This is a genomic window from Ferruginibacter sp. (assembly GCF_049840995.1).
Taxonomy (GTDB): Bacteria; Bacteroidota; Bacteroidia; order Chitinophagales; family Chitinophagaceae; genus Ferruginibacter.
This window is the reverse complement of record NZ_JASGIP010000009.1, coordinates 115344-230686: the sequence shown is the minus strand read 5'-3', so window position 1 is coordinate 230686 and position 115343 is coordinate 115344. Positions and strand designations below refer to the sequence as shown.

Sequence of the window (115343 nt, the reverse complement as noted above, 5' to 3'; positions counted from 1 at the left end):
GATACCTTACAGCAGGTGATACAGCATACCGGCTCCGGCCCTAATACCGACCGGCAACAGGGACCGCATGTACATTCATCTTTATTTACACCCGATAAAAAATATTTACTGGTAGCCGACCTGGGCACCGACAAATTAACTTCCTATGCTTTTAATAAAAACAAAGGCTCCCTGCAGTTTTATTCCGAAGCAGCATCCACACCCGGCAGCGGTCCCAGGCATTTTGATTTTTCGCCCAACGGCAAATTTGTTTATTTAATAGAAGAAATGAGCGGCACAGTGGTTTGTTATAAATTGAACAATGGCAAACTGCAATTGCAGCAACGCACCAGCTTGTTACCAAAAGATTTTAAAGGCGTTGTAGGCGCCGCAGATATCCATGTTTCTGCAGATGGCCGCTTTTTATACTGCAGCGACCGCGGCGATGATAACAATATCAGCATTTTCTCCATCGATCCTGCAAGTGGAAAGATCACCAATGTCGGGTACCAGTCAACGTTAGGTAAAGGCCCCCGTAATTTTAATTTTGATCCTTCCGGTAATTTTTTACTGGTAGCCAACCAGTATACAGATGATATCATCATATTTAAAGTGAATAAAAAGACCGGTCTGCTTACTGATACCGGTAAGAGAATACACGTGCCGGTGCCGGTTTGTATCAAGTGGATCAAATAATATGCGCATTGTAATAAAAAAACCGGGTTATATTAACCCGGTTTTTTATTATTCTGATTTCAGTAAACTTAGTATGGCAATATCACTGTAGTAGTCGCTCCCAGTACATTTACCCATGTTAATTTCATGTAGTAATAGCCTGCGCCGGGGCAGCTGGTTGGATTACCATTTGCATCCAGTCCAAATACCACATCTACGGTGCGGATCAGCCTGCTGTGTTTAACATGACCGCTGGTAAGACGGAAAGCGCAATCCTGGCGGATAACCAATGGATCAACGATCTCAGTTACAAATGGATTGCCCAGGCGGTTAGTACCCCATTCAGAGATACCGGTGGTGCTGCCATCAGTATGGGTACCGCTGGTAGAGATCACTACGCCTCCGCTGTAAGTGAACACCCTCTTTTTAGCCACCTGCCAGCTGCGTTGTGTACCATCATCAAATGTAATGGTCATACCTGCACTGGTGATGGTGTGTGTGATAGTTCCGATAGTAGATAATTGATACAATAAACCACCGGTTACATTGGTCACCACTTCACTGCCATTAACAGTAATGCTTTTCTGCGTAGCGATCCTGGTAAACTTGAGTGCGTTATAAGAGATGGTGAGTTTAGCGCCGGCATTCTTCCATTTATCGCCTGCAGGGATAGAGATAGTGATAGAACCTGTACGGGTAAATGTACCTGCACAGTTAGCACCATTGTAAGTAATGGTCAATGTTCTTACTGCATTTAAAGTGTCGTAAGTAATGGTTGAATTACATGGACTGAGAAAGTGATTAACAATGTTGTCACCGGTAACAGCGATCACATTTTCTACTGAAGTACTTGCATCAGTAGTGGCCTCGTCCATCACACCGGCAACATTTGCCTGGTCGTCGGACTGAATTTTTGATTCCTGGGTGTTTTCTGTAGTACTGCTGTTGCTATCGTCTTTTACTTTTTTACAAGACGTGAAGAGCAACGCAGTGCTCATTAAAAGAGCGGTGGATAAGATTACGATTTTTTTCATAACATTTTTTTAAGTGGTGAATGATGCTCACCATAGACAGCGGTAAAGGTTCAGGGTTTAAAAGGGGGTTAAATTTTTTTTAAAATATTACTACGGTCAAAGAACGTTTTGAACGGGAAATTATTGCCCGGCAAGGGTTACAGAGCATTTGGGGCGGCTGTTTTTTGCATATAAAACAGCCTTTTATATGGTGTAGTTCATATTACTACACGAAATGGGGCGAATAAAACGGGAGATCGTACCGGGTTGGTTTATTGGTCCTTATCACCCAGCCTCGGGCGCAGCCTTTTTTTACTTTTGTTAAACACCATCATGCCCTTGTCCACGCCTTTTCTTAATTCTTTCTGTACCTCGGCGGGCAGGTTGTAAGTGGTTTGGCAGGTTTCGCTGCAGCAGCCATCGTATTGGGCAGCGCAGTCTTCGCACTGGATGAATAAAAGGTGACAGCCATCGTTTTTACAGTTGGTATGGGTATCCGCAGGCTTACCACACTGGTGGCATTTGGCAATAATGTCTTCTGTAATGCGCTCCCCCAGCCTGTCGTCAAATACAAAATTCTTACCGATGAATTTGCTGGGCAGCTCATTCGCCTTGGTTTGCTTGGCATAATTGATGATGCCGCCTTCCAGGTGAAACACATTTTTAAACCCATTGTGCAGCATATAAGCGCTGGCTTTTTCGCAACGGATACCGCCGGTGCAGTACATAATAATGTTCTGTTCTTTTTTATCCTGCATCATTTCCACCGCCATCGGCAATTGCTCCCGGAAAGTATCACTGGGTATCTCGATCGCTTTTTCAAAATGCCCCACTTCATATTCATAATGATTGCGCATATCGATCACAACCGTATTATCATCTTTCAGCAATTCATTCATTTGCTCCGCATTCACATAGCGGCCTTTATTTTCCATGCTGAAGGATGGATCGGTAATACCATCAGCAACGATCTTGTCCCGCACTTTTATTTTCAATACCCAAAAGGATTTACCATCATCATCCACAGCAATGTTCAGCCGCAACCCATTCAGTGCATCAATGGAATACAAATATGCTTTCAATGCATCGAAATTATCTGCAGGCAGACTGATCTGTGCATTGATGCCTTCCTGCGCAATATATATGCGGCCAAATACTTTTAAAGCATTCAGCGCTTTATACATTTCATCCCGAAACTGTTGCGGATCGCCGATGGTAAAATACTGGTAAAAAGAGATGGTGGTGCGTGGAGTTGTTTCCTGGTGCAATAATTTTTTAAGCTCCGCCTGGGAAACCCGGTTGTGTAGTACTGCCATAATTTTAAATTTGATCCGGTTAAGGAAACCGTTGACAAGGTCTGACGCCCTCGTCTGACCTTGTCAACAATTGGATGCTTGCAGGGCAAACCAAATTATTTTATGCAAAGATACTTAAAACTATAAACTTACCGAAATGGCTTTACCGCCATTGATGGGCTTGATGGTGCCACCTATAAGCCCTCCTAAACCAATGCGCACACCTGTTACACCGCGTTTGCCATCCTGGTAAGCTGCCACAAAATCAACCCTGAAGAGTTTAAATATATTTTCGAGGCCAACGAAGAATTCTGCGTAATTATTATTCCTATTCACATAAAAAGCATTGCTGCCCGCCACCATATTCCAGTTGAGTTTTTTGAACACAGGGATTTTATTGGTAAGCAAACCATTAAAATGGTGTTCAATATGTGCAATAGAATAAAACCCGGCATTGGTACTATTGGCGTAATAAGGCGCCAGCTGAAAACTGTTCACATATTCACTGGCAGCGCCGGAACGGTTGCCATTAAAATGCTGGAAGTCCTGGATAAATACTTTCTTATTATTTAAGAAACCGCCCACACCTACTTTATAACGGAACTCTCCTGCCAGTTTAAAATTCTTGGTATCATTCACGGTGAATTTCCATTTGTCAAAATTCACATCACTGCCAAAAACATTTTCAATACCCTTGGTATAATTAAAACTGAACGTTGGATATTTTGAGCCCACCGGCACTTTATTGTTAGGGAACTGGATATATTTTTGACCCGGTTTGATACTGATATCAAAACTAAGTATGAATGCCTGGTGCGGTGTAAACTGCTGCGTGATGATCTTGTTAACAGGATAATTCGGTGTAATATTGATGGTATCTTTTTTGAATACTGTAAAGTTGCTGGTATTCTCCAAAGGCCTCCTGTCTTCGTACAAGGCATTTACAGAAAAACGCAGGCCGCTTTCAAATCGTTTATTAAAGCCCAGGCTACCGAAATAATTTTCGTAGATCTTCATAAAATTATCACCCCAGAACAAAGTAGTGATGCTGTTATTCAATGGCGTGATCGTACTTTCTTTATTGAACTGGCTTACACGTTTACCACCCGATAAGGTCCAGCTCTGCCGTTTTATCTTACGGTCCGTACTCCAGTCACGGGTGCCAAAACTAAGATCGGCCCAGGCGTTCAAATGTGTATTGCTGAAACCATAGCGCACATGCGGCCGTATGGAGAAATTGGATTTTAATTTCTTTAAATATTTAGTATAATAGAAATTAGTATTAATAACAGCGCCTTCCACTGTATTGTATTCGAGGTTCTTTATCAATGATTCAATACCCCAGCTGGTGGAACCGGTTTTAGTGTAATGGGTACGGTTGATGCCACTCCAGAAAATATCCAGCGGTTTTATCTTACCCTGTCGTTTGTTCAACGAATCTACCGATCGTTTACTCAGCATAGAATCTTTCTGTACCTGGTAGATACTGTCTTTTACCTGGTAATCTTTTTTCTCTTCGGGTTCCAGTGGTACCGGGCGAATGGTATCCCAGTATTCTTTGGGCTTTTTATTTACAGCCGTATCGTATTTGATAATGATATTATCAAAATACTTTTTACCGAATGAAGGATTGATATTGTATGCAGAATATACATTCACAAAATTGCCTACCGCATCAATACCCAATTGTTTAAAGTTAAAGTGCAGTAGCTGGTTCTTTACCCTCCATACATCATTACTAACGGGAACGTGTATCTGTGTTATCTGCAAAGTATCAATGATCTCCAGTTGTGATGTTTTGGTAAGGAACAGGTCGCAACTATGGATACGCCAGTCCCCTTCCGTAATATAGATCACACCGGAAAACAGGGGTTCATAATTACGCTTCGGTGTTACACGGATGGTATTGATCTCTTTACCATCCTCAAAAAAACTACCCAGGAATTTATACTTGTAAAAATTCAAAGCCCCATCTGCAATGGGCGAAACAAAACCACGGGGATTTAACTTTTCAGTGAACACCCTTACATTGTTGTTATAAAAACTGATAAACGTAGGGAAGGTAAAACCAAAGCCACCGCTGCCGCTTACCCTGCTGCTCAACACTTCCATTTTAAATTTATCGGGCTGTTTGGCGTGTACCCTTGCAACAGATTCGGATAAATAAATAATGCCCTGGCCGGAAGAATCCAGTCCCATATCATTCCGGTCGGCATCGGGTATCTTTTGCCCCATGATCTTTTTGGGCAGACTTCTTAATTTAATGATATCCTTCGTGTACAGGTCGCATTCAAAAGCATTTACCTGTTTGTTATAATATTCTCTTTTTTTAATCGCCTGCCGTATGATCGCATAAGCAGGATCTTCTCCACCGCTTTGCACCACCACTGTTTTCATTTCCAGTTTTTGTTCAGTAAGAATAAAAGTGATCTCTTCATCCTGCCCGTTCACAACCACTTTCTTTTCCTGCCTGGTATAACCAATATGCTGGCAGGTTACTATATACGTACCTGGGGCTACTGTAAAAGAAAATTTTGCCCGGTTGTTGGCACTCGCCCCTGCTGATGTACCCTTGATCGTAACGGACGCATAAGGCAACAGGTCGCCTTTATCGTTAAAGACCGTACCGGAAATTTTTTGCGCTGCAGATTGAAGGGAAATAAAAAGAAAGGACAGTACCAGCAGTTTGTTCATAACAATATTTAATGTTAGTACGAAAATAGACCTGCTTTTGTTACCAAAAGTCTAAAATTAGTCACCAAAATATTTTTTATTTTTTCTGGCGCAGGTAACTGCCGGTCAATGCTGCAAAACCACCTACCAGTGCACCGATGGTAGCAGTTACAAAAATGAGTATGTAGGGATTGTTCATCTTTAATATAAGCATGGATATCCGCTGTACCAGTATATGACCATTGCTGCTGCTGATCCACAAACATAATCCACCCCATAATAAAAACAGGGCGCTGAAACCGGTAAGAAAAGCTTTGCCTGGCTTTTGCGGTATCACTGCAGCAACAGCAAACGCTGCTATGGCGATGCTCCACCAGGGTAAGAATAAACAAAGTGCAAATGCCAGTAATGCAGTTAATATAAGCGAGATAGTGAGTTTCATTTTTTGTTGGTTAATGCATGAAGTATTTTGATCGTTTTTATCATCCTTTGCCAAAGGTCATTACCGATTTAATGCGTTTATCTTTTTCTTCTCCTTTGGCCATTACCCATAAAGCGTAATATTTACCGGCAGCCCAGTAATCCACAAAGTTGTCGTAATATTTACTGCCGGGGTTACCGCTTTGCCCGCCGGGATATACACCAAACGCTTCTGTTTTTTGTGTAAGGCTCACCACCATGCGCCAGCTGGGTCCGTGATTTTCTTTGGTGGCATTGATATTATGCACGCCTCCCCCTATGGGTAAATTCAGCCTGCTGAATGCCGGTAGTTTTGCAAGATGATTGATATAAGTGCCCTTGTATTTTGCCCATTCCAGTTTTCCTTCCAGCTCTGCTTTTTTAAGTTGCAAAGTGGTTTTTTTAAATGCAGCAGTTACTTCATCTGCCAGTGTTTCTATGGCAGGTGTATTGATATCATCTAAATATTTATAAGCTGAATCTTTCAGCAAACCTTCCAGCAAGGTACTTTCAAAAGGATACTTGGTATTTTTCGGCGCTTTTGCAAATTCATCTGCATACACGGTATCCAATAAATTATTCCACCACCCTTCAAATACAGTAGCACCTTTTGAACCCACATCATTTTTCAGGTCCCATCCTTTCAAAATATCCTCGTATTTTTTTTCATCCGCATTCAGGTCATTCTCTTTAATACCTTTCATGAATAAAGGCAGGGTCCATTGTGCAAAAAGATTGTAATTATCTGTTTGCAATGCCATCATATCCTGTGCTGTGATATTGTTCATGGTGGCCAGGCGCTTATTGATCTCAATGCCGCGGTACAATGGAAAGTTTCTCCCTAAATAATAAGGATACGTATTATCATCCACCGGCTTTTGATTGGCACTGCTTACAAAACCACGTTCAGGATTATATTGATAAGGCACTTCATCCTGCGGTATCATTCCCTGCCACAAATAACTGGTATCAATACCCGGCATTACATAATCCCCCTGCCCTTTCCATTTTGCAGGCCAGTCGCCCTGTGTACGGATAGCAATATCACCATTCTTTGCAGCGAACAAACAGTTTTGTCCCGGTGTATGAAAATATACTGCTGCCGCCTGGTAATCGCTGTAATTTTTTGCACGGTCTATTAAATTAAAATATTTCAGTTCATTGCTCGGATCATGCGCCGTCCATCTTACCGCATAGTTCTTATTATTGGTGGTGCGGTTGCCACTGTAAGTTTTATCGAACATTACAGGGCACCAGTTATCGCCCAGCTGCACATAAGCAACAGGATCGATATAATCAGGTTTGCCTTTTATCTTAATAGTATCAGTTCTGAATTTTGTAGGATGATAACTGCCATTGAATAAATATTCTTTGCGGCTTTCGTCTTTAAAAGTTATTTCATAATAATCCCTCACATCCCTGCCGCCATTGGTTACACCAAATGCACAGCTGTCGTTAAAGCCAATGATCACGCCCGGTGAGCAGGGGAATGATACACCATAGGCATTAAAATCAGGCGTTGTGATCTGTATCTCGAACCAAAGAGATGGAAGATTTAACCCAAGGTGTGGATCATTACACAATATTGGTGCACCGCTTTGTGTTTTTTTACCGCTCACTGCCCAGTTGTTGCTGCCATTTTCCCTGTCAGGTTTTTGCATTTCGCTTACCACCACCTCCTGGTTATTTAAATAAGCTGAATCTCCTGCAGGTTCTTTTGGAAAAACTTTTTGTGTTGCAAATGCAGTTCCTTTAGGTATGATCGGGTCGAGTGAATCCTGTAAGGCGGGAAATAATTTTGCAAAATCATCCGCTTTAAAAAAGCTTCTTGCATTCGTCATTTCAAAATCATTTTCATGGCCTGCAAGATCCCACGACATCATCTTTAAGAACAGCGCTGTTTTATAATTGCTCCATTTTTCGGGTTTAAACCCCATCAGTTTATATTCCAGCGGTAAAGAGCTTGCTGTAAGCGTGGCAATATAAGCGTTCACACCTGCGGTATAGTTATCGCATTCTTTTTTTATCACGGGATCTTTATCCATTTCAGCAGCAGCAATTTCTGCAGCATAGGTCATACCCAGCCTTCTGAACTGGCGATCGAGTTCCAGCGCCTTATCACCCGCCAGTTCGCTTACCCTGCCGGAAGCAAGGCGTGTTTCCATTTCCATCTGCCATAAACGAAACTTGGCGTGCAAAAAGCCCTGCACGAAATAAGCATCATTTTCATCATCAGCAAAAATATGCGGCACCAGCCGGTCATCTAAATACACCGTTACCTTTCCATTCAGTTGGGGAAATTTAAGATCGGCAGCAAAATCCTCGTTCACACTTTCGGCATTTTGCCAAAAGCCATGTTGCGGGCTAAAAAAACTTCCGAAGGCAGGTGCTTCATTACCCCCAAGGGTAAGCCTGGTATTCAGTACAAATACCAACCCGGTAGTAATAACCGCACTTATTATAAAAGGAACTATTCTCATAAAGCAATTTTATTATCCCGTAAATTAAGTAAAAAAATCTATCCGCTAAAAATACCATAAACAGGTAATGCAAAAGCAGTTGCTGTTCAGAAAAATACAACTAAAAGGGTATTGTATTACAAGAGGAATAACGCCAATTTTGTGTGGTAATTATCTGTTGCAGCAAAAAATGATCAGTGAAGAAGAACGGATGATTTTTTCAATCAGACATCTTGAACAACGGGGCACTATCCGTATTCCCTGGGTACAGCAATAAAAAAACAAAAACTGTCTTTGTACGAAGGCAGTTTTTTATTTTTGCAACATGAAAGAAGAAACCATCGACGTTAAGAACATACTGGGCCTGCAGTTGCCTACCGATCCACGCTGGGTAAACCTGGCCGAAATGGAACTGGCAGAGATACTCACCGATCATGCATATTGCGAGCAGAAAGCTGCCACTACCTGTATATCATTGATACAACGTTACCCCGACCGGGTGGAAATGGTGGAAGAACTGGCGCCGATCGTTACAGAAGAATGGGGACATTTCCGGATGGTGCTGGCCGAACTGAAAAAAAGAAATTTACAACTCGGCAAACAACGTAAAGACGAATACGTGAACAAATTGCTGGAATTTCAGAAGAAAGACGGTAACGTGGAAGATCGTTTTTTAGACCGGCTATTAACAATGGCATTGATAGAAGCCCGCAGTTGCGAACGTTTTAAAAGATTAAGCGAAGGCCTCGATGATGCGTATATGCGTAATTTTTACCGCAAATTCATGGAGAGCGAGGCCGGTCATTATACTTTATTCATCAATCTTGCAGAGTTTTATTTACCGAAAGATAAAGTACGCAAACGCTGGAGCGAATGGCTGCAGTTTGAAAAAGAATTAATGAAGGAACTGGAAGTGAGGGGGGACAGGATACATTAGGATTGCCGATTTTAGATTTTAGATTTTTGGAGATCCGAAGAAGGCGGTTTCTTTGGAGAGGTCTAAATAGCTGAATCGGTTTTGCAGGTCTTTTATTTTGGCAAGATTGGTTTGTTGAAATTTTTGATGCGCTGCAGAATTGGCGTTGAATGGTTTATGATGGATAGCAGCATTGATCTCGTTTATTTCCTGCATCAGCTTTTGTGAAGGTTCGTCAATGCAGGTGGCAATAAATTTTTCCCACACATAATTAGTGGCTGCATAATTCGGATGCACCATATCTTCCGCATAAAAACGGTAATCCCGCAGATCATCTATCACCAGTTCGTAAGCAGGAAAGTAAAATACGTTTTGCATTGTATCTATTACCGTATGCACCGCATTGATCAGTGCAGCCTTGCTCCTGTTGTTCTCTACAAAGCCTTCCCTTAAATGCCTTACCGGGCTGATGGTGAAAATTATTTTTATGCCGGGATTGAATTGCTGTAGTACGGTAACCGTTTTGCTGATGATCGCTATTACTTCATCATTACTCAGCAACCGCCTGTTGAACCAATCGGCAGGCGCTTTATGATTATTGGCAGCAACATTTCCCTTTACTGCATTGACAGCCTTATCCGTTAATTCATATACCCATGCAGAGCCGTAAGTGATAATGAGATAATCCGTATTTTTTAAATAAAGATGTGCTTCGTGTGCAGCAGTATTGATCTTTGTTACTGCCTCATCAGCTGTAATGCCCGAAAAGCGGCTGTGGTGCTGCCAGCTATGGTAGGCTTCATTGAGGTAAAACAAGTCATTGTCATTAATAGTCGTATCATCCACATAATTTTCGATCGCTTCCTGCACACTTACGGGATTGAACAAAATACCATTGGGATTCTGCATTACGCTGAACTTGTGCGCTATTAATTTATCGCCGATATTTTCTGTAAAGCAACTGCCCATCAACAGCAACTGTTGACGATGATTGATCTTTTGAGCAAATGGTTTGGGAGAAAATTCCAAATGAAAATCCATGCCGCAAATTAAATAATTACACGCACTTAAATGAATATACCTGCGGCCAAGCGGCTGGCTTGCTGCAGTGCAGCATGATCGACACCGGTATTATAATGGGAAGCTTCAAAATAAGGTATCATCAGTTCCGTATCCATATTGCCCACCAGGTCGTCGCCAGCCATCGGGCAACCGCCAATGCCTTTTAATGCACCGTCAAAACGGGTGCAGCCGGCCTGCAACGCAGCAGCTGCTTTTTCTTGCCAGTTAATGGCAGTGGAATGCAGGTGCACACCGATTTCGGTGCCGGGCAAATGATCCACTAAATGTCTGGTGATGCTGCTTACCTGCTGCGCTGTGGCAAGGCCCACCGTATCAGCCAGCGAGATGATACTGATATCCATCTCCACCAGTTTTTTTACCCAGTTAAAAACAATGCCTTCATTATACGCATCGCCATAAGGATTGCCAAAGCCCATGGAAATATATACCACCAGTGTTTTTTTATTCTTCACACAAAGGTTCTGTATCTCCTCTACCCTGCCCAGTGATTCCTGTATAGTGGAATTGGTATTTCGTTTTTGAAAAGTTTCGGAAACAGAAAAAGGAAAACCTAAATAGCTGATCGCATCGTACGACACTGCATCCGCAGCACCGCGTTCATTGGCAACTATCGCCAGCAATTTTGAACGGCTGGTTGCTACCTCTAAATGCTTTACCACTTCGGCCGTATCAGCCATTTGCGGAATAGCTTTCGGCGAAACAAAACTGCCAAAATCTATCGTATCAAAACCAACCTTCAGTAACGCATTGATATAATCGATCTTTTTTTGCGTAGGAATAAAATGCGCCCATCCCTGCATCGCATCGCGGGGACATTCCACCAGTTTTATCGTATTCATTTTTTGCATGCCTGTACCCTTTCCCTTAATGCTTTAAAAAATCTGACCCGCTCTTTTTCTCCCGTGGCACTGATCATTACAGAGCGGCTTACAAGATTATTAAAATTATCAAATGTTTTTGCGGTGAATTTCTTATCGGTGGAACTGATGTATTTTAAAACAATATAGTTGATGAACGAAATGCGTTTGCCATCCAGTTCCACCATGATGCTGTTATTGCCCAGTATTATTTCGTTGATGTAAAATTTCAACGCCGCTTTATGACCAGCCTCTCCCACACCGGGTAAAAATTTTACGCCTTTTTCTGCCTGTTTTTGCAAATGCTGCAGCATGGCATCGCAACTGTCCACCACCGCATTCAGGTCTTCATTCGTTTCAAAAATTCCTGCATCACGGTAGTATGCTATCTGCAATATGGTACTGTTGATACTTTCGTAATTCCATATTTCCGAAGAGGGCATTTCGTTGTACAACTGTAATATTTTTTGCCCCATGCCAAAAGCTTCGGTAACATCATAGTTCTTTAAGCTGAATGTTTTTCCTTCGTATGCCGGGTTATTCAAAATACTCTTATCCCAGAAAAAAGCTTTGAATGCGGTCAGTTCTTTATAACAAAAAAAATGAAAGAAGGGAACATCTTTGCTCAGGTACAACATTTCCCGCTGGCCAAACTCACTGAATTGTGTGAATGCCTGTAATAAACCGGTAAGGTATTGTTTAAAATCATGTACCGTATCATTTGCTTCGGGATCAGTAAAAAGAATATTGTTACTCTTTAATTGCAGTACCTGGTCCATGGAAAGATCAAATCTTTCGCAGATCAGTTTCAATTCATCGAGTGTGATCGGCTTTTCGCCCCTGATGCGGCGGTACACACTATCGTAGCTGATATCCAGCAGATCGGCCAGGGCATCTGCCAGCGAAATATGCGAAGGAAGTCCCTCTTTGATGTAATTAAACAGTTCTTTTTGCAGGTTGGTTGCTGTCATTTCAAAATAAATTTACGGATTTTCCGTAATCCGTGCATTTTGTTTATTGAAACCTGCATTTCTCAAATACACATACGCCCTTTTTAAGCAACATTCCGTTTTACGCAACCAACCATAAACTCCGTTTAATAATATCCCGTAATCAGTGCTACCCTGTGCCATTTATCAATTATGAAACGCTTTTCTGTCATTTTAGTTTTACTCCACAATCAACCAGCGCATCATGAAAAAAATATTCTTATCAGCCGCCATACTGTTTTCGTTAACAGCAGCCGCACAGCAAACCAGGCATAATTTCTATATCACCGGTAAAGACAAGGGCTTTCATTTTTCTGCCGTAACCGTAAAATTCCAGGCATGGGTAAGTGATGTGTTCAATAAGAATTTTCATTTTTTAAATGTAAGCTCCGATGAAGAAGCAGTAACAAAAATAAAAGCCATCTTGCTTAAAGACAGTGGTATGATCGGCTCTATGTGGTTCGATAGTCATGGCCTGTACAAGCAGGGTTATTCTTCTTTCCATATCGGCAACAATGAGTTCAGTTATAAAAACATCCACGACAGCGCCACTACACAATGGCTGCAACAGTTAGATGCTTTTTGCGATGCCGGCACCAGCATTGGCATTGGCAGTTGTTATGGCGGCGCCACATTCGATTTTCCGGGCAACGATCTTGCACCTGCAGGAAGAATGAATGGTGATTCACTCATGATCGGCATTGGCAAACTATTCCCCTTAAGTAATATTTATGCCAGCGAAAGTTGGGTAATGAACAAGCCCGGCATATTCGGTGATAACTATGCTTTTGCCGGTTACCCCTGGGGTAAAAAATATAAAAAAGCGGTGTGGACGCCGGTATGGAATTATTTAGGCAGCTGGAAAAAATACAATTACACCGAAGGCCAGATGGTAAATGTGAATACTGTTGCGCTGGATAAAAAAGGCAATATCAATATCCGCAGCAGGAATTACCTGGACCTTGATAAAGGCAGACGCAAACAACAAAAGAATATTGCCAAACTGGAAGTCGCAGTAAATCATTCTTCCATCAGTAAAGAAAATTAAACCTATGTATATAAAAGTAAAAGCTAAAAAAAGATTGTACCTGCTTATTTTATTAAGTATTGTGCTATTGTAAATATTATCGTCTACCAGTTATCATGAGAAAAATAAGTTGTTACCACTGCCTTTTTATTGCGCTCTTAATTTTTACAGGGGCAATAAAAAGCATCGCACAGACCGATACTTCCTGGGTGTTAAAATTCAAAAAAAACCGGCATGTATTTAATCCCGGTAAAGATGATTACCTGCCGGGCAATAAAGGTTTTTACCTGTACGAGAACTGTGTGTACGACCTGGTATTGAAAAACGATATGGTATACAGCGCTCTTATTCTTTCCATAAAAAAAGACAGCATTGTATTTACAGATTATGTAAGCAGGGAAGAATTGGCAAAAGGCCATCAACGGCCTGATACATTGAGCATTGCTGCTTCCGCCATTAAAAAGATCCGTTTACTCGGCGACAGGATATTTGGTTTATACAGCAGTGTGCATTTAAGGAATTACAGGCATGAATTTTATAAAGACAGCGCTGCAAAAAGAATACCCATACGTATCTCAACAGACACCGTCGAATTTGTGCGCTACACTGCCACTCCTTATGTAACAGCACAAGGCATCGACATGCTCTTTGATATAGTGGATACTTTGCCCGGCAAGAAGATCGTTCCCGATCTTCCCAAAAATCCGGTAGTTGCAAAGCAGGATACCGTTTTGCGTAAAAGAAATTTCGCCTGGTTCCTGCCCTTTAATGCGCATGAGATAAATGGCCTTGCACTGGGGCTTCAAACCTGTAATATAAATGGCAAACCGGTAACCATCAGGGGAGTCAATATCAACGGGGATGTGTTGAGTATGTATATTACTATGTTCAGCTTTTTTCATGTGCTGGATGCAGCCAATGTGAACCTGCTGAACAATGTACCGGATACCGGCGGACTGGCCACCATTCAAGGCCTGGGAATAAGCTACGGCGGCATTGCTGATGGCAAAGACCTATCAGGTGTTTTTATTAACGGCGGTGTTTGCTACAGTAATCGTGTATCCGGCATCGTTATTACAGGAGGTTTTAATTATTTGAACCGGGTAAAGGGCCTTGCCATTGGCGGCATCAGGAATAATGCCATAAAATGCACGGGGCTGCAGATCGGCCTGATCAACTCCTGTAAATATTTAAAAGGATTACAAATAGGTTTATGGAATGTGAACAGCAAAAGAAAACTACCCCTCATCAACTGGGGCACTTAGGCTGTGCGTTGTTTCATTACTTCATACAATATTATCCCTGTGGCAACTGACACATTCAGGCTTTCGAAATCCCCGGTCATGGGGATTTTGAATTGCTCATCGCATATCTTCATCAGTGCGGGATAAATACCTTTATCCTCGCTGCCCATCACAATGGCAGCAGGCCCGCTGAAATCCGTTGCAGCGATATCTTTAGCGGCAGTCATTTCGCTTGCAAAAACCTTGATGCCGTTCAGGTGCAGTTCATCCACTGCTTTCATCAGGCTGTTCACACGGCATACAGGCAATTGTTCCAAAGCGCCTGCAGAGGTAGTAATAGCATCTTCATTCAAAGCCCCCACTCCTTTATCAGGAATGATGATGGCATTCACGCCAAAGCAAAAAGCGCTTCTTGCAATACCGCCGATATTGCGGATATCAGTGATGCCATCCAGTATCAGGAACAAAGGTGTTTCTCCCTTATCCACTACAAATGAAATGATATCCTGCAGGTTTTGGTATTGTATCTTGGAAATAAGTGCAATGCAGCCTTCGTGGTTGCTTACATTAAAATTGTTGAGTTTCTCTACCGGCACTTTATTGATGGGCACCTGGTGTTTTTCTGCCAGTCTTTTTATTTCATCTATCACTTCACCATGCACCGTTGCCTGCATATAGATACGCTCCAGGTGTTTACCATTCTGCATGGCATCAATAACTGCTTTGCGGCCTATGATAAGGCTGCTCTTTTTGGGGCGCTGGTGTTGGTGTTTAAAATTTCTCACAATTCAAAATTAAGTAATAGGACCGGGATTTACCGGATTAAATGATTTGCCTGATGCGTAAGCAAAAAGCCATTCTTTTTAAGAATGGCTTTTTGCAGATCTTTATAAATAGCCTTCAGATTATTTCAATCCAAATGCTTTTTTCACTTCTTTAACTGCATCCAGTTTTTCCCAGGTAAACAGTTCCACTTTTTTCTTTACGGCTTTACCATCTGGTGAAGTAAATGTTTTTTCCACTACTTCGTTCTTGCGGCCCATGTGCCCGTAAGCAGCAGTTTCGCTGTACATAGGGTTACGCAGTTTCAGGCGCTGTTCAATAAAGTAAGGGCGCATGTCGAAGCATGGCATCTTCATTATTTTTTCAGCGATCTGTCCATCGGTCAGTTCTACTTTGGCAGTACCATAAGTTACCACGTTGATAGAAGTTGGTTCAGCAACACCAATGGCATAAGATACCTGTACCAGTACTTCACTGCACAAACCGGCAGCTACCAGGTTTTTTGCAATGTGGCGGGTTGCGTAAGCCGCACTCCTGTCTACTTTACTTGGATCTTTACCACTGAAAGCGCCACCACCGTGAGCACCTTTACCACCATAAGTATCCACAATGATCTTACGGCCTGTTAAACCGGTATCACCGTGCGGACCACCGATCACGAATTTACCCGTTGGGTTTACGTGGTACTTGATCTTGTTATTGAACAGGTGGGCATATTTTGGATATTTTGCCTTCACCCTTGGTATCAGTATGTTGATGATATCTTTTTTGATCTTCGCCAGCATCGCATCATCTTTACCAAAATCATCATGCTGTGTAGACACAACGATCGCATCGATCCTTACAGGAACATTATTGTCATCATATTCCAGTGTAACCTGGCTCTTGGCATCAGGGCGCAGGTATTTAATGGCTTTGTTCTCTCTCCTTAAAGCAGCCAGTTCTTCCAGTAATTTATGGGCAAGATTCAATGCCAGCGGCATGTAATCTTCTGTTTCGTTAGTAGCGTATCCAAACATCATACCCTGGTCGCCTGCACCCTGTTCTTCTTTCTTCTTCCTGTCCACGCCCTGGTTGATATCGCCTGATTGTTCATGAATGGCAGATAAGATACCGCAGCTGTTTGCTTCAAACATGTACTCGCTCTTTGTGTATCCTATTTTACGGATCACACCACGAGCAATTTCCTGCACATCCAGGTAAGCTTTACTTTTTACTTCACCTGCAAGTACCACCTGCCCGGTTGTAACCAATGTTTCGCAGGCAACTTTACTATTGGCATCAAAAGCCAAAAAGTTATCAATTAAAGCATCACTGATCTGGTCAGCAACTTTATCAGGGTGTCCTTCACTTACAGACTCTGATGTAAATAAATACGGCATATTGTTTTTTTTAAGATTGCAAAGATAAGGGTGTAGTAATTAAACAACAAAGTCCTCTTGCATTAAAGAGGACTTTATTCACTTATCTGAATAAAATTATTTTAAATCTTGGAGTAAACGATGCGCAACCTCATTTTATAATTGGCATTGGTACCACCGCCTACCTTTACCCTGCCCGCCGCCAGCTTGTTATTATAGATGAATACATCGGTGGCGTATTGCGAATACGAGAAATCATAGGGGGCAAATAACCGCAGGTTGTAATTGGGCGTGTGCTTGGTTACGATCTGCTGTACATAACGGGTAATATTGATATTGTAATACTTGATCGGGTTGCCGAAAGCATCATTCTTATCCCTTACAAAACCGCCGAAATAACCAAAGTCCGGGCCGCCTGACGGATAGAAGATGGTAGACTGTACAAAATCAGGATCATAACCTGTATTCGGGTTCAGATCGAAGTACAATGGCTTCCATTTATTGGTAGCCCCGGTATCTTTCAGATCGACATATAAAAAGTTAGGCGCTGAAAAGATGCCGTCAAAAAGCGGGTTCGTAGGTATCTGTTCTACTATCAGCTCGGCACGATGTACAATACGGTTAGATAAAGTGGAAAGCGCCGGTATACTTAAATTGGCATAAGTGCCCGGAGAGGTTTGCAGGTAGATCTCACCCGGTAAAGGATTAGATACCTGTGCAGGCCGGTTGCGCACAATATGATCGGCAGTGGATGAAGGCGGTACAACATCTACTGTTGAAGTAGTTATCTTTAAAGCGGTATAACTGGTATCTGTTACCCCGGAAGTATTCTTACGCCTGTAATGTATCTCCAGTTTGGAAGAAGTATCGGTAAGGTTGGTATAGATCAGCCCGTTACCGCTACCGCCTGCAACAATGCCCAGCCCGTTCTGAAACACCCTGAAAAGAGAATCCGATTTGAACGCATCATTATGCAAAGTATCCCTCGTGAATAATGCATTGGCAAAACTACTGTTCAGTTTTATCCTTATCTGGTTCTTCACCGAATCTTTACCGTTGGTATATTTAATATAATTACCCAGTGTTCTTACATCAACTAAAGCAGTACCGATGGCACCGCCGGTAAGCGTGGGCGCAAAATTCACTGTTTTGCCCTGGTAAACAGAATCCCAAAGACCTCCGGTGTTATTCTGTACTTCAAACACCTGCAATTGCACCGGTACAGAAGTATCGCCCCAGAAACCTTTATAGCTAAGGCATAACACCACTGAGTCAAAACCTACAATGGTATCGCCGGCATTACCGTAATAAAATGGGAAAAAGCCCGGTTTGAACTGGGCAAAAACATCCGCCTGGGTTGTTCCAAACAAAGGATCGTTGGTGATATGGCCCAGCACCTGGTCGTCGGTATTGTAAACCTTGGTGGTATCAGCAAAAACGCCTTGCGTAGTGGTAATGGAAAGTACGGTATCAAAGGTGGATACATTGTCCACCGCCGGCAAAAGATCACTGCCAATATCTGTTGTGTCTAATTTGCTGCAACCTGCAATAACTAAAGAAAATAAAAAGGCGATAAAAGTAAGCGGCAGAATACGTTTTTGCACAAGCGTAAATTTATAAAAATGGTTAGTTTTTTTATTTGGCAAGGTCGGTATATAATTGCAAATAGTCTGTTAAATCGCCCTCTTCATTATACTTAATGACCTTTTTACCCTTAACCTTGGAAAATTCTTCTACCAGTTTTTTATCGGCTTTATCAGTACCAAAAGTTACGGCATCTGCAAACGCAGCGCCGCCACGGAACATAGCTGTATTATTAGCATCCTTGAAAGGTTCCAGCTCCTTCTTGGTTACATGATCGTTGATTGTTGCAAGCTTTAAAAAGTCAGCGCCCAGTTTTTCTTTAAAGGTATTTTCGCCAATGGTATACACCACTTTGCAATTACCGAAAACAGGTTCTTTTTTATACGCATTCTTTATGAACATGGGGATCAGGCCGGTCATCCAGCCGCTGCAGTGAATGATATCAGGAGGCCAGCCGAATTTTTTCACGGTCTCCAAAGCGCCCTTGCAAAACAGTACGGTCCTCAATCCATTATCATCAAACCATTTGTCCTTATCATCTACAAAAACAGATTTGCGCTTAAAAAAATCTTCATTATCCAAAAAGTAGATCTGCAGCCTGGCATTGGGCAGCGAAGCCACTTTGATCATCAGGGGATAATCATCATTATCAATGGATACATTAATACCCGATAAGCGAACAACCTCGTGCAGCCTATGTCTCCTCTCGTTAATAGTCCCGAAACGGGGCATGATGCACCTTACTTCCATACCGCTGTCATTGGATTTAACAGCCAGTTTATTCACAATCTCAGCAAAATCTGTAAGTTCAAGGTAAGGCGACATTTCATTAGCAATGAATAAAATTCTTTTCTTTGTTGACATTTTTGCGCTGTATTAGTGGCCCCTTAAATTTAAAAGGAGTGCAAAAGTACGATTTTTTTTGTGAAATTGAGATTCCAAGGGCATTTGAGCCCTAAATGTTATTAAATTATGATACTATATAAGCAAATTTCAGCTCTCAAGGCTTTCATCAGCCAAAACAAACAGGAAGGTAACAGTATTGGCTTTGTACCCACTATGGGCGCATTGCACAATGGACACATTTCTTTAATATCTAACTGCAAAAGTCAGAATCAAATAACGGTTTGCAGCATCTTTGTAAACCCATCGCAGTTTAACGACCCGAAGGATTTTGAGAAATACCCCGTTACACTGGAAAAAGACATTGACATGCTGGAAAAGAATGGTTGCGATGTGCTTTTCCTGCCCTCAGTAAACGAGATCTACCCCAACGGGTTCAGCAACCCGCCCCATTACGACCTGGGCTACCTGGAAACCGTGCTGGAAGGCCAATACCGGCCCGGCCATTTCCAGGGGGTGTGCCAGGTGGTGCATCGCCTGCTGGATATTGTACAACCGCATAATTTATATCTTGGCCAGAAAGATTATCAGCAATGTATGGTAATAAAAAAACTGGTAGAACTTACAAAGATGGAAGTGCAGGTTGTAATAAACCCAACGCTGCGGGAAGCAGACGGATTGGCCATGAGCAGCCGTAATATGCGCCTCAGCGAAAAAGAAAGACAGCAGGCGGTAAGAATATCCGAAACACTTTTATTTATACAACAACACATAAAACCAGGCTTTACCGGCGATCTTAAACAAAGGGCCGTACAATATTTAACAGCCGAAGGCTTTAAAGTGGATTATGTAGAAATAGCCACTGCCGCTTCGCTGGAAATTATTGATAGCTGGGACGGTAACACGCCGCTGGTGGCATTGGCAGCAGCTTATTTAAATGAAGTGCGCCTGATAGATAATATGCTTTTGAACTAAAATAATTATTACCATTTCATATTTCAGTTGTATTTAATAATCTATTCGTAATTTTAGCGGGTATGCAAAAAAGGTTACTCTCATTTATTAAATACGCATTTTTTCTTGGCCTTGGTATCTTTTTAGTATGGTGGAGTCTTCATAAAATGAGTGAGGACAATTACCAGAAATTTTTAACCTCCTTACAAACCGCCAATTATTACCTGCTCATCCCCGTATTCTTTATCCTGGCAGCAAGCCATGTAAGCCGTGCCATCCGGTGGAAGATACTGATGAAATCGCTGGGCTATGCACCCAAACTCAGCAATACCTTTTGCGCCGTAATGGTGGGCTACCTGGCCAACTTTGCCGTGCCCCGCTTAGGAGAAGTATTAAAATGTACCATACTGGCACGCTACGAAAAAGTACCCGCCGATAAATTAGTGGGTACCATCATTGTGGAAAGAGCGGTAGATGTATTGTCTTTTTTGATCGTGATACTTATCTCCCTGCTTACCCAGGCCCATATAGTGGGTGAATATGCAAAGAACTTTTTCAATACTTATATACTCAGCAAAGACACTACCATGGCTGCTATAAAAATTGCAGTGATCGTGATAGTATTGGTGGCCGGATTTTTTACAGCGAGATATGTATTTAAAAAATACAGCCATATACAGTTCATCCAGAAACTGCGGGGCATCTTTAATAATATCATCGAAGGATTATTAAGTATCCGTAACCTGCCCAACAAATGGTCATTTATCTTTCACAGTGTTTTTATCTGGGCCTGTTACCTTGCCGGTACCTATGTTGGTTTTTTTGCTATTAAAGAAACCAGCGTATTGCCTGTGCTGGCTGCTTTTCCTGTATTGGTATTTGGCACCGTTGCCACTATGATAACACCCGGCGGCATTGGCTCCTATCCCGAACTGGTGATGAAATCGATGTTGCTGTACAGCATTCCCGAAGCTTTTGGGGCTGCCAACGGCTGGCTGCAATGGTCGGCGCAATTCATCATTATACTGGTGATGGGTTTTGTATGTTTATTGATATTGCCTTACTTAAATAAGCCCAAGCATGAGATCAGTACAGTCAATTCCTGATAAGATCTTTACAGGCGAAACACTGCAGGCACAATTAAAACGCTGGCGGTTGCTGAACAAAAAGATCGTTTTTACCAATGGCGTATTTGATATACTGCACGAAGGGCATATTGCATCTTTGAGCGAAGCAGCCAGTCATGGTAATATTTTAATTGTGGGTGTAAATGCAGATGCTTCTGTAAAAAGATTAAAAGGCGAAAGCCGGCCGGTAAATGGGCAAAATTCCAGGGCATTGGTACTCGCCTCACTGGTAATGACGGATGCAGTGATCATTTTTGAAGAAGATACTCCTTATAATTTAATTACAGCAGTAATGCCCGATGTACTGGTTAAAGGCGGCGATTATACTATTGATACGATCGTTGGCGCCAAAGAAGTAATTGCCAATGGCGGCCAGGTGGTGATAGCGCCTATACTAGAAGGCTTTTCCACTACTTCCATCATTGAGCGCATGAAGCAGCCATAAAAATTAACACAACAAAACGCCGGTCTTTATTGTTCTTGCAAAAATTCACCTTAACTTAATACATGGTTTATGATTTAGTTAAGTCAGTCAATTTAATTTCATGCCACTAAAAAAACTTTGTGCCTAAGCAAAAAACAATTGTAAGAGATATAAGCTGGCTATCGTTCAACCGCCGTGTATTGCAGGAAGCCGCCGATGATACAGTGCCGCTCCGCGAACGCATCAAATTCCTGGGTATATTTTCCAGCAACCTCGATGAATTTTTCCGGGTACGTGTGGCCACACTTAATCGTATGATAGCCCTGGGCGAAAAAGGCAAGATGCACCTGGAGATCAATCCCCGCCTGATACTGGAAGAGATACAGGAAAAAGTGCTGGAGCAGCAAAAAGAATTTGAAAGGATATGGAACGAGATACTGCGGGAATTAAAAAAAGAAAAGATATTCCTGATATCCGAAACAAAACTCAACAGGCTGCAGCAAAAATTTGTACTGGATTATTTTAATGACGAGATACGCAGCAATATTGTGCCCCTGATGCTGGAAAGCATCAGCGAGTTCCCGGTACTGAATGACAAATCTATCTACCTGGCCTGTACGCTTTCTAAAAAAGACAAGACGATTGCCAAAAAATTTGCGTTGGTATCTGTGCCTGCAAGGCGACTGCCCAGGTTTTTGATATTGCCTTCCAATCAAAATGAAAAACACATCATCCTGCTGGAAGACGTGATCCGTTTTTGCCTGCCTAATATTTTTTCTTTCTTTGGTTACGACACTTTTTCTGCGGCCATCATAAAAGTTACCCGTGATGCAGAGATCGACATTGACAATGATGTATCCACCTCGCTGATACAAAAAATTGAGAAGGGACTGAAGAACCGTAAAAAAGGAAAGACGGTGCGTTTTGTATACGATAAAGATATTGACGCTTCCTTACTCGCTTACCTGGTAAAACGTTTGGGACTTACCCACAAAGACAACCTGATACCCGGTGGCCGTATCCATAACTTTAAGGACTTTATGAATTTTCCTGAATCGGTGTTTGAAAAAAAGAACCCCAGGAAAAAACCTTTTGCACACCCCGCATTGAAGAATGCGCCCCGTATCACGGATGTGGTATTGCAAAAAGATGTGCTGCTGAATTTTCCCTATCACAGTTTCGACAGCGTGATAGACCTTTTACGTGAAGCCGCCATTGATCCCGATGTAGTCAGCATCAAGATAACCTGCTACCGGTTAGCATCCCGTTCTAAAATAATCAATGCACTCACCAACGCAGTACGCAATGGCAAGCATGTAACGGCTGTATTGGAACTGCGGGCAAGATTTGATGAAGAAGCGAACCTGGAATGGAAAGTAGAACTGGAAGAAGCCGGTGTAAAAGTACTGATAGGCGTACCCGATATGAAAGTGCACGCCAAAATGTGCCTTATTAAAAAAATGGTGCAGGGCAAACCATTGTTATATGGTTTTGTAAGCACGGGCAATATGAACGAACAGACATCGAGGATATACAGCGATCATTGTTTGCTTACTGCCGAAAAAAATATCATGGCCGATGTAAACCGCATCTTTCATTACCTGGAACAACCGAAAATGCGGCCGCATTTTTTAAGGGCCTGCAAAACACTCATCGTTAGTCCCGCCGGCATGCGCAGCCAGCTGATGCAGCTGATACAAAAAGAAATTGATGCCGCTAAAGCGAAAAAACCGGCAGCCATCTTTTTAAAATTGAATTCGCTGAGCGACGAGATACTGATAGAAAAATTATATGAAGCAGCCAAGTCGGGTGTTATCATCAACATGGTGGTGAGAGGTATATTCTGTATGTTGACGCAGAATAATAAATTCAAAGATGTATATGCCATCAGTATTGTGGACGAATACCTGGAGCATGCAAGGGTGATGATCTTCACAATGCCGGCAAAGAAAAAGTATTTATCTCCAGCGCCGACTGGATGGTACGGAACATCGATCACCGTATTGAAGTAGCCTGCCCGGTATTTGAAAAAAGCATCAAGCAGGAATTAAAAGAGATCATGCAGATACAGCTCAATGATAATATCAAGGCAAGGATACTGGACAATGCACTCAGCAACCAATATGTAAATCCACGCAATACCCGCAAAGTGCGCAGCCAGCTGGAAACTTATAATTACCTGCACCGCAGAGCCACCAATAGTTAATTATCCACATAAAAAAAATGGCAGTTTGTAGTTGGCAATTGCCAGTTACATTTGTTGTGATGAAATTAGCAGCAATTGATATTGGCAGTAACGCAGCAAGACTTTTAATTGCTGAGGTGACGACGGATGAAAAAAAAATCCCTTCTTTCAATAAGCTTAACCTGGTAAGGGTGCCGCTGCGCCTGGGTTTTGATGTGTTTGAAAACGGCGAGATCTCCAAACAAAGGATCGGCATGGTATTGCAAACCATGAAGGCTTACAAACACCTGATGAATGCTTACGGTGTGGATCATTTAAAAGCCTGCGCCACCAGCGCCATGCGGGATGCAAAGAATGCTGCAGACATCATCCGCAAAATAAAACTGGAGACCGGTATTTCCATCGAAGTGATCAGTGGCGATACGGAGGCCAACCTGGTGTACGAGAATCATGTGGCAGAGAACATGGATAAAGACCACAGTTATCTTTACATTGATGTGGGTGGTGGCAGTACCGAATTATCTTTTTTCAGCAATGGCAAACTCATCTATAAAAAATCCTTCAATATCGGCACCATACGTTTATTAAAGAACATGGTAAAGGAATGGCAATGGGACGAAATGAAAGATGCGTTGAAGAATGTGACCCGTGGTCATAAAGAAGTAGTGGCTATTGGTAGTGGTGGAAATATCAATAAAGTATTCAGCATGAGTAAACGAAAAGACGGTAAACCATTGCCGCTGGAATTGCTGAAGGATTATTACAAAGAGTTGAGCAATGTTACACTGGAAGAAAGGATCAGCCGATATGGCCTACGCGAAGACCGTGCCGATGTGATCGTACCTGCGCTGCAGATATATACCAATGCCATGCGCTGGACGGATGCGCAGGAAATTTATGTACCCAAGATCGGTTTGGTGGATGGATTGATACGGCATTTGTGGGATGAAGTAAAGTAGGATTGTAGATTTTAGATTTCAGATTGTAGATTTAACATTTTATGGGATACTATTTTGCGGCAGAGGGTCGTTAAACTACAAGCACCAAACTATAAAAAATGAGGACCTCGATAATACTGCTTTGCCTTTTATGCAACCAGGCAATGGCCCAGCAAATTCCCTCCCCTACACAATTCGATAAATTTATCAACCAGCCATCAATTGAATGGGCTGCATACGTGAATGACACGGTTGATTTTGAAAAAACAGGTTTCAATAAATTACTGACCGATCGCTTCGGAAAAAAAGAGATCAAAGCAACCAGGGCATTATACCATGGAAGTACGACGACCGATCCTCTTGAATATCTTTCCAAGCGATCTATCGACAGTAATATACTATACGCATGGCCACATAGCATGATGCTGTTTGATTCTGTTGGTAATGCAATAGCAACAACTGAAACTGTAAAACCTTACACCATTGATTTTTCCGCCTTTCCCATTACAGATGTTACACAGATAATTTTTATTGAGAACGGTCAATTAAAAACTTATGTGCCATGGGTGTCACCTAAAGTAATACCCCTGGTAACAGGCTCCGGCATTTACCTTGGTATCGGCAATTACTTTTCTTCCTGCTTTAATTTTAAATACAATTTCCAGCCCGCTGCGCAGGATAAAATAGCCCTCTTATCACACACACGCAAAACAATATCACTTGACAGTATTCCTGCAGACGACCAACTCAAAGAATTATATGGACGCAATTTATTGTCATCCTTATGGCCTTATATCATGAAGGACAAGTTTGCTGTTTACCTCGTTAAAAACAATAAAAAAATAAAAGCAGTTGATCTCAATACCGACATTGTTGATGAACTGAAAATAGCAGTACAGGTATATGATTCCGTGGGAAATTCAACTACTAAAATATTCAACGAGCCATTATCTCCCAAACAATTTGCTGCTGTGCAATTAGAACAGGACTGGTACTATGACCATACAAAAAATATCGTTTTCAGTAAGATCAAGGCAGGCTATTTATACCTCAAAAGCCCCGACGCTATAGAAGATGGTAAAAATACTGCCCCTGTTTTAAAAATAGTTTTCAATTAAAATTCTTTCCTACTTTTACAGCCGCGATAATCATCCCGGACTTGTTTATTCTAATGCAGAGCCTGCTCCACTTCGCCATCTTTTAATGATTTAATTAAAACTTATGACAGCAGCAGCACTTAAAGAAGTAAAGAAAGTTACCACCAATACGCTTCAAAAAATGAAAGCCGCCGGGGAAAAGATCTCCATGATCACGGCCTATGATTTTTCCTTTGCCACCATTTTTGATGCCGCCGGTATCGATATCATTTTAGTGGGCGACAGCGCCAGTAATGTAATGGCCGGACATATCACCACCCTGCCCATTACTTTGGATCAAATGATCTATCATGCGCAAAGCGTGGTAAGGGCCCGGGAAAGAAGCCTGATCGTTTGTGATATTCCTTTCGGGTATTATCAATCCAATTCGGATATAGCCCTGGCATCGGCCATTCGCATTATGAAGGAAAGCGGCGCCAACACCGTAAAGTTGGAAGGCGGTGAAGAAATACTCGATTCAGTAAAAAAAATAGTGAGCGCCGGTATACCCGTGATGGGGCACCTTGGATTAACGCCACAGTCCATCAATAAGTTCGGCACTTACGTAGTGAGGGCCACTGAAGAACAGGAAGCTGCTAAACTCAGAAAGGATGCCTTATTATTACAGGAAGCAGGTTGCTTTGGCATAGTGCTGGAAAAAATTCCCGCTGCCCTTGCAAAAGAAGTCACCGAAAGCCTGAGCATACCTACCATTGGTATCGGTGCCGGTGGCTATTGCGATGGACAGGTATTGGTAATGCACGATATGCTGGGCATCAATACAGAATTCAAACCGCGTTTTTTAAGGCAATACCTCAACCTGAACGAACAGGTTACAAATGCCGTGCAGCAATATATACACGATATTAAAAGCAAGGATTTTCCGAATGAAGCGGAACAGTATTAACTGTATGATAGCTTTGTTTTAAATACATCTTTAAAAATTATTTTGGCTGATATCTTTGTTAACTTTGCAGTTCAAAAAATTGCAGCTCATGAAATTTCTTTCTCAATTAAAGATCCAGAAAAATAATAACGGCGTTTCTACAGGCTTACAATGGCCAAAGGCAAAGGGTGAAAAAATCCCTTCCTACTCCCCTGTTGATGGCAAGCTGATAGCAACTGTTACAGGCGCTGATAAAAATAATTACGATACCGTTATCACCAAAGCGCAGGCGGCTTTTACTGAATGGCGTTTATGGCCGGCCCCTAAACGCGGCGAAATTGTGCGGCAGTTTGCAGAAGAATTGCGCAAACAAAAATCTTCTTTAGGTCAACTGGTTTCTTACGAAATGGGCAAAAGCCTGCAGGAAGGATTGGGCGAAGTGCAGGAAATGATCGACATCTGCGATTTTGCTGTGGGCCTTTCCCGCCAGCTGCACGGCCTTACCATGCACAGCGAAAGGCCGGGCCACCGTATGTACGAGCAGTATCACCCGCTGGGTATTGTGGGTGTGATCTCCGCTTTCAATTTTCCCGTAGCAGTATGGAGCTGGAATGCGGCCCTTGCATGGGTTTGCGGTGATGTGTGCGTTTGGAAGGCCAGCGAAAAAACACCTTTATGCGCCATTGCCTGCCAGCACATCATACAATCCGTATTCAAAAAAAATAGTGTACCCGAAGGCGTTAGCAACATCATTATCGGTGGCAGAAATGTGGGCGAATGGATGAGCAATGACCCGAGGATACCACTGGTTTCGGCAACCGGCAGCACCCGTATGGGTAAGGCTGTAGGCAAAGCAGTAGGTGAAAGACTGGGTAGAAGTTTATTGGAATTAGGAGGCAACAATGCCATCATCATCAGTAAAGATGCCGACCTGGATATGGCATTGATCGGTGCTGCATTTGGTGCCGTAGGTACTGCCGGCCAGCGCTGCACTTCCACCCGCAGGCTCATCATCCACGAATCGGTGTACAATAAGTTCCGTGATAAACTGGTGCATGCCTATGGCCAGTTAAAGATCGGCGATCCCTTGAACGAAAAGAATCATGTGGGGCCATTGATCGATAAAGACGCCGTAAAAATGTACCTGGACGCCATTGAAAAATGCAAAGCAGAGGGCGGCAAATTTGTTGTGGAGGGCGGTGTACTGAAAGGAAAAGGATACGAAAGCGGCTGCTATGTAAAGCCCTGCATTGCCGAAGCAAAAAATGATTTCAGCATTGTACAGCATGAGACCTTTGCACCTATTCTCTACATTATGAAATATAAAACCCTGGATGAAGCCATTGCTATGCAGAACGGCGTACCGCAGGGTTTATCCAGCGCCATCATGACCACCAACCTACGGGAAGCAGAGAATTTCCTGTCGCAGGCGGGCAGCGATTGCGGTATTGCCAACGTAAATATCGGTACCAGCGGTGCAGAGATCGGGGGCGCATTTGGCGGCGAAAAAGAGACCGGTGGCGGCAGGGAAAGCGGTAGCGATGCATGGAAAATTTACATGCGCAGGCAGACCAACACCATCAATTATACCAATAAACTGCCACTGGCTCAAGGCATTAAATTCGACCTGTAAGTAAATTTTTATTGCCAATACCGGATTATCGTCTATTTTTATATTGTATTTTGTAATAATAAACTGCGATTGTTGTCGTTATTATTATACTTTAAAATACAGCAGCGACCAGCATGCCCCAAAACTTACGTTTGAACCTTATCTATAAAAAAGCAGTTGTAACCATATTTACACTGCTGTTACTGCAATACGCCACAGCACAAACCCGTTTGGGTATCACTGCCGGTGGGGGCAAAACTTCCTTGTATAAATTCCCTGTTACACCACAGGATTACAATACTTATTCAGGAGCAGGTTCCTGGTGGGCTGGCCTTACTGGCAATATCGGCCTGGTAAAAAACAATATCGATCTTTTTTTAAGCGCTGTATATAATAAAAAGGGATACAAATATTTTTTACAGAAAGATAATGGCGCTGCCAATACCCTTAAAGATTCTGCCTTTACACAGAGTGTAAAATATGTAGACATCAATCTCAACTTCCGCAAAAAATTCATGTTTGGCGAAGAAAGCCCCAATAGTTTCTTCTTTGGTACCGGCCCGGTGGCCAGCATATTATCTGGCGGCAGCGAACAGGTGAAAGTGAATTATTTCGGCACACAAACTTCCATCGATAATACCAACAGCAAATTAAATACAGGCAGCGGTCCCGGCAGTTATAAGCCGGTATTCTTCAGCTGGAGTTTTTCTCTGGGCCTGGAATTCGATCGCTTATCGTTGTGGCTGAATGCCAACATACCTGTATCGGGTTATTTCGTGGATGCACAGCAATCTATCGATCATAAGATAAAATCTTTTGGTATCAATGCCGGCTACACGCTTTTTACAAAAGAGAAGAAAGAAAGAGAGAAAAAGGAAAGAACACCAAAGACCAAACATACATCCACTGTAAAAATACCTGTTGAACCGGTTGACTCACTGAAGGACAGTGATGGTGATGGTATTGCCGATGTGAACGATAAATGTCCCGGCCATAAAGGCACTTTAAAATACGGTGGTTGCCCTGTGCCCGATTCGGATGGCGATGGCGTAAATGATGATGATGATAAATGCCCGTTTGTGGCCGGTGTGGCTGCCAACAATGGCTGCCCTGCCTTTACACCACCGGTTAAACCTCCGGTATCAACCGATACCACCTGCTTTGTGATCTATTTTGAACCTGCGAAGAGCATCCTGCGTACCAATGCCTATGAAACGCTCAATAAGGTATTGGCCATGTTAAGAGCCAACAGCAAACTGAGAGTGAGCTTTAAAGGTCATACCGATTACGTGGGCAGTGAGGAAGCCAACTATAAACGCTCGCTGGAAAGGGCGAATGTTTGTGCCGCATATATCGCCAGCTTCTATATCGATAAGAGCCGTCTTACCGTTCAGGCATTTGGTAATAAGATGCCTGCAGCCGATCTGCTGGATCCGCTGGTACAATGGCAGAACAGGCGTGTGGAAGTATGTGTTTATGAATCAAACGAATAGCCCTTTTATCTTACCATTTAACATTGTATTACAGGCTGATAGCTGCCTATTTGTTAACTTTGCCTATTAAAGCAAGAGAATATTATGCATAGGTTATTGTTAACTTTTTTGATCCCTGCCTTTAGTTTTAATTCCGCTACCGCACAAAAAGAAACCACTCCCAACGGATGGCATATGATGGATAAGGAAGCAGACGGGTATTACGGTGTCAGTTCCCAAAAGGCCTACGATTTTATAAGATCACACAATCTTAAAAGCAAGACTGTTATTGTTGCCGTTATTGATACCGGTATCGATACACTGCACGAAGACCTTAAATCAGTATTGTGGGTAAACCCGAGGGAGATACCGGGCAATGGCATTGATGATGACAAGAACGGTTATATAGACGATGTACACGGCTGGAACTTTTTGGGTGGCAAGGATGGCCGCAATGTGAACGAGGACAGTCCCGAAGCGGCGAGGATCTACTATGGTTTAAAAACAAAATACCAGGGCAAGGAAAAAGAAGATATTGATCCCAGGGATATACAGGAATATACGATCTGGCAAAGAGCCAAAGCCAATGTAATGGGCGAAGATAATGATGAAGGCAAAGTGGATATTGTCCGGATGAAAAAAGTAAAAGCTATTTTGCAGAAAAGCGACAGCATTTTAAAAACAGCGATAGCTAAAGAGGTTTTCAGTTATAACGAACTGAATTCTTTTATTGCTAAAGAACCCAATACAAAGGTTGCAAGGAATACTTTGTTGAGTATTATGAAGGACTATAATCAAACTGATGCCACCAATAGGGAATTCGTAGACGGCTTTTCTGAATTTGTGGATGAAGAAGAAAAGAAGGAAGCCATTAAAAGCAATCCTCCTAAAAATTTCCGTGCCGATGTGGTAAAGGATGATGAATCGAATGTGAACGACCGCAATTATGGCAACAACGATATCATGGCAGGCACACCCATGCACGGCACGCATACCTCCGGTATCATTGCAGCCGTACGTAATAATGGCCTGGGAGTGGATGGTATGGCAGATAATGTACGCATCATGATGCTGCGGGCCGTACCCGATGGTGATGAGCACGATAAGGATATTGCCAATGCCATCCGCTACGCAGTGGATAACGGCGCACAGATCATCAGCATGAGTTTTGGTAAATATTTCAGCCCGCATAAGGAATGGGTGGACGATGCATTCCGCTATGCAGAAAGCAAAAATGTATTGCTGGTACTGGCTGCAGGCAATGATTCCAAGAACCTGGATAATGAAGAAAGTTTTCCCAACCCTGTTTACCGCGATGGTAAAGGCAAAGCCTCCAATCTTTTAACCGTGGGTGCCAGCGGCGATCCCAAGAATGGCGGACTGGCGGCTTACTTCAGCAACTATGGTAAAAATGTGGTGGACGTATTTGCACCCGGCGTAAAGATCTATTCCACTTTACCGGGTGGCAACAATTATGGTAATTTACAGGGCACCAGTTTTGCTTGCCCGCTGGTGGCAGGTATCGCAGCCTTAACGCTGGAATACTTCCCTACCCTTACACCGCAGCAATTGAAATATGTAATTGAAAGATCTGCATTAAAGCCTAAATACAAAGTAACCAAACCGGGCAGTGATGAAATGGTATTATTGGAAGATATCAGTAAGACCGGCGGCATTGCAAATGCTTACGAGGCATTGAAAGTGGCAGCCACTTTAAAAGGCGATAAAAAACAAACCAAAGAAGTGTTGCCCAAGCCCAAACTGATCAGCACCAAAAAAGGATAACGAATTGATACGCTTCCGGCTTCTGCAGCCGGAAGTTTTATTTTAAGCCCATCTGTCCGCTTATTTTGCTTTACACATAATTGCATCCTGCCGCTGCATATTTTATTTTAATTTTACTTTCCTCATACATCACTTAAAGAATTGCATCATGCCAAAACCATTGTCTACTGCCCACCCCAGCTATTTTGATCGCTATATCAGCCTTGTACCCGAAGATGATCTTGCCGTTGCATTTAATAACCAGTTGCCGCTTATTACAGCATTGCTGAAAAGCATTGACGAAGAAAAATCAAATTATGCCTATGCGGAAGGTAAATGGACCATTAAGGAATTGCTGCAGCATATGACGGATACCGAACGCATTTTTGCTTACCGCAGCTTATGTTTTGCCCGTGGCGATAAAGCGTCTTTACCCGGCTTTGATGAGAACGAGTACGCCGCTAACAGCAATGCCGGTACCCGCAGCTGGAATGACCTGGTGGAAGAGTTTTTACTGGTAAGAAAGACCACTGAAATATTATTCAACAGCTTTACAAATGAAGCTTTGAACACCAGCGGTATTGCCAACAACAATCCCACATCGGCATTAAGTATGGGCTTTACAGTGGTAGGCCATGTGTATCATCACAGCAGGATATTAAAGGAAAGATATTTGTAAAAGCATTGCCTTATTGCAATAAAAAGCCCCCGGAGTTACCAGGGGCTTTATTTTATCTATAATGTTTTTATCAATTGTTAGCCTTTGCCAGCGCCTTTTGTGAAACGATCATATTGTTCAGCACTTTCACTGTTTCATCGATATAAATATCACCGCTCAGTCTTTTGATCCATTGCTTGTTCTTTTCCATCCTGTCTTTTGCTGCGTTGATAGTAACCGTGTCTGCCGCAATATTTTTTACACTCAGGTCTTTAGGCAATTTGCTCAGCTCATCCAGTTTTTTATACGTGTCTTTCAATTGCTTTTGCTCTTCCCTGTATTTTGTAATATTCAGTGAATATTCTTTTTCACTGTTAGCACCCAGCCAGTCGATATTGCTCTTGATCTTGCTGAACACTGAACCTTTGTTGATCTGGTCATAAGTTTCTGTTACCACCGCGTCGTTGGTGCTGCTGCTGCTCCAGGTTTGATAATCTGCTTTAGGTATCTCATCCCATGGCAATGCCGCCGTATTATCTTTTTCACGGAATTTCAGGTAATCCAGCCTGTCAGGCAGGATGATATCAGGCGTAACACCTTTTAATTGTGTAGCGCCACCGTTGATACGATAGAATTTCTGCAGGGTGAGTTTTAATGCACCCAGGTCTTCTGCATTTTTATTTGCTGATAATGGATTGTCTGCATCAGGAGATAATGGAATGGTACGCTGTACAGTTCCTTTACCATAGGTAGAAGTGCTGCCCACGATCAATCCCCTCTTGTAATCCTGTATAGCTGCTGCAAATATTTCAGATGCAGAAGCGCTCATTTCATCCACCATTACAGTTAATGGACCGGTATACAATACATTCTTATCCCTGTCTCTTAACACAGTGGCTTTTTCGTCCCTTCCCTTTACCTGGCATATCGGGCCATCCTCGATAAACAGGCCGGCCATTTTTACCACTTCGGGTAAGGAACCACCGCCATTGCCCCTCAGGTCAATGATCAATCCTTCAATATTTTCTGCTTTTAATTTTTCAATTTCCTTGGCCACATCGTTAGAAGATTTGGCGCCGTTCGGATTCTGGAAATCGAGGTAAAAATCGGGCAGGTAGATATAACCGATCTTATGATCACTGTTGATAACGGCGCTTTTTGCAAACGTATCTTCCAGTTTTATTTCATCCCTTAATAAGGATACTACTTTTATTGTTCCGTCAGCCTTCCTGATGGTCAGCCTTACTTCCGATCCTTTTTCTGCACCACGTATCAGTTTTACAGCGTCTGTTACTGCAAAGCCTGAAATATCCACCGGTTCATTCTTGCCTTCTCCAATTTTCAGTATCTCATCATCTACTGCAATGTTGCCACTGCGTTCTGCAGGCATCATGCTTCCAACAAAGCTGGCGATCTTTATCTTACCATCTTCATCTTTCAGCTGTGCACCAATACCATAAAATTTACCACTCATGGTCTCGTCAAACGAACGTTTGTCTACAGGAGGGAAATAATCGGTATGCGGATCCATACTTAATGTAATGGCATTCACGAAAGTGCTGAAGTTCTCGTCGGTGGTTTCATGCGTTTTTTTGGCAGCAGCCATACGGTCCATTCTTTTCTTTACATAATCCCTCGCTTCTCTTTCCAGCGTGCTGTCTGCTTTCTGAACATAATCCTTTTTATCCTTGTTCTTTTCCCTTTCGTCCTGCAGGTCTACAAAACGGCTCAGTACACTGTATTTAATGGATTTTCTCCACAGTTCCTTACGTTCTGCATCGTTTTTAGGAAAGTCGAGTTTTTCACGTTCAAACTGTACGCTTTCGTCTTTACTAAAGTCGAATGGTTTGGATAACAGTTCATTAATGAACACGAAACTTTCGTCGCGCCTTTTAATATAAAGGTCGTTGATGCTGAAAAAGGACTGCAATTCGCTGCCATGGATCTCATCATCGATCTTGCTATCGAACTTTTGGGATAAAGAATCGATATCAGATTTCAGGAAGATGCTTTTTTCATCGTCCAGGTCCTGGGTGAATTTCTTGAATACCACCTGGGAGAAATTGTCATCGAATCTTTTTAGGACTGTAATGACCTTCTTCCAGGTAAGTTCCCACAATACGTAACACTTTTGCGTATTTGGATATCGGATTATCATCCCTGTCGGTTTTTCCCTGCGATTGAAACGCTACAAAGAGGCTTGCCCCGGTAAGCACCAGTATCACCGGTATAAATTTTCTACTCATCATAAAGCTTGCAATTTTTTGCATGATGTAAAAATAACGTAATTATGTTGCTTTTAGTTTAGAGTAAACGCACTAAGCCGAATAATGTTTTGTTAAAGGCTTTTTTTGGAAAAATAACAGGATGAGTGGCGATTTTGCCTTCGATTATCCCCAAAAACAAAAAGATTTCCACTATTAAGCAGAAATCTTTTTTGGGGTAACCAAAGGGGCTCGAACCCTCGACCCTCAGAATCACAATCTGATGCTCTAACCAACTGAGCTATGGCTACCATTTACGGGAGTGCAAAAGTAAAGAAAAACTTTACTCAGTCAAAATTACATTTTGCCTAAGCTGTATAAAATACTTTCTTTGCAGCCCAAATAGCTGATACATGCAATGGACGCACTATATTTTACCCGTACTTTTATCCGCATTCACCGGTTGGGTTACCACCTGGATCGCCATAAAGATGCTGTTCCATCCCCGCAACCCGGTAAATATATTCGGCTTTAAGCTGCAGGGTATCTTTCCAAAGAACCAGCAATTGATCGCACAAAAACTAGGACAGGTGGTAAGCAAGGAATTTTTATCCTTTGCCGAAATTGAAGCAAAAGTTACCGACCCCGGCAACCTGGAAAAATTAAGGCCCGAGATCGAAAGCCATATTGACAAATTTTTGCGGGAAAAATTACCTGCCCTCTTCCCCATGCTGTCGATGTTTATTGGCGATAAAACCATCAACCAGTTGAAAGGCGCTTTTTTGATGGAACTGGAAAACCTGTTTCCTATTCTGATGAAGAGCTATATGACCAAGCTGGAACAGGACCTTGACCTGGAAAGGATCGTGACCGAAAAAGTGGCCGGTTTTTCTTCCGAAAAGCTGGAGGATATACTGGACCAGATCACCAAAAAAGAATTCCAGTTCCTGGAGGTGGTGGGTGCCGTTTTTGGCCTGCTGATAGGATTGGTACAGGTGCTGATACAGGTACTGGGCAGTTGATAACATTTTATTAATTGTAGCTGCAACTCTACAAGTTATTCTACCATTCATCATCTTACTGCCGTATATACAGATTTTTGGGAGGAAATTTGCACCCGGTTCAAAAAACGACCATTTTTTTACAAAACGCCGTATAACCCTTACTAAATACAAACACGCTATGCACTTTCTTAAAACCAGCCTGGGCCTCATTTTACTGTTGTTTTCCGGCAGCTTATTTGCACAAATGCCCCAGGGCCGTGGCCAGATGGGTGGCCAGAACATGAATGTGGGCCATTTTTATGGCAAGATCATCGACTCTGCCACCAACAAACCTATTGATGCCGCTTCGGTACAACTGATCCAGAACAAACTGGATACCGTGACCAAGAAGAGAAGGGATTTTATTGTGGGGGGTATGCTTACCGGCAAAAAAGGTGAATTCAGCCTGGAAAACCTGCCCGTGATGGCTCAGTTCCGTTTAAAAGTTACTGCTATTGGTTATAAGACCATTGAGCAAAAAATATCTTTCCAGCTGAACATGGCTGGCATGAAACCCGGCGGCGGTGGTGATATGAGCAGCATGCTGAATGCGGTGGATAAGGACCTGGGCAATATCAAACTGGAAGTGGATGCATTACAATTAGCGAATGTAACCGTGGTTTCGAACAAACCCTTGTTGACGATGAATATTGACCGCAAGGTTTTTAACGTGGAAAAGAACCTGACCAGCGTGGGCGGAACCGCGGTGGATGTGATGAAGAATGTGCCCAGTGTGAACGTGGATATTGATGGAAATGTTACCATGCGCAATGCTGCCCCGCAGATTTTTGTGGATGGCCGGCCTACTACCATGACGCTGGACCAGATACCCGCAGATGCGATCGCATCCGTTGAACTGATCACCAACCCCAGCGCCAAGTATGATGCCAGCGGTGGCGGTGCCGGTATTTTAAATATTGTATTGAAGAAGAACCGCAAGGCCGGTTACAACGGTAATATCCGTGCCAGTGTAGACAGTCGTGGCAGGCCGGGCTTTGGCGGCGATATCAACATCAAGCAGCAGAAGGTGAACTTTTTTGCATCGGCTATGCTGGGTATGCGTAAATCAAAAAGCAATGTTACCACCGAGCGTACGGACTATTTTACCAATGCCATTGCACATTCCTTACAGGAAAATAACCCGATCAACAGGGGCTTCTTCAGCTTTGGCAGGCTGGGTATGGATTATTTTTTAAACAACCGTAACACATTTACCATTGGTGGTAATATTGTAAGAGGCCAGTTTAAAACAAAAGATTTTTTAACCAGTATCAACGATACTACTTACCCATCATCAAGCGTACACGAAACTTCTACCCGTTTATCCAACAGCGAGGGTAATTTCAGGAACTATGGCAGCACGTTCAGCTATAAACATAACTATGCAAAAGCCGGCAAGGAATTAACTGCTGATGTGAACTTTAACTACAGCAAGAATGACAATGAATCGCAGAATGATCAGAAACAATATGCTGCCAATAACAGTTTAAAGGGTTTGAACCTGTTTCAGAATACTACCGGTGGCGGCACCACTAAATTCTTAACGGTTCAGTCGGATTATGCAAATCCATTGACGGATAAAATAAAAATTGAGGCGGGTGTAAGAGCATCTTTCAGGGATTTTACCAGCTTTAATACAATTACCAATGTGTACAAGGATTATAACGGCCAGGCTTTCTTTGGCAGCAATACGGCATCGGATTATAAATTTACGGATGCTGTGTATGCCGCTTACACTACTTTCTCTCAACAGATGAAAAACTTTACATACCAGTTGGGATTAAGGATGGAAAGCAGCAAGTATGATGGTAACCTGATCACCAAGAATCAAAAATTCAGCAACAGTTATCCTTTCAGTTTATTCCCTAGCGCCTTTTTTACCTATAAGCTGAATGATAAACAGGATATGCAGCTGAACTATTCCAGGAAGATCAACAGGCCTAACTTTTTCCAGCTGATCCCTTTTGTGGACCTGACCGATCCTTTGAACATCACCAAGGGTAATCCTGATCTTGTTCCGGAATTCACCAACCTGGCAGAGTTGTCTTACCAGAACCAGTTATCAAATAAACACTCTTTCTTAACCACTTTATATTTCCGTAATACCAACGACCTCATCACCCGTTATCAATACCGTGATGTGAACCCTAACCCTGCTATTGCAGACAGCGCTACCTTCAACACGTATGCTAATGCCAACAGCAGTTTTACGTACGGTCTTGAATTGACATTGCGGGATAAATTCATCAGCTGGTGGGATCTTTCTACCAACTTTAACCTGTACCAGACCGATCTTAAAGCGGGTAATATCCCAGGAAGTGTGAACCAATCGCAGGTGAGTTGGTTTGCCAAGATCAACAACAACTTTAAACTGCCTAAGAATTATTCTATACAGTTGAGCGGCGATTACCAGGCCAAAACACTGGTACCAGCCAGCAGCAGCGGTGGAGGCGGTGGTGGCCGTGGCGGTGGTATGATGGGCGGTGGCGGCTTTGGCCAAACACAGCCGGGTGCACAGGGTTATATCAAATCGAACTATGGTGTGGACTTTGCTATTAAAAAAGATTTCATGAAGAACAATGCGGCATCATTGACCTTCCAGGTGAGCGATGTATTCAGGACCAGGCTGAGCGCCACGCATGCAGAAAGTTCGTTCCTGATATATGATACACAAAGGCGCCGTGATCCACAACTGATGCGTTTAAGTTTCAACTACCGTTTTGGTAAGATCGATGTTTCGTTATTCAAACGTAAGAATATGAAAGGCGAAATGGACAATATGCAGAATGCGCAGCAGGGCATGGGTAATTAACAGCAATATATCTTTATAAATTCATAAAGCCGGTGAAATGATCCTTTGGGGTGTATTTTACCGGCTTTCTCTATTTCGGTAGTGTAAAATATTTATCTTCGTCCCCTAAATTTTATATACTAATGAACGCTGCCTTTTTTAAAAAGCTCTTACCTCATATTATTGCCATCGCCATTTTTGCAATAGTTGCTATTGTGTATTGCAAACCTGCATTGGATGGAAAAGTATTGAACCAGCATGACACCCAGGGCTGGAGAGGTATGGCGCAGCAATCGCTGGAAGTAAAAGAAAAGACAGGTAAATTTCCCTTGTGGACCAACAGCATGTTTAGTGGTATGCCTACTTACCAGATCGCTCTTGCTCCAGATACCAAGATCGGCGAAGGCATTGAAACCTTCAGGCATGCATTCTCTTTATGGCTGCCTGAGCCCATTGCATTTTTCTTTTTAGCAAGTTTATGTTTTTATATTTTATGCCTTGTGGCCGGCAGCAATACGGTGGTGGCTATTTTCGGCGGACTTGCTTATGCTTATTCAACTTACAATCCTATTATAGTTTCTGTGGGGCATATCACCAAAATGGTGAGTATTGCCTACGCCCCTATCATCATTGCGGGTATTTTATTATTATACGACCGCAAATATTTAATTGGCTTTTTACTGACTGCTTTATTTGGCGCTATCACTATTGCACAAAACCATTTGCAGATCGTTTACTATCTCATTATTGTTGCCTTTACAATAGCGGTTGCCTATTTTGTAAAAGCATACAAGGAAAAACAATTACTGCATTTTGCAAAAGCATCTGTACTTGCAATGGTGGCCGGACTGGTGGGACTGGGCGTTTGTGCAGGCAGCATTATGCCTACTTATGATTATGCCAAAGATACCATGAGGGGTGGCGTTTCTCAACTTACATTACCAAAACCGGGCGAGCCGATTGACAGCACCGCCAGCAATAAGAATAAGACCAAGGGTGGCCTTGATAAAGATTATGCATTGCGCTGGAGTGTTGGCCCAATGGAAACATTCACATTCATAGTACCGGGTTTATATGGTGGCAGCAATGGAGGAAAAGAACATACTGCCGCTCATTCTAAAATGGTTGAGAAGTTTGCAGAGATCGGTGTACCCGAAGAAAGCGCTATAGGTGCCACCAATGGCTATTCTTACTGGGGCAGCATGAGTAAACTAAGTGAAACTACCAGCGGCCCTGTTTATCTCGGCGCTGTAATTTGTTTCCTGTTCATATTCGGATTGTTTTACGTGAACACCTGGCATAAATGGTGGATCGTTGCTGCAAGTGTTATCGGTATTTTACTGGCATGGGGCAGCAATTTTATGGCATTCAATTCTTTCCTGTTAGATCATCTTCCTTTTTACAGCAAATTCAGGGCGCCAAGCATGGCATTGGTGATACCGCAGTTCTGCATTCCATTTATGGCAGTACTGGCAGTAAGTAAACTGGTAAATGAAATAGATCTTGCGGCTGCTTTTAAAAAATTACGTTTATCTGTAATTGCTACCGGCGCAGTGGTAGTAATACTTGCTTTATTCTGGTTAATGGCTGATTATACCGGTAAAGGTGATGCTGATATCAAGAACGGGTTTACAGAAAATTTTTCAAGGTCTCAACCGGGGCAGGCTCCTAACCCGGAAATGTTGCAACAGGCAGAACAACTGAGTAAAGACCTGATGTCGTCTTTACGTGCAGACCGAAAGAGTGAAGCAGGTGGCGATCTTTTAAGATCCGTTTTATTTATTGCAGTGGCTGTTGTAATTACAGGTTTACTGGCAAAGAAAAAACTGAGTCCTACAATTGCAGTTTCAGCATTAACACTGCTTTCATTGATCGACCTTATAACGGTAGACAACCGTTATTTGAGTTATGATAATTACAGGGACCAGGAAGAAGTGAGTGATGCATTTATTCCATCGCCGGCAGACAGAACGATCTTAGCAGATCCGGATCATGCCAACTTCAGGGTATTCAATCAAACCGGCAGCTTTACTACCGAATCGGTAACTTCTTATCACCACAATTCCATTGGTGGTTATCACCCTGCCAAGCTGGGCTTATACCAGGATATTATTGAATACCAGTTAAGCAAAGGCAATATGAGTGTGTTCAATATGCTGAATGCAAAATATTTTATTATGCAGGACCAGGCCGGCAGACCTGTGGCGCAATTGAACACCAATGCATTCGGCCCCTGCTGGTTGGTAAAGGGTGTTAAGTTTGTATCATCGCCTGATAATGAAATGCTGGCTTTGGACAATACCAATTTAAGGGATACTGCTGTTGTTAATGATACATTTAAAAAAGACATTGCACAATTACCGCAATATGATTCTACCGCAACTTTAAAAATATCAGAAAGGCAGAATGACAAGATCACTTATGCTTTCAATGCAGCCACACCGCAGTTTGCTGTATTCAGCGAAGTGTATTACAACCGTGGCTGGGATGCCTTTATTGATGGCAAGAAAGTGCCTTACGTAAAAACCAATTATGTATTAAGAGGTCTCGCTGTTCCGGCGGGTAAGCATACCATTGAGTTTAATTTTGAACCAAGGTCTTATTACCTCGGCAACAGTATTTCTTTCTGGTGCACCATACTGATATACCTTTTGGCAATTGCCACTATTGTATATTATGTTCGCAACAAAAAAACTGCCGGTATACAGCCAGCCAACAGTTAACAAACAGCGGCAATAACATGATACATGTGCTCTGCCTGGCCCCATATCACTTTCTTCCGCCAAAGATGGGGGGACAGAAGTACATTGCTTTATTTAATGAGTTTTTTGGCAAAGAAGTTAATCTTACCTGTATAAGTACCAAAAGTAACGATGCGGCAGCTGCAAAAAATTATACTGTAGTGCCTGCATTAAGCAACAGTACAACCCGGTATATTAACTTCTTTTATTTCTTTACACTGCGGAAGATCATTCGCCGAAATAAAATAACACACCTGATCATTGAGCATCCTTATTATGGATGGCTGGGCATTTTATTACAAAAATTTTGTGGTGTTACACTTGTTGTACAATCGCACAATATAGAAGCGATACGCTTTAAAACCATTGGTAAATGGTGGTGGCGCATTTTATGGCGGTACGAAAAGAGCGTACATCGAAAAGCAGGCATCAATTTTTTTATAACCGATGCGGATAAAGATTTTGCCATTGCTCATTTTTCGCTGGATGCAGCAAGATGCCATACCATTACATACGGAACGGAAGCTGTAGCGATACCACCTGCTGCAGCAAAAGCAGCCGCTAAAAAAATATTGCAGCAGCAACATGCGATTAAAGAAGAGGAGAAAATTCTACTCTTTAACGGATCGCTGGATTATAAGCCTAACCTGCAGGCCGTAGATACGATCCTGCAACAGATCAATCCACTGCTTTTAGCCAACACCCAGTTCAAATACAGGATCATTATTTGTGGTAAAGGATTACCCGCTGCTTACAATAATCTTACTGACTACAGTGATAAAAACATCATCTATGCAGGTTTTGTGGAAGATATAGCTGTATATTTTTCAGGAGCCGATATTTTCATCAACCCTGTTATTGAAGGCGGAGGCATCAAAACAAAGCTGGTAGAATCATTATCATTTAATCTAACGTCGGTGAGTACGCGAAGTGGCGCCTTGGGCATTTCAAAAAACGATGCCGGTAATAAACTACTGGTAGTGGAAGATAATGAGTGGAATGGTTTTGCTGCTGCAGTAATGAATGCCGATATTGCCACCACTACTCCCCCGCCTTTTTTTGATACATTTTACTGGGGCAATATTGCTGCAAAAGCAATTGCAGCACTCAGCTCATAAATTATTTTTTGCTTGCTTTAAGAATGGTTTGCCATAACATGGCCGCGGTAGCATCCCAGGAAAATTTTTTCTTTTGTTCAAACCCCTTTTGTATAAGCGAGGGACAAAGCCCGTCTTTATTTTCGTATAACAGCTGCATGCCTTTTGCAATATCCTGTACATTGAAAGGGTCAGCATATACTGCAGCATCGCCTGCCACTTCGGGCAGTGATGTAACATTGGATGCCAGTACCGGTACACCTGCTTCAAATGCTTCCACCACCGGTAAGCCAAAGCCTTCAAACACGGGCACAAAACTTAAAGCATAAGCCGCTCCCAAAGCAGATTTCAATTCATCATCACTAAGGCGGCCTGCAAAATGTATATCGCTTTTGTAAGCGCTGGTGGTATACACTTCCTGCAATGCTGATTGATCCCATAATGCCGCACCTGCAATTACCAGCTTAAGATCGCTGCCGGTATTTTTTTTAAACTCAGTAAACCCCTGTATCAAACGCAGCATGTTCTTGCGGGGGTGCATAGAACCCACAAAGAAAAAATAAGGTTTACCTTCACTATAGCGTGCCCTTGAAGCTTTCTTCTCCTCTTCATTCAATACATGTAAACTGCTATTGATACCACAGGATACATTGTCTATTTTTTCAGCAGGTATATGGTACAGTTTGCTGATATCCGCCTTGCTGTATTCGGAAATGGTGGCAATGCGGGCCGCTTTTTTTGCAAAGCGTTTAAAGAAAAAACGGTAATAGACCCTGTTCCGGAATGCCAGGTTTTCGGGATAATGCTCAAAATTAAGATCGTGCATTACAGGTAATTGCCTGCAACTGCTGCAAAGCGATAAAAAACCATCGAGTGAAAAAAATAAATCAGGTTGTTGTTTTTTTAATACAAAAGGCAATACCAGTTCCATATAAAAAACATACAACAATGGATGCCGGTAAGGCGGAAAAACTCTTTTGATCTCGGCATTGCTGAAATTGAAATAAGGCTCGGTAAAATTTTTATCACAGAGCAGAACAAAAGATACTTCCGGATTATTTTGTATGATCCGCCGTACGGTATTGATGGTAAAATAACCGATACCATCCAGGTTCTTATTGCGCAATATCCAGCAGTTGATCACAATTTTCATTGCAGCTGTTTTATTTGGTTATCTTTTTAAAGAAATAAAACGCTGAACGACTTACCGGGTTGCTATCCAGTTTTGCTGCTATACTGATGCGGAATTTATTACCAGGCTCAAAAGGCTGGCCGGGAATGAGCAATGCTGCATATGCTTTGCATTGAGTTATAAAATCATCCACCCGCATTTTCCTGGATGCTGCAGGCGTTTTTAATAACCTGTGAGAAAGGCTTTCGCAGAAATACATCAGCATGCCATGGGCATATCTATCGATCACATTTTTTACGGCTTCATTTTCTTTACTCAATGCAGCCATGAACTGTACATATTTTCCAAATGCATCCTGGTATTTTTCCCCGTTGGTTTGCGTGGATACACTTTGATGCACCCTGTAGCTGAAGCATTCCCTGCCGGTTGTGGCTTTGTAGTTAATTAAACAAAGGCGTACCCACAATTCATAATCTGCAAAGATGAGGTTGGGATAATTTTCGGGCATACCTCCTATCTTATCATAATCGCTGCTGCGCATCATGTAACCGGTGCCCATGCTGTCCATAGTTCGGGCCAGCTGGCAGGCTAAAAATTCGTGACCATACTGCACTTCATCCATCGGCATGCAATACCCTGTAAACTGTCCGTCTTTATTGATGAAGGAATAATGCGCCTGGTACAAGCTGGCTTGTGGATGCTTTTGTATCAACCGGTCCATTTCTTCCAGGTAATGCGGATGCAGTATATCATCATGGCCAATGAGCGTGATGAATTCATTCTTATTAATATTCTTTATTCTTGCCCAGCTTTCTTCTATTGTCAGTGACCTTTCGGAAGTATGTACCACGATCCGTTCATTGTTCAACGACCGTATCCATTCAACTGTTCCGTCAGTGCTGCTGTTATCGAGTAGGATCACATTATAATCCTGCAGTGTTTGCGCCAATATACTTTGCAGGCATTCTTTTACATAATGACCGCCGTTGCGTACCGGTAATATGATGGAATATTTATACGGCATCAGGTACATTTTGGCTTACTGCTATCCAGTTGGTTCCGGGGCTCTCATTGCCTTTTTCAAGGTGTGTGCAGATTGCAGGGTAAGGCATCCACAATTGGTATTTACGCAGCGTAAAGAAATATTTAAAGCTGTATTTCACCGCCATTTTCAATATACCGAAATTGATCCTGTCGCCAGAAAATTTCAGGTAAGCGAATGGATTTAGTATATGCGTTTTAGTTAGTATCAGCCAGATGGCGCAATCATTGTTCCCCCTTGCATAAGTAAGAAAAAGGCCTCTCGTCTCTTTCAAAACTGTAACAGTGGTCATAAAAGTTAAACAGGTAGAGTTTGCAGTAAGCCACAAGCGATCCTGCGAATACCTGGTATATCTTTTATGCGCATGCAATGGATGGGTAAAAACATCCATCGGCAGGTATCCGCTGATGAAATCCACGCCCTTTTCCCTGATGAACGCAAAAGCTTTACCAAAATCTCCCGGTGTATATATATAATCGTCTTCGCCAAAGCAGATCACTTCGGCTTTATCCTGTTCGAGTAATATTTCTATCTGTTTGGCAAAAGTAGCACCATTACCGATCCTGTCTGTTTTAGCAATGCTGTAGTTATCTTTAAATAAGGTTGCGATGAGCTGATCATATTCTGGCGGGCAGCCATCCAGTAAAAAGTAATAGTAGATTTTTAATCCTTTTGCCGCGTTAATAAACGAAAGCAATGAATTTTTAACCATCCCGAATTTATCTTCAGCAAAAACGATCGGTGTTTTGGAAACCTTTGGATAAATGCGCCATGCAATTGCGATATCATATTCACGGTTGGTGCTCATGGAGGCATTAGTTTAGTTTTAAAGATATTCCATTTTCTGCAATATACTGTTTGTGAAAGTCCAGCACTTCCATGGTATCATTCAGGCGGATATCTTTTTTGCGTATGATCTTCCTGTAAAGACTTAATACAGGAATGACCATATTTATTTTTTCTGCAAGCAATCTCCACTTCTTTTCATTTTTGCCTGCTTTAAGTTTTTTATACAAAGAATGGAATTCCGCTTTTTCCGCATCCGTTTCCAGGTACCTGCTTACAAAACCACTCATGATATCTTCTTTCAGATCGGGCCTTTCGGCTATGATCACTGCGTACAGATATGGTTTGCTGATGTTTGATATAAGATCTTCGTGCCCGGTTTGTGTAAATGCCTTACAGATGGACTCTGCAATAGAAACATTTACAAACGGAATTTTAGGCAACCATTCCGGGTAGGATATGAATGAGAATTCATCAAAGTGTTGCTTATCCTGTTTTACAACAAACCTACCGGAATTGCTTTTACCGCTGGCGCCTCTCATAGAAAAAGGATAATCCAGGATCACAAATTGTTTGCAGATCAACCCGATGGCAAAAGAGGAATAGACATCCAGCGATGTACCATCCAGCAACTTGCCCGTAACTGATTGTAACTGCTGTAATGTTTTTTTCGATATCAAACGATGATATACCATCGGCAGGTCCCTCGCATAACCATCATCTGCAAACTTTGATCTTTTTAAAACAGTGCTGAGCAGATCGGTATGCACGCTCACATTACCGGTAAAGCTTTTCAGGAATAATCTTTTTTGTATGGCCACTTCGGGAAAGTTACCCCAGAAATACTGGTAAGGTTCCGTTTGCCCCACTGCCTCCAGCTTATTTTCAAATGCCCATTCTGCAACGGTATATACTTCAGGAAACACGGCATCATCATCGCCAATACCGATCATATATTCACCATTTGCATGACTGTAGGCCCGGTTCCAGTTTTCCGTCATGGAAATGGGATCATTCTGAAAAAAATATTTCACCCTGCTGTCTGAAAGGCTGTCGATATAAGCTTTCAGTTCATCCGTATCACTGCAGTCCTGTACAATGATCTCCATATCAGGCGCAGTAACAGTCAACGCTGTCTGAATAGCATAACGTGCTGTTTCGATCCTGTTCTTGGTGGGGATAATTATACTTAATAAAATATCGGGCATTATTTTCTTTTATAAGCTTGCTAAATTCACATTAAAAAACTGTTGGGCATAGTTTGCACCGGCAGCCCTTATATTCATTGAACCATTTTTTTTATCGAGGTATACGGTATGGTCATTTTCTATATCACTGTTAAAAACACAGGTTCTAACGCCTACGCTTACCCTATCTCCTATTTGGCAGTTACCGATAACAGATGAATTGGCGGTTAATGAAACCCCTTTCCCAAACACAGGATATATCCCGTTGTGCGAACCTACTGTGCACCCATGTAAGGCAATAAAAAAATCGTTATAACTGGCTTTGCCCAGCATAGTGCCTACGCTGTGGAACAATAAGAATATTTCAGGAAGGGCGGTATCGTACATACAATCCAGGCCATTCAGTGATTTATTAAGATAGTATAGTTTATTGCAGGTGTTCTTGTCCCCTTTCTCTTTCCAGATAGAATTGGCGAGGTACCACAGGTACATTACATAATGATCGCTGTATAAATGATTGAAGAAAGTATTTTCTCCGTTATTGTAATGTTTTAAAGTACAGTGTTGATAACAATGTTCCAGTCTATTCAGCGCAAGTTCAAGTGGCTGACGGTACTGGTTAAGGTCAACAGTATTATTATCCGGGAAAAAATGATTCAGTTGCCTGGATGTATAATCAGCTAATTCCTGTATGTTGAGTGATGTGATCATTCAATAGTTTTAAGCTTCGAATTATCGCCCCAGAATTCCATCGGCTCATAATCGGGATAAGGGTAATAACCAAGATTCAGCGTTATATTTTTTCCTGTTGCTGCCAGGTATTTTTGTACAAACTCCTTCACGGTAACCGGCTCGCCACTGCAGCAGTTTATAATGCCTTGTACTTTTTGCTGTAATGCAATTGCTGCAATATTTTCGGCTACTCTTTCCACCGGTAAAAAATCCCTTACCTGCTCTCCGCCGCTCATATTAAATACAGCCTGGTTGGCTGCCAGGGCTTTTTCCAGTTGCGAAAGTAATGAATTTGGATTTTGCCCTGCACCATACATATAAAACAGCCGAACCCATTTAAAATTAAAGCCGGTTTGCAATTGCAATGCCTGCATTTTTTTACGCAGGGTGTCTTTGGCCACTGCATAAGGATTGGCTGGAAATGTTTCCATGTCTTCACTTAAGCAGCCCTGCTGCATGCCGTATTCAAAACAGGTGCCGGTAACCGTGATATCTTTTTGCCCGTTTGCAACAAGGTTTTGTAAAAAAGCAAAATGGCGGGGCAGGTTTTCTGTAACGTGAAAATCAGATTTATAATTGGGCAATCCTTCCCAGGCAAGATGAATGACCGCATCGGGCTCATTAAAATATTGCTGGTAATTGACTGCAGTATCAAACTGCTGTAAATTAAAAGGAATGTATCGCACGGTATGGAACCAACTGCAAAGCCTGGCTTTTTCTTCGGCAGAGGATGTGGCAATAACAGTACAACCTCTTTGCTGTAATGCAGCAATAACATAACCGCCAATAAAACCAGTTGCACCTGTTACCAGTATTTTTTTCATCCGCCTTACAGCATTTGTAATGAAGGAATAGGAACAACGAATTTTCCACCCCAGTCTTTGATATAAGCCAGTTGCTGGGTTATCTCATCCTTTAAGTTCCATGGAAGTATGATCACAAAATCCGGTTGGGCATCTTTCAGGTATGCTTCATTTACTACCGGAATGTGGCTAGCAGGTAAAAATTTATCCTGCTTATGTGGATTGGCATCCACCACAAAACTGATCAAATCACTCTTTATACCGCAATAGTTGAGCAATGTATTTCCTTTTGCAGCAGCGCCATAGGCAGCCACTTTTTTTCCTGCTCTTTTTTGATCGATGAGGAATTCGGTAATATCTAATTTTACCTTCAATGCTTTTTGTTGAAAATTATCATAGTAAGCAAGGCCATTCAAACCTTTAGCAGTTTCTTTTGCAAGCATTGCTGCAACATTCGGCGAAATTGCTTTTGAACTATCTTCTTTATGTTTAGCATATATCCTTAACGAACCACCATGTGTTGGCAATTCTTCCACATCAAACATTTCCAGTCCCTGCGATTCAAATACCTGCTTTACTGTATAGAAAGATAGATAAGAAAAGTGTTCATGATAGATCGTATCAAACTGGTTGTTATCCACCAGCTGCATCAAATGCGGGAACTCCATTGTGATCACACCATCTGTTGCAAGAACGATCTTCATGCCGCCCACAAAATCCACGATATCGGGCACATGCGCCAGTACATTATTACCTAATAATAAATTGGCCGTGGTGCCCTGGCTTTTTAATTGTTTTGCCAAAGCCACTCCAAAAAATTCCACTACAGTTGCAATGCCTTTCTGCACGGCCACTTCAGCTGTGTTGGCAGTTGGCTCAACTCCCAGCACTTTAATTCCCTTTTGCAAAAAATACTGCAGCAGGTAGCCATCATTGCTCGCTATTTCTATTACCTGCGAATCTTTGTTATAGCCAAAGCGTTCCGTCATTTTATCAGCGTAGTTGCTGGCATGTTTTAACCAGCTGGTGCTGTAAGAAGAAAAATAAACATAGTTACTATCGAATATGGCATCCGATTTTTTATATTCATCCACCTGTACCAAAAAACATTTGTGACAGGTATACACTTTAAGGGGATAAAAAGTTTCAGGTTCATTTAACTGTTCCGGCGTTAAAAAAGAATTAGATGCAGGTGAATTTATCAAATCGATAAAAACACGTTCCAGTTCGGTTTTACAAAATCTGCATTGCATAATTATAGTCCTTTAAAATTTTCATTTAGCAAAGGATGTTGTTCATCCCTTGCCGAAATATTGTTTGCCGGTAAAGGCCAGTTGATATTTACAGCAGGATCGTTGTATCTAATGCCGCCTTCTGCACCCGGTGTATAGAACTGGGAGTGGTGGTATATCAATTCACAATCGTTGCTGAGGGTTTGAAAACCGTGTGCAAAACCTTCCGGTATGTACAGCATTTTACGGTTTTCTGCCGAGAGTTCAGTACCGAACCACTGTAAAAATGTAGGCGACTCTTTCCGCAGATCAATGATCACATCATACACAGCACCTGCAATACAGCGTACCATTTTTATTTCGCTGAATGGCGGCAGCTGGTAGTGCATGCCTCTTATACTGCCCTTTTGTTTAGTGTATGAGTGGTTCATCTGTACCCACTCACTGTTATGCCCGATGGCTTCAAACTCTTTTTTGCAATAAGTACGGGCAAACCAACCACGCTCATCCGTAAAAGCATTCAGCTCTACTATATAACTACCTTTTAAAGATGTTGCTGTAAACGTCATTTTTGCAGGTAGTTTTTTATTTGCTGTACTGTATACTCCAATACATTTTCCGGCTGTTGCTTATACCAGTTAATGGTCCATTCAATCGCCTCTTTGCTGTCCAGTTTAGGCTGCCAGTCTAAAACATCTTTCGCTTTTGTAATATCCAGTTGCAGCAAACCTGCTTCATGCGGCTGGCTGGCATCCGAAATATCTTTCCACGAACCGCTACCCCAGCAATCGATGGCGGTTTGTACCAGTTGCTTTACCGGTAAATGATCGCCGGGCAAGGGGCCAAAATTATAGGCGCCTGAATATTTTACTGCATCCATATCCAGCAGCATACCGGCTGTAAGATAGCCTGATAATGGCTCCAGCACATGCTGCCAGGGACGTACGGCAACAGGATTCCTCACTTCAACCGGCTGACCGTTTTCGAGTGAACGCACCACATCGGGAATGATCCTGTCGGCGCTTCTGTCGCCTCCACCAATTACATTGCCCGCCCTTGCACTGATCACCGCTTTTTGATGGACCGCATAATTGCGTATATTAAAAAAAGAATTCCTGAATGAACTTACCACTATTTCAGCAGCGGCCTTGCTGGCGCTGTAAGGGTCGTAACCACCCAATACATCGTCTTCTTTATAATGGTAATTGATCTCCCTGTTCTCGTACACTTTATCGGTGGTGATAACAATTACAGTGCATTTGCCCGGCAGGTTTTTCACTGCTTCCAGCACATTGGCAGTACCGGTAACATTTATATCAAATGTTTCGGAAGGTACCTGGTAGCTGCGCCTTACCAATGCCTGCGCAGCAAGATGAAAAATAAGATCGGGTTGAAAATTATTGATCTCGGCCTGCAGTTTTTTTGTATCCCTGATATCGGCATATACATTCTCAAATGATATATTACCCGCAATGGTTGTAAAAAAACTATTGCTCTCTTCGGGTGGCAGTGCATATCCTTTTACGGTTGCGCCCAGCATGTGCAGCCAGGTAATGAACCAGGTGCCTTTAAAACCGGTATGCCCGGTCACCAATACCTTTTTGCCTTTATAATATGATGACGTTTGCTGATTTACCACACTTTCCATTTTGCCTGTTTGGTTTTCCATAATTCTTCCAGCTCCAGTTTATCTCTTAAAGCATCCATCGGTTTCCAGAATCCGAAATGCTTAAAAGCAGCCAGTTGTTTATTGTTGGTCAGTTTTTCCAGCGGTTCATCTTCCCACATCATGTTCGTCATATCACCCTCCAGGTAAGAAAACACTTCCGGCTTTAAAACAAAAAAGCCACCATTGATCCATTTGCTTTCATCTTTTGCTTTTTCCCTGAACGAAGTTACTTCGCCATCATTTCCAAGGTCCATTCCACCAAAGCGGGCATCCATTTGTACAGCTGTTACGGTGGCTACTTTATTTTGTTTTTTATGATAGGCCAGCAATTCTTTCAGGTTCACATCACCAACGCCATCGCCATAAGTAAGCATAAAGTCTTCGTTGCCCACATATTTTTGTACCTGTTTCAAACGTCCTGCAGTTTTGGTGTTCAGGCCGGTTTCCACCAGCGTAACCTTAAAAGGTTCTGAACTGGTACCATGTATCTCTGTTTTATTATTAGTGAGGTCAACGGTGATGTCAGAATTATGCAGGAAGTAATTCATAAAATATTCTTTGATCACATAACCCTTATAACCCAGGCAGATAATGAATTCGTTGAACCCATAATGGCTGTATATTTTCATTATATGCCACAAAACCGGTTTGCCGCCAATTTCCACCATTGGTTTGGGGCGGATATCCGTTTCTTCGCTTATTCTTGTACCCAGGCCGCCGGCAAAAATTACTACTTTCATTTAGCTAGATGGTTTAAGGCGCAAAATTATCGCTTTATTTTCAAAAAAACTTACTTTAGCGTATGAGTCAGATAAGGCGACAGAGTATTATATCCACTATCATCATATTTATCGGCTTTGCGGTTGGTTTTTTCAACAATCTTTTCTTCACCAAACCCTATTGGTTCAGTACAGATCAATATGGCCTTACCCGCAGTTTTTTCGATTTCAGCCAGTTGATCGTTGCCTATTCATTCCTGGGGCTTCCTTCAGTGATATATAAATTTTCTCCCTATTACAGGGCGCACCTTAAAGACGATGAGAACGATCTTTTCAGCTGGACCCTCCTGCTGTCTATAATTGGCTTTCTTGTTTTTTTGGTGTTTGGCATAGCCTTCAAATCCTATTTTGCACAAAAATTCTCTGTCAACTCAAAGCTGCTGGTGGATTATTATTACTGGATCTACCCCTTTGCATTTGCATTACTGATATTTGGCCTGCTGGAAGCATATTGCTGGAGCATCAAACGGACCATTATATCCAATTTTTTAAGAGAAACTGGTTTACGACTGCTTACTTCCGTATTGATTTTGCTGTTTGTTTTCAAAGTGATCAATTACGATATTTTTATCAAACTGTTTGCCTGCCTGTATGGTGTGCTGGTGTTGATATTGCTTACTTACCTGAAACAAAACAACCAGCTGCATTTTAATTTTAAAGCGAGTAAAGTAACACGCCGCTTCAAAAAAAAGATGCTCACCTTTGGTTGTTTTGTATTTGCGGGCATTGCCATTTCCACTACGGCATCTTTGCTGGACAGTGTCACCATTTCCAGTAAGATCGGCCAGGCTGCGGTGGGCATATTTGCATTCTCCACTTATATCAGCAATATCATACAGGTGCCGCAACGCAGCATCATCGCCATTTCAATACCAGTATTATCGGAGGCATGGAGAGAGAAAAAAACGGAGACCATTAAAAAAATTTACCAGCGCAGCAGCATCAACCTTTTATTGATAAGCCTTTTCCTGCTCGGTAATATCTGGCTTTGCTATGAGGATGGTATCGGCGCATTAAAACTAAACCCGGTGTTCCTGGAAGGTAAATACGTAGTGCTGCTGTTTGGGTTAAAACTGGTGGTGGATATGGGTACAGGCGTTAACGGCCAGATCATCGGCACTTCCAATTTCTGGAAATTTGAATTTTTGACCGGGCTGATACTGTTGTTACTGATCGCACCGCTGAATTATATTTTAATAACCAAAATTGGTATTGTGGGCGCCGGTGTATCCAACCTGGTTGCATACACGGTTTACAATGTTATACGCCTTGTTTTTTTATGGAAGAAATTCAGGATGCAGCCTTTTTCTATCAATACCCTATACGCATTATTATTGGCGCCGGCTGCTTATTGTATTACGTATTTTTTATTGCAGCAACTACACGGCTGGCCCGGCATTATCTGCAAAGGGCTTATCTACAGCAGTCTTTTTATTACAGCGGTCTGGTATTTAAAACTCACTCCCGATGCTGCACCGGTACTGGATACTTTTAAAAAGAAACTGGGTATTAAAAAATCAGGCAGTTAAAAACCCGAGGAATTTTTTTAATGCATTCCTTTTATCTGCATCCAGGTTGTAGGAAATGTATTTTGTATAATACGCTTTCATATCAAAATAAGGGTAATTCACAGCCGATACGATCTCATCAATATGCTGCAGGCCCAGCTGCGTGGTATTATTGAAGGCAGTAATAAAATCAGCATCCAGTTGCCGGTTGCTTACCCAGGCCGCAAATACAAATGGTAACCCTGTGAACTTTTGCCAGGCTTCGCCCAGGTCAAAATGATATTGAGAAACGGGCAACTGCCTGAATGCCCTGTCGCCGATCACTAAACCGGCAGTGGTACCTCCAATGGTCTGCTCAAAACCTGCAGTGGCCGGTACCAGTTCGGGTGTTATTTTCCAGTATTCTTTCAATAATATCTTAAGCAGTGCCACCGAAGTGCGGCTTTGATAATCGAGCAATACTCTTTCAATTTTATCAATGGGCACATCACTGAAAAGGCATACACTCGCTACGGGGCCAACACATCCAATGCCGTAATCCGATACAATATGATACTCTTTCATCAGCGGCAACACCGCCACCGGTACCAGTCCTATATCTATCTCGTTCTTCAATAATTTTTGTGCAATATTGGCGGGAAAATCAAATTGCAATTCCATTTCTTCCTGCATCATCCCCTTTTCAAATCCGTAGATCAGGGGCCGGGTATTTAAATAACTTACTGCCCCAACTTTAATCTTCTGTGTCAATTACTGTATTTTTGCCGCAAATTTACAGCAACGTCATGGATTTAAACCAATTAACCGCTATTTCTCCCATCGATGGGCGCTACCGTAAGCAATTGCAGCAACTGGGCGAATACTACAGCGAATACGCATTGATCAAATACCGGGTACTGGTGGAAGTGGAATATTTTCTTTTTTTAGCCGAAAAGAAGTTTTTTAAAGTAGATGCCCAACTTAAAAAGCAATTGCAGGATGTTGCCGGCAATTTTTCTTTAGCCGATGCACAGGAAATTAAAGATACCGAACGCATCACCAACCATGACGTAAAAGCTGTAGAGTATTTTCTAAAGAAACAACTGGAAAAACTGGGTGCCCCTGCATTAAAAGAATGGGTACATTTTGGCCTCACTTCGCAGGATATCAATAATACCGCCATACCATTATTGTGGAAAGACAGTATTGAACAGGAATACCTGCCTGCCATCATCAACCTGCAGGCAGCAGTTGGAAAATTAGCGGTTGCCTATAAAGATGTGCCTATGCTGGCCCGTACGCACGGACAGGCTGCATCCCCAACCCGCCTGGGTAAAGAACTGATGGTATTTGTGGAACGTTTGGAAAACCAGGTGCAGCTATTCAGCTATATTCCATTTAGTGCAAAATTCGGTGGTGCAACAGGGAATTTTAATGCACACCATGTGGCATATCCCAAATACAACTGGATAAAATTTGCCAACGATTTTGTAGAAACAAAACTGGGTCTGCAACGCCAGCAGTACACCACGCAGATAGAACACTACGATGTACTGGCCGCACATTTTGATGCCATAAAAAGGATCAATAATATACTCATCGATCTTTGCCGTGATATATGGACCTATATCAGCATGGATTATTTTAAACAAAAGACCATTAAGGGAGAAATTGGCAGCAGCGCCATGCCGCATAAGGTAAACCCGATAGATTTTGAGAATGCAGAAGGCAACCTGGGCATTGCTAATGCCTTACTGGAGCACTTGGCTGCAAAATTGCCCATCTCCCGCCTGCAGCGTGATCTTACTGATAGTACCGTATTAAGAAATATCGGCACTCCTATCGCACACACTATCTTGTCGGTGAAGTCCATTGAAAAAGGATTGGGCAAACTGGTGCTGAATGAAGCCAAATTAAAAGAAGACCTTGAAAACAATTGGGCCGTGGTGGCCGAAGCTATCCAGACCGTTTTACGCAGGGAAAATTATCCCAATCCTTACGAGGCTTTAAAAGAACTGACAAGGGGCAAAGCATCCATTAATAAAAAAACAATGCAGGCATTTGTAAAGAAATTAAAAGTGAGTGCCGCAGTAAAAGAAGAGTTGATGCGAATAACACCGCATAGTTATACCGGGCTGTAACAGTCCCTTCCTGATATGAAAAAACACTGGCTTTTATACTGCTTAATGGCTTTTGTGATGAAGGCTTATCCTCAAACCGATCTTAATAAAGGTTTGATGGCCTACTATCCCTTTAATGGTAATGCCGAAGATGCCAGTGGTAATAATAACCATCCTGTATTTAACAATGCTACATTAACCAGCAACCGGTTTGGCGAGCCCAACAGCGCTTATCATTTCAACGGTATCAATACCTACATGCGTATACCCAACAGCGTTAGTTTGAATGCCGGTAATACAATTACACTATCAGCATGGGTAAGGCCAACAGGTTTTTATTACGATATATGCCATGCCAGTATTATCCTTTTAAAAGGCACTGCCGATTATTTACCCGGCAATTATGCCTTGCGTTTTGATGATGCTTTGTTTACAGGAGGGCAAGGCTGCAGCGGCGACCGGCTGAAAGACTCGTTGCACCTCAATTTCAGGGGTACGGGCACGCCCATGAAAACCTATGAGCCTTATATAAAAAAGAACGGATGGTATTCGGTGATATATACCAATGATGGTACCACTGCCAGGTTATATGTGAACTGCGAATTAAAATATGCAGTACCTTTTAAAGAAAAATTCACCAATACCGACGACCTGTTGCTGGGGCGTACCAATGATGCCATGTTTCCCTTTTGGCTCAATGGCGACCTGGATGATATCAGGATATACAACCGTGCATTGAGCCTGGCCGAAATAACCACCCTTTGTAAAGAGCAAAAGAAGAAAGATACTATAAAACCCATTGCACCTGTAAAAGAAGCGATCAAAAAAGACAGCATCAAACCTGCTGTTATACCGGTAATAGCGCCGGCAAAAGAAATACCACTCGAAAAAAGAAGTAATGACCTGGTAAGACAGATAGAAGTGGAACACGATTCCATTACAGTAACGCTATATGATAATGGCGAAGTGGATGGAGACAGCGTAACACTGATCTACAACAGCAAAACCATCACCACGCATTTACGCCTTACCGAAAAGCCGGTTACTTTTACGCTTAAAGTTGACAGAACTGCGAGCAACGAACTGGTAATGTATGCCGAAAACCTGGGCAGCATTCCACCCAACACCGCATTGATGGTAATATACGACGATAAAAAACGTTATGAACTGAATATCAGCAGTACCAAAAGCAGCAATGGCGTGGTGGCATTCAGGTTAAAACAGTAGGTGGCCAGGTGCTTTCGTACGGAGTTCTGTACACGAATATGTGCCCTTTTTACACGTTTTTTGACTGAAATGACACAGTTGTAGATTTGATACTACATAACTATGCGACCTGAGGAAATTGGGTTAATTTTATGGCGGAAAACCGTTAAACCTTTACCATACTTATCCCCTTATCAAATGCCCGGATACCAGGGCTATAAATCACTCATGAGGCAAATTACTTTACCCTTACTGCTTATACTCACTGCATTATTTGCTGATGCCCAAACCAATCCGTCAAAAAATAATACAAAAAAGCACCCCGAAACCCATTCCCTGGTGAATTGCAATAACTGGCTTTCGACACCTACATTCCCTTCCCTGGTAACTATTGGTGACCTGGATGTTCCCGGTAATCAGATAACAGTTGAAGGAATGGTGAACCGGACCTCCTTTTTATCCAATGGTGTAATTACTGACGGTGACCTTGTAACCAAACATACAGGCCCCAGTAATGTAAATTACATTTTAAGAACAACCGGCGCATTAATAACTACATCCACCGGTTTTTATGCAACGCCTCCTGTCTGTGATATTTTACTAAATAAGACCTACCACTTTGCAATGGTATATAATGGCAGTACGTTGAAATTCTACAGAAATGGTTTTTTAATGAGCCAGGTAGCTGCTACCGGCACTTTATTTCAAAATGACCTTCTTACGGCAATAGGGCTTCTTTCTAACCAAAACCTGAATGAAAACCTGGTGGGTTATATCAATGAGATCCGCATCTGGAACGTGGCACGTACCCAGGCCCAGATACAGGCATATATGAATACATCGCTCCCCAATCCCACTACACAAACAGGATTACTTGCATACTACACTTTTGATGACCTGGTGAATAAGCAAGGAAACACGGCCTGGAACGGAACTTTAGTTGGATCAGCTTCCATCAACAATACTAATCCCAGCTGTACTTTCGTTGCAGACTCCTGCGAAATACCGGCACTCCCAACCTGTGTTTTCTGGCCAAAGTTCACTGCAGGAAATTATACAACCCCTATCCCCTACGGCAACACGCTTTCCTTTTCATACACCAATCCGGCAAACCTGGGAGGCATCACTGCTTACAGCACAATGACTCCAGGCAATTGGTTTACACCCAATCCTACAATAGCCACTACATCACCACCTAATTCCACAGCACATAATGTAAGCGACCTGGGGGGTATCACTATCTACCCGGTGATCACGGGCAACCAGGGCACTATCAGTTTTGCAAGCCCCACCACAACGGGTTTTTACATGCATATATACCAAACCATCTCAACGTTGGATTTTGATCATTCTTTTACGTTGATCTCATCTGATGGTGACCTGCATGTAGGGAGTAGTGGTCCGTTAACCAATAATGTTATCATTTCAAACATCGGCCAGGGCGTTTCACCTGATGATGCTAATGCAACCATCTATTTTCCACCGGGTATATCGCAGCTGCATTTTACGCTTACAGCCCATCCAACATCTCCGGGCGGCGATGGCATTAAATTGGCGTTTACTTTCCCTGATAATTGCTTAGCTGCATGTGGCTCCAGTTTTGATTATTCTTATAAACAAAATACCTGCAACCCTTTGTCTGTTCAATTTTTTGGCGAAGGCGCCTCGCTCTCTAATCCCTATTGGTCTTTTGGGGATAACAGCACCACCGTCGGCACTTTAAACCCAACACATAATTATACTGCACCGGGTAATTACCTGGTACGGTTTACTATAGATAATCCGGCATGCAACGATACTATCAGCAAAACTATTACTGTAAATGTTGTACAGGATGATATTGTGCTTACGCCCGATACCACTATTTGTGCCGGCGCCACTAAACTTTTAAGAGGTATTGCATCCACTAACTTTTGCTGGTCGCCAACCACTTATTTAAACGATGCCACACTAAATAATCCCACAACGTCTACGCCCTCAAATATCACCTACTACTATACTGCCGAAATACCGGGACCCAATCTTATTACCAATGGAGATTTCAGCCTGGGTAATACTGGATTTACATCCGACTATGTATTCCAGGCTTCCAACACTTCCACTAATGCGGCTTATGGTATAACTACCAATGCACAAACATGGAATACAGGTGCAAGCCCCTGCATGGATCATACCAGCGGTACAGGAAATATGTTTGTTGCCAATGGTGCTACAACTATCGGAAAAAAAGCATGGAAGTCGGGGACGATCGCTGTAACGCCCAATACCAATTATCAATTCTCTGCATGGATACAAACTATTTCATTAGCCAACTTTGCTGTATTTAAGTTTTATATTAATGGTTTGCCATTTGGGCTAACTTTAAATGGACCCAATACAGCTTGCCAGTGGGTGCAGCAAAAGATCAACTGGAATTCAGGCAACAACACGACGGTCGATCTTTCACTCGAAGATTTCACCTATGATGCAAACGGTAATGACTTTGCACTGGACGATATTTCTTTTACCGCTGTAACAATAAAAAAAGACAGCGTTAAGATCACAGTTGAAACGCCTGTTGTAAATGCTACAGGTGGCGCAGCCGTATGTAGTGGTACCCCTGTGCAGTTAAATGCATCTGGTGCTTCCTCCTATTCGTGGAGCCCTGCTACAGGCCTATCCAATCCCAATATAGCCAACCCTGTTGCAACAGTTACCTCCACTACAAATTACACAGTAAGCGGCACAACTGTTAACGGATGCACTGCCCAGGCCACTGTGACCGTAGCAATTTCCACCGCAGCGAGCTTTGATTTTACCTACAAACAGGATGTGTGCAACCCGTTGTCGGTGCAGTTTACAGGTGCCGGTGCATCATTGGTAAACCCTTATTGGTCTTTTGGCGATGCTGCTACAACCACGGGCACACTAACGCCAACGCATACCTACACTACTGCAGGAAATTACCTGGTAAGGTTTACGGTTAATAACAGCCCTTGCAACGACACCATCAGTAAGATGATCACCGTGGGAGTGGTGCAGGCAGATATCGTATTAACACCCGATACCACTATTTGCCCTGGTACTACTAAATTATTAAGAGCAGTTCCTTCGGCCAATTTCTGCTGGACACCGACCACGTATCTTAATGATCCAACATTAAATAATCCAACCACTAATACGCCTGTTAATATCACTTATTATCATACCGCAGAAATCCTGGGCAACAATATTATTATCAATGGAGATTTCAGCGCAGGCAATACAGGATTTACATCCGGCTATAATTATGCTGCTATTAACACTACAGAAGGAGAATATTTTGTTGGTACCAGTCCACAAGCCTGGAATGCATCACTTAGTAATTGTCCCGATCATACCAATAATGGTGGTAATATGCTTTTGGTGAACGGAGCGCCGGTTGCAGATGTAGTGGTGTGGAAGCAACAGGTAACTGTAACACCTAATACCAATTATTCATTCTCCACCTGGATACAGGCATTGTATCCTCCCAATCCTGCGCAGCTGAGTTTTTCCATCAATGGAATAAGCGTTGGTAACCTCATCACGGCCAGCCTGCCTACCTGTACCTGGAAGCAATTCTTTACCAACTGGAATTCGGGAAACAATACAACAGCATCCATTTCAATAGTAAACAAGAACACGATCGTACTAGGTAATGATTTTGCTTTAGATGACATTTCCTTCGCTCCTGTTTTAATTAAAAAAGATAGTGTAAAGATCACTGTGGATAATCCCTCAGTAAACGCCACATCCAGCGGGCCGCAATGCCAGGGCATCGCCAATCAATTGAATGCAACAGGCGCCGCTACATATTCCTGGCTGCCCGTAACAGGTTTGTCCAATCCAAATATAGCCAACCCATTGGCAACACCGGCCGTTACAACTACTTATACCGTAAGCGGGATCAGCAGTTATGGTTGCCCTGCAGGCAACAATGTTACAGTAGTGGTAATGCCTAAACCGGTTATCACAAAATCAAAAGACACGACGATTTGTAAAGCCACTTCCGTTACATTATTTGCTACCGGTGGTAATACTTATCTATGGTCGCCAGCCGCTACATTAAGCAATCCTAACATACCCAACCCGGTTGCCACGCCGGTAGCGCCTGTCACGAAATATTATGTTACCGTTACCAACACAGCTGTCAACCTTTGCAGTACGATAGATTCTGTACAGGTAACCATTAAACCCGACCCGGTCTTTGCCGTATCTCCTGCAAAGACCGTTTGCCAGGGTACTCCTGTACAACTGCTGGCATCCGGTGGTGATACATACAGCTGGCTGCCTGCCAATCTTGTAAGCGATCCATCCATACCGAACCCTTTATCTACGGCAACAACCGGCAGCACCAATTATAGTGTAACCGTTACTGAAAGTACCTGTAAAATCACCAGCACTTTATTTACCAGCCTTGTTATAAATCCCAAACCGGTAGTAACAGCTATTAAATCCAACGATATTAATTGCGCTATTGAATTTACTCACCTGCTGGCAAGCGGGGCAACAGATTATACCTGGACGCCTGCTACTGGGCTGAGTAATGCTTTTATAGCTAACCCAATAGCAAGGCCTGTTGTGACCACGCAATATGTAGTAAGCGGAAAAAATGCTTTTGGTTGTGCTGGTACCGATACACTGGATGTAACCGTAACCACCACCGGTAAAAGCGGCTATCACATGCCTAACAGCTTTACCCCTAACAATGATGGATTGAACGATTGCTTCGGCATCAGCTACTGGGGCATTATTGAAAAAGTGGAATTCTTTATCTACAACCGTTATGGTGAGCGTGTTTTTTACACCAACGATCCTTTAGGTTGCTGGAACGGCATGTATAAAGGTGTACCTGCCGACCAGGGCAATTATGTGTATTATATTAAAGCAATAACCGCCTGCGGGCCATCAGAAAGAAAAGGTAACGTGGTACTGCTACGGTAATTATTCATTATCTTCCGTATCATAACACCTGTTCGCTATGAAAAGATATTTGCTGCTGCTCTGTCTCTTTGGTAGTTCACTGCCCGCAATTTGCCAGGTAAATCTTGAAAAAGGATTGGTTGCCTACTACCCTTTTAATGGCAATGCCAATGATGAAAGCGGCAATGGCAACAACGCTGTATTTAATAATGCCACGCTCACCAGCGACCGGAATGGCAAACCCAACAGCGCTTATGATTTTAACGGCAGAAGCCAGTATATGCGGATCAATAATGACCCTTCCCTCAATTTTAAAGGTTCCTTTTCCATTTCCGTATGGATAAAGATCAGGGACTTTTATGCAGGTAAATGCCATGGTAACAGGATCATACAGAAAGGAGATACGGATTACCTGGACGGAAGCTATTATTTAACCTACGACGATAATTATTATACCAAAGGAAATAATTGCTTTACTGATGTAGACAAAAGGCACCAAACCTATTATGGCCCATTTTCAAATAAACTGGCAGGCACTTCATTTGCATCGCCCGGCTCCTGGAATTTATTAACCTATACTTACAATGGCAGCGTGGCAAACCTGTACGTCAACTGTACATTGTATGCAAGCGGCCCTTTAGCAGGTTATAATTTTAGCAATAGTTACGACCTTTTTTTCGGCCGGTTAAAAAATCCGCAATATCCTTATTGGTTCAACGGCACAATGGATGATATAAGGATATACAACCGTGCATTATCCGCCGCAGAAGTACTTGCACTCTGTGATAAAAAAGAACCCGCCATCGATTTCACTTATACCATTACTGCCTGTAACCAGCTTAACTGTAAGATATCCAATATACAGGATATTAAAAGTTACAAATGGGACTTTGGTGATAATGGCACTGCCACCAAAGAATCAGTAACACATACCTATAAAAAAGAAGGCGACTACAATATTCAGTTAATTGCTGTGGGAACAAATGGAAAAGAAATAACCGTTGCAAAAAAGATCAGCATTGTACAACCCACCGCTGCTTTTACTTACGAAAGCACTGCTGAAAAAAACACCTATAAATTCAGCATCACCGGCAAACAAAAAGTAAAATACAAATGGCTTTTTGGAGATGGCGCTATTTCCGGGCAGGAAAAAAAGATAACGCATACATATAAAGAACCCGGCGTGTACGAGGTATTGTTAGTAGCAGAAGACAAGAACGGCTGCCGCGATACGGCCCTGCAAACTATCACTATTGCGCCTCCCCCTGTGCCGGTACAAGACACGATCGTAACAATGCAGGCAGACAGCAGCAACAAAGTTGCAGCAACTGTGCTGGAAAAAAGAGACAACAATCTTTTAAAAGAGATCACCGTAAGCAGCGATTCTGTATCGGTAACGTTTTATGACAATGCGGAAATTGACGGCGATTCTGTAACGATCGTTTATAACAACAACATAATCGTTACCCATTTATTTTTAACAGAAAAGCCTGCAAAGTTTATATTGCCGGTAAACAAAAACGGTGAGCCGAATGAACTTGTGATGTATGCAGAGAACCTGGGCAGCATACCGCCGAATACGGCATTGATGGTGGTATACGATGGCGACAAACGCCACGAAGTAAGTATCAGCAGCAGCAAGACCAGCAACGGTATGGTACGCTTTATTTTTAAACGATGATACCTATTTATGTATCTCGCTCGTAAAATGGAATTCGATATCCGGGTTATTCTGCCTTTCGGTATTCAGGAACCATTCGCTTTGCGCCAGGTATACGATATGACCATCTTTATCGGCAGCAATATTGGCTTGTTTGTATTTGGTAAAATCATCCAGTTTTTTAGGGTCCTTACTGGTGAGCCAGCAGGCTTTATAAAAAGGCAGGCTGTTCATCTGCACAGAAGCACCATATTCCTGTAATAAACGATATTGAATTACTTCAAACTGCAGTTCGCCCACGCAGCCAATTATCTTTTTGTTACCGCCAAACTGCGTGAACAACTGCGCCACGCCTTCATCCGTCAATTGTATCAAACCTTTTTCCAGTTGTTTGGTCTTCATCGGGTCTTTATTCACTACCTCTTTAAATATCTCGGGCGAAAAACTCGGTATACCGGTAAAATAAAAATCTTCTCCTTCTGTCAAAGTATCACCGATCTTAAAATTGCCGGTATCAAACAAACCCACTACATCGCCGGGATATGCATCTTCTATCACTTCCTTCTGCCTGGCCAAAAAACTATAAGGATTGCTGAAACGGAAATCTCTTTCCATACGCACATGATGATAATAGGTATTGCGTTCAAAACGGCCGCTGCATACCCGTAAAAAAGCAATACGGTCGCGGTGCTTGGGATCGAGGTTGGCATGTATCTTAAAAACAAAACCGCTGAACTTATCTTCTTCCGGTTTTATATCTCTTAATGTGGTATGCCTTGGCCTTGGTGTAGGCGCAATGCGGATAAATGTATCCAGCATTTCCTTTACACCAAAATTATTAACCGCACTGCCGAAAAATACCGGCGCCGTTTTGCCCGACAAATAATCTGCTTCATTCAACTCACCGTATACGCCATCTATCAGCTCCACATCTTCGCGTAAAGTATTGGCATCATGCTCCCCTACTTTTGCATCCAGTATCGAATCCGACAGGTCTTTTATCTCCACCACATCTTCATCATTTGCTTTAGTGCCGGCAGTAAACAATACCAGGCTTTTCTGGTGCAGATCATACACCCCTTTAAAATCCTTACCGCTATTGATGGGCACCGTCATCGGGTGCAGGTTGATCTTTAACTCCTTCTCAATTTCTTCCAGCAGGTCAAAACGGTTCTTACCGTCGCGGTCCATTTTATTGATAAACACGATCACCGGCGTGCTGCGCATGGCAATTACTTCCATCAGTCGCCTGGTTTGTGCTTCCACCCCGTTCACACTGTCAATCACCAGCACCACGCTGTCCACTGCGGTAAGGGTGCGGTAGGTATCTTCAGCAAAATCCTTGTGGCCCGGTGTATCCAGCAGGTTGATCAGGTGATCATTGTATTCAAAGGTCATTACCGATGTTGCAACACTGATACCACGCTGCCTTTCAATTTCCATAAAATCGCTGGTGGCGTGTTTCTTTATCTTATTGCTTTTAACCGCCCCCGCTGTTTGAATGGCGCCGCCAAACAACAGGAATTTTTCCGTAAGCGTTGTTTTACCGGCATCGGGATGCGATATGATAGCGAAAGTTTTACGTTTGTTGATCTCGTTGATATACTTCATATTGTCTGCTGAAGGCTAATAGTCTTTATTTATCAGCTTTTTTCAAGCCGCAAAGGTAAGGCTTGAGAGAGTTTAATACAAAAGCAGCTCACAATATAATTTCCGGGCAAAAACCATTGAAAAACAAGGCATATTCACAAATGCAATTACTAAATTCACATTTGCAATTGCCCTGCACCATGCAAATGATGATTTTTATGCAAAAAAACATGACAAAGAAAATGCTCTTTTTACATGGCTGCTTGCTGTTGCTATCGGCGGGCTTTGGACAATTAAAATTAACGCCGCAACAAAAAAAGGCCGATAGTATTTCATTCGAAAAATTCAGGAAAAATTACCCGGATGAATTTGAAGACAACAGGCCACCCACCCAATTGCTCGATGGCAGTTATTCCGTTGCCGGTTACTCTTCGGTGATACAGCTTACCAATAATCATATCAAGGATAAAGTGTACCATAATTTTCATCCCGGCATGCCGGATACCAGCACGGTGAACCCTTACAACGATATAAAGATCACAGATGCCGGCGTGCAACTCAATTTCTTTTATCCCGGTTTTGCATCCGGGCCCGCCAGTTTTGACGCATACATCACACCCGTTAACCGTTCCTTCATTAAAAACAACAGGATCGACGGCGCCCCGGTCAATATCATTCAGAAAAATATGTACAGTATCCGGTTATCGATCAATGGGAAATTGATTTACGACTGGAAGCCGCTTAATTCTTTTAAAGAAACCATTTACAAAAGCGGCAGCAAATGGAAGCTTCCCAACTCGACTGATATCGGCGAAAGCTTTGAATACGGGCAGGGATGGGCCATTTGCGATACCACGATCAATATCAACGATCAATTACTGATAGAAGTAAAGAACGATAATAACAACTGGATGGTTGACCGGTACAACATCACAAGGGTAGCCGTATCACCAACCGTATCTGCTGTAACAGGCATGGATAATAAAATCATCGCTGACAGCAATTCCCTTGAAAAAAAAACTTCACGCTGAACCCTGCAGGTAATAAAGTCACATTTCATGTAGCTTCATTGCCCTTTATTGATGGAGGCAATATTGAATATGCATTACAAAATGCAACCGATAATGATACTATATGGCAGGCATTTCCCAAAGGAGTGCCTGTTGTATCATTGGCCCTGCAACACAACAGCGCCTACAATTTTTTACTTCGCTACAATTTTCAACCTGGAAATATAAGCAGCTATAGTTTTACCGTACAACCTTATTGGTGGCAGACCAACCTGTTTAAAATAATTATTGGCGCTGCGATCGTTTCTCTGCTGTTCTTTATTCCATTTTTTATTTATAGAAAAAATAAGCAGCAGCAATTACTGACTTCCAACTTTAAAAAGACACAACAGCAACTGGAATTAAAAGCAATACATGCGCAACTGAATCCTCATTTTATTTTTAACGCATTGAATTCCATCCAAAGCCTTATCAATCAAAACAAAATAGATAACGCCAATCATTACTTAACCGAATTCAGCAGCTTACTCAGGCAATCGCTGGGCAATGCTGAAAAAGAAATGATACCGCTTGCGGAAGAGATAAATGCGTTGGAGCACTATCTTAACCTGGAGCAATTGCGTTTTAATTTTACTTACAACATCACTGTTGCCCCCGAAATAAAAACCAGCGCAACAGAAATACCCGCATTGTTATTACAGCCCATCATCGAGAATGCTGTTAAGCACGGCATCTCCCATTTGCAGAAAAAAGGCAATGTAGCGGTTAATTTCGTTATGGATGAACAGGACATGATAGCCACCATAACCGACAACGGAAAAGGATTTGACACCGCAGAAACATTTAGCGGTCATGGATTGCGATTAACTGAAGAAAGAATAACATTGCTGAACCAGCTGTTAAAAACACCAACGATCAGCTGCAGCACCGATAGCAATATCAACGGAACCGTTGTACTTTTAAGGTTTAAAAACTGGCAGCAATGATCACTGCGATAATTATAGATGACGAGCCCAACAATATCATCAACCTGCAAACCATGGTTGAAAAAAACTGTACGGGCATTACCGTTATTGCAGCGGCGCAAAACGCAGCCGAAGCAACCATTGCTATACAGCAATTTCAACCCGACCTTGTTTTTTTAGATATACAAATGCCCGGCACCAATGGTTTTGAATGGTTGCAATCCTTACCCGCAATCAATTTTGAAGTGATATTTGTAACAGCTTACAACCAGTATGGCATACAGGCAATAAAATTTGCCGCATTGGATTATATATTAAAACCGATCAAAGTAACCGAACTGCAGGAAGCAGTGAATAAAGCCATAAAAAAACACACCACAAAAAAGCAGGAAGAACATTTGCTGCATCTTTTCAACCTGTTAAAGCACGATCAGCAAAAAGAAACCCACCGCATTGCATTAGCATCTGCAAAAGAAACAAGATTTGTATTGACCAAAGACATCATTCGTTGTGAATCGGATAACAATTACACCACTTTCTTTTTATCCGGTAAAGAAAAGATCGTTGTTTCAAAACCCATTTTTGAATATGAAACTTTATTGTATCCCTATGATTTTATCCGTTGCCATCAATCGCACCTGGTAAATAAAAAGTTTATCAAAAGCCTTGTAAAAGATAATGGTGGTTATATTTTATTGCAGGACAATACTGTGATACCCATCTCCCGCCAGAAAAAAGAATTTGTAAAACTCGAAATGGAAAAGAGATAGCTTACAACAACTTTCCACTCATATATTTAACTGCGCCAATTCAATTGCTTGCCGTAAATTTGATACATGGGCAAATCCCTCAATATCATTGCCAATTCGCTGCGGCTCACTTTCCAGGAACTGAAGGTGAACAAGCTGCGTACCGCATTGAGCCTTACGGGGGTTGCTTTTGGTATCTTCTGTATCATTGGCGTACTGGCCACCGTGAACAGCCTGGAAAGGAATATCCAGAACGAGGTAAAGAGCCTCGGCACCAATACCATCTACATTGACAAATGGGAATATGCCGGCGGCGCCGATCGCCCCACCTGGAAGTACCGGGCAAGGCCCAATATGAAATATGAAGAGGCTGAGATGATCAAACAACGGGCATTGCTGCTGGATGATATATCCATGCTGTTGCGCACCGGCGGCAGTATTTCGTACAAAGATGATGTGATATCCAACTCCAGTGTGTACGGCATTACCGAAGCGCAAATGGAAGTGCAGCCATTTTCATTTGAATATGGCCGCTTTTTTTCCAACAGCGAATTTACTTCGGGCAGCAATGTATGTATCATCGGCTTTGCCAATGCAGAAGCATTATTTGGCAACAGCGAAAGGGCCATCGGCAAACAACTGGAAGTACGCGGCAAAAAAGCCACCATCATCGCCGTGATAAAAAAAGAAGGCAAGAATTTTATTGGCTGGGATTATGATAACTGCGTGATGCTGCCCTACAGATTCTGTAGGCAGATATTTGAAGAGCAATGGAGTAATCCCGTATTGATAGCAAAAGGCAAAGAAGGCGTAACACCCACTGCATTGAGCAACGAATTAAAAGGCATCATGCGGCAGATACGCCGCCTGGCACCTACACAGGAAGATAATTTTTCGCTCAACAGCGTGGAAGCATTCAGCAAAGCCATATCCGATTCATTTGTTACCATCAATATTGTAGGCGCTGTTATTGGTGGTATCAGTTTAATCGTGGGCATGTTCGGCATTGCCAACATCATGTTTGTAACAGTAAAAGAACGCACACCGGTGATCGGTTTAAAAAAAGCCATCGGTGCCAAAAAAGGCAGCATCCTCTTCGAGTTTTTAATGGAAGCGGCGCTGTTGTGTGTGATAGGCGGTGCCTTCGGTTTATTCTTTGTGTACATTCTTACCTTGATATTATCCGGTCCATTACATTTCCCCGTGTTCATTTCCTTACCCATGCTGGCCACTGCAGTTATCATCTGCATCATTGTAGGTGTGCTCGCAGGCATCATTCCCGCCAGGAGAGCCGCGAAGATGGATGCGGTGGAAGCCATAAGAAGCAAGTAAATGTTGAATGTGCGAATGTCGAATGTACGAATGTTCAACGCTCAATGTTCAATATTCAAGTAAAAGCCCACTCACGATTCACGTCTCACCACTGACGACTCACCACTCACGCCTCACGATTCACGTCTCACGCCAAAACGCCGTACCTTTGCGGCTTATGACCACAATCTTAGCGATCGAATCCAGTTGTGATGAAACTTCTGCCTCCGTATGTGTGGATGGAAAGATCTTATCCAACTTTATAGCCAACCAGGCGGTGCACGAAAAATATGGCGGCGTAGTGCCCGAACTGGCCAGCAGGGCGCACATGCAGCACATTGTGCCTGTAGTGGACGCCGCATTAAAAACTGCTAATACCAGCCTGCAGCAAATAGATGCCGTTGCCTTTACACAGGCGCCGGGGCTGATCGGCTCCTTGCTGGTAGGCACGCAGTTTGCCAAATCACTGTCGCTGGCGCTGGATAAACCATTGATCGCCGTGCACCACATGCAGGCGCACGTGATCGCCAATCTCATTCCTGAAAAAAAGCCCGCCTTTCCTTTTTTATGCTTAACAGTAAGCGGTGGACATACACAGATCGTATTATGCGAATCGCCTGCAAAGCTGAAAGTGATCGGCGAGACCATTGATGATGCAGCGGGTGAAGCATTTGATAAAAGTGCAAAATTATTAGGTCTGCCCTATCCCGGCGGACCATTGATAGATAAATACGCCGCACAGGGCGATCCGAACAGATTTAAATTTCCGGAGCCACAGATACCGGGATTGAATTTTAGTTTTAGCGGATTGAAAACTTCCATCCTGTACTTTTTAAAAAATGCAGGCACAGCAAATGTGTACAAAGAAGAATTTACCGCCGATGAAGCCACACAGAAAAAATTCATTGAAGAGAACCTGGCCGATATCTGCGCCTCCATACAAAACCGCATCATCAGTATCTTACTGAATAAATTAAAAAAAGCAGCGGCTGAAACAGGCATCACCAATATTTGCATAGCAGGTGGCGTAAGCGCCAACAGTGGATTAAGAAAAGCATTGACAGCGCTGGGCGAAAAAATGCAGTGGCAAACATTCATACCACCATTTGAATACTGCACCGACAATGCAGCTATGATCGCCATGACAGCCTATTACAAATTTTTAGAAAAAGATTTTGCAAACCTGTCTGTGAGCCCTTCTGCAAGAGCAGAATGGAGCTGAAGAAAGCCACAAGGGGAATAGCTGCAAGGGATAAGCAGGAGGATTGAAAATATTCTTGCAGCTGCTCCCCTTGCAGCTTGTAGCTCCTCCCCCTTGTATCTTGCACTAAAACTTTTACCATGCCCAACCATTTCTTCCGCTTTAAACAATTTACCATACAGCAGGATAAAACTGCTATGAAAGTGTGCACAGATGCCTGCCTATTCGGCGCTTTTGTGGCGAATGAAATAAAAGATAAGCAGCTGAACAGTATCCTGGATATTGGCGCAGGTACAGGTTTATTATCATTGATGCTGGCACAAAAAAATAACACATCGATCGAAGCGGTGGAAATTGATAACAATGCTTATCAGCAGGCAAAAGAAAATATACAGCAGTCTCCCTGGAAAGAAAGGGTCAGCATTGTAAATACGGCCATCCAGGACTATAAGCCGGGGAAAAAATTTGACTATATCATCAGCAATCCGCCATTCTTTGAGAACGATCTTATTGCTGCAGATGAACAAAAAAATGCCGCGAAACATGACAGCACTTTAACGCTGCAGGAATTACTGCACAATATTGAAAGGACATTAACTACTGAAGGCTCTTTCGCTGTGCTGCTGCCCCACCACCGTACAAACTATTTTATAACAGCAGCGCATACACTCAATTTTTATCCCTCAAAACTATTACTGGTAAAGCAAACACCCCGGCATGATTACTTCCGGTCGATCACAATTTTCAACAGGCAGCAAACTGTATTGGAAACAAAAGAGATGATAATAAAAAATGAGGGAGCAAATTACAGCGAGGAATTCATAACCCTTTTGAAAGATTATTATCTCTATCTATGATTTAGATTCCTGCATAATCTTTTAAATAAGCATAAGATTCGGTCAACTCACCACGCTTCACCATCGTAGCTCTCTCTATTACCGGTGATCCGCCTTTCACCAAATCTTCCAGTACAAATTTTATCAGCTGCTCACCAAAATACCTGGATGCATCACGGGGCAGTTCATTGGGCAGGTTGCCCACCGCCATAATGTCCACACTGTTTTGCTGGTAAGGTTTTGTCTTTTGCAGCGTATTCCTGTCAACACCATACACCGGTTCTTCAATGGTGCTGTCGCCGATATTTACCACCACCGAACCATGCGCATCATTGGTGATATCTGCAATGGTCTTGATATTGAAACTATCCGATTGAAATTCTTCCTTAGTGAACAGCGGCGGAATATCTTTATCCCAGTACACGCCATTCATTAAAATATCTGTTTGTTTGGCAAAAGGCGCAAAGGAACATTTATACTGTTCCGGGTGATCGTGAAAATCATCGCGGTTATAAGTGCCGTCTTCTATTCTTGCATACAGGTCGCGGCCTTTCAGATCAACATATACAGGATAATCAAACTGGCGATGTAAATATTCAAAAGGTTCCACTTCATGAATGCCCATCAGGTTCATGATCTCCAGCACACCATGCGCCACACGGCCGCTACCGGTAACAGCAATTTTTAATTTCGGCAGCTTTAAACCAAAATAAGTATGGATCAGGTTGCGGTAATCTTTTTGCTGGTACACCCTGTTCAGGTGATACTGGCCCGTTCTTTTACCATAAGCCATCATACCATTATGCGCCCCCACAATGCCGGCAAAAAAACCAAATCCTAAAATGCGCTGCCCATCCTCGTGCGTCAGGCATTCATAATCCACCAGCGTGATCTTTTTTTGAATGATGGCACGGAACAATTGCTGGTTGTGTTCCTGCTCTTTTTTTGTATGCGAAAAGAATAAATAGGTCTTGCCCGGTATCAATTGTTCTTTCGGTACTTCCTTAATGCCCATCAGCACATCGCATTCGCTGATATCTTCTTTCACTTCCACACCCGCCATGGCATATTCCTTATCTGTAAAACACCGGTTGTCACTGTACTGGGCAATAACTTTTATATCCGTAAAATTCTTATGCAGCCATTTACATTGCGCCGGTGTAAGCGCCACACGGTTGTCGGCCGGTATCTTTCCTTCTCTTATTAATCCAATACTAAGCATGCTCGTTATTTGAACGGCAAGTTAATTAATTTGGAATTTGGATGCTGAAAATTGAAATTTGTGTATGAATTACTTTGAATTGTTCGACATACCAGTAACACTGCAGGTGGATAAAAATATATTGTCTAAAAAATACGTGGAACTGCAGAAAAAGTTCCATCCCGATTTTTTTACACAGGCCACCGAACAGGAACAGGCAGACGCCCTGGAAACATCCTCGCAGGTAAATAAAGCCCTCAAGGTTTTAAGAAATGAAGATGCCACCATTAAATATGTATTACAATTAAAAGGCCTGTTGGAAGAAGAAGAAAAATACCAGCTGCCCCCTGATTTTTTAATGGAAGTGATGGAACTGAACGAGGAACTTTCGGACGATTCTGTACAGCAGGTAAATGAGCTGGAGCAACAGATCAAAGCGCCGGTACAGGCCATTATCGACAACTTTACCGAAAGCGGCACCAGTACGGCCGACCTGCTGAAGGTGAAGGAATACTATTACAAGAAAAAATACCTGCAGCGTATTTTGGACAGAATGGCGGGATAACGTAATATTGCAGCCCAATTTGTTGATTGGTTTACTGGTTAATTGGTTAATTAGTATATATTAAACCTTACTAATTAACTAGTAAACAAATTAACCAATCAGCGATAGAGTAGCCCATGTGGCGGAATTGGTAGACGCAGCAGACTCAAAATCTGCCGTTCGCAAGGGCGTGAAGGTTCGATTCCTTTCGTGGGCACCAGGCGGCCCCTGCAGATTGCAGGGGTTTTTTTATTGGAGTATGTTTACTGCCGCCTTCGGCGGGGAGAAGGGGAACACGGATTTTTAGGATGATCAGGATTTGAGCAGATATATCATCAGTATCATAAAAATCTATGTTCTCTCAAAAAGCACCGCAGGAGGCTTAAGCAATCTCCTCTTCCGGTAACTACAGGAAATTGATCTTTACGATCGTTGTTGATAGACCCTACACTTTGTCAGTGCTGCATACCAATAAGGGCGAAAGGTTTAAACAATTATAAATAATGGCGTTTCCGCTGGTTTGAGAGGATTATGCGCCAACGAAGGATAAAGTTATAAATCATCAAACCTACCATCATAATTCAAGCGCTCGATTTTCTGAAGTCTTGGATAATATGCTTTCGCACTCCTAACATTTATTAGCTTGCCCCCAGGTCCAAATACATTCACTTTCCACACTTTGAGCATTTGTTTTGAAGACGAATAATAAAACTTTACTTTAAGCTTCTTTTCATCATTCACACATAAAACAATACACGATCCATATTTATCGGTTACTTTATATCTAACTCTATTAAAACAAGTGTCCTCTTTGTTACTTATACAAATAGAAGTGCTGTCACCATCAATATATATTTTTTGCTCCCCAATTTTCGAATATAAAGCTGGTGTTATCAACCCATCTAAAATAAAACCAATTTTATTATCGTTCTTTTGAGCGATAATATTTATTGAAGAAAAAATTAAGGCACAAACAAGATATAGTCTTTTTCTAAACATAATTTTCATTATTGGCGAATAATTGGTGCTGTATCTAGCGAAATCGCTATTATCCTTCCTCTTCGCCGTTGTTGGTATGCAGCAATGCCCAAGTGCGAAAGCGTACCAATGACGGAGGACAATATTTTATAAACTTTTGATCTCATATTTTTTCCATAAATTCATGACAGGATTAAACAGCTCAATTTTCATTTGGTTTATATCTATTTTTTTTATAAAAAAATAATCTTTTTCAATTTGGCCAATTGCCTGATTCTCTATAATTACCTCGTTATTTAAATCAACATAAAAAAATTTCCCGAAACTATCTTTCATCAAAGACATAAAAAACATTTTTTTTCTTGGAAAGAAAAAATTGGGAGGTGTTGACAAATGCTCCGAAATTACCAGACTGTCTATTGCTGAAGCAATCAAATATTTCTCATTAAATATTTCATAATAAAAAGGCTTATCTGGCTTAAAATAGACTTTTTTCCCATTGATACTTTTAATGGAACGCACATGATTATTAGTATCAAATGAGACCAGGAAATTATACTTTGTATAAAGTTCGTCAGTTTTATTTAAAGATTTCGATTTTTTAAGAAAAACCGATACTAATTGAGCATTACAATTGCTATAAATTGACAGGTAAATTATAAAAAAATAAAAGAGTATTTCATTATTATTTCCTTTTGTTTTTATCCTTCACCGGCGCAGGTGTTTCTCGCCTTAGGCGGGAGCCACCTGGGTCTATTAATTCCAGCGGTTTGTCCAAAGGATTCCTTCGGAGTAACCGCGACCTACACTTCACAACTACAAAAGCTATTCAGGCTTGCGTCAATGTTGGTACGCAGCTAAACTGGTGTATCAAGCTTACCTACAACGACGGAGCTTTGCTATTTTTTACTGTTGCTTTTTCCCTTACATCGATGACACACATTAGTCGATGCCTGCCCTTGAAGGCACAGCAACGACTGTACATTTCGGCCTTTTTCATTTGTACAAACAATAGTAAGGAATAATTTGAAACACCAGCAGTTTCTAAAATAAGTTATTTTGACACATTACCAGCCATCTTAATCATATTAAATTCAAATGCAATTAAACAAATTGAACACAATAAAAAGGTGCTCCAAAATAAAAAGTAATTAATTCCATATTCATATACCGGATAATTATTAATCGGATTAATGTTTACAATCTTTTTTATTTGAAAAAACCATCCCGCTGTGAATGACAAGCACAGTGAAAATAAATACAAATTGATTCTTAGATATTTCATATTATAATTTTACTGGAGAATGTATAGTAGATGCTTGTGTGTATGTTTTAGTGAATTCTTCCCCCACTGGCGCAAGTGTTTCTCGCCTGGGGCGGGACCACTTGTGTCTATTAATTCTGGCGGTTTGCAACCGCGACATGCGGTGCATTTCAGCCTTATCCTGCTTGCCCGAATTTTGAATTTCATTTATCATAACTTTAATAAAACTCCATTTAAATTGGCTCTTACTTCTCAAATATATTCTGCGTCAATTTTAAAAAGGCGCATTGGGACCGCATCATTTTTCAAATTCATTTTTCCATTTTTATAATTAAGGTCGTCAGACGAGAAACCTAACTTCCATCCATATTTTAAATTTATAAAGGCTCCGAATTTCAAACTATAATTAACCCCGTTTTGCCTTCTTATAGAATCGATACTTTTCCTATCGGCTGTTAGATACCTAAATCCTTCAATAGAGAAATCAGCATCCTCGGTAGAATAATAAATCACTTTCCCGGTTTTATCAAATCCACATTTAAAATGTAAACTGTCAATTCGAAACAGATAACCGTCAATAATATTGGACCGTCCCACTACAACCAATATATTTTTCTCTTTATAAATATTTTTAAGTGAATCTTTAGAAATCCCCAGTTCAAAATTAAAAACCTGGGCTTTGATATGACAAGCGGAACTCCAAAACAACAGTAAAAAAAGTATTTTTTTCATTGTATTATAATGCAAAAAAAATAAGTGAATTACAATTTCCGTCTTTATTGGAATATAAAATTCTTTTGTATTAGTTTATTTTGCCCGACTACTCTTAGCCTCTATCTTTTCCCATTTTTTTCTTTCGCAATTATATTCAAAGGCAAATTCTGTTACCTGATCTCTAAGATACCAAAACGCTCTCTTTTTGTAATAAATTATAAGCAATGCAATCGAAACTTTAAATTGATTAGCCTCCAGGGAAGTAAAAATTTTCCAAGCTGTAATTTTCTTTTTTACTTCGTTTCGGTTTTTTCGGCTTTTAAAATTCCTAAATACAAATTCAACATTATATCTTGTACCTGAATATAAATAAGGCAAGTCCTTTTCATCAATTAAATAGATATCGCTTAAAAATCTTTTTTTTAACTCAGGAGTTGTTGCAAATTTAATAATATGCTCTATTTTAAGCGAAATAGCAGAGTCAACCAATTTTTTAATTTCATTAGTTTCTGTCTGCCCTTTGCACACAAGAAAAAAAGATATTAAGAAAGCCGTTCCTATTAATTTCATAATGCTATTTTTTTCTGGTGCAAATGCTTACCGCCTGGGAATGACCACTTGTGTCTGTTAATCCTGGCGATTTATAACCACAGCAAAGGCTTCAGAGAAACAAAAAACTCCTCAACATTGCTGATACGCCTGCACATTTCTATACAGCATATCAACAATAATGAAGAGCCGGGTACAGCCCATAAAAAGGGTTCAAGGTTTTAGTAGGGATGCATTAAAACGCTTTTTTACACACTTCGTGTATCCATTTTAATTACATTATAAAGTAGCGGCACAAAAATTAATTTTCCTAGCCAAACTTGATAACTGTGTATTTTTTGCCAAAAAACGTGTCAAAAACGGCTAGATCAGCATTTCATCCACCTGTTAAGCATATGCTTTACCAACTGGTAAAACTGCACAGCTAGCTCCTGGGCATAAAAAAAACCGAAGCATACACTTCAAGGTTAAGGTTGTAACTGCGGTTGACGCACAGCCAAAATAGTAAATAGTTGTAAGACTTTATTTAAAAGAAAGCTGAACTGTAATTTGGTTAAAACCTTGTTTCCCGAATAAAAGAAAAGATTCTTCACCGCCTACATCAATTACAATATCAAATCTTCCAGTTGAATCGGTTTTTCCCAGGCTTTGTTTAAAACCAAGTGTAAACTTGTCTAGCCTGGCTGCCTGAACAATATGCACATCGGCAATTCTTTTTTGATTACTTATTTCATTACCCGGATCGGGGAAAGAGATGTACCCTGTTAATTCCAGTTTATGCCGATCGATCTTCTTACAGGTTTCGAGTATAAAATTAAAATAGAATTTACCCAACTGTTGAAGTTGAAGTGAAAAGACCGAATCGTTTACGGTCCCGTAAGCCATATAGCTTTGCGTAAATGAACATCCTCCTACCGCTTGCATCTTTGCTGGGGACTTGCACGCTAAGAAGGTTAAGCCGATTATTATCTGAATAAAAAAAACACGTTTCATAGATCACTAAGCATTATAAAAATCTACGCCCGGTTAAGCTGCACTGCTCCGACTTAGCCATCCAATTGTTCGTAAGCTATTCCTTCTTTCCTTTTATTTTCCTTTTCAATTCAAGCTCACCGGTTAGCGTATTAAAATTCACAATACACGAAGAGTTAAAAGCGCCTTTCAGGTCAAAATGCCATCGTTGTTTGGGATCATCCAGCAAGATAAATTCCACTTGTTGTAAAGGTCTGAAACCGGGCCCTGTAGCAACATATGCCTCGCTCATTGGATAATAACTCACTACCAGCACTTTATCCGAATATACTTCAAGAAAGAAAAATGAACCGGTATCTTTTGCAATCAGCACTTTTTTATCGAGATAAACCGCCTGCTCATCAAAGCTCAAAGCATGCTTACCGATCCTGAAACAGTTCATGCTGCTGGCAGTATCATACTGTGTATAGTATTGGGATATGTACTTTACTTTTTGGCCATAACCACCAATGGTTATAAAAAGTAAAACAGTAAAAAAAGCGGGTACTTTCACCAGGCAATTATTTTGGGATATACGAATAGAACTGCTCACTTTCAAATATAAAACATTTCTTCTTTTGCAATTCAAGCAAACAAATCATAACCCATCCTCACCATCCTAAAAATCCGCGTTCCCCCAATGCCGCTTGCGGCGTTCTATACCACATCCTCTTCCGGCGAATGCGGCAAATTGATCTCTATCTGGCAACCATTGCCCGGACTGCTTTCGATATTGATGGTACCGTTAAAAGATTCTACCCTGTTGGCAATATTACTAAGACCAATACCATTCATCCGGTCGGTAGGCTCAAAGCCACGGCCATTATCGGTAACGAGTACACGAATATTATCACTGCCCGCTTCCACCAGTACGTTCACCATTTTAGCACGGGAATGCTTCAGGATATTATTCAGCTGCTCCTGTATAATGCGGTAGATATTCAGTTTCAGATCATCTTCAATAACCTGGCCGGAGCCATTGTAGATAAAGCTGGTCTTGATGCCCGTGGTCTCATTAAAACGCTCTATCAGTTGCTGCAACAGTTCCTGCAGGTTCACTTTCTTCATCGGCGTCACCTTGCCCTTACTCAACGAACGGATCTCTTCGATCGCCTTTTCTATCAGCTCCATCGATTCGGTAATGATGGCTTCGCCGCTGGTAGTGTTCTTGCGGGCCATGCCCAGGTATAAACGGGTGCCTGCTAATATCTGGCTCACATTATCGTGCAGTTCCTGCCCTATTTTATTACGCTCTCTTTCCTCACCGGTCAAAATAGCACGGGTGATCATTTTCTGTTCCTGTATGCTGCGGTTAAGTATCTCCTGCTCCAGCAATTTCTTTTCGGTGATATCAGAAGCAGCCAGCATTAAACCAAACATCACTTTCCTGCTGTCATTCACCGGGAACATCCTGATATAATACCAGTTCACAGTACCATCTGCCTGCTTATAATCCATCTCGTAACTTACCAGGTTCCCCTGCATCACCTTTTGTATACTGGCATTCATGCCATCGTGCCGGGTTTCAGGAAAATAATCCACAAAATCCGTATACAGTTGCAACTCCCGGTTCAATTCTTTACGCACCAGGTCGGCTGCACGCTGGTTAAAGGCCATTATCTTAAGGCTCATATCCAGCAGCACATAAATGGTATCGGTATTTTCAAAGATCGTGTTCAGGTTGGCTTCCGATTTCTGTAGGGCATGCACCGCTTCCCGCCTTATAAAATGTATGCGCAGCATATCGGCCAGCATATTAATCAGTTCTCTTTCTTCTGCCAAAAACGGACCTTCCACTTCGGGGGGCGTTTCCTGCAGGTATACCACCTGTATCTTGCCCGGTGTGCCGTTGCTGGTAACAAATCCCGCTTCCTGTAAATAAGGGGTGATGGTAAACCCGGGTGTGGTGAATTCCAGCTCGCCCAGTGTGATACGTGCAGCAGTAATAGAGTTGTATTGCCAGCCCTGCGGTACTATGTGCACAAAATCCTGCAGCGTAACAATGATCGATCTTTCTTCCCGCTGCAATACAATACCTGCACGGTACAATGTGGTGAGTTCTTTTACCCTTTCGTTCAGCAGGTAGTTGGCCCGTTCTCTTTCCTGCTCCGCTTTTTTACGTTCGCTGATATCAATACCGATCGCCAGCACACATGCCTTACCGTTATAAGTGATGGCAATCCCATTTACATAAAAAGGTATCTTTTGCTGTGTACTCGTAACCAGGGTGATCTCCATTTCTGCTTTGCCGGTGGCATAGATGGTTTCCACAGCTTTCTGGTACACCGCACGGTCTTTTTCTTCCACGCAGGCGCCGGTCTTTTTTTGCTGCAGCTGCTGGCTGTTGTAGCCGGTAATGATCTCAAAGTTCCTGTTCCATAAAAGATGATTGCCTGCTTCATCAAAAATATAGAACACACCGGGCAGGCTGTTGATGATGGATTGCGAAAGATCTTTTTCTTTTATTAATTGTTCCTGTGCAATTTTCTGTTCGGTAATATCCAGCAATGTACCAATAATGGCAGGCTTGCCATCAAAGCGGGTAATGCGGCCAAACAATTCCACATAAATAATAGTGCCATCTTTCTTTATGCCCCTGATAAAATAATTGATGCCTTCCACATCGCCTGCAATACGTTTGCGGATATTATCCGATACCAGTTGCCGGTCGCCTTCATATACCACGATGTCCACCGAAGGCGCATCCATGAGCGCCTGCTGCTCCTGCCCGAATATTTCTGCAAATCGGGGGTTCACATACGCAAATTTTCCATCCTGTATGATGTATACTCCTACAAGTGATTTTTCCACCAGGTCGCGGAATTTCTGTTCTGCCTCCCTTAATTCATTTTCTATCTCCTTACGCTCCGTAACATCCATCATGGTACCGATGATGGTGGGCTTTCCTTCGTACAGGGTGATGCTGCCAAAAAATTCGAGTGCACATTTACTGCCGTCTTTTTTCAATCCTGTTACTTCATAATGTTCACTTTCCACTTCGCCCGACATGCGCCGGATAGCTTTTTCCATGACCATCTTTCGTTGATCTTCGCTGATGATGAGTAAGGAGGCCTTACCGATCAATTCGTCTTTACCATAACCCAGTATCTCTTCAAAGCGGGGGTTTACATACGTGAACACATCATCCTGTACTATGTACACCCCTGCCAGCGAACCTTCCACCAGGGTACGGAATTTCTTTTCCGCCTCCTGTATATCCAGTGTACGCTGTTCCACTTTCTTTTCCAGCGTGCTGTTCATTTGCTGTAATTGCGATGTGGCAGCGTCTACTTTTTGCTTGAGTATACGGTGCGATCTTTTATAATAATTTCGGCGCCACAGGAATATACCGGCAAGCAGGCAGCAAAAGAATATGGCCCGCCCTATAAAGAACCAGCTTGTCTGGAACCATTTGGGCATCACCCGGAAATCCACCTGCTGGTAGGCGTAATCGTTAGTCTGTAAACCATTGCGCTTGCGTACCACCAGCTGGTAATTGCCAAACGAGGGAGAGAAGAGATTTATCTTGCCCGATGCATCCACCTGCAGCCATTGCCCGTCGCTGGGTTGTTTGCCTTTTTCCACTACCTGGTATTCCAGCAGCTCATTCTCACCCTGCCCCCAGAAAGCGCTGGAAACTGCAAAACTGATATTCAATACATTGTTGGCAACCTCGATATTATTATGTTGTAATACTTCGGTGCTGTCCACGTAAATATTATCGATCATGATCGCAGAAGCCGCAGTGGTGAACTGGATGGCAGCGGGATCGAACTGAACCAGGCCCTGCATGGAAGCAAGGCTTACCGCACCGCCCGGCAACTGCAGGTAAACCGGCTGGCATCCGCCATTGAATTCATTGGTACGCAGCCCACTCTTTTTTGAGAAGCCGTAATAAAAAGGCAGTTTGTTCCTGTTGTTGATATAGGCCATCACGGCATCGCGGTGGGTAACGAACAATCCATTGTTGGTGGGCATCCACATATAACCTTGCTTATCCTGCACAATACAATGCACATAGGCCAGCTTACCATCATTATCCGGGAACGCAATGATGCTGTCTTTATCCATCAAAAAAAATCCATGCCCGTAAGTGCACACCCATACTTTACCATCCGCTTCAGGATGTAAAAACCTGATATCAAAAGAATGCAGGCCAGCCACTTCCGTCACTTCATGATCTTTGATACTGTTCAGTATAAAAAGCCCTTCCCTTGTACCGATAAGATATACACCATCCTCACGCTGCTGCATATACGAAACTATATCGAGCCGCAGATTAGCAATGGTGACCTCTGTAAAAATATTGTTCGCGAAATACCCGGCCAGGTGACTGGAGATGAACCATACCCTTCCCTGCCGGTCTTCGAACAGGATGTTGGGTGAACCTTTAAAGCGCAGTATGGTATCGGCATTGGGGCCGATATCCGTGCCATGCAGTACCCTGTTCTTGTATATGTACCAGTAATATCCTTTGCTGTCTTTTAAGGAAGTATAGGGAAAAGTTGCGTAAGGCGTTTTTGTCTTTCCTGTAAAGTGTCCATCTACAAAAAGTTTATCCCCGCCGGTAAGCACCGTGTGCCCATCGGGCAGTAACTGCTGCACATAAAAAGCATCCGGCTCTCCATTGGGCATGGGATCGGTGAGTGTAAAGAATTTTTTGCGGTACACATACAGGCCGCTGCGTTGTGTACCCACTACAATGGTGTTACTGTCTTTTTGATACACCATTGTAATATCATTAGCATTCTGCAGGTTGTTGAACAACAGGTTCACTACCGGCTCCCCCGCAGCATTGATCGAGATATTATACAAGGCAGAATCTGCCACACAAAAAAAATCGTTGCCATCGCCGTTGTTGAATAAAGAGAGTCTTTGCTTTACAGGCAGGGGCAATGGCTTTCTTTGCTGCAGGCCTGCGGCTGTATAAAAATTGATATAATTATCCTCATCTATGTACGCTGCTTTGCCCTGCAGGTATAATAGCTTTTTAAACACCAGGTTGTTGACCGGTATCTTATTGATGAGCCCATGGGAATCATATACGCCTATCCCATCGGTAAGAGTTACCAGCAAAGTATCTTTACTGTATACAGTGCCGGTATAACCGCCAGGCGCAATATACCATTGCTGCATAGAACTGTCGGCATGCAAAAATGCTTTCTGCGGAACCGTTTCATGCAGGTTCAGAAAAAAAAGCCCGTCACCGTACTGATGTTTTTTAATAGCAGTAATGGAATTGTTTACAATGTAGGCGATCTGTTGCGTGGCGGCAGAAAATGCCAGGATGGTATCCTTGCCTTTGTAATAAAAATGTTTTATCCGTGTAAAGTTGCCGTTGATGATGCCCTTCCTGGTATGCACAGGTAAAAAACGATTGCCGTTGAACCGGGTGATGCCGCTTTCGGTAGCGATCCATAAAAACCCGTAGCGGTCGGGCAAAATACTGTTGATGGAGTTTTGCGGCAGGCCTTCCTCTTCGCCAAAATGCTGGGCAAAATAACTGTTGCTGCCGGGTTGCTGTAGCTGCGCCTTACCTGCTGTACAGACAATTTGGTTTAAAACAATAAAAAGGACAAGGTGAAAGGTTTTAACTGCAGGCATCAGTAAAACATTATACTACAATTTAACGGAGTTTTATATAAAATGCAACCCTATTATTACAAATGGAAAGAGATATGTCTTTTTTAGTTACAAAGAACCGCCTTCAACCAACACGGAGTTGATGGTGAGTTCCTGGATAAAGGTGCTGCCCGAGAGGCAATCCATCATGCGCTTAAAAGAAAGCTTGCCGAGTTTATAACCGCTGGTTTCCACGTAAGTGATCTTAGGATTATAAAGCGTTGGCAGCAGTCCGTTGCTGATGGAGATCACCGCTACATCTTCGGGCACCCGCAATCCTTTTTCGTGCACGGCATACATAGCGCCGATAAGCAACAGGTCGCCCATACAGAAAATGGCATCAGGCCTTTTTTTACTTTCCAGTGCAGTGGCGGTTATACCCTTTGCATCTTCGATAGATAATGCAAACTGGTTGTTGATATGTGCGTTGGGTGCATGGGCCTTAATGGTCTCATTAAAAGCCTCGTGCCTTTTGGTGGAGATGGTGAGTTTGGGATGACCGAAAAGCGCCAGTATATTTTTTTTATCTTTTGCCGCCAGCGCTTCTGCTGCAATAATGGCCGCCGACCTGTCTGCAACACACACTTTGTTGCATTGATCATAATCGGGCACCCGGTCAAAAAATATCACAGGGATCTTCTTTTCTTCCAGTTTTAAAAAGGAACTGATATCATCCGTTTCGCCGGTAATGGAAATGAACAGGCCGGCAATGCGGTTGTTCTTCAATAATTTTAAATTGGCCGATTCGATCTCCTTGCTTTCGCCCGACTGCATCAGCAGTACAGAATATCCACGGGCCCTTGCCTCTTCTTCCACAGCAATGGCAAATGATTCGTAAAAGAAATTATCAAAGGAAGGCACCAGTACGCCCAGCACATTGCTGGTATTGTTGCGCAGGTAAATAGCGTGGCTGTTGGGTTCATACTCCAGTGTTTCGGCCAGTTCCTTTACTTTTCGCTTCGTCTCTTCCGAAATATCAGGATGATTTTTCAGTGCACGGGATACGGTGGAGATACTGATCTTTAATATCTCTGACAGTTGTTTTAGTGTAGCTTGTTCCATCGTTAAACCGTAAAGTAATATTATTTTCCCTTACAGAACAAACCTTTTTTATACTGCGGATTTTACGGTGATCACTTTAAGCCGTTCTTTAATAAACGCATTTGTCCAAGATGGTATGCATCGTGCTGCAGGCAACCCAATATCAACTGATAAAAAGTTTGCCCCTGCACCGGAGATGGTTTATCAAGCTGTTCATCTTTGATAGCATGCAAGGCATGGCGCAAAGCATGATAAGCTGCTTCAAAATCGTGCAGGGTCTGCCGCCAGTTGGTATCATTCAGTTCGGCAGGCAATAAAAAATCTTTGAAAGGAGGAGGATTGGTACTGCCCGTTAAACGGTTTACAACAGTAGTACGCCAGTAAATGATATGAGCAGTGAGTTGCCAGATATTATTGCTTTTGGCCACTACATCCTGTGCAGCCATTGCAGCAGTAACGCCCTGCAGTGTTTCTTTAAAATTATTGCCGATCCAGCAATCACCATGCTGAAGGTCTTCAAACAATTTTACAATGCGGTTGATCTCGATGCCCATATACAGTTAATTAATTGATGCAATTCATGAAAAAATAATACGACCCTTACTATCTCAAAGATAATTGCAAACCAGTTACTTCCAACATGCCTGCCCCGAATCTTCATTTAAATTGTTCATTACCTGTTTGTTTAATGGGTTCTTTACTATATCTTGCAGCACATCTGTAGCTTTAAAATTCTTACCCGATCCTTCGAATACCCTTACTATGACCTGTTAAGGTTACATAACTGACTTTATTAATCGCCAATAAATTGAATACCGGAATTTAAATTAAAACCCTATAACTGATGTTACAAAAAAACACCAAAGCAAGTATCCTGTTCTTTTTTCTTTCCTTGTTTGTATTGATACAACCTGGTTGTAAAAAACCGGACAGTATGGACGATACACAAACACTGGAGCCACCGGTGGTAGTGAATGATGCAACAAAAGTAACCGCCACCATTTCCGGATCGGTGATAGACGAGAACAACCAACCCGTTGTGAATGCTACTGTAACATCGGACAGTTACTCCGGCACTACCGATGCCATGGGCAATTTTACTTTTAAGAACGTAAATATTTCTGCCGCCAACGGCCATGTAACTGTAATTAAAACCGGCTACTTTAAAGGCATCCGCAGCTTTGTGACCATGCCGGGCAAAAATAATTATGTAAAGATCCAGTTGCTTAAACAAACGCTTACGGCTACACTCATTGCTTCGGCGGGCGGTACGGTTACCACCAATGGTGCATCGATCGTTTTTCCTGCCAATGCTTTTGTAACAAGCGCTGGTGCGGCTTACAACGGCAGCGTAAAAGTGTTTGCTTACTGGATCGATCCTACCGCAGCCAATTTACCATTGGTGATACCCGGCGACCTGAGGGGCATCAACAGCAGCAATGGCGAATACCTGTTGACCACTTACGGAATGGTAGGCGCCGAATTACAGGATGCGAGTGGTAATACATTAAAGATCGCTCCCGGCAAAAAAGCTACCATCAGCTTCCCCATCCCGGCAATGCTGGCGGCAAGCGCACCCGAAACCATTGCACTGTGGCATTTTGACGAAGCCACTGCCCGTTGGAAAGAAGAAGGCACCGCCACCAAAAGCGGCAGCAATTATACAGCAGCTGTAGATAAATTCTCTTTCTGGAATGTGGATGTACCCGGCAATTTTGTAACGCTGGACCTGCGCCTGCTGAACAGTGCCAACAGCCTGCCAATGGCCAATACCATGGTAAAGATCACGAGGTTGAGCAATGGTACTTATGTAACTGGTTTTACCAATGATAGTGGTTATGTATCCGGTTACGTACCAAAGAACGAGAACCTGAAACTGGAAGTAATAACAAACACATTTTGTACAAGCAATACCGTAGTTTATACACAAAATATTGGGCCATACACCGCCAATGCTTCTTTAGGCAATATCAATGTTACCATACCGGCCACACAGGTAATAACCTTTACGGGTACCGTAAAAAATTGTAACAACCAGCCGGTGACCAACGGATATGTAAGTCTTAGTCTTGCTGGTGGCGGGGGTACCATCGCTTATACCAACGCAACAGGACAGGTGAATTTCAGCCTGCTGTATTGCGGCGGAACTGCAACTTACACTTACAATGCTGTAGACCTCAGCACCGGCGCCTATAGCACTGTTGCAGGCGCAACTGCTATTGGTAATACTGTTAACCTGGGTACGCTTACTGCCTGTGGAAATACGATTAATACCAGTGGGGTTTATATAACCGGCGCAATAGAAAACAATGCTGTATTGTGGAAAGATGGTATCGCAACTGTCTTAACAAACATCCCGGCAAATGGAAATAAATCTGCTTATGCTTTACAGGCATTGGTTTATAATAATGATGTTTATGTTTTAGGCTCTGAGGAAGATACAACCATTAATGGTTGGGTCAATACTATCAAATTATGGAAAAATGGCGTATTGACCAATGTTACAAATGGCTTAACCTATGCAGAGCCATTTGGTTTTGACGTGTACAATGGAGATGTTTATATTGTTGGATTAGAAGGCTCTGGCTCTGCTACAGCTGCTAAGGTGTGGAAGAATGGAGTGGCGACAATCATACCAAAAGACACTTTTGATATACTAAGCCCAACCAGTATAAAAGTTGTGAACGGAGATGTATATGTTAGTGGCAAGGTGTTCAGCAATTCAAATTCATCAAGCAGGGCAGTGTACTGGAAGAATAACACGATCAATTTTCTTTCAGCTGCAAGTGTTAATGCAGGCAATGAAGCTTCCGGTATCTTTATAGACAACGGAGACCTCTATTTTTCCGGCTCTGAATCAACAAGCAACGGGCAATCCTTTATTGCGGTATATTGGAAAAATGCTGTTAAAACTACATTGACATATCCCGGAACTTATGCGGGGGCAAGCAGCAATTCAATTTTTGTTGATAATGGCGATATATATATCGGCGGCTCAATACATCAGAACCAGGGTGTTTTTATACAGAATGCTGTTTACTGGAAAAACAATAACATCAATTTTGTAACAAACTATGCTACAAGTGGTAATACTGCGGCAGTTAACAATATTTTTGTAAAGAATAATATAGTTTATACAGTAGGAGAAATCAATTCAAATAACGGGATAACCACCCCATTGTATTTTCAAAATAACGTACCAGTTGCTTTAACTGGTTTTACAAACACCCAGGAAGCATACGGCTATGGCATTTTTGTAAAATAAATTGTAACTAATAACATTTATCAAAGAGTGGGCTTCAGTCCACTCTTTTTTTATTAGAACCATTTGCTGCGGTAGTAGCTCCCAACAGTTTTCAATCCAGTTAATCCCAATCCCCTATTTTTGTCTATGTTTAACGTATGATTGCCTTACAGTTCACAGCTCATCAACCATGAGCTATGAACCATCAACCATGAATCATTAACTATCAACCATGGACTTACAATTCAATAAGAACGAAGACGCCAATAAACTGGCCTGGAGCCACACCAAAAAACTGCTGGAAAAGATATACGATGGCGGTGGCAAAAAAGCAGCAGCCAAACAAAAGGAAAGAAATAAACTCACCGCAAGGGAGCGCATTGCTTATTTGTGCGATGCTGACAAACCTTTTATTGAGCTGGGCGCATTTGCAGGATATGAAATGTACGCAGAACAAGGCGGTTGCCCCGCAGGCGGCACCGTAAGCGGCATAGGTTATGTAAGCGGCCGGCAATGCATTATTGTTGCCAACGACCAGACGGTAAAAGCGGGCGCCTGGTTTCCCATCACCGGTAAAAAGAATTTGCGCATGCAGGAGATATCGATGGAGAATAAATTACCCATCATTTATTTAGTGGACAGCGCCGGTGTTTTTTTACCGATGCAGGATGAGATATTTCCCGATAAAGAACATTTTGGAAGAGTGTTCCGCAACAATGCAAAGATGAGTGCGATGGGTATTACGCAGATAGCTGCCGTAATGGGCGCCTGTGTGGCCGGTGGTGCATACCTGCCCATCATGAGCGATGAAACATTGATGGTGGAAGGCAACGGTTCTATATTTCTCGCAGGGCCTTACCTTGTAAAAGCAGCCATTGGTGAAGACATTGATGCAGAAACATTGGGCGGTGCAGAAACACACAACGCATTAAGCGGCATTGCCGATTATAAATTCAGTACAGAAGAGGAATGCCTGGACCATATTAAAAAAATATTTTCCAAACTGGGCAAACCGCAAACAGCGGGCTTTGACAGGATAAAGGCAACAGCACCAAAAACCAGCGAAGCATCCATCTATGGCATTATGAGCGAAGGCAATACCAAACCGTATGATATGCTGAACATCATCGATTGTATTGTGGATGCAAATAGTTTTGATGAGTTTAAAGCGGAGTATGGTAAAACAATTGTTTGCGGCTATGCCCGTGTGGATGGATGGGCTGTGGGCATTGTGGCCAACCAACGGTTGATAGTAAAAAGCAAGAAAGGTGAAATGCAGTTAGGCGGCGTGATCTACAACGACAGTGCCGATAAAGCCGCCCGCTTTATCATGAATTGCAACCAGAAAAAGATACCCCTGGTTTTTTTACAGGATGTTACCGGCTTTATGGTGGGCAGCCGCAGCGAGCACAGCGGCATTATAAAAGATGGTGCCAAACTGGTGAATGCAGTCGCTAATTCGGTGGTACCCAAGATCACCATTATAGTGGGCAACAGCTATGGTGCCGGTAATTATGCCATGTGCGGCAAAGCATACGATCCCCGTTTTATCTATGCGTGGCCTACGGCAAAGATCGCGGTGATGGGCGGCGAACAGGCGGCCAAAACATTATTGCAGATACAGGTAGCCGCTTTAAAAAGCAAGGGCCAGGAGATAGACGCTGCAGAAGAACAGAAAATGCTGAACCAGATCATTGACCGGTACAACAGCCAGACGACACCTTATTATGCTGCCGCACGGTTGTGGGTAGACGAAATTATTGATCCCGCCGCCACCCGTAAAGTAATTGCCGAAGGTATTGCCGCAGCCAATAACAACAGCGATATCCCGGAATTTAAAACCGGCGTATTCCAGGTATAATCATCAAAAGCAGCAATATGCCTGAAACATTCATTGAAAAACTCATTAAAATATTTGATGAGGCAGGAACAGAGAAGGTTTTTGCTAAAGGCGAATTCCTGTTAAGAGAAGGCGAAACAGAAAAACATTTGTACATGGTGGTATCAGGCGCCATCAGGGTATTATACTTGTCCGAATTTGAGGAGCAGACCATCCGCTTCGGGTACGAAGGATCGCTTATCAATTCACTCTCCTCATTCATCAAATCAGCACCTTCAGAATTTTATATAGAAGCGATCCGGAAGACCACCATTAAAATGATCGCTAAAGAAGATTTTTTACAACTGGTACATAAGGATCATGAAACACTCAGCCAGTATGTGAGTTTACTGGAATTATTACTCACCCAACAAATAGACAGGGAAATAGACCTGCTGATCACCTCTCCTTCCGAAAGATTGAAAAGAGTATTGGAAAGAAGCCCCAATGTATTTCAGCAGGTGCCATTAAAATACATCGCATCCTACCTGCGCATGAAACCCGAAACACTCAGCCGCATCCGGAATTCTTGATTTCAGTCAAGCTGCGCAAAAAAAATACGGTCAATATTTGCATAAACAAAAAGACAATGCAGATACAAACCAATTTACTCATCGCAGAATTGCTGAACCTGGCCGAAGATGCCACAGACGCAGCAAAACAATTCAAAACACTCAGCACCACCGAATTGAATTTTAAAAAAAGCCTGGAAGCATGGAGCATTTTAGAATGCCTGGAACACCTGAACCTGTACGGTGATTTTTATTTACCGGAAATAGAAAAACAAATACTGGCAAATACAAAACACCGTGCCAATAGCGTTTTTAAAACAGGACTGCTCGGCAATTATTTTGCAGGGTTGATGAAGGCAAAGAACGGCAACATTAAAAAACTGAAAGCGCCCAAAGACAAGAATCCTGTCAACTCAGCCTTGACGATCACCACCGTTCACCGGTTCATCAAACAACTGGAACTATTGAAAGTTTTACTGGAGCAGGCAAGAACAGTGGATCTTACAAAAACAAAAACCGCTATTTCATTAACACCACTTATAAAATTAAGACTGGGAGATACTTTTCGTTTTTATGTGTATCATATAGAAAGGCATATTGCGCAGGCAGAAAGGGCCGCGAAAGCAGCAGAAGCACACAGCTATGCAAAGGAAGGTTCTAAAACAGTCCTTTTATAAAATCGCTGAAAAAAGTAAATGCAAAACAACGTACCACCACGGTAGCAAGACAAACTTTCACCAGCTTTTTCATATTGGCATTAAAGCCCACGCCAACAGCAATGGCGGCGGGGGCGCCAAATAAAAAAGTACCGATGATGCCCAAGCCATACAGGCCATATTTTTTCCAGATGGCATAGATCAAACCGGTTTTTGCTTTCGGTGGTTTATTTTTCCGGAATCTTTCATTGATGAATTTTTCTATCCTTGCACCTAAGAATGCTGCGATAAAAACACCGATGATGCCACCCGTTAAAGTACAGCCGAGTATCACCCAGGTGCCCATGCCAAAAGCATGCGCTGTAGCGAGCGCTGCATAGGTTTCAAAAGTAGCCATTGCGGTTACTGTAATTATTTCGGGAGCCATTGGTTAAACAGGTATTAATTGCGGCAATCAATTATTATATAGCTGTACAAAATTCACAAAAAAAATCATTCGGGCAATGCAGTATTTTGTGCGTTGTCTTTTAAAGCAACGCCACTGTATTGTAAACGAAAAGCCTCCTGTATCAAATAAAATACCTTGTTGGCAGCTGTTACAACATCCATCCCTGCCGGCCTGATATTGGAAATACAGTTCCTGCATTCATCTGTTGCCCCGATTGCAGGAGCATACGTTAAATAAGCGCCCATACTATCTGGTGAGCTAAGGCCCGGCCGCTCCCCTATTAACACCACTGTACATTTAGCATGCAGTAATACGCCCACTTCATCAGCAATGGCAACCCTTGCCTGCTGCACCAAATTGATGGGCGCCAGTACAAAACCAGCTTGCAGCAGCATCGGTATAAGGCATTGCAATAAAGGCAAAGCATGTTCATTCACTGCGGTTGCAGATAAACCATCTGCGATAAGGATCGCAATATCACAGCTGTCATTGCTGTTTTTTAGTTGTGCTGCCGAAGCTTCATGGAGTTGTCTTCCTAAATCGGGGCGTTGTAAATATGCATCGCGGTGCTGCGCTTTGCTGTGCAACAGGCTAAAGGATAATTGCAGTTGTTCCAAACCTCTTATGATCTCCTGTTCATTCAGCAGGGCATACACAGCATCCCTTGCATGCGCATGCGCCAACCTGAACTGTAGCAACTCTTTTAAAGGCACCGCCACACCCGTACTGCCCAATGCAATGCGTGCATTCGTAAATTGCTTTAACGATTGCCAGCTATCAGGAATGATAGGTGAAGGATGCTCCATATTATAGTGCTTTCAATAAAAGATGATTGTTATTAACCGCAAGCCGGTTGCCTGCAGTATCCATAATACCCTGCTGCATCAGCCATGCTTCAAATTCCGGCGCCGGTTTTTTGCCCAGCACTTTACGCAGGTACAGTGCATCATGAAATGAAGTGGATTGATAATTCAGCATAATGTCATCTGCACCCGGTACACCCATTATAAAATTGCACCCGGCCACACCCAGCAATGTAAGCAGTGTATCCATATCATCCTGGTCGGCAGCTGCATGATTGGTATAACAGATGTCCATACCCATTGGCAGCCCTAATAATTTGCCGCAAAAATGATCTTCCAGCGCTGCACGGATGATCTGCTTACCGTCGTATAAATATTCGGGACCAATAAACCCTACAACTGAATTCACCAGGTGTGGTTTGTATTTTCTTGCTACAGCATAAGCCCTTGCTTCGCAGGTTTGCTGGTCAACACCTTCATGCGCATTGGCCGATAATGCCGAGCCCTGCCCCGTTTCAAAATACATTACGTTATTGCCAACGGTACCTCTTTGTAAGGAAAGTGCTGCATCATACGCTTCATCCAGCAAAGCAATAGATACACCAAAACTATTGTTCGTTTTTTCTGTACCACCAATGGATTGAAACACGAGGTCTACCGGCGCTCCCTGTTCTATCAATTGCAACGTAGTGGTGATATGCGCCAGCACACAACTCTGTGTAGGAATATTAAATTGATGGATCACTTCATCCAGCATCTGTAATAATCCACTCACTGCTACAGGCGCATCCGTGGCAGGATTAATGCCGATCACCGCATCGCCACTGCCATACAATAAACCATCCACCATACTGGCGGCAATACCCCTCCTGTCATCTGTAGGATGATTGGGCTGCAGCCTTGTGCTCATGCAACCTCTTGTCCCGATTGTATTCCTGAATTTTGTGATCACTTCGCATTTTTGCGCCACCAGTATCAGGTCCTGGTTACGCATCAGTTTGCTTACGGCGGCGATCATTTCTGGAGTAAATGCAAAACACAATTGCTGCAGCATAGTTGTATCAGCTGCATCGCTCAGCAACCAGTCACGCAATTCACCTACTGTAAAATGACCGATGCGTTTAAAATTAACGGCATCATGTGTATCAATAATTAATCGTGTAACCGTATCCGTTTCATACGGCACCACGGCTTCATTTAAAAAAGTCTGCAGCGGTACATCTGCCAGTGCCATCTGTGCTGCAACCCGTTCTTCATAACTATCCGCTGTCAACCCAGCTAATGCATCCCCGCTACGGTAAGGTGTCGCCTTAGCCAGTAATGTTTTAAGATCCTTAAAAACATACGCAGTATCTTTTATAGCGGTGCGGTAAGGCATTATTATACTATGATGATTTAAAAGAAGGCATTTTGTTTTTTGTGCCGGCCTGAAGTTACAAACAGTATCACGATCAGCAGCAATAGTGCAAAAAAATAAACGCTGATCATCGGGTTATAATATACAATGGCTACGAGGCAGACAAGCGAGAGCAACAATGCCGTTGCCGGGAAACAAGGATAGAACGGCGCGTTGAAAGGACGTGTTGCCTGTGGCTCTTTTTTTCTTAGTACAAAAAGGCTGATCATACTGATGATATACATTACCACCGCACCGAGTACAGAGAAAAGGATCAGTTCATTCGTTTTTCCTGAAAGGATTGCAATGATACCTACCACTGCACCCATCAGCAATGCCCAATGCGGTGTACGGAAACGTGGATGTACTTTGGAAAGAAATCCCGGCAGGTAATTTTCTCTTGATAGCGAAAATATTTGTCTTGAATAAGCCGTGATCAAACTATGAAATGATGCTATCAAACCAAACAATCCAATGCCTGCAAACAATTTGGTGAACTGGTTATTCTTTCCCAATGCATAGCTGATAGCCTCGGGTAAAGGATAATCAATAGAAGACAGATTTTTCCAATCGGTAATGCCCGCTGCAAATACCATAATGCCCAATGCAAGTAATACTAAGGTAATGATACCGGAAATATATCCCCTGGGAATGGTACGATGCGGATCTTTTGTTTCCTCTGCCACCATAGCCACACCTTCTATAGCCAGGTACAGCCATATTGCAAAAGGCAATGCAGCAAACACACCGGACCAACCAAAAGGCATGCTGTTGTGCATAAAATTTTTCATTTCAAAATGCGGCGCCACAATGCCCATAAAGATCAGCAGCTCGGCCACCGCCAGTAATGTGATGATCAACGTAAACACCGCTGATTCTTTTACACCCAGTAAATTAATAAGCGTAAAAACAATATAACTGCCGATAGCAGTGTATTGCACATCGAACCATCCATATAAAAAATGCAGGTAACTGCCCAGCGCATAAGCAATGGCAGGCGGCGCCAGTAAAAATTCCACCAGTGTTGCATAGCCGGCGATCAGTGCACCAGTAGCGCCCAATGCTTTAAAAGCATAAGCAAAAGGACCGCCTGCATCGGGTATAGAAGTGGTAAGTTCGGTAAAGCTGAAAATAAAACACACATACAGCAGGGTAACCACCAGTGTTGCAATGATCATACCTACGGTACCTGCAACACCCCATCCGTAGTTCCATCCAAAATATTCGCCGGAGATCACCAGCCCCACTGCAATTGCCCAAAGATGGGTGGCGCTCAATGCTTTTTTTAATACAGGCGGGGATGAGGTCATAGTCAGGTTGGTTTTCCTCAATATAAAACTAATTGCCTGATAATTTATGGCGGTATCAAAATATCAGCTTATTTTAATACCGCTTTTCAGGAAACAAATCAATGCTCTACATCTCATTTTATAATAAATTACATATTCTTTAAAAGATAATTTTCAGCAACAATGAAAAAACATTTTACACGCCATATTATTTGTGCAGGTTTTTGTTTGATACATTTTATCAACACAGGTTTTTCGCAGGTGATACAAACCACTTCCAAACCTAACCCATCTGTTGATATGGAAAGATTACAGCGCATTGATGAACTGGTGAACAGTTATATCAATAAGAACTGGGTGACCGGCGTGGTTACCCTGGTGGTAAAAGATAATCAACTGGTGCAGTACAAAGGCTATGGTGTTGCAGATATGGATACCAAAAAAGCAATGACCAATAATACCATCTTCAGGATCATGAGCCAGACAAAAGCTATTACCAGCGCCGGTATTTTAATCTTATACGAACAGGGTAAATTATTATTGGATGAACCCATTGCTGATTTCATTCCTGCATTTAAAAATCCTGTGGTGCTGGATAAATTCAACAAAGCTGATACAACATATACCACCGTACCTGCAAAAAGGGATATCACGTTCAGGGACCTACTTACGCATACATCCGGTATTGATTATGCAGGTATCGGTACCGAAGAAATGAAAGCAGTATATGCAAAAGCAGGCGTACCATCGGGATTAGGTTATTTTAATGCCAACCTGTTGGAGAAAATGAATGTACTGGCCAAACTGCCTTTGAAGAATCAGCCGGGTGAAAAATTTTTATACGGCTTGAACTGTGACCTGCTGGGTTGTTTGATAGAAGTGATCAGCGGCACCACGCTGGATGATTTTTTAAAGAAAAACATTTTTGATCCGCTGGGCATGAAAGATACTTATTTCAATGTACCGCAGGAAAAAGCCGGGCGCATGGCAAGCGTATACACAGAAGATAACCAGCACCATGTTATAAAATGGGCGCACGATTTCAGGAATATCGATCCCGATTATCCTTTGATGAATACGCATTATTTTTCCGGTGGCGCCGGCTTATCATCTACCGCTTACGACTATGCGATATTTTTACAGATGCTGTTGAACGGTGGTAAATATAATGGCCATCAAATATTATCTCCCCGCATTGTAAAAATGATGATCAGCGGCCAACTGGATCTTAAGATAGGCGCCAATGATGATAATTTCGGGCTGGGCTTCGAGATCACTTCCGCTAAAGCTGCAGCAAAGTTGCCCCGCAACGAAGGCAGCTTTGCATGGGGAGGCTATTATGGCACTACGTACTGGGCCGATCCAAAAGCCAATCTTGTTTGCCTTATCATGACGCAGCAAACACCCAACAGTCACGGAGATCTGGCTGCAAAATTTGAAACGATCGTGTACAGCAGTTTAAAATAAACAGGTACGAATAAAGAAGGCCGGTGCATGCACCGGCCTTCTTTATTGATCACAATTTTTTTATCTTAAAAACCTGTAGGTCCATTTTACTAAAAAGATATTCCTGGCCTGTGATGCGAAGGCGTTGGTGAAGAGGCTTTTTACGATCGGTGTATCCAGTTCATTAAAAGCATTATCGGCCGTATTGCCCTGGCTCCATACCAGGTACAGTTCACTACCGGGTTTGTATTCCCATCTTGCTACAAGATTACTACGGAACTGCACAAAATTAAAATCGGGTTTACTGAAAGTATAATCCGTGATACCATCATTGTTCTCATCCACCAGGTACTGGTCCCCATTAAGCTTTACCTGGTTAGCCGCAAACTTGTGAAACCTGTCATCGTATTGTTTGGCCATCGGGCTGCTTACATAGGCAAAATTGCTGTACACAGGTCTTGTAATAAAAGGCTGCCCGTAGTATTGTAAAGTAAGATCGGGCGTGATATTATAATTCAACCTTGCTACAAAACGCAGCGTATTTTGTTTTACCTGGCTTACAATAGTGCGGATGGTATTATTGAAATCCACGTTTTCCACGAACTGGTCCTGGCGGCGGCGGTAATAACTGTAACTGCCGCTCAGGCTGATGTTCAAAGCATTGGTAGGCTGGTATATTACCGATAAGCTGACGTCTTTGCCTTTAGTGGTGTTCTCAAAACCCCAGAAATTACTAAAGCTTACACTGCCCTGCACTTTTTTCCTGTAATCGGTATTCAGGTAATACGAGTACCCCATACCGTTAGGATGTCGGAAAGCGCTGGCTCCCCGTAAAGCATTGTTGGTAATTTCAAGCGGGTTCCAGTTAAAGCCGCCGCCTGTCTGCCAGTTATTTTTAAAAGTGGCATGTGCATTTACGTTGAACAATTGGAAGATGAATTTACCACTGTAATCCCACCTGCTCCAGTGGTTATAGTTCAGCCTTGCATTGCGGAAAACTGCAAATGGTTTTTGAAAATGCAATCCCATCCAGGTAAAATGATTGATCTCGTTGGTGGTAAGCATGAAACCAATATCATTCAACTCCAGTTGCGGGGAGCGGAGTGTAAAACCCGTTTCAAATTTAAACACCTGCCCCAGCCTGCCCGGCCTGCCACCAATCTTACCAAACCTTACCGTACCACCTGTACCGGTAAGCGCAGTGCGGCTGCTGTCAACACCCAGTTCCGTAGCGCCCGGCCGCTGAAATAAATGTTCAAATGCAGTTTGTGTATTCAGTATCGCTTCTTTGGTACCCGTTACATGGCTGTACACTACATTGCCCCTGATATACCAGGTGCGGTTGCGCCAGTAATGCAAAAAATCAAAACCGCCACTATATGCACTGCGGTGCAGGATATCACTCAAACCGTTCTCCCTGTTCACTGCAGTGAATATGCCACCAATGATCGTATTACCATGCTTAAAATCTTTCTGCAAACGTCCTACAAAATAACTCGTTAAAGGTTCCACCAGTTCCTTACGGCGTACACCGCTTTTATCGATGGTGGCCATCTCCCGTTGCGTAACACTTTCCAGGATACCGATACTCAATCCTTTTTTCGTTTTACCACTGAATTTTGCAGCACCGAGGATCGAAGTATTTTGCGGAACATCAGCGTATTCGCCTGTACCGGTATTGGCAAAACCATGCGGCGAACTGCCGATACGCCGGCTGTAAAAAAGCAGGTCGGCATCATAATCGCCACCGGCTTCAGAACCGGTGAGCTGGTAATCGAAAATATTCCTGCTCTCGATAAAGAAAGGCCGTCTCTCTTCAAAAAAATTCTGAAAACCGTCTATGCGTACCTGTGAGGGGTCGGCTTCCACCTGCCCGAAATCGGGATTGATGGTAAAATCAAGTATCAGGTCATTCGTAACCGCTACTTTACCATCCACACCCGCCGATACTTTTGCATCCGATCCTGTAGCGAAAGGATTGCCCGGCTCCGCTTTGTATTTTTCTGCCTTTGCAGTAACATAAGGCGCCACTTCCACCTGGCGGTGCATGGGTATATCCTTGATGCCGTGCAGCTCTGCAAAACCACTCACCCATACACCCGAACTCTGCGGCACCAGTTGAAAAGTGCTCCGCTCCTCTTTACGGAAAAGCCGCCGCGTAACCTGGAAACCCCACACTTTTTCTTTTTCGTTGCCATAGCGCAACTGGCTGAAAGGGATCTTTATCTCAGCCGTCCAGCCATTCTTGTTCACATGTGTTTTGGCATACCAGATAGGATTCCAGCTTTCATCCCAGTTATTACCATCATTGCTAACAAATTCATCGCCCCTTACTCCCGATACGGAAGTGGTGAAGGAGAATGCGGTACGTTTATCATGATAACTGTCAATATTGATCTCTACAAAATCTCCGGGAAAATCATCCCGCCTGCCCATTCTTTTTACGATAGAATCGGGAGATACATCATAACACCAGTACGCCACGTACAAATATTTTTCGTCGTACAATATTTTAAACTGGGTGGGTTGCGACGGTGCTTTACCTTCATTGGGCTGCCATTGTGTAAAATTGCCGCCAAATTCAACCGTGTTCCACGCCTCTTCCGAAGGAATGCCATCGATAGTGATGGAACCGGTCTTTAATGCTTTTGTAAAATATTTCTTTTTAACGATGGAGTCGTTAGCAGCTTTTAAGGAAAGGAATAAAAGGCTGAATATAGCAGCAGGCAGCAGTTTTTTAAACATACTCAATATTAACCCTTGCCACTCAATACAAAAATGTAAAATTTAGCAACGGCAATTTTCTTCAATAGCTGGTTAAAGGTATTTTTAAAAGGGAGTTCACTGTAAAAATCATTGTTTTCTGTTTTATAAATTACTATGAGAAATATTATTACCTAACTAACATTAACTTAGCGCCTTAATAAAAAAAGATTGAGCAGCATACAGATCTATACAGACGGCGCATCGAGAGGCAACCCGGGCCCGGGTGGATATGGCATTATATTGATGTGGAACAACCACCGCAAAGAAATATCAAAAGGTTACCGCTTGACCACCAATAACCGCATGGAATTACTGGCAGTGATAACCGCACTGGAAGCCTTGAAAAAAACAGAACTGCCGGTACAGGTTTATACCGATAGTCAATACGTGGTAAAAGCCATCACCGAGGGCTGGCTGAAGAACTGGATAAAGACCGATTTTAAAGGTGGTAAAAAGAACAGCGACCTGTGGAAGCATTATCATAGAATTGCGGCAAAATTTAAGATCACCATGCATTGGGTAAAAGGGCATGCCACCAATCCATTCAACAACCGTTGCGACGAACTGGCCACCAGCGCCGCCGATGGAAAAGACCTTGCCATAGACGAATGGTACGAAGCCAATGAATATGAAAAATAATAGCAGCACCCATAAAATATTATGCAGCTGGAGCGGCGGTAAAGACAGTTGCTTTGCCCTGATGCAGGCCATACAACAGGGTTACAGCCCCGCAGTGTTACTGAACGTATTAAATGAAGCAGGTAAAATATCCCGCAGTCATGGTATTCCTGCTGCAATACTGCAATTACAGGCCAAAGCCGCAGGGCTGCCTATTGAACTGATCGCCAGCAGCTGGAATGATTATGAAATGAATTTTACAGGTGCTTTAAAAAGGCTGAAGGAAGAGTGCGATCTGTCACACGCTGTATTCGGTGATATTGACCTGCAACCGCACCGCGACTGGGAAGAAAAGGTTTGCAGCAATGCGGGGCTTATTGCTGTATTACCACTGTGGCAGCAAGACCGGAAGCAACTGGTAATGCAGATGCTGGATGCCGGCATCAAAACGATTATAGTAAGCTGCAACGAGATAATGGGACCGGATTTTTTAGGCCGTTTGATAGATGAACAATGCGTGGCCGACCTGGAAAAACTGGGTGTGGATGTTTGTGGGGAGAATGGAGAATTTCATACCCTGGTCATCAACTGCCCGCTCTTCAGCAATCCTATTAAAGTAAACGTAACGGAAAATATACTGCACGAAAAATACTGGTTTACCCAGTTGGAGGCGCAATAAAAAAAACCTGCCGGTTAAAGCAGGTTCTTTAAAATATTTTTTATCGATCAAGCGAGTTGCGTATCTGCTTCCGGCATTAGTTTTCTTACAACTGCATAAGCGCCAAACAGCAGGGCGGTATAAAAAACATTGCCCATGAACAGGTTCAGTACAAAATTGCCAAAGAATTCATTTTTGTAAAAAGGGATCGCTGCGTAGTAGCATTCCATTAAACCAGCAAATGTTTTTGGATAAAATGCGCCACTCACCCACACGCCAAAATTGGAAAGAACAAAAAATATAACACTGCTCCACAGGCAGGCAAACAGTATATTTTTGGTGTTAACTTTTTTGATCTGGGTAGCAAGGAAAGTGATCAGGATAACAGCGCCATATACAAAAGACTGGCTGATATCATAAAAACCCTTGGTATCTGTAAATAATTCAAACAGCACATCGCTCAACAGCAAAGCACCTAAAGGCAGCACCAGTGCATATTTTTTATTACCCACTACAGCGCCTCCAAAAATGGCCAAAGAAGCAATCGGTGCAAAATTGGGCGGATGCGGCAGTAATCTTGAAAGTGCAGCAATCAGTATCAATCCGGCTGCAATAATGATCATGGGTTTATTTTGCGTCTTCATCTTTTGATTTGTTTGCAGCAAAAATAAGCAATAATATTTTTATTTATCAATTAGTTTCAACCGGCTTTTACCCAATATTATTTACACGCCTGCCAACCTTTCTGCCTGTATTTCAAACTAAAAGAAGGGCTCAGGCCTTCATTCAATGGCAGCACACAATCAAACAGGCAGCACAGGCGAAAATATGGCGGCAAAACACCTGGTTCAAACGGGTTTTACCATACTGCACCAAAACTGGCGCCACGGCCGCCTGGAAGTGGATATCATTGCAACAAAAGACGATGTATTACATTTTATAGAAGTAAAGACCCGGCGCAGTAAACAATTCGGCCTGCCGGAAGATGCCGTATCAAAAAAGAAGCTCCGTAATTTAATTGATGCTTCAGAAGAATTTTTATACCAGCACCCGCAATGGCAAAGGATACAATTCGATATACTGGCCATCAGCATTTTTAAAGGAACAGCGGTGGAGTATTTTTTTATTGAGGACGTTTTTTTGTGAGGGTTACGGGTTGTTTTCGTTACGGGTTTGTTTGTTTGCGAATAAATCCTCAAAGAAAAGAATACCTATTCGCCAACAAACAAACCCGCAACCCGTAACAAAAAAAACAATCTAAAATCTGCAATCGCAAATCTAAAATCATAAATCTACAATTTCCCCGCCGCAGCCATCATCTTCTCCACCAGCTTATACGTAGCCGGGCAGTACTCGATATTTTGTTTATGAACGTGCATGTAGTCCACCATCTTCTTTTTAGGCAGGTGCGGAAAGCCGGCACAATCCACCGGGCGTATCTCGTAGATGGAACACTTATTATCTTTTAAATTCAAAAACTGGCAGGGCTGCTTTTTATTCTGCCAATCCTTATCTCTTTTTTCGTACACCAGCCATTGGTCTTTGAATTGCTGCGGTGTTTGATTAAAATGCGCCGCAATTCTTTTGATATCCGAAGGCGTATAAGTAGGCGTCATTGTTTTGCAGCAATTGGCACAGGTAAGGCAGTCCACTTCTTTCCAAACTTCAGGTTCCAGTGCAGCTGTTAATTTATCCAGGCCACGTGGAGGGTTATTTTCTGTTTTGGTAAGAAAGGTTTTCATGCGCCTTTTATTCGCCTTCACCTTTTGCTTAAAGGAACGGAGATTGACTGCCTGCATATTAAATTTTAATGGTTGTAGATAAATTAAAGCAGCGAAAATAGTGTATAATTGTTTTAAATAAACTTAAGCTGCAAAATTATCGCTCACTTATAAAGCGAAATGCAGCACTGAAGTTATTTAATGACTTAATGACCAATGACTCCTCTCTATGTGGGATGCTTATAAAAAAGGCTACAAAGCCTGGTTACAATTGGAAAAATCACTGGCAGATAATTCGGTGGAAGCCTACCTGCATGATATTGATATGCTCACCGTTTTTTTACAGGATACTGGTTCCAAAGCGCCCGATAAAGTAACCCTGCAGGACCTGGAACAATTTGTAAAATGGATTGCAGAGCTGGGCATGACGGCCACTTCGCAGGCAAGGATCATTTCGGGATTGCGCAGTTTTTATAAATATTGTTTGCTGGAACAGATCACCACAGTGGATCCAACGGTACTATTAGAAGCGCCGAAACTGAAGCGTGCCTTACCCGATACTTTGAGTTTCCAGGAAATAGAGAACATCATTGCGCAGATAGACCTGAGCAAACCCGAAGGCGGCCGCAATAAAGCCATGCTGGAAACACTTTACAGCTGCGGCCTGCGGGTAAGCGAACTGGTGAATTTAAAGATCAGTTGTTTATACCTCGATGTGGGATTTATAAGAGTGATCGGTAAAGGCGATAAAGAAAGGCTGGTACCCATCGGCAGTGATGCCATTAAATACATCAAAATTTATAAGGATGATATCAGGGTGCACCTGCCGGTTAAAAAAGACCAGGAAGATATGTTATTCCTCAACCGCCGTGGCAGCAAACTTACCCGTGTAATGGTATTTTTAATTTTAAAAGAGCTGGCTAAAAAAGCCGGTATCAGCAAAACCATTTCGCCGCACACTTTCCGGCACTCCTTTGCAACACATTTGGTGGAAGGCGGCGCCGACCTCCGTGCGGTACAGGAAATGCTGGGTCACGAAAGCATCACCACCACCGAAATTTATACGCATTTAGACCGGGAGTATTTAAGAGATACTTTGCAGCAGTATCATCCTGCTTTTAAGTAGCCGCCTCACACGGTCAGACGAGGGCGTCAGACCGTGTGCGCCGCATGATCTGACGCCCTGTCTGATCATGCATGGTGCGACGCCCCCGTCTGACCATGTAAAACAGGAACGCAAAGCAATAAAAAAACCGGCCCAATGCTCCTGTTTGATTACTCTGTGAGGAAGGCATCACGGCCGGCATAAAACACAACCAAACTACTGAATAAGAAAGTTGTTAGTGCTGATCATTTTGTTATTACCATCAAACAATCTTATATAATAAATTCCACTGCTCCAGTTGGTACCGGTCTGCAGTGCTGCTGTATATTGTTTTGCAGTTGTAACAGTTTTTTGCTGTAACACAATTTGTCCCGAAGCGTTAATAACCTGTATCACATGATCCCCGGGCTGTTGTACACTATACGCAATTTTAAAAGCAGCACCTTTCACAACCGGGTCAGGATATATTTTTAAAGTCGCATGTGGCTCAATTGCCTTGCCTTGTATTAACTGTGCTAATCGCACCGTATCTTCTTTTTTTATGAAAGAAGAAGAAATATTTTTTCTTAGTATACAAACCGGGCCGTTGCCGATCCTCACGGTATCCAATGTTTTCGTTTTATTGAAAGTTGCTTTACTGGTAGAGATAATTATTGCGCCATTCTTACCTTTCATGCCAAATAAAGCGACGGCATCCACAGGTTTCAACACAGTGATATCCACGATCAGGTCAGTGTCAATATTCTTACTATCTTTTATTATTAAACCATCTACAACTAATAAAGCAAGTTGGGCACTATCGGTAATTCTCCCCCTACATCTTATTAATACAGCCGGCCCCGCTTGTGAGGACATAGAAACTACACCATGTTTATCTTTTAAAACCGCGGCAAAAGATGCTTCTGTTGTTTCAGATAAAATGGATTTGCCTGGCACACTGTTATTTTGAGAAAACCCTGCATGGTTTATTCCTGTCATCAATGTCAGCACTAATACACGCATTATGTTAATACTTCTCCACATTATCTTATAACGATTTTATCTGTAATGATCAAGCTGGCTTTTTTATCCAGTACACGAACAAAATAAACCCCGCTGCTCCATTGCATATCTGTTGGTATGGTTGCAGTAAGTTCTTTTATAGAAGCAACAACCTGTTGCTGTAAAAGAATTCGTCCCGTTTCATTAACAACCTGCACAATATAATCACCCGGCATTTTTAATTTTAACGCCACTGTAAATGCATTACCTCTCTGAACAGGATCAGGATATACTTTCAACGCTCCAACCGCTTTCAACACCATTGTTTTTACAGAGTCCTTTACTGTTGCCCTGATACATACACCCGGTATCATTCCTCCCATAGCTGACACGGCGCCTGTTACGGTTGTTCTTTTGAGACTGCCATAAGATTTAACAGCAACTGTATCTAAGCTTTTATATACTGCCTGTTGTTTCTTTTTTGTATTGATTATTATAGCGCCATTGCTGCCATAAGGGCCGAATAATGCGGCAGCGGCAGGCCCTTGTAAAACAGAAACATCTTCTATATTATCTGCACCTATAGCATCTGCAACTGCTTTTGTCGTAATCGTACCATCTACTACATACAATACATCGGTATTTCTTAAAGTAGAACTTACATTGCCCATCAACCGAACCCTGGATGCTGGCTGTACAACTACCGGCTTTTTATGCAGCAATATTTCTTTATTGATCTTTTTTTCATTGAAATAACGGGCATTTATTTCCAGCTCCTGGTCATCATATCCATCAGCGATCACTTTAATGATATAGTTTTCATCCCGCCTTACTTTATCCAGTTTAAAAACACCTTTGCTGTTAGTCAAAACAGTATCAATTTTATCTTTTCCTGTTTTTGCAATGATCAAAGATGCTTTGGATACCTGCTGCAGCGTTGCATTATCTTTTACATTGAATGTGAGCGTATATTTTGAATAGGTTTTTTCAGGCATTCTTCTAAAAGATATTCCGCCTGCCCGAGCCACTATATATTCTTCTTTAGGAGGGTTAGGATCTTTTTCAAGTTTGAATTCATAATTTTTCAATCCCTGCAATGTCACTTCCATTGGCTTAAAGCTGGCTGCACTGATCACTATTGTATCTTTAGCCACATTTACTTTCAAACTAAACGCTCCATTCGCATCAGCATTCAACCCAGTATTACTTTTTTTAATTCTTACAGATGCAAATGGAATAGGATCACCATTGATGTCTTTAACTACGCCATTGATTACAGAGTTCTGATTTATTGCTACCTCTCCTACTTTTCCGGCAAGCGCATCATTTATATTCGTTGTTCTTACCACATTCAATTGATCCGCACTCACTTTTTGCACACTACCAGTTGTCATTCTTTTATTTTGCGCTTTGGTATTGTTTGTTTTACTAAAGAACAGTAACAGCATGGTGATATAATTCCAGTACCAGAACTTCCTTTTCTTTATTTCCTTCGGCATACTGATCGTTCTTTCCAGCTGATCGGGATAAGCCCGGCCGCATACTTTTTCGGTGGTGATGGTGGAGAAATAATTCAGCACTTCCGCATCGCTCATATTGCTGAAGTCAACCACCTGTTTGGCGCAGGCATTACAAAAGCGGCCCTGTTCTGAGGGTGCCATTGCATCCCAGTTCTCATGGCATGGTTCCGGTATGGAGAGCTGCATTTGCTGCATAACAGTTAGTTTTTAAGGTGCTTTCAATCAGGATGCACGTAGTTTCCGAATTACATAAATTATCTTACCCCTACATTTTCTGCTTCCACTTCTTTGTCATCAACAACATTTCCGGCAAGCCTGGAAGCGGTTTTAACAAGGTCTAGGAACTCTTTCCGATAGCCTTCTACATCATACTGTAAAGCGGCTCCCCGGGCCAGGGATAGAATATTTTTGTAGCTGGCAGATTGTTTGAACCTGGAGTTTCTCAATAACAGGCCAAATTCTGCCACCGCTGCGGCAAAACGATAATTACCCGATGCTGCTGATAAAGATTCCCGCTGATCAGTTACCGGTTTTACAATCAGCTTACTGGTTGCCCCATCGGGTTGTTTGTACCGTAATTTGATTGTCATCAATTCATTATTGAACGACTTTGCCGGGGCATTTCCCACAGCCTGGTATTTTAAAGCATCTATCTTTTTCAAAAAAGGAGAATTAATACCGGCAGGAATGATCTCGTACAAAGCCGTTACGGTATGCCCGCTGCCCATTTCGCCGGCATCTTTTGTATCATCCTTAAAATCTTCTTTGGCCAGCATACGGTTTTCGTACCCGATCAGCCTGTAACCCTGTACAAAAAACGGGTTGAATTCTACCTGTAGTTTTACGTCTTTTGCTATTGTGAACAAAGTGCCGCCGAATTCATTCACCAATACTTTTTTAGCTTCACTCAGTTGATCGATATAAGCATGGTTGCCATTACCCTTATCCGCCAGCTTCTGCATTTTGGCATCCTGGTAATTATCCATACCAAAGCCAAGTACGGTAAGGAATACGCCATCCTTCCTTTTCTTTTCTATCAATGTTTCCAGCGCAGCATCACTACTCACCCCTACATTAAAATCACCATCCGTACATAAAATGATCCTGTTGTTACCATCTTTAATAAAATTATCCAAAGCTGTTTTATAAGCAAGGTTGATACCGGCTCCTCCCGCAGTGGAACCGCCTGCAGACAAGGCATCAATTGCATCTTTGATCTTTTGTTTTTGCATACCGTCGGTAGAAGGCAATACCAATCCTGCATTACCTGCATACACACACAAGGCTACTTTATCCTGCTGGCGCAATTGATCCACCAATAACTTTAAAGAACTTTTTACGAGGGGTAATTTATTTTCATCTTCCATAGACCCTGACACATCTATTAAAAAAACGAGGTTGGCAGCAGGCAGGTTTTGCGTAGGAATAATCTTTCCCTGTAAACCAATTAATGCCAGGCGATGTTCCTTGTTCCAGGGGCAATCACTTATTTCTGTATTTACCGAAAAAGGCTCATTGTCTTTTGGTTGAGGGTATTCATACTTAAAATAATTCACCATTTCTTCTATCCTAACGGCGCCGGCTGGGGGCAGTTCTTTGCTATTTAAAAACCTGCGCACATTGCTGTACGAAGCTGCATCCACATCAATAGAAAAAGTAGACAGCGCATTGTCTTTTACAGTTAAAAAATCATTTTCCTGTGTAAGATCATACCCTTCCCTGTTTGTACCTGAACTATCGGCGGCATAATTGCTTTGCCCTGCCCAATGATTGCTTAATTTAGTATCCTGGTTGTTATTAACAATGTAGCCGGAACCGGATTGAGATCTCACCTGCACTCCTGCAACCTTGCCGGCAAGGGCATTACTAACGTTACCCATTCTTACTGTATTCAATTGCTCCGGGGAAATTGTTTGACATGCTCCACTGACTGATCTTACATTTCGTTTTATATTATATGCGCCAACAACCACTACTTCCGTTAATGTCTGGCTGGAATGTTCTAAAGCTATTGAAAGCACTTTTTCTGTTCCTACTTTTACCTTTACTGCTATATAACCAGGGCCACCAATTTCCAATTCATCTCCTTCTTTTACTTTGATGGAGAAAACACCATCGGCATCAGCGGTTACTGCTTGTTTAGTTCCGGTGATCTTTACTATAGCAAAGGCCACTGGGTTGCCATCTTTATCCAATACTTTACCGGTTAAAACAAATGGCGCTGCTGCTGAAAAAGCAAAAGAAACAAAAATAAATAGCCCGATTACAAAGAGTACTTTACGCATAACAATTGATTTGTTATACTGATGCAAAAAGTTTTGCGGATTACATAAAATGTTTTAAAAAAAATAAAACAACAAACTTTTGTATACAAAAAAATATCCCGGCTTTGCCGGGATATTCATTCAATTATTTTTGTTGTAAACTATTACACATTCAATTGCTGCTGCTGAAAAGAAACCGAGTTGGTATACACCGAATTGGTGACCCTTTTACGATAGTTCTTAAAAAGGCTTTGCCAGCGCAGTTCCAGTACACCCAGTATACCTTCTTTTACAATGCCTTTATTCATTTTGCTGGCCCCCAGTTCACGGTCGATGAATGTAATGGGTACTTCCACTATTTTAAAGCCCAGTTTCCAGGCGGCAAATTTCATTTCGATCTGGAAAGCATAGCCCACAAAACTGATCTCTTCCAGGTTGATGGTTTCCAGTACTTCCCTGCGGTAACATACAAATCCTGCAGTAGGATCTTTTACCGGCATCCAGGTGATCATGCGGGTATATAAAGAAGCGCCTTTTGATAACAGTATCCTGTTGGCTGGCCAGTTTTCCACCGCTCCACCTTTTACATAACGGGAACCTACCGCCACACCGGCACCCTGCTTACAGGCCTGGTATAAGCGTTCCAGGTCTTTAGGATTGTGCGAAAAATCTGCATCCATTTCAAAGACAAAACGATAGCCTTTATCAATGGCCCATTTAAAGCCAAAAATATAAGCCGTACCCAACCCCAGCTTTCCCTGGCGTTGTTCTAAAAACAACTGGCCGGGATATTTTGCAAATAACGAACGCACAATATTAGCTGTGCCATCAGGTGAATTATCATCAATGATAAGCACATGATATTGCAGCCCAAGGTCCATTACCGCAGCAATAATGTGCTGGATATTTTCCTTTTCGTTATAAGTCGGTATGATGACCAGTTTTTCCAAATCAGGTTCTTGTATACTCAAATTTACAAAAAATAAGGGAATGCTTTATGCAGATATTTCCCACAGGTACAAATTAGTTGTTTTTTAACAGGGCGCGGTTGAATATCTCCGTGAGCTTCTGCTTGGTATGCAATGGAAAATCGCCCCGCATCATCCAGTCGTAGTACTGCGGTTCAGCTTTCAGCACTTCTGCTACCGAACGGCCTTTATACTTGCCAAAATTGAATATTTCCACCCCCTTATCATCAAAACTAAAGCGGCGGGCATAGTCTACTATCTTTTCTTCACCGATCACGCCCAGCACCGATTCTACAGTATTACCAAGCTTCTCGTATCTTTTTAATTGGGCCAGGAACACATCAATGGTGGCGCTTACATCGGCTTCGGCACTATGGGCATCCACCAGTTCTTTTTCGCAAAAGAATTTATAAGCGGCGCTTAAAGTACGCGGTTCCATGGTGTAAAAGATATGCTGCACATCGATCATCTTTCTCTTGCTCAGGTCCACATCCAGTCCCGAGCGCAGGAATTCTTCCATCAGTATAGGAATATCAAACCGGTTGCTGTTATATCCCCCCAGGTCGCAGCCATCAATGAACATCTTTATTTCGTTGGCCGATTGTTTAAAAGTAGGTGCGTCTTTTACCATTGCATCAGTGATACCGTGAATATCGCTGGATGCTTTGGGGATGGGTATCTGTGGATTCAGTAGTTTTCTTTTTACCTGTCTTGACCCATCCGGTAGTATCTTTATTACAGCGATCTCGATGATCCGGTCGCTTGAAAGGCTTACCCCGGTGGTTTCCAGGTCAATAAATGCAATAGGGCGTGTTAGTTGTAACATGGTTGAGTTAAAGGTTGAATTCATATTTTATTGAAAACTAAGTTAAAAATAGTGGTGTTTTTACACTATTTCAAGCGGCAAGGTAATAATTTAGTAGATTTCGCCGTTTACCGTTGGTAATTTATCTTTGCACTTATTGGGCATCGATTTTATCTATTAAAACCTGAAAAATTAACCAATGAAAAAACTATTTTTCGCTTTGGCCATCCTTACCGTAATGGCAGCAATGTTTACCAGTTGCACCAGTACCCGTAAATCAGGATGCCCTGGCACTGAAGGCATTATCCATTAATTAAGCGCCTGTTGTTATGACCTGGATCGACCTGACAGAAGAAGCACAATTGAATGAATTAAAAGAATTATCGAAGCAAAAAGCCCAGGTGATCTTTAAGCACAGCACCCGCTGCTCTATCAGCAGCATGGCAAAAAACCGTTTGGAAAGAAGCACTCCCCCCAACAATGCCGATTTTTATTATCTCGACCTGGTAAAGCACCGCAGTTTATCCAATAAGATCGCTGAGGATTTTGCCGTAGCGCACGAATCGCCGCAGGTTCTTTTAATTAAGAATGGCGAATGTGTGTATGAAGAAAGCCATAGCGGCATACAGATGGACGAGATTGAAGAAATGGTTAGCGGTAAGCTATAGCTGGCACCGTTATTACAACACGCTTTTTATGATCTTACACGATCTGCCGGAAATCAATTCCGGATTTTTTTTGCCCGTATGTATCAATCCGGTATTAAACCGATGGGCACAATGATCTCCCATTTATTTTTTACACTGGGGTTCAGCAGGTCCTGATCCAGCAAATGCGTAAAGCGCACGCCAAAACTTACCGGCAGCGAATTCCATACCTTGGTATCAAAATATAATTCGCCACCCACGCTCCTGTTCTTGATCTCCGTTAATACACCGCTCACCCTTGCCCTGGCATTATTGTAATCATAAAATGCACAGCCCCTGATGCGCTGAAAATAAAGCAGGTCGGGGATACCGCCATCAGGATACCAGATAGGGAAATGATAATTGGCACCCAGCTTGTACATACGCCTGGTGCTTAAAGCTTCATACCCTCTTGCATAAGGAAAAATATTGCTGAACAGGTCGGGCAAAGTGTCGCGTTTTTGATAGGCTGTATTTATCACCAGGCTGTGATTCACAAACAGCCCAGGGAAATAAAAAGAAGCCGTGCCCACCATTTTATGGCTGTTGCTGTACGTAAATGCATCGCTGTAGTTTACTGCTAATGCCTGCGCCCAGCGGGGATTGATGTGTTGCTTTGCCTGCTGGCTGACATTACGGAACGATAAAAATGCGGTCACATAATCCACGGCTTTATTATTGAAAATATTCTCTGGTTACTTTTTTATAGGCGTATTGCTCAATATTATAACTGCCGCCAAAATTCAACAGCTTACTGGTGCGGCCACCTACAAAACGTAACGGGATATTAATCCCTGCCGCAAGTTTTGCAGTATTGAACTCGATCGGCGGCTTGCCGATCGCTGTATCTGCATGACGGTTAAAAGTTTCTTCAGCAGTCAGGCTCAGCTCAGGTAACCATGCCGCATACACGCTGCCGATACCTACCGTATGGCTTTTATCATTACGGTTATAAGTATAACTGATGCTGTTGGTGAAATTACTCAGTACATTATCGCTGTATAAAGTATAACCGTATTCCGGCTCATCCAGCACCGGCCGCCAGCTGTGAAAGCTGAAAAGATGGCCTCCCTTTCTGTAAGGCGTAACAGGATTTTTTTTATCTGCAAGGTTGTACAATACTCCGGCTCCAGGCCTGTTTTTTAAAGCATCATCTGCACCTGCTTCAGCAACTGTTGTTACAGCAGTTTCCGCAACAGGGGACCAGGCCATTCCTTTTAAATTTATTTTGGTCAACCGGTTACCGGCAGCAGTAAATGCTGATGCCACTAATTCATTATTGGAATTTACTGCAGGATAATATACACTTCCCGCGCCTGTGGTCAATGCAAAAATTTTATTGTTAGCCAATGTAACTGCAAACGTATTGTCCGCACCATTATTCATCATGGTAAAATAAACGGTATCTCCTTTTACGGAGGGATAGCCCAGTACATTGTACGAGAACGGCGTGATATTTTCTGTATGCCCGTTCGTAAGATCTACTTTTACCAATGCCATTCTTCCATCGGGATGGCGCACTGCAGATACAGCCGAGCTGTTGTTGATATATTTTGTTTGCGTAAAAAAATAATTACCCGGATTAGGAATTGCTGCAACCAGCTTTCCTGTAGCAGCATCCAGGCGGTGCAGGTTATTGGTGCCGTTGATGGCTACATTCACTGCCAGCACTTCGGTACCATCTGCATTGATATCAGGCGAAAAATATTTTGACCTGCTGGTAAGCCGGTATTGTTTTTTGGTGTGAATATCCAGTACCTGCAGCACACTGTAATCCCTGTTGCCCCATCGTGGATCTGACTGGAAAGAAGCATACACCACTTTGCCGTTCTTATAGGAGTAATAATCATCAATGCAATAATTCTTCACCCGTATCTTTTCTTCTTTACCATTGGTGATGATATAAAAAGCAGGGATCTCTTTATAAGAATCTTTTTGTTACCAGTATGCTGTCATTGCTGATAAAATTGGGGAACAGGTAATCCACCACATTATTCTTTTGTGTATTGGTCAGGTATCCAGTCAATAAAAATGTTTTTTCTTTTTTTAACAGTTGGTTTTGATAATACGCTACCGCATCTTTCCTGAACTGTGTGAACGGGATACCCGCATTTTTTTCAATAGCTTTATTAAAAAGGCTTTTCAACCGCACGGCATCATCCGTAACTTTTTTCCAGAAATCTGCACCATATTTTTCATACCCATAAGCCACCAGTATATAACCGATCGGGTAAAGATCCGGCACCATATCCTTCAATGAACCGCTGCGGTATTTGTTCCAGCGGTAGTTTTTACCTGCCGTCCATATTGCTTTAAATTCATTTAAAAAAGCAGGCATCCTGCCCCTGCCCTGTGCACTCACCAGTGTTTCCTGCCATACAGCATCCCCTTCAAAAAAATAATCGGGTAATAAAAGTCCGTTGGCAAACAACTGTCCTTCCTGGCCCAAGAAGAAAGAGAACAGCTTTGTAAATCCCTTATTAAAATTGCTGAACTGCTGCATGTGCCGGTTCTCATGCGTAATTAAATTATCATCCCAACGTACGCTGCCTGTTGTAAAATTATTCTGTCCCGGTGTCATGTACAGTTCGCTCATAATGGGCGCCATTCTTACATAAGCATTGGGTATAGTGGTTTGATTTTGTAATACAATATTCCATTTGCGTTGCGATCCGCCAATTGTTTTGGAAGTACTGCTGTCCATCAGCTGCACCACATTGGCTATACGGTTGGCCTGGCTGTCCAGTCCGGCGGGAAATATAACTCTTGCCTTAGGGGTGTTTACCTGTTTCCATTTGATAGAGGATGGATTGCCTCCAAAATTCTGGCTATGGGTCAATGCAGGTAATAAAAAAAAGAGAAATACAGCAGCAATAGGTTTTAAACGTATCATGCTTAAAAATACTAAAATTAACGACAACACCCTGTAGTACTTAAGCCTTAAAATAAAAACCCCGTTCTTATGCAGAACAGGGTTTTTATTTACTGTTTATTCAATTACATTTTAGGAAGTAATACGTGATCTATCACATGTATCACACCATTGCTTTGATTAACATCTTTAATGGTTACATAAGCCATATTGCCGCTTTCATCTTTGATAACGATTCTTCTTTCCTTTCATCATCACCCACAGTTTACCACCTGCAACAGTTTTCAGCTCCGCGGTACCGTTACCTTCTTTTATCAGTTTGGCCAGTTCTACCGAAGTTAATTTACCTGCAACCACATGATAGGTCAACACCCCTGTTAATTTTGCTTTGTTCTCTGGTTTTAATAAATTATCAACTGTACCTGCAGGCAAAGCATCAAATGCTTTATTAACCGGTGCAAATACAGTAAAGGGTCCTGCACTTTGTAAAGTACCTACCAAGTCTGCAGCTTTTACTGCGGCAACCAGTGTAGTGTGGTCTTTACTGTTCACAGCGTTTTCAACAATATTTTTGGAGGGATACATAGCAGCACCGCCCACCATTTTGGTTTGTTCCATTTGTGCAAATGATGCATTCACAAATAATAATGCTATTGCAGCAATGAAAATTTTTTTTACCTGTTTCATAAATGTCTTTTTAAGTTTTTTGATTGAAGTATTGTACAAACATCTACGGGGTATGAAAAAAGTCGGATTGGATTTTTATAAAATTATTTTTTAATAGTATCAATAAAACAGTGATCACATATTGATTCGATCAATACACAATACTTAAAAAAATAAATTGTAATGAAGAATAAATACGGGAAAATTAAATCACCTTACCAACACTTACCACTTCGGTTGGTGTGGCGTTGCCGCCTTTTTTCTCGAGCGAGATCGCAAAGGCATCTGCCTTGCCAAAAGATTTCATTTTTTGCATGCGGAATTTTTTCCCCTTATCATCGGTGATGATCAAACCACCATCAACGGGAACACCATTCACGATTGCCCAGAACTGGTATTGTTTATCGGAAGGTACATCCGGTAAGTTGCTGGCATCCACCCACACCTCTTTACTGTCCTGCATCCAGAATATTTTTGCATTGGTACCAGGCGCAGATCCTGTTTGCTTTAATGATACCGGCATGCTGTTGGTATCACGTAAAATTTTTACAATAGATTCGGCATCATTATTTTTCTCCTGTACGGAAGCCAGTTGCTCCTGTGTTGTTTTCAGCTGATCGCTGGCCGTATTGTATTTGTTATAATACAGCATATTCATGGCAGCGCTTCCAACCAATAATACAATAGATGCTGCTGCCACCCATTTCCAGTAACCGGCCACAGCCACCACTTTTGCAGGCGTTGGCGCAATACCACTGCCGCTGCTTGTTGCGGTATTGATGGAAGCAAATACTTTATCTTTTACACCCGCAGCAGGTTCCACAGCATTGGCCTGTGCGTATTGTTCCAGCGTTGATTGTATGGCATCCAGTTCCGCAGCTACTTCCGGGTATTCTTTCACCCAAAGCGCTACCTGCTCCCTTTCCTGGGGAGAGGCGAGGCCTGCAGCGTAAAGCTCCAGCACACCGGATGATATGATATCCTGCGGATCCATTTTTATTGTATCAGTTTTCTTAATTCCAAAATTGCCGTTCGCATACGGGTCTTCACCGTACCCAGCGGTATCCCCATTTCTTTCGATATCTCGTCCTGCGTATAACCGCTGAAATATGCCATATCTATAATACTTCTCTGCTCTGGTTTTAAATTACTTAATTGCTTTTTTAAGCCAATGGCATCAAATTTTTCGGTAGTGGCATTATTATCGGCGTAATTACTTACGGAATTTTCGTCTGCGGAGATTTTACTTTGTTTTTTATATCCTTTACTCCTCAATACATCAATAGTAAGGTTACGGGTAAGGTTCAGCATCCAGGTGAATAAACGCCCCTTTGCTGTATCGTAAGTGGCAAAATTGTTCCAGATCTTAACAAAGGCTTCCTGTAAAATGTCTTCTGCAAGTTCCTTGTCGTTCACCATGCGGTAAATAACACCATTGAGGGCGGCTGCATAATTATCGTACAGGTAAGAAAAAGCCTGCTGGTTGCGGCTCTGTAACTGGCTTACCAGTTCCTCTTCACTGTATTTGGTTATGGCGGACAAGTGTTTAAAAGCGGTATTTAATGCCGAAAGTATACTATTTTTTCAAAACTAAGTATCTTAACTTATAATTAAGGAAAGATGATACTGAAAACCATCCCTGTTTTACCAGCGCTTAACATCCAGGATACGATCATGTTCTATGAAAGTAAACTGGGCTTTAAAGCATTTGACCAGGGCGGTTACGTGGTCATGAAAAAAGATCATACAGAGTTACATTTTTTTCAATCCAGTAATAAACAACTTTGCGAGAACTCCTGTTGTTTTATAAAAGTATCCGATATTGAATGTTTTTATACCGAACTTTCCGCACTGGAGATCATTCACCTTAAAGGCAAGCTGGAAGATAAACCCCGTGGCATTAAAGAATTCAGTATAAGAGATAATAACGGGAATCTTTTAAGGTTTATACAGGAACCCGGTTTTTAAATATGACTACAATTAACACCAGGTCTATCAGGCCTTCCGACAATAAAGCACTCGCCATCATCATCCGCAAAGCACTGGAAGAATTCAATGCCAACAAACCCGGTACTGTTTATTTCGATCCCACTACGGATGAACTATCGGCTGTTTTTACCGATCCCAAAAGCAAATATTTTGTAGCAGAAGAAAATGGCGTGATATTGGGCGGCAGTGGCATTTATCCAACCGCCAATTTACCTGCCGATACCTGCGAACTGGTAAAACTATACCTGCATAAAGATGCCCGTGGCAAAGGCATTGGTAAATTATTGATGGAAAAATGTTTTGATGCCGCAAGAGCACTGGGATACAAAAAAATGTACCTGGAAACCTTGCCGGAATTGAACATTGCTGTACCGCTATACGAAAGATCGGGCTTTACTTACCTGCCCGCTCCCCTGGGCAACAGCGGCCACCATG

The 115343-nt window shown here is 42.4% G+C and carries 100 protein-coding genes and 2 tRNA genes (2 of these 102 cut by a window edge); 46 read left to right on the top strand and 56 right to left on the bottom strand.

Annotated features, from left to right (window positions below; all coding sequences use genetic code 11):
* Nucleotides 1-675: the 3' portion of a lactonase family protein gene (locus tag QM738_RS25405; protein WP_462279590.1), read on the top strand. It extends 447 nt beyond the left edge of the window; the window shows 675 of its 1122 coding nt (coding positions 448-1122); its start codon lies beyond the left edge, outside the window; its stop codon occupies nt 673-675.
* A gap of 68 nt (nt 676-743) precedes the next feature.
* Here the strand turns inward: QM738_RS25405 and QM738_RS25400 are convergent, their stop codons facing one another.
* The 5 genes from QM738_RS25400 to QM738_RS25380 form a co-directional block, all read right to left on the bottom strand.
* Nucleotides 744-1688 (bottom strand): hypothetical protein, encoded by a 945-nt coding sequence (locus tag QM738_RS25400; protein ID WP_462279589.1) that lies wholly within the window; start codon nt 1686-1688, stop codon nt 744-746.
* A 251-nt stretch (nt 1689-1939) separates the two neighbouring features.
* Nucleotides 1940-2983, bottom strand: coding sequence for an oxygen-dependent tRNA uridine(34) hydroxylase TrhO (gene trhO / locus QM738_RS25395; protein WP_462279588.1), 1044 nt, complete (start codon nt 2981-2983; stop codon nt 1940-1942).
* A 120-nt stretch (nt 2984-3103) separates the two neighbouring features.
* On the bottom strand, nt 3104-5656 hold the full coding sequence (locus QM738_RS25390; protein ID WP_462279587.1) for a DUF5686 and carboxypeptidase regulatory-like domain-containing protein: 2553 nt from the start codon (nt 5654-5656) through the stop codon (nt 3104-3106).
* 76 nt (nt 5657-5732) lie between these two features.
* Complete coding sequence (locus QM738_RS25385) at nt 5733-6077, bottom strand: hypothetical protein (RefSeq protein ID WP_462279586.1); 345 nt, start codon at nt 6075-6077, stop codon at nt 5733-5735.
* 40 nt (nt 6078-6117) lie between these two features.
* Nucleotides 6118-8574, bottom strand: coding sequence for a penicillin acylase family protein (locus QM738_RS25380; protein ID WP_462279585.1), 2457 nt, complete (start codon nt 8572-8574; stop codon nt 6118-6120).
* A 67-nt stretch (nt 8575-8641) separates the two neighbouring features.
* On the opposite strand from QM738_RS25380, the gene QM738_RS25375 reads away from it, so the two are divergent.
* Together QM738_RS25375 and QM738_RS25370 are read left to right on the top strand one after the other, a co-directional pair.
* Nucleotides 8642-8830, top strand: a complete 189-nt coding sequence (locus tag QM738_RS25375) for a hypothetical protein (protein ID WP_462279584.1) — start codon at nt 8642-8644, stop codon at nt 8828-8830.
* Nucleotides 8831-8878: 48 nt separating this feature from the next.
* Nucleotides 8879-9490 (top strand): MiaE family protein, encoded by a 612-nt coding sequence (locus QM738_RS25370; protein ID WP_462279583.1) that lies wholly within the window; start codon nt 8879-8881, stop codon nt 9488-9490.
* An 18-nt stretch (nt 9491-9508) separates the two neighbouring features.
* Here QM738_RS25370 and QM738_RS25365 read toward each other — a convergent pair whose 3' ends face one another.
* Genes QM738_RS25365 through QM738_RS25355 form a run of 3 tightly spaced genes read right to left on the bottom strand, consistent with a single transcriptional unit; the run spans nt 9509 to nt 12380 of the window.
* Nucleotides 9509-10510 carry a GSCFA domain-containing protein gene (locus QM738_RS25365; protein ID WP_462279582.1) on the bottom strand — a complete coding sequence of 334 codons (1002 nt, stop codon included), beginning with the start codon at nt 10508-10510 and terminating at the stop codon, nt 9509-9511.
* A 26-nt stretch (nt 10511-10536) separates the two neighbouring features.
* Nucleotides 10537-11391 carry a hydroxymethylglutaryl-CoA lyase gene (locus QM738_RS25360; RefSeq protein ID WP_462279581.1) on the bottom strand — a complete coding sequence of 285 codons (855 nt, stop codon included), beginning with the start codon at nt 11389-11391 and terminating at the stop codon, nt 10537-10539.
* A complete protein-coding gene (locus QM738_RS25355) occupies nt 11388-12380 on the bottom strand; it encodes a helix-turn-helix domain-containing protein (protein WP_462279580.1) in 993 nt (330 codons plus the stop codon). The genes QM738_RS25360 and QM738_RS25355 overlap by 4 nt, the downstream gene beginning before the upstream one ends.
* 223 nt (nt 12381-12603) lie before the next feature.
* On the opposite strand from QM738_RS25355, the gene QM738_RS25350 reads away from it, so the two are divergent.
* Nucleotides 12604-13446, top strand: coding sequence for a hypothetical protein (locus QM738_RS25350; protein ID WP_462279579.1), 843 nt, complete (start codon nt 12604-12606; stop codon nt 13444-13446).
* A gap of 95 nt (nt 13447-13541) precedes the next feature.
* Nucleotides 13542-14690, top strand: a complete 1149-nt coding sequence (locus QM738_RS25345; RefSeq protein ID WP_462279578.1) for an LA_2272 family surface repeat-containing protein — start codon at nt 13542-13544, stop codon at nt 14688-14690.
* Here the strand turns inward: QM738_RS25345 and rlmB are convergent.
* From rlmB to QM738_RS25325, 4 genes are all read right to left on the bottom strand, one after another.
* Nucleotides 14687-15454 carry a 23S rRNA (guanosine(2251)-2'-O)-methyltransferase RlmB gene (gene rlmB, locus QM738_RS25340; RefSeq protein ID WP_462279577.1) on the bottom strand — a complete coding sequence of 256 codons (768 nt, stop codon included), beginning with the start codon at nt 15452-15454 and terminating at the stop codon, nt 14687-14689. The two genes, QM738_RS25345 and rlmB, sit on opposite strands and share 4 nt — an antisense overlap.
* A gap of 120 nt (nt 15455-15574) precedes the next feature.
* Nucleotides 15575-16834: a methionine adenosyltransferase gene (gene metK / locus QM738_RS25335; RefSeq protein WP_462279576.1), complete on the bottom strand. Its 1260-nt coding sequence runs from the start codon at nt 16832-16834 to the stop codon at nt 15575-15577.
* Between the two features lie 101 nt (nt 16835-16935).
* Nucleotides 16936-18417, bottom strand: a complete 1482-nt coding sequence (locus QM738_RS25330; RefSeq protein ID WP_462279575.1) for a DUF4270 family protein — start codon at nt 18415-18417, stop codon at nt 16936-16938.
* 31 nt (nt 18418-18448) lie between these two features.
* The gene (locus QM738_RS25325; protein ID WP_462279574.1) at nt 18449-19261 is read right to left on the bottom strand and encodes a glycogen/starch synthase; all 813 of its coding nucleotides are present in this window, start codon (nt 19259-19261) and stop codon (nt 18449-18451) included.
* Nucleotides 19262-19369: 108 nt separating this feature from the next.
* Here QM738_RS25325 and panC point away from each other — a divergent pair, with 108 nt between their 5' ends.
* The 12 genes from panC (at nt 19370) to QM738_RS25265 (ending at nt 32417) form a co-directional block, all read left to right on the top strand.
* Nucleotides 19370-20215, top strand: a complete 846-nt coding sequence (gene panC / locus QM738_RS25320; protein WP_462279573.1) for a pantoate--beta-alanine ligase — start codon at nt 19370-19372, stop codon at nt 20213-20215.
* A gap of 62 nt (nt 20216-20277) precedes the next feature.
* On the top strand, nt 20278-21300 hold the full coding sequence (locus tag QM738_RS25315; RefSeq protein ID WP_462279572.1) for a lysylphosphatidylglycerol synthase transmembrane domain-containing protein: 1023 nt from the start codon (nt 20278-20280) through the stop codon (nt 21298-21300).
* Complete coding sequence (gene rfaE2, locus QM738_RS25310; protein ID WP_462279571.1) at nt 21275-21766, top strand: D-glycero-beta-D-manno-heptose 1-phosphate adenylyltransferase; 492 nt, start codon at nt 21275-21277, stop codon at nt 21764-21766. Before QM738_RS25315 ends, rfaE2 begins: the two co-directional genes overlap by 26 nt.
* Nucleotides 21767-21885: 119 nt before the next feature.
* Nucleotides 21886-23757 carry a polyphosphate kinase 1 gene (gene ppk1 / locus QM738_RS25305; protein WP_462279570.1) on the top strand — a complete coding sequence of 624 codons (1872 nt, stop codon included), beginning with the start codon at nt 21886-21888 and terminating at the stop codon, nt 23755-23757.
* On the top strand, nt 23724-23951 hold the full coding sequence (locus tag QM738_RS25300; RefSeq protein WP_462279569.1) for a hypothetical protein: 228 nt from the start codon (nt 23724-23726) through the stop codon (nt 23949-23951). The genes ppk1 and QM738_RS25300 overlap by 34 nt, the downstream gene beginning before the upstream one ends.
* 59 nt (nt 23952-24010) lie before the next feature.
* Nucleotides 24011-24889 carry a Ppx/GppA phosphatase family protein gene (locus QM738_RS25295; protein WP_462279568.1) on the top strand — a complete coding sequence of 293 codons (879 nt, stop codon included), beginning with the start codon at nt 24011-24013 and terminating at the stop codon, nt 24887-24889.
* Nucleotides 24890-24987: 98 nt separating this feature from the next.
* A complete protein-coding gene (locus QM738_RS25290; RefSeq protein ID WP_462279567.1) occupies nt 24988-25986 on the top strand; it encodes a hypothetical protein in 999 nt (332 codons plus the stop codon).
* Nucleotides 25987-26089: 103 nt separating this feature from the next.
* On the top strand, nt 26090-26911 hold the full coding sequence (gene panB / locus QM738_RS25285) for a 3-methyl-2-oxobutanoate hydroxymethyltransferase (protein ID WP_462279566.1): 822 nt from the start codon (nt 26090-26092) through the stop codon (nt 26909-26911).
* A gap of 88 nt (nt 26912-26999) precedes the next feature.
* Nucleotides 27000-28523 carry an L-piperidine-6-carboxylate dehydrogenase gene (amaB, locus tag QM738_RS25280; RefSeq protein ID WP_462279565.1) on the top strand — a complete coding sequence of 508 codons (1524 nt, stop codon included), beginning with the start codon at nt 27000-27002 and terminating at the stop codon, nt 28521-28523.
* Nucleotides 28524-28636: 113 nt separating this feature from the next.
* A complete protein-coding gene (locus QM738_RS25275) occupies nt 28637-29995 on the top strand; it encodes an OmpA family protein (protein ID WP_462279564.1) in 1359 nt (452 codons plus the stop codon).
* An 84-nt stretch (nt 29996-30079) separates the two neighbouring features.
* Nucleotides 30080-31759, top strand: a complete 1680-nt coding sequence (locus QM738_RS25270; protein ID WP_462279563.1) for a S8 family peptidase — start codon at nt 30080-30082, stop codon at nt 31757-31759.
* A gap of 148 nt (nt 31760-31907) precedes the next feature.
* Nucleotides 31908-32417 (top strand): DinB family protein, encoded by a 510-nt coding sequence (locus QM738_RS25265; RefSeq protein WP_462279562.1) that lies wholly within the window; start codon nt 31908-31910, stop codon nt 32415-32417.
* A 70-nt stretch (nt 32418-32487) separates the two neighbouring features.
* On the opposite strand, the gene QM738_RS25260 is transcribed toward QM738_RS25265, so the two are convergent.
* The 3 genes from QM738_RS25260 to QM738_RS25250 form a co-directional block, all read right to left on the bottom strand.
* Nucleotides 32488-34449: a carboxy terminal-processing peptidase gene (locus tag QM738_RS25260; protein WP_462279561.1), complete on the bottom strand. Its 1962-nt coding sequence runs from the start codon at nt 34447-34449 to the stop codon at nt 32488-32490.
* Between the two features lie 13 nt (nt 34450-34462).
* Nucleotides 34463-34645, bottom strand: a complete 183-nt coding sequence (locus tag QM738_RS25255; RefSeq protein WP_462279560.1) for a hypothetical protein — start codon at nt 34643-34645, stop codon at nt 34463-34465.
* Nucleotides 34646-34834: 189 nt separating this feature from the next.
* Nucleotides 34835-34911 (bottom strand) — tRNA-His (locus QM738_RS25250).
* Nucleotides 34912-35013: 102 nt separating this feature from the next.
* Here QM738_RS25250 and QM738_RS25245 point away from each other — a divergent pair.
* The 4 genes from QM738_RS25245 (at nt 35014) to QM738_RS25230 (ending at nt 42293) form a co-directional block, all read left to right on the top strand.
* Entirely contained in the window at nt 35014-35622 is a 609-nt protein-coding gene (locus tag QM738_RS25245) for a DUF445 domain-containing protein (RefSeq protein WP_462279559.1), read from the top strand.
* Nucleotides 35623-35782: 160 nt separating this feature from the next.
* On the top strand, nt 35783-38455 hold the full coding sequence (locus tag QM738_RS25240; protein WP_462279558.1) for a TonB-dependent receptor: 2673 nt from the start codon (nt 35783-35785) through the stop codon (nt 38453-38455).
* A gap of 122 nt (nt 38456-38577) precedes the next feature.
* A complete protein-coding gene (locus QM738_RS25235; protein ID WP_462279557.1) occupies nt 38578-41157 on the top strand; it encodes a YfhO family protein in 2580 nt (859 codons plus the stop codon).
* A gap of 17 nt (nt 41158-41174) precedes the next feature.
* Nucleotides 41175-42293: a glycosyltransferase gene (locus tag QM738_RS25230; RefSeq protein ID WP_462279556.1), complete on the top strand. Its 1119-nt coding sequence runs from the start codon at nt 41175-41177 to the stop codon at nt 42291-42293.
* A 1-nt stretch (nt 42294) separates the two neighbouring features.
* Here QM738_RS25230 and QM738_RS25225 read toward each other — a convergent pair whose 3' ends face one another.
* The 10 genes from QM738_RS25225 to rfbF are packed head-to-tail and all read right to left on the bottom strand — an operon-like array spanning nt 42295 to nt 51595.
* Complete coding sequence (locus QM738_RS25225; RefSeq protein WP_462279555.1) at nt 42295-43425, bottom strand: glycosyltransferase family 4 protein; 1131 nt, start codon at nt 43423-43425, stop codon at nt 42295-42297.
* Nucleotides 43426-43435: 10 nt separating this feature from the next.
* A complete protein-coding gene (locus QM738_RS25220; RefSeq protein ID WP_462279554.1) occupies nt 43436-44428 on the bottom strand; it encodes a glycosyltransferase in 993 nt (330 codons plus the stop codon).
* Complete coding sequence (locus QM738_RS25215) at nt 44418-45254, bottom strand: hypothetical protein (protein ID WP_462279553.1); 837 nt, start codon at nt 45252-45254, stop codon at nt 44418-44420. Before QM738_RS25215 ends, QM738_RS25220 begins: the two co-directional genes overlap by 11 nt.
* Before the next feature lie 7 nt (nt 45255-45261).
* Nucleotides 45262-46440, bottom strand: coding sequence for a glycosyltransferase family 2 protein (locus QM738_RS25210; protein ID WP_462279552.1), 1179 nt, complete (start codon nt 46438-46440; stop codon nt 45262-45264).
* A gap of 9 nt (nt 46441-46449) precedes the next feature.
* The gene (locus tag QM738_RS25205; RefSeq protein ID WP_462279551.1) at nt 46450-47130 is read right to left on the bottom strand and encodes an LbetaH domain-containing protein; all 681 of its coding nucleotides are present in this window, start codon (nt 47128-47130) and stop codon (nt 46450-46452) included.
* The gene (locus QM738_RS25200; RefSeq protein ID WP_462279550.1) at nt 47127-47975 is read right to left on the bottom strand and encodes an NAD-dependent epimerase/dehydratase family protein; all 849 of its coding nucleotides are present in this window, start codon (nt 47973-47975) and stop codon (nt 47127-47129) included. The genes QM738_RS25205 and QM738_RS25200 overlap by 4 nt, the downstream gene beginning before the upstream one ends.
* A gap of 5 nt (nt 47976-47980) precedes the next feature.
* Nucleotides 47981-49207 carry a methyltransferase domain-containing protein gene (locus QM738_RS25195; RefSeq protein ID WP_462279549.1) on the bottom strand — a complete coding sequence of 409 codons (1227 nt, stop codon included), beginning with the start codon at nt 49205-49207 and terminating at the stop codon, nt 47981-47983.
* A 2-nt stretch (nt 49208-49209) separates the two neighbouring features.
* Nucleotides 49210-49755 carry a dTDP-4-dehydrorhamnose 3,5-epimerase gene (rfbC, locus tag QM738_RS25190; protein WP_462279548.1) on the bottom strand — a complete coding sequence of 182 codons (546 nt, stop codon included), beginning with the start codon at nt 49753-49755 and terminating at the stop codon, nt 49210-49212.
* On the bottom strand, nt 49752-50834 hold the full coding sequence (rfbG, locus tag QM738_RS25185) for a CDP-glucose 4,6-dehydratase (protein WP_462279547.1): 1083 nt from the start codon (nt 50832-50834) through the stop codon (nt 49752-49754). The genes rfbC and rfbG overlap by 4 nt, the downstream gene beginning before the upstream one ends.
* Nucleotides 50819-51595: a glucose-1-phosphate cytidylyltransferase gene (rfbF, locus tag QM738_RS25180; protein ID WP_462279546.1), complete on the bottom strand. Its 777-nt coding sequence runs from the start codon at nt 51593-51595 to the stop codon at nt 50819-50821. The genes rfbG and rfbF overlap by 16 nt, the downstream gene beginning before the upstream one ends.
* A gap of 62 nt (nt 51596-51657) precedes the next feature.
* On the opposite strand from rfbF, the gene QM738_RS25175 reads away from it, so the two are divergent.
* On the top strand, nt 51658-53163 hold the full coding sequence (locus QM738_RS25175; RefSeq protein ID WP_462279545.1) for a lipopolysaccharide biosynthesis protein: 1506 nt from the start codon (nt 51658-51660) through the stop codon (nt 53161-53163).
* Here QM738_RS25175 and QM738_RS25170 read toward each other — a convergent pair.
* Nucleotides 53152-53892 (bottom strand): menaquinone biosynthetic enzyme MqnA/MqnD family protein, encoded by a 741-nt coding sequence (locus QM738_RS25170; RefSeq protein ID WP_462279544.1) that lies wholly within the window; start codon nt 53890-53892, stop codon nt 53152-53154. The genes QM738_RS25175 and QM738_RS25170 overlap by 12 nt on opposite strands.
* A 35-nt stretch (nt 53893-53927) precedes the next feature.
* On the opposite strand from QM738_RS25170, the gene purB reads away from it, so the two are divergent.
* From purB to QM738_RS25150, 4 genes are all read left to right on the top strand, one after another.
* The gene (gene purB / locus QM738_RS25165) at nt 53928-55262 is read left to right on the top strand and encodes an adenylosuccinate lyase (protein ID WP_462279543.1); all 1335 of its coding nucleotides are present in this window, start codon (nt 53928-53930) and stop codon (nt 55260-55262) included.
* Nucleotides 55263-55277: 15 nt separating this feature from the next.
* Nucleotides 55278-56468, top strand: a complete 1191-nt coding sequence (locus QM738_RS25160) for a LamG domain-containing protein (RefSeq protein ID WP_462279542.1) — start codon at nt 55278-55280, stop codon at nt 56466-56468.
* Nucleotides 56469-56675: 207 nt separating this feature from the next.
* Entirely contained in the window at nt 56676-61391 is a 4716-nt protein-coding gene (locus QM738_RS25155) for a PKD domain-containing protein (protein WP_462279541.1), read from the top strand.
* A 37-nt stretch (nt 61392-61428) separates the two neighbouring features.
* Nucleotides 61429-63051, top strand: a complete 1623-nt coding sequence (locus tag QM738_RS25150; protein WP_462279540.1) for a PKD domain-containing protein — start codon at nt 61429-61431, stop codon at nt 63049-63051.
* A gap of 3 nt (nt 63052-63054) precedes the next feature.
* On the opposite strand, the gene QM738_RS25145 is transcribed toward QM738_RS25150, so the two are convergent.
* Entirely contained in the window at nt 63055-64641 is a 1587-nt protein-coding gene (locus tag QM738_RS25145; protein ID WP_462279539.1) for a peptide chain release factor 3, read from the bottom strand.
* Between the two features lie 209 nt (nt 64642-64850).
* Between QM738_RS25145 and QM738_RS25140 the strand changes: the two genes are divergently transcribed.
* From QM738_RS25140 to QM738_RS25115, 6 genes are all read left to right on the top strand, one after another.
* Nucleotides 64851-65651 (top strand): hypothetical protein, encoded by an 801-nt coding sequence (locus QM738_RS25140; protein WP_462279538.1) that lies wholly within the window; start codon nt 64851-64853, stop codon nt 65649-65651.
* A 38-nt stretch (nt 65652-65689) separates the two neighbouring features.
* A complete protein-coding gene (locus tag QM738_RS25135; RefSeq protein ID WP_462279537.1) occupies nt 65690-66616 on the top strand; it encodes a sensor histidine kinase in 927 nt (308 codons plus the stop codon).
* Nucleotides 66613-67365: a LytR/AlgR family response regulator transcription factor gene (locus tag QM738_RS25130; RefSeq protein ID WP_462279536.1), complete on the top strand. Its 753-nt coding sequence runs from the start codon at nt 66613-66615 to the stop codon at nt 67363-67365. The genes QM738_RS25135 and QM738_RS25130 overlap by 4 nt, the downstream gene beginning before the upstream one ends.
* A gap of 66 nt (nt 67366-67431) precedes the next feature.
* Nucleotides 67432-68676: an ABC transporter permease gene (locus QM738_RS25125; protein ID WP_462279535.1), complete on the top strand. Its 1245-nt coding sequence runs from the start codon at nt 67432-67434 to the stop codon at nt 68674-68676.
* A gap of 157 nt (nt 68677-68833) precedes the next feature.
* Entirely contained in the window at nt 68834-69877 is a 1044-nt protein-coding gene (tsaD, locus tag QM738_RS25120) for a tRNA (adenosine(37)-N6)-threonylcarbamoyltransferase complex transferase subunit TsaD (protein WP_462279534.1), read from the top strand.
* 119 nt (nt 69878-69996) lie between these two features.
* A complete protein-coding gene (locus tag QM738_RS25115) occupies nt 69997-70713 on the top strand; it encodes a tRNA1(Val) (adenine(37)-N6)-methyltransferase (RefSeq protein ID WP_462279533.1) in 717 nt (238 codons plus the stop codon).
* A 1-nt stretch (nt 70714) separates the two neighbouring features.
* On the opposite strand, the gene QM738_RS25110 is transcribed toward QM738_RS25115, so the two are convergent.
* Nucleotides 70715-71914, bottom strand: a complete 1200-nt coding sequence (locus QM738_RS25110; protein ID WP_462279532.1) for an NAD(P)-dependent oxidoreductase — start codon at nt 71912-71914, stop codon at nt 70715-70717.
* Between the two features lie 64 nt (nt 71915-71978).
* Here QM738_RS25110 and hscB point away from each other — a divergent pair, with 64 nt between their 5' ends.
* Nucleotides 71979-72458 (top strand): Fe-S protein assembly co-chaperone HscB, encoded by a 480-nt coding sequence (gene hscB, locus QM738_RS25105; protein WP_462279531.1) that lies wholly within the window; start codon nt 71979-71981, stop codon nt 72456-72458.
* A 112-nt stretch (nt 72459-72570) separates the two neighbouring features.
* Nucleotides 72571-72657: transfer RNA gene (locus QM738_RS25100), tRNA-Leu, on the top strand.
* Nucleotides 72658-72989: 332 nt separating this feature from the next.
* Here QM738_RS25100 and QM738_RS25095 read toward each other — a convergent pair.
* The 9 genes from QM738_RS25095 to QM738_RS25055 form a co-directional block, all read right to left on the bottom strand.
* Complete coding sequence (locus QM738_RS25095) at nt 72990-73436, bottom strand: hypothetical protein (RefSeq protein WP_462279530.1); 447 nt, start codon at nt 73434-73436, stop codon at nt 72990-72992.
* Between the two features lie 126 nt (nt 73437-73562).
* The gene (locus QM738_RS25090) at nt 73563-73937 is read right to left on the bottom strand and encodes a hypothetical protein (RefSeq protein WP_462279529.1); all 375 of its coding nucleotides are present in this window, start codon (nt 73935-73937) and stop codon (nt 73563-73565) included.
* A 994-nt stretch (nt 73938-74931) separates the two neighbouring features.
* Complete coding sequence (locus QM738_RS25085) at nt 74932-75411, bottom strand: hypothetical protein (protein WP_462279528.1); 480 nt, start codon at nt 75409-75411, stop codon at nt 74932-74934.
* Between the two features lie 75 nt (nt 75412-75486).
* Entirely contained in the window at nt 75487-75963 is a 477-nt protein-coding gene (locus QM738_RS25080; protein WP_462279527.1) for a hypothetical protein, read from the bottom strand.
* 501 nt (nt 75964-76464) lie between these two features.
* Nucleotides 76465-76935, bottom strand: a complete 471-nt coding sequence (locus QM738_RS25075) for a hypothetical protein (RefSeq protein WP_462279526.1) — start codon at nt 76933-76935, stop codon at nt 76465-76467.
* Between the two features lie 76 nt (nt 76936-77011).
* On the bottom strand, nt 77012-77467 hold the full coding sequence (locus QM738_RS25070) for a hypothetical protein (RefSeq protein WP_462279525.1): 456 nt from the start codon (nt 77465-77467) through the stop codon (nt 77012-77014).
* A gap of 143 nt (nt 77468-77610) precedes the next feature.
* Nucleotides 77611-82557 (bottom strand): PAS domain S-box protein, encoded by a 4947-nt coding sequence (locus QM738_RS25065; protein ID WP_462279524.1) that lies wholly within the window; start codon nt 82555-82557, stop codon nt 77611-77613.
* 87 nt (nt 82558-82644) lie between these two features.
* On the bottom strand, nt 82645-83637 hold the full coding sequence (locus tag QM738_RS25060; RefSeq protein ID WP_462279523.1) for a LacI family DNA-binding transcriptional regulator: 993 nt from the start codon (nt 83635-83637) through the stop codon (nt 82645-82647).
* Between the two features lie 71 nt (nt 83638-83708).
* On the bottom strand, nt 83709-84170 hold the full coding sequence (locus QM738_RS25055; protein WP_462279522.1) for a DinB family protein: 462 nt from the start codon (nt 84168-84170) through the stop codon (nt 83709-83711).
* 290 nt (nt 84171-84460) lie between these two features.
* On the opposite strand from QM738_RS25055, the gene QM738_RS25050 reads away from it, so the two are divergent.
* From QM738_RS25050 to QM738_RS25035, 4 genes are all read left to right on the top strand, one after another.
* The gene (locus tag QM738_RS25050) at nt 84461-86881 is read left to right on the top strand and encodes a carboxypeptidase regulatory-like domain-containing protein (RefSeq protein WP_462279521.1); all 2421 of its coding nucleotides are present in this window, start codon (nt 84461-84463) and stop codon (nt 86879-86881) included.
* A gap of 211 nt (nt 86882-87092) precedes the next feature.
* A complete protein-coding gene (locus QM738_RS25045) occupies nt 87093-88721 on the top strand; it encodes an acyl-CoA carboxylase subunit beta (RefSeq protein WP_462279520.1) in 1629 nt (542 codons plus the stop codon).
* A 17-nt stretch (nt 88722-88738) separates the two neighbouring features.
* Nucleotides 88739-89272: a Crp/Fnr family transcriptional regulator gene (locus QM738_RS25040; protein ID WP_462279519.1), complete on the top strand. Its 534-nt coding sequence runs from the start codon at nt 88739-88741 to the stop codon at nt 89270-89272.
* A 56-nt stretch (nt 89273-89328) separates the two neighbouring features.
* On the top strand, nt 89329-89928 hold the full coding sequence (locus QM738_RS25035; RefSeq protein WP_462279518.1) for a DinB family protein: 600 nt from the start codon (nt 89329-89331) through the stop codon (nt 89926-89928).
* Here the strand turns inward: QM738_RS25035 and QM738_RS25030 are convergent.
* From QM738_RS25030 to eat, 4 genes are all read right to left on the bottom strand, one after another.
* The gene (locus tag QM738_RS25030; RefSeq protein ID WP_462279517.1) at nt 89909-90334 is read right to left on the bottom strand and encodes a hypothetical protein; all 426 of its coding nucleotides are present in this window, start codon (nt 90332-90334) and stop codon (nt 89909-89911) included. The genes QM738_RS25035 and QM738_RS25030 overlap by 20 nt on opposite strands.
* A gap of 65 nt (nt 90335-90399) precedes the next feature.
* Nucleotides 90400-91161 carry an ethanolamine ammonia-lyase subunit EutC gene (gene eutC, locus QM738_RS25025; RefSeq protein ID WP_462279516.1) on the bottom strand — a complete coding sequence of 254 codons (762 nt, stop codon included), beginning with the start codon at nt 91159-91161 and terminating at the stop codon, nt 90400-90402.
* 1 nt (nt 91162) lies between these two features.
* Nucleotides 91163-92536 carry an ethanolamine ammonia-lyase subunit EutB gene (locus QM738_RS25020; RefSeq protein ID WP_462279515.1) on the bottom strand — a complete coding sequence of 458 codons (1374 nt, stop codon included), beginning with the start codon at nt 92534-92536 and terminating at the stop codon, nt 91163-91165.
* 17 nt (nt 92537-92553) lie between these two features.
* Nucleotides 92554-93864 carry an ethanolamine permease gene (eat, locus tag QM738_RS25015; RefSeq protein ID WP_462279514.1) on the bottom strand — a complete coding sequence of 437 codons (1311 nt, stop codon included), beginning with the start codon at nt 93862-93864 and terminating at the stop codon, nt 92554-92556.
* Nucleotides 93865-94026: 162 nt separating this feature from the next.
* On the opposite strand from eat, the gene QM738_RS25010 reads away from it, so the two are divergent.
* Nucleotides 94027-95310 carry a serine hydrolase domain-containing protein gene (locus QM738_RS25010; protein WP_462279513.1) on the top strand — a complete coding sequence of 428 codons (1284 nt, stop codon included), beginning with the start codon at nt 94027-94029 and terminating at the stop codon, nt 95308-95310.
* A 60-nt stretch (nt 95311-95370) separates the two neighbouring features.
* Here QM738_RS25010 and QM738_RS25005 read toward each other — a convergent pair whose 3' ends face one another.
* Nucleotides 95371-98034, bottom strand: coding sequence for a DUF5916 domain-containing protein (locus tag QM738_RS25005; protein ID WP_462279512.1), 2664 nt, complete (start codon nt 98032-98034; stop codon nt 95371-95373).
* Between the two features lie 189 nt (nt 98035-98223).
* Here QM738_RS25005 and rnhA point away from each other — a divergent pair, with 189 nt between their 5' ends.
* Nucleotides 98224-98694, top strand: coding sequence for a ribonuclease HI (gene rnhA / locus QM738_RS25000; RefSeq protein ID WP_462279511.1), 471 nt, complete (start codon nt 98224-98226; stop codon nt 98692-98694).
* Nucleotides 98684-99352, top strand: coding sequence for a Dph6-related ATP pyrophosphatase (locus QM738_RS24995; RefSeq protein WP_462279510.1), 669 nt, complete (start codon nt 98684-98686; stop codon nt 99350-99352). The genes rnhA and QM738_RS24995 overlap by 11 nt, the downstream gene beginning before the upstream one ends.
* A gap of 47 nt (nt 99353-99399) precedes the next feature.
* Here the strand turns inward: QM738_RS24995 and QM738_RS24990 are convergent, their stop codons facing one another.
* The gene (locus QM738_RS24990; RefSeq protein ID WP_462279509.1) at nt 99400-99975 is read right to left on the bottom strand and encodes a DUF6580 family putative transport protein; all 576 of its coding nucleotides are present in this window, start codon (nt 99973-99975) and stop codon (nt 99400-99402) included.
* Nucleotides 99976-100120: 145 nt separating this feature from the next.
* Between QM738_RS24990 and QM738_RS24985 the strand changes: the two genes are divergently transcribed.
* Nucleotides 100121-100477 (top strand): YraN family protein, encoded by a 357-nt coding sequence (locus QM738_RS24985; protein WP_462279508.1) that lies wholly within the window; start codon nt 100121-100123, stop codon nt 100475-100477.
* 146 nt (nt 100478-100623) lie between these two features.
* On the opposite strand, the gene QM738_RS24980 is transcribed toward QM738_RS24985, so the two are convergent.
* Nucleotides 100624-101073 carry a YkgJ family cysteine cluster protein gene (locus tag QM738_RS24980; RefSeq protein WP_462279507.1) on the bottom strand — a complete coding sequence of 150 codons (450 nt, stop codon included), beginning with the start codon at nt 101071-101073 and terminating at the stop codon, nt 100624-100626.
* 208 nt (nt 101074-101281) lie between these two features.
* On the opposite strand from QM738_RS24980, the gene xerD reads away from it, so the two are divergent.
* Entirely contained in the window at nt 101282-102178 is an 897-nt protein-coding gene (gene xerD / locus QM738_RS24975; RefSeq protein WP_462279506.1) for a site-specific tyrosine recombinase XerD, read from the top strand.
* Between the two features lie 195 nt (nt 102179-102373).
* Here the strand turns inward: xerD and QM738_RS24970 are convergent, their stop codons facing one another.
* The 5 genes from QM738_RS24970 to QM738_RS24950 all read right to left on the bottom strand — a co-directional run bounded on the left by QM738_RS24970 (nt 102374) and on the right by QM738_RS24950 (nt 108716).
* Nucleotides 102374-103093: a T9SS type A sorting domain-containing protein gene (locus QM738_RS24970; RefSeq protein ID WP_462279505.1), complete on the bottom strand. Its 720-nt coding sequence runs from the start codon at nt 103091-103093 to the stop codon at nt 102374-102376.
* Between the two features lie 86 nt (nt 103094-103179).
* A complete protein-coding gene (locus tag QM738_RS24965; RefSeq protein WP_462279504.1) occupies nt 103180-104853 on the bottom strand; it encodes a carboxypeptidase-like regulatory domain-containing protein in 1674 nt (557 codons plus the stop codon).
* A gap of 59 nt (nt 104854-104912) precedes the next feature.
* The gene (locus tag QM738_RS24960; protein ID WP_462279503.1) at nt 104913-106943 is read right to left on the bottom strand and encodes a vWA domain-containing protein; all 2031 of its coding nucleotides are present in this window, start codon (nt 106941-106943) and stop codon (nt 104913-104915) included.
* A gap of 143 nt (nt 106944-107086) precedes the next feature.
* Nucleotides 107087-107872: a polyprenol monophosphomannose synthase gene (locus QM738_RS24955; protein WP_462279502.1), complete on the bottom strand. Its 786-nt coding sequence runs from the start codon at nt 107870-107872 to the stop codon at nt 107087-107089.
* 73 nt (nt 107873-107945) lie between these two features.
* Nucleotides 107946-108716 carry an exonuclease domain-containing protein gene (locus tag QM738_RS24950; RefSeq protein ID WP_462279501.1) on the bottom strand — a complete coding sequence of 257 codons (771 nt, stop codon included), beginning with the start codon at nt 108714-108716 and terminating at the stop codon, nt 107946-107948.
* Between the two features lie 308 nt (nt 108717-109024).
* On the opposite strand from QM738_RS24950, the gene ytxJ reads away from it, so the two are divergent.
* The gene (gene ytxJ / locus QM738_RS24945) at nt 109025-109363 is read left to right on the top strand and encodes a bacillithiol system redox-active protein YtxJ (RefSeq protein ID WP_462279500.1); all 339 of its coding nucleotides are present in this window, start codon (nt 109025-109027) and stop codon (nt 109361-109363) included.
* 83 nt (nt 109364-109446) lie between these two features.
* Here the strand turns inward: ytxJ and QM738_RS24940 are convergent, their stop codons facing one another.
* The 7 genes from QM738_RS24940 to QM738_RS24910 all read right to left on the bottom strand — a co-directional run bounded on the left by QM738_RS24940 (nt 109447) and on the right by QM738_RS24910 (nt 114461).
* Nucleotides 109447-110040 (bottom strand): hypothetical protein, encoded by a 594-nt coding sequence (locus tag QM738_RS24940; protein ID WP_462279499.1) that lies wholly within the window; start codon nt 110038-110040, stop codon nt 109447-109449.
* Between the two features lie 16 nt (nt 110041-110056).
* Nucleotides 110057-111250, bottom strand: a complete 1194-nt coding sequence (locus QM738_RS24935) for a TolB-like translocation protein (protein WP_462279498.1) — start codon at nt 111248-111250, stop codon at nt 110057-110059.
* Nucleotides 111251-111302: 52 nt separating this feature from the next.
* Complete coding sequence (locus QM738_RS24930; protein WP_462279497.1) at nt 111303-112274, bottom strand: hypothetical protein; 972 nt, start codon at nt 112272-112274, stop codon at nt 111303-111305.
* Nucleotides 112275-112378: 104 nt separating this feature from the next.
* Entirely contained in the window at nt 112379-112462 is an 84-nt protein-coding gene (locus tag QM738_RS24925; RefSeq protein ID WP_462279603.1) for a fasciclin domain-containing protein, read from the bottom strand.
* Between the two features lie 10 nt (nt 112463-112472).
* Entirely contained in the window at nt 112473-112940 is a 468-nt protein-coding gene (locus QM738_RS24920) for a fasciclin domain-containing protein (RefSeq protein ID WP_462279496.1), read from the bottom strand.
* A gap of 184 nt (nt 112941-113124) precedes the next feature.
* Nucleotides 113125-113913, bottom strand: coding sequence for an anti-sigma factor (locus QM738_RS24915; RefSeq protein WP_462279495.1), 789 nt, complete (start codon nt 113911-113913; stop codon nt 113125-113127).
* A gap of 2 nt (nt 113914-113915) precedes the next feature.
* Nucleotides 113916-114461, bottom strand: a complete 546-nt coding sequence (locus tag QM738_RS24910) for an RNA polymerase sigma factor (protein ID WP_462279494.1) — start codon at nt 114459-114461, stop codon at nt 113916-113918.
* Nucleotides 114462-114539: 78 nt separating this feature from the next.
* Here QM738_RS24910 and QM738_RS24905 point away from each other — a divergent pair, with 78 nt between their 5' ends.
* Together QM738_RS24905 and QM738_RS24900 are read left to right on the top strand one after the other, a co-directional pair.
* Nucleotides 114540-114887, top strand: a complete 348-nt coding sequence (locus tag QM738_RS24905) for a VOC family protein (RefSeq protein WP_462279493.1) — start codon at nt 114540-114542, stop codon at nt 114885-114887.
* 2 nt (nt 114888-114889) lie between these two features.
* Nucleotides 114890-115343, top strand: partial view of a GNAT family N-acetyltransferase gene (locus QM738_RS24900; protein ID WP_462279492.1) — the 5' portion only. The gene runs 38 nt beyond the window's last position; 454 of the gene's 492 nt are visible here — the first part of the coding sequence; it begins with the start codon at nt 114890-114892; its stop codon lies off the right edge, out of view.

Bases quoted from the DNA above. Each gene is read 5' to 3' on its own strand.
- QM738_RS25400 (WP_462279589.1), bottom strand. From the start codon at position 1,688: ATGAAAAAAATCGTAATCTTATCCACCGCTCTTTTAATGAGCACTGCG.
- trhO (WP_462279588.1), bottom strand. From the start codon at position 2,983: ATGGCAGTACTACACAACCGGGTTTCCCAGGCGGAGCTTAAAAAATTA.
- QM738_RS25390 (WP_462279587.1), bottom strand. From the start codon at position 5,656: ATGAACAAACTGCTGGTACTGTCCTTTCTTTTTATTTCCCTTCAATCT.
- QM738_RS25385 (WP_462279586.1), bottom strand. From the start codon at position 6,077: ATGAAACTCACTATCTCGCTTATATTAACTGCATTACTGGCATTTGCA.
- QM738_RS25380 (WP_462279585.1), bottom strand. From the start codon at position 8,574: ATGAGAATAGTTCCTTTTATAATAAGTGCGGTTATTACTACCGGGTTG.
- QM738_RS25375 (WP_462279584.1), top strand. From the start codon at position 8,642: ATGCAAAAGCAGTTGCTGTTCAGAAAAATACAACTAAAAGGGTATTGT.
- QM738_RS25370 (WP_462279583.1), top strand. From the start codon at position 8,879: ATGAAAGAAGAAACCATCGACGTTAAGAACATACTGGGCCTGCAGTTG.
- QM738_RS25365 (WP_462279582.1), bottom strand. From the start codon at position 10,510: ATGGATTTTCATTTGGAATTTTCTCCCAAACCATTTGCTCAAAAGATC.
- QM738_RS25360 (WP_462279581.1), bottom strand. From the start codon at position 11,391: ATGAATACGATAAAACTGGTGGAATGTCCCCGCGATGCGATGCAGGGA.
- QM738_RS25355 (WP_462279580.1), bottom strand. From the start codon at position 12,380: ATGACAGCAACCAACCTGCAAAAAGAACTGTTTAATTACATCAAAGAG.
- QM738_RS25350 (WP_462279579.1), top strand. From the start codon at position 12,604: ATGAAAAAAATATTCTTATCAGCCGCCATACTGTTTTCGTTAACAGCA.
- QM738_RS25345 (WP_462279578.1), top strand. From the start codon at position 13,542: ATGAGAAAAATAAGTTGTTACCACTGCCTTTTTATTGCGCTCTTAATT.
- metK (WP_462279576.1), bottom strand. From the start codon at position 16,834: ATGCCGTATTTATTTACATCAGAGTCTGTAAGTGAAGGACACCCTGAT.
- QM738_RS25325 (WP_462279574.1), bottom strand. From the start codon at position 19,261: ATGTCAACAAAGAAAAGAATTTTATTCATTGCTAATGAAATGTCGCCT.
- panC (WP_462279573.1), top strand. From the start codon at position 19,370: ATGATACTATATAAGCAAATTTCAGCTCTCAAGGCTTTCATCAGCCAA.
- QM738_RS25315 (WP_462279572.1), top strand. From the start codon at position 20,278: ATGCAAAAAAGGTTACTCTCATTTATTAAATACGCATTTTTTCTTGGC.
- rfaE2 (WP_462279571.1), top strand. From the start codon at position 21,275: ATGAGATCAGTACAGTCAATTCCTGATAAGATCTTTACAGGCGAAACA.
- QM738_RS25300 (WP_462279569.1), top strand. From the start codon at position 23,724: ATGGTACGGAACATCGATCACCGTATTGAAGTAGCCTGCCCGGTATTT.
- QM738_RS25295 (WP_462279568.1), top strand. From the start codon at position 24,011: ATGAAATTAGCAGCAATTGATATTGGCAGTAACGCAGCAAGACTTTTA.
- QM738_RS25290 (WP_462279567.1), top strand. From the start codon at position 24,988: ATGAGGACCTCGATAATACTGCTTTGCCTTTTATGCAACCAGGCAATG.
- panB (WP_462279566.1), top strand. From the start codon at position 26,090: ATGACAGCAGCAGCACTTAAAGAAGTAAAGAAAGTTACCACCAATACG.
- amaB (WP_462279565.1), top strand. From the start codon at position 27,000: ATGAAATTTCTTTCTCAATTAAAGATCCAGAAAAATAATAACGGCGTT.
- QM738_RS25275 (WP_462279564.1), top strand. From the start codon at position 28,637: ATGCCCCAAAACTTACGTTTGAACCTTATCTATAAAAAAGCAGTTGTA.
- QM738_RS25270 (WP_462279563.1), top strand. From the start codon at position 30,080: ATGCATAGGTTATTGTTAACTTTTTTGATCCCTGCCTTTAGTTTTAAT.
- QM738_RS25265 (WP_462279562.1), top strand. From the start codon at position 31,908: ATGCCAAAACCATTGTCTACTGCCCACCCCAGCTATTTTGATCGCTAT.
- QM738_RS25255 (WP_462279560.1), bottom strand. From the start codon at position 34,645: ATGATGAGTAGAAAATTTATACCGGTGATACTGGTGCTTACCGGGGCA.
- QM738_RS25245 (WP_462279559.1), top strand. From the start codon at position 35,014: ATGCAATGGACGCACTATATTTTACCCGTACTTTTATCCGCATTCACC.
- QM738_RS25240 (WP_462279558.1), top strand. From the start codon at position 35,783: ATGCACTTTCTTAAAACCAGCCTGGGCCTCATTTTACTGTTGTTTTCC.
- QM738_RS25235 (WP_462279557.1), top strand. From the start codon at position 38,578: ATGAACGCTGCCTTTTTTAAAAAGCTCTTACCTCATATTATTGCCATC.
- QM738_RS25230 (WP_462279556.1), top strand. From the start codon at position 41,175: ATGATACATGTGCTCTGCCTGGCCCCATATCACTTTCTTCCGCCAAAG.
- QM738_RS25225 (WP_462279555.1), bottom strand. From the start codon at position 43,425: ATGAAAATTGTGATCAACTGCTGGATATTGCGCAATAAGAACCTGGAT.
- QM738_RS25220 (WP_462279554.1), bottom strand. From the start codon at position 44,428: ATGCCGTATAAATATTCCATCATATTACCGGTACGCAACGGCGGTCAT.
- QM738_RS25215 (WP_462279553.1), bottom strand. From the start codon at position 45,254: ATGAGCACCAACCGTGAATATGATATCGCAATTGCATGGCGCATTTAT.
- QM738_RS25210 (WP_462279552.1), bottom strand. From the start codon at position 46,440: ATGCCCGATATTTTATTAAGTATAATTATCCCCACCAAGAACAGGATC.
- QM738_RS25205 (WP_462279551.1), bottom strand. From the start codon at position 47,130: ATGATCACATCACTCAACATACAGGAATTAGCTGATTATACATCCAGG.
- QM738_RS25200 (WP_462279550.1), bottom strand. From the start codon at position 47,975: ATGAAAAAAATACTGGTAACAGGTGCAACTGGTTTTATTGGCGGTTAT.
- QM738_RS25195 (WP_462279549.1), bottom strand. From the start codon at position 49,207: ATGCAATGCAGATTTTGTAAAACCGAACTGGAACGTGTTTTTATCGAT.
- rfbC (WP_462279548.1), bottom strand. From the start codon at position 49,755: ATGACGTTTACAGCAACATCTTTAAAAGGTAGTTATATAGTAGAGCTG.
- rfbG (WP_462279547.1), bottom strand. From the start codon at position 50,834: ATGGAAAGTGTGGTAAATCAGCAAACGTCATCATATTATAAAGGCAAA.
- rfbF (WP_462279546.1), bottom strand. From the start codon at position 51,595: ATGAAAGTAGTAATTTTTGCCGGCGGCCTGGGTACAAGAATAAGCGAA.
- QM738_RS25175 (WP_462279545.1), top strand. From the start codon at position 51,658: ATGAGTCAGATAAGGCGACAGAGTATTATATCCACTATCATCATATTT.
- purB (WP_462279543.1), top strand. From the start codon at position 53,928: ATGGATTTAAACCAATTAACCGCTATTTCTCCCATCGATGGGCGCTAC.
- QM738_RS25160 (WP_462279542.1), top strand. From the start codon at position 55,278: ATGAAAAAACACTGGCTTTTATACTGCTTAATGGCTTTTGTGATGAAG.
- QM738_RS25155 (WP_462279541.1), top strand. From the start codon at position 56,676: ATGAGGCAAATTACTTTACCCTTACTGCTTATACTCACTGCATTATTT.
- QM738_RS25150 (WP_462279540.1), top strand. From the start codon at position 61,429: ATGAAAAGATATTTGCTGCTGCTCTGTCTCTTTGGTAGTTCACTGCCC.
- QM738_RS25145 (WP_462279539.1), bottom strand. From the start codon at position 64,641: ATGAAGTATATCAACGAGATCAACAAACGTAAAACTTTCGCTATCATA.
- QM738_RS25140 (WP_462279538.1), top strand. From the start codon at position 64,851: ATGACAAAGAAAATGCTCTTTTTACATGGCTGCTTGCTGTTGCTATCG.
- QM738_RS25130 (WP_462279536.1), top strand. From the start codon at position 66,613: ATGATCACTGCGATAATTATAGATGACGAGCCCAACAATATCATCAAC.
- QM738_RS25125 (WP_462279535.1), top strand. From the start codon at position 67,432: ATGGGCAAATCCCTCAATATCATTGCCAATTCGCTGCGGCTCACTTTC.
- tsaD (WP_462279534.1), top strand. From the start codon at position 68,834: ATGACCACAATCTTAGCGATCGAATCCAGTTGTGATGAAACTTCTGCC.
- QM738_RS25115 (WP_462279533.1), top strand. From the start codon at position 69,997: ATGCCCAACCATTTCTTCCGCTTTAAACAATTTACCATACAGCAGGAT.
- QM738_RS25110 (WP_462279532.1), bottom strand. From the start codon at position 71,914: ATGCTTAGTATTGGATTAATAAGAGAAGGAAAGATACCGGCCGACAAC.
- hscB (WP_462279531.1), top strand. From the start codon at position 71,979: ATGAATTACTTTGAATTGTTCGACATACCAGTAACACTGCAGGTGGAT.
- QM738_RS25095 (WP_462279530.1), bottom strand. From the start codon at position 73,436: ATGTTTAGAAAAAGACTATATCTTGTTTGTGCCTTAATTTTTTCTTCA.
- QM738_RS25085 (WP_462279528.1), bottom strand. From the start codon at position 75,411: ATGAAAAAAATACTTTTTTTACTGTTGTTTTGGAGTTCCGCTTGTCAT.
- QM738_RS25080 (WP_462279527.1), bottom strand. From the start codon at position 75,963: ATGAAATTAATAGGAACGGCTTTCTTAATATCTTTTTTTCTTGTGTGC.
- QM738_RS25075 (WP_462279526.1), bottom strand. From the start codon at position 76,935: ATGAAACGTGTTTTTTTTATTCAGATAATAATCGGCTTAACCTTCTTA.
- QM738_RS25065 (WP_462279524.1), bottom strand. From the start codon at position 82,557: ATGCCTGCAGTTAAAACCTTTCACCTTGTCCTTTTTATTGTTTTAAAC.
- QM738_RS25060 (WP_462279523.1), bottom strand. From the start codon at position 83,637: ATGGAACAAGCTACACTAAAACAACTGTCAGAGATATTAAAGATCAGT.
- QM738_RS25055 (WP_462279522.1), bottom strand. From the start codon at position 84,170: ATGGGCATCGAGATCAACCGCATTGTAAAATTGTTTGAAGACCTTCAG.
- QM738_RS25050 (WP_462279521.1), top strand. From the start codon at position 84,461: ATGTTACAAAAAAACACCAAAGCAAGTATCCTGTTCTTTTTTCTTTCC.
- QM738_RS25045 (WP_462279520.1), top strand. From the start codon at position 87,093: ATGGACTTACAATTCAATAAGAACGAAGACGCCAATAAACTGGCCTGG.
- QM738_RS25040 (WP_462279519.1), top strand. From the start codon at position 88,739: ATGCCTGAAACATTCATTGAAAAACTCATTAAAATATTTGATGAGGCA.
- QM738_RS25035 (WP_462279518.1), top strand. From the start codon at position 89,329: ATGCAGATACAAACCAATTTACTCATCGCAGAATTGCTGAACCTGGCC.
- QM738_RS25030 (WP_462279517.1), bottom strand. From the start codon at position 90,334: ATGGCTCCCGAAATAATTACAGTAACCGCAATGGCTACTTTTGAAACC.
- eutC (WP_462279516.1), bottom strand. From the start codon at position 91,161: ATGGAGCATCCTTCACCTATCATTCCTGATAGCTGGCAATCGTTAAAG.
- QM738_RS25020 (WP_462279515.1), bottom strand. From the start codon at position 92,536: ATGCCTTACCGCACCGCTATAAAAGATACTGCGTATGTTTTTAAGGAT.
- eat (WP_462279514.1), bottom strand. From the start codon at position 93,864: ATGACCTCATCCCCGCCTGTATTAAAAAAAGCATTGAGCGCCACCCAT.
- QM738_RS25010 (WP_462279513.1), top strand. From the start codon at position 94,027: ATGAAAAAACATTTTACACGCCATATTATTTGTGCAGGTTTTTGTTTG.
- QM738_RS25005 (WP_462279512.1), bottom strand. From the start codon at position 98,034: ATGTTTAAAAAACTGCTGCCTGCTGCTATATTCAGCCTTTTATTCCTT.
- QM738_RS24995 (WP_462279510.1), top strand. From the start codon at position 98,684: ATGAAAAATAATAGCAGCACCCATAAAATATTATGCAGCTGGAGCGGC.
- QM738_RS24990 (WP_462279509.1), bottom strand. From the start codon at position 99,975: ATGAAGACGCAAAATAAACCCATGATCATTATTGCAGCCGGATTGATA.
- QM738_RS24985 (WP_462279508.1), top strand. From the start codon at position 100,121: ATGGCAGCACACAATCAAACAGGCAGCACAGGCGAAAATATGGCGGCA.
- QM738_RS24980 (WP_462279507.1), bottom strand. From the start codon at position 101,073: ATGAAAACCTTTCTTACCAAAACAGAAAATAACCCTCCACGTGGCCTG.
- xerD (WP_462279506.1), top strand. From the start codon at position 101,282: ATGTGGGATGCTTATAAAAAAGGCTACAAAGCCTGGTTACAATTGGAA.
- QM738_RS24965 (WP_462279504.1), bottom strand. From the start codon at position 104,853: ATGCAGCAAATGCAGCTCTCCATACCGGAACCATGCCATGAGAACTGG.
- QM738_RS24960 (WP_462279503.1), bottom strand. From the start codon at position 106,943: ATGCGTAAAGTACTCTTTGTAATCGGGCTATTTATTTTTGTTTCTTTT.
- QM738_RS24950 (WP_462279501.1), bottom strand. From the start codon at position 108,716: ATGTTACAACTAACACGCCCTATTGCATTTATTGACCTGGAAACCACC.
- ytxJ (WP_462279500.1), top strand. From the start codon at position 109,025: ATGACCTGGATCGACCTGACAGAAGAAGCACAATTGAATGAATTAAAA.
- QM738_RS24930 (WP_462279497.1), bottom strand. From the start codon at position 112,274: ATGATACGTTTAAAACCTATTGCTGCTGTATTTCTCTTTTTTTTATTA.
- QM738_RS24925 (WP_462279603.1), bottom strand. From the start codon at position 112,462: ATGGCTTATGTAACCATTAAAGATGTTAATCAAAGCAATGGTGTGATA.
- QM738_RS24920 (WP_462279496.1), bottom strand. From the start codon at position 112,940: ATGAAACAGGTAAAAAAAATTTTCATTGCTGCAATAGCATTATTATTT.
- QM738_RS24915 (WP_462279495.1), bottom strand. From the start codon at position 113,913: ATGGATCCGCAGGATATCATATCATCCGGTGTGCTGGAGCTTTACGCT.
- QM738_RS24905 (WP_462279493.1), top strand. From the start codon at position 114,540: ATGATACTGAAAACCATCCCTGTTTTACCAGCGCTTAACATCCAGGAT.